Origin of the sequence: Aquitalea sp. LB_tupeE, assembly GCF_013391415.1 — a bacterium.
GTDB lineage: Bacteria > Pseudomonadota > Gammaproteobacteria > Burkholderiales > Chromobacteriaceae > Aquitalea.
The window spans coordinates 1-112,353 of sequence record NZ_JACAXB010000030.1; the positions used below are offsets into that span (position 1 = coordinate 1).

General features: G+C 60.3%; 106 protein-coding genes, 1 pseudogene and 1 riboswitch (1 of these 108 only partly in view). Of the genes and pseudogenes, 39 read left to right on the plus strand and 68 right to left on the minus strand.

Going from position 1 to position 112,353, the window contains the following annotated elements; translation table 11 throughout:
- Positions 1–370: 370 nt before the first annotated feature.
- The 4 genes from HWX34_RS14970 to HWX34_RS14985 form a co-directional block, all read right to left on the minus strand.
- Positions 371–658, minus strand: a complete 288-nt coding sequence (locus tag HWX34_RS14970; RefSeq protein WP_178972991.1) for a HigA family addiction module antitoxin — start codon at positions 656–658, stop codon at positions 371–373.
- Positions 659–840: 182 nt separating this feature from the next.
- Positions 841–1,548, minus strand: a complete 708-nt coding sequence (gene cybH / locus HWX34_RS14975; protein ID WP_178972992.1) for a Ni/Fe-hydrogenase, b-type cytochrome subunit — start codon at positions 1,546–1,548, stop codon at positions 841–843.
- Positions 1,549–1,743: 195 nt separating this feature from the next.
- A complete protein-coding gene (locus HWX34_RS14980) occupies positions 1,744–3,534 on the minus strand; it encodes a nickel-dependent hydrogenase large subunit (protein WP_178972993.1) in 1,791 nt (596 codons plus the stop codon).
- Positions 3,534–4,658 (minus strand): hydrogenase small subunit, encoded by a 1,125-nt coding sequence (locus HWX34_RS14985; protein ID WP_178972994.1) that lies wholly within the window; start codon positions 4,656–4,658, stop codon positions 3,534–3,536. Before HWX34_RS14985 ends, HWX34_RS14980 begins: the two co-directional genes overlap by 1 nt.
- Between HWX34_RS14985 and HWX34_RS14990 the strand changes: the two genes are divergently transcribed.
- From HWX34_RS14990 to HWX34_RS15000, 3 genes are read left to right on the plus strand one after another with little or no spacing between them, the layout of a single operon-like run.
- Entirely contained in the window at positions 4,657–4,974 is a 318-nt protein-coding gene (locus tag HWX34_RS14990; RefSeq protein WP_178972995.1) for a hypothetical protein, read from the plus strand. The two genes, HWX34_RS14985 and HWX34_RS14990, sit on opposite strands and share 2 nt — an antisense overlap.
- 28 nt (positions 4,975–5,002) lie before the next feature.
- Positions 5,003–7,504, plus strand: a complete 2,502-nt coding sequence (locus HWX34_RS14995; protein WP_255496978.1) for an EAL domain-containing protein — start codon at positions 5,003–5,005, stop codon at positions 7,502–7,504.
- Positions 7,505–7,558: 54 nt separating this feature from the next.
- Complete coding sequence (locus HWX34_RS15000; RefSeq protein ID WP_178972996.1) at positions 7,559–8,413, plus strand: AraC family transcriptional regulator; 855 nt, start codon at positions 7,559–7,561, stop codon at positions 8,411–8,413.
- A 1-nt stretch (position 8,414) separates the two neighbouring features.
- Here HWX34_RS15000 and HWX34_RS15005 read toward each other — a convergent pair whose 3' ends face one another.
- The 15 genes from HWX34_RS15005 to HWX34_RS21370 all read right to left on the minus strand — a co-directional run bounded on the left by HWX34_RS15005 (position 8,415) and on the right by HWX34_RS21370 (position 19,573).
- Entirely contained in the window at positions 8,415–9,092 is a 678-nt protein-coding gene (locus tag HWX34_RS15005; protein WP_370459758.1) for a LysE family translocator, read from the minus strand.
- Positions 9,093–9,141: 49 nt separating this feature from the next.
- Positions 9,142–9,531 carry a hypothetical protein gene (locus tag HWX34_RS15010; protein ID WP_178972997.1) on the minus strand — a complete coding sequence of 130 codons (390 nt, stop codon included), beginning with the start codon at positions 9,529–9,531 and terminating at the stop codon, positions 9,142–9,144.
- Positions 9,521–10,849 carry a phosphatase PAP2/dual specificity phosphatase family protein gene (locus tag HWX34_RS15015; RefSeq protein ID WP_178972998.1) on the minus strand — a complete coding sequence of 443 codons (1,329 nt, stop codon included), beginning with the start codon at positions 10,847–10,849 and terminating at the stop codon, positions 9,521–9,523. The genes HWX34_RS15010 and HWX34_RS15015 overlap by 11 nt, the downstream gene beginning before the upstream one ends.
- The gene (locus HWX34_RS15020) at positions 10,846–12,636 is read right to left on the minus strand and encodes a bifunctional alpha/beta hydrolase/class I SAM-dependent methyltransferase (protein WP_178972999.1); all 1,791 of its coding nucleotides are present in this window, start codon (positions 12,634–12,636) and stop codon (positions 10,846–10,848) included. The genes HWX34_RS15015 and HWX34_RS15020 overlap by 4 nt, the downstream gene beginning before the upstream one ends.
- A gap of 24 nt (positions 12,637–12,660) precedes the next feature.
- Positions 12,661–13,314, minus strand: coding sequence for a 1-acyl-sn-glycerol-3-phosphate acyltransferase (locus HWX34_RS15025; RefSeq protein ID WP_178973000.1), 654 nt, complete (start codon positions 13,312–13,314; stop codon positions 12,661–12,663).
- Between the two features lie 7 nt (positions 13,315–13,321).
- Entirely contained in the window at positions 13,322–14,269 is a 948-nt protein-coding gene (locus HWX34_RS15030) for a phosphatidate cytidylyltransferase (protein ID WP_178973001.1), read from the minus strand.
- Positions 14,262–14,870, minus strand: a complete 609-nt coding sequence (locus tag HWX34_RS15035; RefSeq protein ID WP_178973002.1) for a CDP-alcohol phosphatidyltransferase family protein — start codon at positions 14,868–14,870, stop codon at positions 14,262–14,264. The genes HWX34_RS15030 and HWX34_RS15035 overlap by 8 nt, the downstream gene beginning before the upstream one ends.
- 332 nt (positions 14,871–15,202) lie before the next feature.
- Complete coding sequence (locus tag HWX34_RS15040) at positions 15,203–15,985, minus strand: peptidylprolyl isomerase (RefSeq protein WP_178973003.1); 783 nt, start codon at positions 15,983–15,985, stop codon at positions 15,203–15,205.
- A 32-nt stretch (positions 15,986–16,017) separates the two neighbouring features.
- Positions 16,018–16,806 carry a peptidyl-prolyl cis-trans isomerase gene (locus HWX34_RS15045; protein WP_045845119.1) on the minus strand — a complete coding sequence of 263 codons (789 nt, stop codon included), beginning with the start codon at positions 16,804–16,806 and terminating at the stop codon, positions 16,018–16,020.
- A gap of 19 nt (positions 16,807–16,825) precedes the next feature.
- A complete protein-coding gene (locus HWX34_RS15050; RefSeq protein WP_178973004.1) occupies positions 16,826–17,092 on the minus strand; it encodes a BolA family transcriptional regulator in 267 nt (88 codons plus the stop codon).
- A complete protein-coding gene (locus tag HWX34_RS15055) occupies positions 17,089–17,391 on the minus strand; it encodes a YciI family protein (protein ID WP_178973005.1) in 303 nt (100 codons plus the stop codon). The genes HWX34_RS15050 and HWX34_RS15055 overlap by 4 nt, the downstream gene beginning before the upstream one ends.
- Positions 17,391–17,924, minus strand: coding sequence for a septation protein A (locus tag HWX34_RS15060; protein WP_178973006.1), 534 nt, complete (start codon positions 17,922–17,924; stop codon positions 17,391–17,393). The genes HWX34_RS15055 and HWX34_RS15060 overlap by 1 nt, the downstream gene beginning before the upstream one ends.
- 68 nt (positions 17,925–17,992) lie before the next feature.
- A complete protein-coding gene (locus HWX34_RS15065) occupies positions 17,993–18,934 on the minus strand; it encodes an SPFH domain-containing protein (protein WP_178973007.1) in 942 nt (313 codons plus the stop codon).
- Between the two features lie 2 nt (positions 18,935–18,936).
- On the minus strand, positions 18,937–19,377 hold the full coding sequence (locus tag HWX34_RS15070; protein WP_178973008.1) for an NfeD family protein: 441 nt from the start codon (positions 19,375–19,377) through the stop codon (positions 18,937–18,939).
- Positions 19,378–19,444: 67 nt separating this feature from the next.
- Positions 19,445–19,573: a hypothetical protein gene (locus tag HWX34_RS21370; RefSeq protein WP_255496988.1), complete on the minus strand. Its 129-nt coding sequence runs from the start codon at positions 19,571–19,573 to the stop codon at positions 19,445–19,447.
- 96 nt (positions 19,574–19,669) lie between these two features.
- Between HWX34_RS21370 and HWX34_RS15075 the strand changes: the two genes are divergently transcribed.
- The gene (locus HWX34_RS15075) at positions 19,670–20,260 is read left to right on the plus strand and encodes a YigZ family protein (RefSeq protein ID WP_178973009.1); all 591 of its coding nucleotides are present in this window, start codon (positions 19,670–19,672) and stop codon (positions 20,258–20,260) included.
- Between the two features lie 90 nt (positions 20,261–20,350).
- Positions 20,351–21,280 carry an exopolyphosphatase gene (locus HWX34_RS15080; RefSeq protein WP_178973010.1) on the plus strand — a complete coding sequence of 310 codons (930 nt, stop codon included), beginning with the start codon at positions 20,351–20,353 and terminating at the stop codon, positions 21,278–21,280.
- Positions 21,281–21,344: 64 nt separating this feature from the next.
- On the opposite strand, the gene HWX34_RS15085 is transcribed toward HWX34_RS15080, so the two are convergent.
- Positions 21,345–22,004 carry an HAD family phosphatase gene (locus tag HWX34_RS15085; protein WP_178973011.1) on the minus strand — a complete coding sequence of 220 codons (660 nt, stop codon included), beginning with the start codon at positions 22,002–22,004 and terminating at the stop codon, positions 21,345–21,347.
- Positions 22,005–22,107: 103 nt separating this feature from the next.
- Here HWX34_RS15085 and HWX34_RS15090 point away from each other — a divergent pair, with 103 nt between their 5' ends.
- From HWX34_RS15090 to HWX34_RS15100, 3 genes are all read left to right on the plus strand, one after another.
- Entirely contained in the window at positions 22,108–22,758 is a 651-nt protein-coding gene (locus HWX34_RS15090; protein ID WP_178973012.1) for a ParA family protein, read from the plus strand.
- A gap of 183 nt (positions 22,759–22,941) precedes the next feature.
- Complete coding sequence (locus HWX34_RS15095; RefSeq protein WP_178973013.1) at positions 22,942–23,892, plus strand: GMP reductase; 951 nt, start codon at positions 22,942–22,944, stop codon at positions 23,890–23,892.
- Between the two features lie 174 nt (positions 23,893–24,066).
- Positions 24,067–25,674 carry a PAS domain-containing methyl-accepting chemotaxis protein gene (locus HWX34_RS15100; RefSeq protein ID WP_178973014.1) on the plus strand — a complete coding sequence of 536 codons (1,608 nt, stop codon included), beginning with the start codon at positions 24,067–24,069 and terminating at the stop codon, positions 25,672–25,674.
- Positions 25,675–25,872: 198 nt separating this feature from the next.
- Here the strand turns inward: HWX34_RS15100 and HWX34_RS15105 are convergent, their stop codons facing one another.
- The 4 genes from HWX34_RS15105 to lptF all read right to left on the minus strand — a co-directional run bounded on the left by HWX34_RS15105 (position 25,873) and on the right by lptF (position 31,174).
- Positions 25,873–26,328: a MaoC family dehydratase gene (locus tag HWX34_RS15105; RefSeq protein ID WP_178973015.1), complete on the minus strand. Its 456-nt coding sequence runs from the start codon at positions 26,326–26,328 to the stop codon at positions 25,873–25,875.
- 90 nt (positions 26,329–26,418) lie between these two features.
- Positions 26,419–28,989 (minus strand): [protein-PII] uridylyltransferase, encoded by a 2,571-nt coding sequence (locus HWX34_RS15110; RefSeq protein ID WP_178973016.1) that lies wholly within the window; start codon positions 28,987–28,989, stop codon positions 26,419–26,421.
- Position 28,990: 1 nt separating this feature from the next.
- Positions 28,991–30,067 carry an LPS export ABC transporter permease LptG gene (gene lptG, locus HWX34_RS15115; RefSeq protein WP_178973017.1) on the minus strand — a complete coding sequence of 359 codons (1,077 nt, stop codon included), beginning with the start codon at positions 30,065–30,067 and terminating at the stop codon, positions 28,991–28,993.
- A 6-nt stretch (positions 30,068–30,073) separates the two neighbouring features.
- Entirely contained in the window at positions 30,074–31,174 is a 1,101-nt protein-coding gene (gene lptF / locus HWX34_RS15120; protein ID WP_178973018.1) for an LPS export ABC transporter permease LptF, read from the minus strand.
- 202 nt (positions 31,175–31,376) lie between these two features.
- On the opposite strand from lptF, the gene HWX34_RS15125 reads away from it, so the two are divergent.
- Genes HWX34_RS15125 through HWX34_RS15140 form a run of 4 tightly spaced genes read left to right on the plus strand, consistent with a single transcriptional unit; the run spans position 31,377 to position 36,367 of the window.
- Positions 31,377–32,942, plus strand: a complete 1,566-nt coding sequence (locus HWX34_RS15125) for a leucyl aminopeptidase (RefSeq protein ID WP_178973019.1) — start codon at positions 31,377–31,379, stop codon at positions 32,940–32,942.
- Positions 32,929–33,351 carry a DNA polymerase III subunit chi gene (locus tag HWX34_RS15130; protein WP_178973020.1) on the plus strand — a complete coding sequence of 141 codons (423 nt, stop codon included), beginning with the start codon at positions 32,929–32,931 and terminating at the stop codon, positions 33,349–33,351. The genes HWX34_RS15125 and HWX34_RS15130 overlap by 14 nt, the downstream gene beginning before the upstream one ends.
- A gap of 2 nt (positions 33,352–33,353) precedes the next feature.
- A complete protein-coding gene (locus HWX34_RS15135; protein ID WP_178973021.1) occupies positions 33,354–35,816 on the plus strand; it encodes a hypothetical protein in 2,463 nt (820 codons plus the stop codon).
- Entirely contained in the window at positions 35,816–36,367 is a 552-nt protein-coding gene (locus HWX34_RS15140; protein WP_178973022.1) for a cob(I)yrinic acid a,c-diamide adenosyltransferase, read from the plus strand. Before HWX34_RS15135 ends, HWX34_RS15140 begins: the two co-directional genes overlap by 1 nt.
- A 67-nt stretch (positions 36,368–36,434) precedes the next feature.
- Here the strand turns inward: HWX34_RS15140 and HWX34_RS15145 are convergent, their stop codons facing one another.
- The 5 genes from HWX34_RS15145 to trxB all read right to left on the minus strand — a co-directional run bounded on the left by HWX34_RS15145 (position 36,435) and on the right by trxB (position 40,852).
- Positions 36,435–37,268 (minus strand): alpha/beta hydrolase, encoded by an 834-nt coding sequence (locus HWX34_RS15145; protein ID WP_178973023.1) that lies wholly within the window; start codon positions 37,266–37,268, stop codon positions 36,435–36,437.
- 4 nt (positions 37,269–37,272) lie between these two features.
- A complete protein-coding gene (locus HWX34_RS15150; protein ID WP_178973024.1) occupies positions 37,273–38,676 on the minus strand; it encodes a PhoH family protein in 1,404 nt (467 codons plus the stop codon).
- Positions 38,677–38,726: 50 nt separating this feature from the next.
- Positions 38,727–39,179: a peroxiredoxin gene (locus HWX34_RS15155; RefSeq protein WP_045845099.1), complete on the minus strand. Its 453-nt coding sequence runs from the start codon at positions 39,177–39,179 to the stop codon at positions 38,727–38,729.
- 82 nt (positions 39,180–39,261) lie between these two features.
- Complete coding sequence (locus tag HWX34_RS15160) at positions 39,262–39,894, minus strand: Smr/MutS family protein (protein WP_178973025.1); 633 nt, start codon at positions 39,892–39,894, stop codon at positions 39,262–39,264.
- A gap of 4 nt (positions 39,895–39,898) precedes the next feature.
- Complete coding sequence (gene trxB, locus HWX34_RS15165; protein ID WP_062789245.1) at positions 39,899–40,852, minus strand: thioredoxin-disulfide reductase; 954 nt, start codon at positions 40,850–40,852, stop codon at positions 39,899–39,901.
- Between the two features lie 118 nt (positions 40,853–40,970).
- Between trxB and HWX34_RS15170 the strand changes: the two genes are divergently transcribed.
- Positions 40,971–41,162 (plus strand): putative motility protein, encoded by a 192-nt coding sequence (locus HWX34_RS15170; protein ID WP_131359417.1) that lies wholly within the window; start codon positions 40,971–40,973, stop codon positions 41,160–41,162.
- A gap of 90 nt (positions 41,163–41,252) precedes the next feature.
- Complete coding sequence (locus HWX34_RS15175; RefSeq protein WP_178973026.1) at positions 41,253–41,897, plus strand: tetratricopeptide repeat protein; 645 nt, start codon at positions 41,253–41,255, stop codon at positions 41,895–41,897.
- A 76-nt stretch (positions 41,898–41,973) separates the two neighbouring features.
- On the opposite strand, the gene HWX34_RS15180 is transcribed toward HWX34_RS15175, so the two are convergent.
- The 6 genes from HWX34_RS15180 to glnE all read right to left on the minus strand — a co-directional run bounded on the left by HWX34_RS15180 (position 41,974) and on the right by glnE (position 48,389).
- Positions 41,974–42,570 carry a hypothetical protein gene (locus HWX34_RS15180; protein ID WP_178973027.1) on the minus strand — a complete coding sequence of 199 codons (597 nt, stop codon included), beginning with the start codon at positions 42,568–42,570 and terminating at the stop codon, positions 41,974–41,976.
- 95 nt (positions 42,571–42,665) lie between these two features.
- Positions 42,666–43,256 (minus strand): TetR/AcrR family transcriptional regulator, encoded by a 591-nt coding sequence (locus HWX34_RS15185; RefSeq protein ID WP_045845094.1) that lies wholly within the window; start codon positions 43,254–43,256, stop codon positions 42,666–42,668.
- A gap of 8 nt (positions 43,257–43,264) precedes the next feature.
- Positions 43,265–44,317 (minus strand): lipopolysaccharide heptosyltransferase II, encoded by a 1,053-nt coding sequence (waaF, locus tag HWX34_RS15190; RefSeq protein ID WP_178973028.1) that lies wholly within the window; start codon positions 44,315–44,317, stop codon positions 43,265–43,267.
- A gap of 128 nt (positions 44,318–44,445) precedes the next feature.
- On the minus strand, positions 44,446–44,646 hold the full coding sequence (locus tag HWX34_RS15195; RefSeq protein ID WP_045845093.1) for a zinc-finger domain-containing protein: 201 nt from the start codon (positions 44,644–44,646) through the stop codon (positions 44,446–44,448).
- Positions 44,647–44,696: 50 nt separating this feature from the next.
- The gene (locus tag HWX34_RS15200) at positions 44,697–45,620 is read right to left on the minus strand and encodes a branched-chain amino acid transaminase (RefSeq protein WP_178973029.1); all 924 of its coding nucleotides are present in this window, start codon (positions 45,618–45,620) and stop codon (positions 44,697–44,699) included.
- Between the two features lie 87 nt (positions 45,621–45,707).
- Positions 45,708–48,389 (minus strand): bifunctional [glutamate--ammonia ligase]-adenylyl-L-tyrosine phosphorylase/[glutamate--ammonia-ligase] adenylyltransferase, encoded by a 2,682-nt coding sequence (gene glnE / locus HWX34_RS15205; RefSeq protein ID WP_178973030.1) that lies wholly within the window; start codon positions 48,387–48,389, stop codon positions 45,708–45,710.
- A 59-nt stretch (positions 48,390–48,448) separates the two neighbouring features.
- On the opposite strand from glnE, the gene HWX34_RS15210 reads away from it, so the two are divergent.
- The 5 genes and pseudogenes from HWX34_RS15210 to HWX34_RS15230 all read left to right on the plus strand — a co-directional run bounded on the left by HWX34_RS15210 (position 48,449) and on the right by HWX34_RS15230 (position 56,425).
- The gene (locus HWX34_RS15210; protein WP_178973031.1) at positions 48,449–52,342 is read left to right on the plus strand and encodes a YhdP family protein; all 3,894 of its coding nucleotides are present in this window, start codon (positions 48,449–48,451) and stop codon (positions 52,340–52,342) included.
- Positions 52,339–53,145 carry a carbon-nitrogen hydrolase family protein gene (locus HWX34_RS15215; RefSeq protein WP_178973032.1) on the plus strand — a complete coding sequence of 269 codons (807 nt, stop codon included), beginning with the start codon at positions 52,339–52,341 and terminating at the stop codon, positions 53,143–53,145. The genes HWX34_RS15210 and HWX34_RS15215 overlap by 4 nt, the downstream gene beginning before the upstream one ends.
- Before the next feature lie 98 nt (positions 53,146–53,243).
- Positions 53,244–54,602: pseudogene (tldD, locus tag HWX34_RS15220) on the plus strand (metalloprotease TldD); the annotation flags it as partial.
- 16 nt (positions 54,603–54,618) lie between these two features.
- Positions 54,619–55,425, plus strand: coding sequence for an ABC transporter substrate-binding protein (locus HWX34_RS15225; protein WP_178973034.1), 807 nt, complete (start codon positions 54,619–54,621; stop codon positions 55,423–55,425).
- Positions 55,426–55,507: 82 nt separating this feature from the next.
- Complete coding sequence (locus HWX34_RS15230) at positions 55,508–56,425, plus strand: LysR family transcriptional regulator (RefSeq protein WP_178973035.1); 918 nt, start codon at positions 55,508–55,510, stop codon at positions 56,423–56,425.
- Here HWX34_RS15230 and HWX34_RS15235 read toward each other — a convergent pair.
- On the minus strand, positions 56,422–57,150 hold the full coding sequence (locus HWX34_RS15235; RefSeq protein ID WP_178973036.1) for a cellulose 1,4-beta-cellobiosidase: 729 nt from the start codon (positions 57,148–57,150) through the stop codon (positions 56,422–56,424). The two genes, HWX34_RS15230 and HWX34_RS15235, sit on opposite strands and share 4 nt — an antisense overlap.
- Before the next feature lie 565 nt (positions 57,151–57,715).
- Here HWX34_RS15235 and HWX34_RS15240 point away from each other — a divergent pair.
- Together HWX34_RS15240 and HWX34_RS15245 are read left to right on the plus strand one after the other, a co-directional pair.
- A complete protein-coding gene (locus HWX34_RS15240) occupies positions 57,716–58,402 on the plus strand; it encodes a response regulator transcription factor (protein ID WP_178973037.1) in 687 nt (228 codons plus the stop codon).
- Position 58,403: 1 nt separating this feature from the next.
- The gene (locus tag HWX34_RS15245) at positions 58,404–59,762 is read left to right on the plus strand and encodes an ATP-binding protein (protein ID WP_178973038.1); all 1,359 of its coding nucleotides are present in this window, start codon (positions 58,404–58,406) and stop codon (positions 59,760–59,762) included.
- Between the two features lie 22 nt (positions 59,763–59,784).
- Here HWX34_RS15245 and HWX34_RS15250 read toward each other — a convergent pair whose 3' ends face one another.
- The 3 genes from HWX34_RS15250 to HWX34_RS15260 form a co-directional block, all read right to left on the minus strand.
- Positions 59,785–60,210, minus strand: coding sequence for a BLUF domain-containing protein (locus tag HWX34_RS15250; RefSeq protein ID WP_178973039.1), 426 nt, complete (start codon positions 60,208–60,210; stop codon positions 59,785–59,787).
- 1 nt (position 60,211) lies between these two features.
- Positions 60,212–60,919 (minus strand): GTP cyclohydrolase I, encoded by a 708-nt coding sequence (gene folE / locus HWX34_RS15255; protein ID WP_178973040.1) that lies wholly within the window; start codon positions 60,917–60,919, stop codon positions 60,212–60,214.
- A 223-nt stretch (positions 60,920–61,142) separates the two neighbouring features.
- Positions 61,143–61,343 carry a hypothetical protein gene (locus HWX34_RS15260; protein WP_178973041.1) on the minus strand — a complete coding sequence of 67 codons (201 nt, stop codon included), beginning with the start codon at positions 61,341–61,343 and terminating at the stop codon, positions 61,143–61,145.
- 178 nt (positions 61,344–61,521) lie between these two features.
- On the opposite strand from HWX34_RS15260, the gene HWX34_RS15265 reads away from it, so the two are divergent.
- Positions 61,522–62,721: a GGDEF domain-containing protein gene (locus HWX34_RS15265; protein WP_178973042.1), complete on the plus strand. Its 1,200-nt coding sequence runs from the start codon at positions 61,522–61,524 to the stop codon at positions 62,719–62,721.
- A gap of 58 nt (positions 62,722–62,779) precedes the next feature.
- Here the strand turns inward: HWX34_RS15265 and HWX34_RS15270 are convergent, their stop codons facing one another.
- From HWX34_RS15270 to HWX34_RS15290, 5 genes are all read right to left on the minus strand, one after another.
- Positions 62,780–62,995, minus strand: coding sequence for a hypothetical protein (locus HWX34_RS15270; protein WP_178973043.1), 216 nt, complete (start codon positions 62,993–62,995; stop codon positions 62,780–62,782).
- A gap of 31 nt (positions 62,996–63,026) precedes the next feature.
- Complete coding sequence (locus HWX34_RS15275) at positions 63,027–63,785, minus strand: hypothetical protein (protein ID WP_178973044.1); 759 nt, start codon at positions 63,783–63,785, stop codon at positions 63,027–63,029.
- Between the two features lie 533 nt (positions 63,786–64,318).
- A complete protein-coding gene (msrB, locus tag HWX34_RS15280; RefSeq protein WP_178973150.1) occupies positions 64,319–64,723 on the minus strand; it encodes a peptide-methionine (R)-S-oxide reductase MsrB in 405 nt (134 codons plus the stop codon).
- 59 nt (positions 64,724–64,782) lie between these two features.
- Positions 64,783–65,418 (minus strand): histidine phosphatase family protein, encoded by a 636-nt coding sequence (locus HWX34_RS15285; RefSeq protein WP_178973045.1) that lies wholly within the window; start codon positions 65,416–65,418, stop codon positions 64,783–64,785.
- 22 nt (positions 65,419–65,440) lie between these two features.
- Positions 65,441–66,808 (minus strand): deoxyguanosinetriphosphate triphosphohydrolase, encoded by a 1,368-nt coding sequence (locus HWX34_RS15290; RefSeq protein ID WP_178973046.1) that lies wholly within the window; start codon positions 66,806–66,808, stop codon positions 65,441–65,443.
- A gap of 292 nt (positions 66,809–67,100) precedes the next feature.
- On the opposite strand from HWX34_RS15290, the gene HWX34_RS15295 reads away from it, so the two are divergent.
- The 5 genes from HWX34_RS15295 (at position 67,101) to HWX34_RS15315 (ending at position 72,322) form a co-directional block, all read left to right on the plus strand.
- Complete coding sequence (locus HWX34_RS15295) at positions 67,101–67,610, plus strand: isoprenylcysteine carboxylmethyltransferase family protein (protein WP_178973047.1); 510 nt, start codon at positions 67,101–67,103, stop codon at positions 67,608–67,610.
- A gap of 450 nt (positions 67,611–68,060) precedes the next feature.
- Positions 68,061–70,319 carry a formate C-acetyltransferase gene (gene pflB / locus HWX34_RS15300; protein ID WP_178973048.1) on the plus strand — a complete coding sequence of 753 codons (2,259 nt, stop codon included), beginning with the start codon at positions 68,061–68,063 and terminating at the stop codon, positions 70,317–70,319.
- Between the two features lie 72 nt (positions 70,320–70,391).
- Entirely contained in the window at positions 70,392–71,165 is a 774-nt protein-coding gene (gene pflA, locus HWX34_RS15305; protein WP_178973049.1) for a pyruvate formate-lyase-activating protein, read from the plus strand.
- A gap of 135 nt (positions 71,166–71,300) precedes the next feature.
- Entirely contained in the window at positions 71,301–71,570 is a 270-nt protein-coding gene (locus tag HWX34_RS15310) for a hypothetical protein (RefSeq protein WP_178973050.1), read from the plus strand.
- Between the two features lie 176 nt (positions 71,571–71,746).
- Positions 71,747–72,322 carry a lysophospholipid acyltransferase family protein gene (locus tag HWX34_RS15315; protein WP_178973051.1) on the plus strand — a complete coding sequence of 192 codons (576 nt, stop codon included), beginning with the start codon at positions 71,747–71,749 and terminating at the stop codon, positions 72,320–72,322.
- A gap of 135 nt (positions 72,323–72,457) precedes the next feature.
- Here the strand turns inward: HWX34_RS15315 and HWX34_RS15320 are convergent, their stop codons facing one another.
- The 4 genes from HWX34_RS15320 to HWX34_RS15335 all read right to left on the minus strand — a co-directional run bounded on the left by HWX34_RS15320 (position 72,458) and on the right by HWX34_RS15335 (position 74,998).
- Positions 72,458–73,207 (minus strand): hypothetical protein, encoded by a 750-nt coding sequence (locus HWX34_RS15320; RefSeq protein WP_178973052.1) that lies wholly within the window; start codon positions 73,205–73,207, stop codon positions 72,458–72,460.
- A 79-nt stretch (positions 73,208–73,286) separates the two neighbouring features.
- The gene (locus HWX34_RS15325; RefSeq protein WP_178973053.1) at positions 73,287–73,841 is read right to left on the minus strand and encodes a DUF1415 domain-containing protein; all 555 of its coding nucleotides are present in this window, start codon (positions 73,839–73,841) and stop codon (positions 73,287–73,289) included.
- A 108-nt stretch (positions 73,842–73,949) separates the two neighbouring features.
- Positions 73,950–74,153 (minus strand): cold-shock protein, encoded by a 204-nt coding sequence (locus tag HWX34_RS15330; RefSeq protein WP_045845074.1) that lies wholly within the window; start codon positions 74,151–74,153, stop codon positions 73,950–73,952.
- Between the two features lie 245 nt (positions 74,154–74,398).
- Positions 74,399–74,998, minus strand: coding sequence for an HD family hydrolase (locus HWX34_RS15335; protein ID WP_370459760.1), 600 nt, complete (start codon positions 74,996–74,998; stop codon positions 74,399–74,401).
- A gap of 137 nt (positions 74,999–75,135) precedes the next feature.
- Between HWX34_RS15335 and HWX34_RS15340 the strand changes: the two genes are divergently transcribed.
- Positions 75,136–76,236 carry an HD domain-containing phosphohydrolase gene (locus HWX34_RS15340; RefSeq protein WP_178973054.1) on the plus strand — a complete coding sequence of 367 codons (1,101 nt, stop codon included), beginning with the start codon at positions 75,136–75,138 and terminating at the stop codon, positions 76,234–76,236.
- Between the two features lie 6 nt (positions 76,237–76,242).
- On the opposite strand, the gene HWX34_RS15345 is transcribed toward HWX34_RS15340, so the two are convergent.
- Positions 76,243–77,088, minus strand: a complete 846-nt coding sequence (locus HWX34_RS15345; protein WP_178973055.1) for a dienelactone hydrolase family protein — start codon at positions 77,086–77,088, stop codon at positions 76,243–76,245.
- Positions 77,089–77,253: 165 nt separating this feature from the next.
- Between HWX34_RS15345 and HWX34_RS15350 the strand changes: the two genes are divergently transcribed.
- On the plus strand, positions 77,254–78,405 hold the full coding sequence (locus HWX34_RS15350) for an HD-GYP domain-containing protein (protein WP_178973056.1): 1,152 nt from the start codon (positions 77,254–77,256) through the stop codon (positions 78,403–78,405).
- On the opposite strand, the gene HWX34_RS15355 is transcribed toward HWX34_RS15350, so the two are convergent.
- Positions 78,406–79,005: a hypothetical protein gene (locus HWX34_RS15355; RefSeq protein ID WP_255497021.1), complete on the minus strand. Its 600-nt coding sequence runs from the start codon at positions 79,003–79,005 to the stop codon at positions 78,406–78,408.
- Positions 79,006–79,130: 125 nt separating this feature from the next.
- Here HWX34_RS15355 and HWX34_RS15360 point away from each other — a divergent pair, with 125 nt between their 5' ends.
- Together HWX34_RS15360 and HWX34_RS21375 are read left to right on the plus strand one after the other, a co-directional pair.
- Positions 79,131–79,448 (plus strand): pyrimidine/purine nucleoside phosphorylase, encoded by a 318-nt coding sequence (locus tag HWX34_RS15360; protein ID WP_370459761.1) that lies wholly within the window; start codon positions 79,131–79,133, stop codon positions 79,446–79,448.
- Between the two features lie 342 nt (positions 79,449–79,790).
- Complete coding sequence (locus tag HWX34_RS21375; protein ID WP_255497027.1) at positions 79,791–81,371, plus strand: EAL domain-containing protein; 1,581 nt, start codon at positions 79,791–79,793, stop codon at positions 81,369–81,371.
- Between the two features lie 22 nt (positions 81,372–81,393).
- Here the strand turns inward: HWX34_RS21375 and HWX34_RS15370 are convergent, their stop codons facing one another.
- Positions 81,394–82,401: a TrkA family potassium uptake protein gene (locus tag HWX34_RS15370; protein WP_255497029.1), complete on the minus strand. Its 1,008-nt coding sequence runs from the start codon at positions 82,399–82,401 to the stop codon at positions 81,394–81,396.
- A 186-nt stretch (positions 82,402–82,587) separates the two neighbouring features.
- Here HWX34_RS15370 and HWX34_RS15375 point away from each other — a divergent pair, with 186 nt between their 5' ends.
- The 7 genes from HWX34_RS15375 (at position 82,588) to HWX34_RS15405 (ending at position 89,682) form a co-directional block, all read left to right on the plus strand.
- Positions 82,588–82,995 (plus strand): glycine zipper domain-containing protein, encoded by a 408-nt coding sequence (locus tag HWX34_RS15375; protein WP_178973058.1) that lies wholly within the window; start codon positions 82,588–82,590, stop codon positions 82,993–82,995.
- Between the two features lie 210 nt (positions 82,996–83,205).
- On the plus strand, positions 83,206–83,703 hold the full coding sequence (locus HWX34_RS15380; protein ID WP_255497031.1) for a MarR family winged helix-turn-helix transcriptional regulator: 498 nt from the start codon (positions 83,206–83,208) through the stop codon (positions 83,701–83,703).
- Entirely contained in the window at positions 83,700–85,787 is a 2,088-nt protein-coding gene (locus tag HWX34_RS15385) for an FUSC family protein (RefSeq protein WP_178973059.1), read from the plus strand. The genes HWX34_RS15380 and HWX34_RS15385 overlap by 4 nt, the downstream gene beginning before the upstream one ends.
- A complete protein-coding gene (locus HWX34_RS15390) occupies positions 85,784–85,987 on the plus strand; it encodes a DUF1656 domain-containing protein (protein WP_178973060.1) in 204 nt (67 codons plus the stop codon). The genes HWX34_RS15385 and HWX34_RS15390 overlap by 4 nt, the downstream gene beginning before the upstream one ends.
- Positions 85,987–86,871: an HlyD family secretion protein gene (locus HWX34_RS15395; RefSeq protein WP_255497038.1), complete on the plus strand. Its 885-nt coding sequence runs from the start codon at positions 85,987–85,989 to the stop codon at positions 86,869–86,871. The genes HWX34_RS15390 and HWX34_RS15395 overlap by 1 nt, the downstream gene beginning before the upstream one ends.
- Positions 86,868–88,316, plus strand: coding sequence for an efflux transporter outer membrane subunit (locus tag HWX34_RS15400; RefSeq protein ID WP_178973061.1), 1,449 nt, complete (start codon positions 86,868–86,870; stop codon positions 88,314–88,316). The genes HWX34_RS15395 and HWX34_RS15400 overlap by 4 nt, the downstream gene beginning before the upstream one ends.
- A 190-nt stretch (positions 88,317–88,506) precedes the next feature.
- The gene (locus tag HWX34_RS15405; RefSeq protein WP_178973062.1) at positions 88,507–89,682 is read left to right on the plus strand and encodes a diguanylate cyclase; all 1,176 of its coding nucleotides are present in this window, start codon (positions 88,507–88,509) and stop codon (positions 89,680–89,682) included.
- 221 nt (positions 89,683–89,903) lie between these two features.
- Here HWX34_RS15405 and bluB read toward each other — a convergent pair whose 3' ends face one another.
- From bluB to cbiB, 17 genes are all read right to left on the minus strand, one after another.
- Positions 89,904–90,557 (minus strand): 5,6-dimethylbenzimidazole synthase, encoded by a 654-nt coding sequence (gene bluB / locus HWX34_RS15410; RefSeq protein ID WP_178973063.1) that lies wholly within the window; start codon positions 90,555–90,557, stop codon positions 89,904–89,906.
- The gene (locus tag HWX34_RS15415) at positions 90,554–91,846 is read right to left on the minus strand and encodes a cobyrinate a,c-diamide synthase (RefSeq protein ID WP_178973064.1); all 1,293 of its coding nucleotides are present in this window, start codon (positions 91,844–91,846) and stop codon (positions 90,554–90,556) included. The genes bluB and HWX34_RS15415 overlap by 4 nt, the downstream gene beginning before the upstream one ends.
- 1 nt (position 91,847) lies before the next feature.
- Positions 91,848–92,450, minus strand: coding sequence for a cob(I)yrinic acid a,c-diamide adenosyltransferase (cobO, locus tag HWX34_RS15420; RefSeq protein WP_178973065.1), 603 nt, complete (start codon positions 92,448–92,450; stop codon positions 91,848–91,850).
- A gap of 30 nt (positions 92,451–92,480) precedes the next feature.
- Entirely contained in the window at positions 92,481–93,581 is a 1,101-nt protein-coding gene (locus tag HWX34_RS15425; RefSeq protein ID WP_178973066.1) for a GTP-binding protein, read from the minus strand.
- Positions 93,578–95,116 carry a precorrin-3B C(17)-methyltransferase gene (gene cobJ / locus HWX34_RS15430; protein ID WP_178973067.1) on the minus strand — a complete coding sequence of 513 codons (1,539 nt, stop codon included), beginning with the start codon at positions 95,114–95,116 and terminating at the stop codon, positions 93,578–93,580. Before cobJ ends, HWX34_RS15425 begins: the two co-directional genes overlap by 4 nt.
- A 1,108-nt stretch (positions 95,117–96,224) precedes the next feature.
- Positions 96,225–96,989 (minus strand): cobalamin biosynthesis protein, encoded by a 765-nt coding sequence (locus tag HWX34_RS15435; RefSeq protein WP_178973068.1) that lies wholly within the window; start codon positions 96,987–96,989, stop codon positions 96,225–96,227.
- Positions 96,986–97,825, minus strand: a complete 840-nt coding sequence (gene cobM, locus HWX34_RS15440) for a precorrin-4 C(11)-methyltransferase (protein WP_178973069.1) — start codon at positions 97,823–97,825, stop codon at positions 96,986–96,988. The genes HWX34_RS15435 and cobM overlap by 4 nt, the downstream gene beginning before the upstream one ends.
- Positions 97,822–98,553 (minus strand): precorrin-2 C(20)-methyltransferase, encoded by a 732-nt coding sequence (cobI, locus tag HWX34_RS15445; RefSeq protein WP_178973070.1) that lies wholly within the window; start codon positions 98,551–98,553, stop codon positions 97,822–97,824. The genes cobM and cobI overlap by 4 nt, the downstream gene beginning before the upstream one ends.
- Positions 98,546–99,700: a cobalt-precorrin-5B (C(1))-methyltransferase CbiD gene (gene cbiD, locus HWX34_RS15450; protein WP_178973071.1), complete on the minus strand. Its 1,155-nt coding sequence runs from the start codon at positions 99,698–99,700 to the stop codon at positions 98,546–98,548. Before cbiD ends, cobI begins: the two co-directional genes overlap by 8 nt.
- Positions 99,697–101,274 (minus strand): precorrin-8X methylmutase, encoded by a 1,578-nt coding sequence (locus tag HWX34_RS15455; RefSeq protein WP_178973072.1) that lies wholly within the window; start codon positions 101,272–101,274, stop codon positions 99,697–99,699. Before HWX34_RS15455 ends, cbiD begins: the two co-directional genes overlap by 4 nt.
- Positions 101,271–102,011, minus strand: a complete 741-nt coding sequence (locus HWX34_RS15460; protein ID WP_255497160.1) for a cobalt-precorrin-7 (C(5))-methyltransferase — start codon at positions 102,009–102,011, stop codon at positions 101,271–101,273. Before HWX34_RS15460 ends, HWX34_RS15455 begins: the two co-directional genes overlap by 4 nt.
- A 10-nt stretch (positions 102,012–102,021) precedes the next feature.
- Positions 102,022–103,968, minus strand: a complete 1,947-nt coding sequence (locus HWX34_RS15465) for a putative cobaltochelatase (protein WP_178973073.1) — start codon at positions 103,966–103,968, stop codon at positions 102,022–102,024.
- Complete coding sequence (locus HWX34_RS15470; RefSeq protein ID WP_178973074.1) at positions 103,965–108,167, minus strand: cobaltochelatase subunit CobN; 4,203 nt, start codon at positions 108,165–108,167, stop codon at positions 103,965–103,967. The genes HWX34_RS15465 and HWX34_RS15470 overlap by 4 nt, the downstream gene beginning before the upstream one ends.
- On the minus strand, positions 108,164–108,493 hold the full coding sequence (locus HWX34_RS15475) for a ferredoxin (RefSeq protein WP_178973075.1): 330 nt from the start codon (positions 108,491–108,493) through the stop codon (positions 108,164–108,166). Before HWX34_RS15475 ends, HWX34_RS15470 begins: the two co-directional genes overlap by 4 nt.
- A gap of 16 nt (positions 108,494–108,509) precedes the next feature.
- Positions 108,510–109,568 (minus strand): HoxN/HupN/NixA family nickel/cobalt transporter, encoded by a 1,059-nt coding sequence (locus HWX34_RS15480; RefSeq protein WP_178973076.1) that lies wholly within the window; start codon positions 109,566–109,568, stop codon positions 108,510–108,512.
- Positions 109,569–109,671: 103 nt separating this feature from the next.
- Positions 109,672–109,849: riboswitch (cobalamin riboswitch) on the minus strand.
- A gap of 42 nt (positions 109,850–109,891) precedes the next feature.
- On the minus strand, positions 109,892–110,878 hold the full coding sequence (gene cobD / locus HWX34_RS15485) for a threonine-phosphate decarboxylase CobD (protein WP_178973077.1): 987 nt from the start codon (positions 110,876–110,878) through the stop codon (positions 109,892–109,894).
- The gene (gene cbiB, locus HWX34_RS15490) at positions 110,871–111,812 is read right to left on the minus strand and encodes an adenosylcobinamide-phosphate synthase CbiB (protein WP_178973078.1); all 942 of its coding nucleotides are present in this window, start codon (positions 111,810–111,812) and stop codon (positions 110,871–110,873) included. The genes cobD and cbiB overlap by 8 nt, the downstream gene beginning before the upstream one ends.
- Before the next feature lie 112 nt (positions 111,813–111,924).
- On the opposite strand from cbiB, the gene HWX34_RS15495 reads away from it, so the two are divergent.
- Positions 111,925–112,353: the start of a cobyric acid synthase gene (locus HWX34_RS15495; RefSeq protein WP_178973079.1), read on the plus strand. Its footprint extends 1,035 nt past the window's final position; only the first 429 of its 1,464 coding nucleotides appear in the window; its start codon is at positions 111,925–111,927; the stop codon falls past the right edge of the window.

Here is a 112,353-nt window from a genome sequence, read left to right on the forward strand (position 1 = left end):
AGTCACTGCAGGACATGCAAATGGGATGGCTGAGTTTTTTATCGATTATCCATAAAAATTCCTAAGAATTATCATGCAGTTTTTAGTTGCGCACTGTTTAGTCTTGCCTGAATTGAATCAGTCGCAGGGGTGACTGTCGGATGGCGCTGACGGTTGTTTATGCTGACCACTGTATCGACTGACTACGAGCCGGACACCTGCACTCTCGGTTTCACCAAGGCTCACAACCAAGCCGACTACAAAGTCAAAAGCCAATACATTGATATGAGCGTCAGCGATCAACCCAAAGGCTCTTTGATGAGCCAAGGTGTCAGTAGCTTGCCTGGAGCAGGATCACGGCTAGGCCGATTATATGCAATAGAAGTTCGGTCTACAGATGGCGTGCTTGCCGTAGCTGGCGGCGGGCCTGGGCCAGGTCCCAGGCGGTTTGCAGTGCCATCCAGAATTGCGCGTCCTGCCCGAACAAGCAGGCCAGCCGGATGGCGGTGTCCGGGCTGATGCCGCGTTTACCGGCAATCAGTTCGTTGAGTCGTCGTCGGGAGATGCCCAGTCGTCGTGCGGCATCGGTCTGGCTCATGCCGGATGGCGCAAGAAAGCGGCTATCCAGAAAGCGGCCGGGGTGCAGCGGGGTGCGGGCACTGACGAGCGGGATGGACATGGCGGTGTGCGGGATGGCGTTTAGGGGCTGCGTTGGTTTGCCGCCCGCGTGTGCTGGCGGCGGTTCGACACATGCCACGGTCTGGTCAGGGGAGTGAAAACGTCAGCAACAAGCCGCGCCGACACAGACAGTACGCTGAGTACGGCAAGGCAGCGCAACGCAGTCGCTGACGTTTTCCCGGTTTAGTCCTTGAACATGCGGAAACCGCTGATCATGGTCGACACCATGCTCTGCTTGGACATGATGTCCTCACGGATAGCGGCATACACGTGAATCATCACGAACAAAATGATGGACCACATGCCCAGCCGGTGCCAGTTGTGTACCGTCAGGCTGTTACCGCCAAAGGCGGAAATCACCCAACCAAAGCCTTGGTAAGCCCAGCTTTTGGTGCCCAGGCCCTCACCATACAGGGCAAAGCCGGTAAAGCACATGAAGACGGCCACCCACAGGAAGCTGGCCATGGCGATCTGTCCGACCGGGTTGTGGCCGATGTATTTCTTCGGGTAGCGCTCCAGAAACAGATACCAGCGCACTTCAAAGAAAAATTCCTTCCACCAGGCGCGGTCCCATACCGGTACCAGAATGATCTCGCGCGCATGGTGATTGCCCACCAGTGCCCAGTACAGCCGGCCGATCAGGCCGATGGCCAGAATGTAGCCGGCGGTGAAGTGGGCAAAGCGGATATAGCCCATGACGAAGTTGAAGGTGGCCTCGCCCGGTACCGAGGGCAGGGGCTTGCCAATCAGGTAGCCGGTAACGGACAAGGTGATGATGCATAGCACAGTCACCCAGTGCCACAGGCGTACCGGTGCTTCGTAGACATAAACCGACGTGACCTTGCGGCCCAGGCCCTGTGGGGCGTTGCCGTCGAAGCCATAGCTTTTCATGTTGAATCTCCTGTTTTCCCGCCGAACCGCCACGCTGCCGGCCATCCCGGGAGTGATGGGCACTCCGGCCAGCGTGGCGGACGATCAGGAAGTTCGCCAGCGCCGCCTGCGGGGGGAGCGGGGCGGGGCTGACTGGTCAATCGTCGTGCTGTCCACCGGGCAGGGGGTGCCGCCGGGAGGACGGGCGCGACGAACTCAACGTACTTTCACACTCACCAGCTCGCCGCCGTCCTCGCCAATCACATGGGTGGAGCAGGCAAGGCAGGGGTCGAAGCTGTGCAGGGTGCGCAGGATTTCCAGCGGCTGATCCGGCACCGCCATCTTGGTGCCCATCAGCGAGGCTTCATAAGCGCCGATCTGGCCCTTGGCGTCACGCGGACCGGCATTCCAGGTGGTGGGTACCACGCACTGGTAGCTGTCGATACGGGTGTCGGCAATCTTCAGCCAGTGACCCAGCGCGCCACGCGGTGCTTCGGTGAAGCCCACACCCTTGGCAGCGGCGGGCCAGCTGGCCGGGTCCCATTTCTCCACATTGGCGGTGGCGGTGTCGCCGTTCTTGATGTTGGTAATCAGGCGGTCGAAGAAGTAGCGCATCTTGTTGGCAGCCCAGGACGACTCCAGCGCACGGGCGGCGGTACGGCCCAGGGTGGAGAACAAGGCTTCCTTGGGTGCGCCCAGTGCATGCAGCAGCTTGTCCACCGGTTCCTTGAATTCCGGCTTGTTCTGGTGGTAGCCAATCAGGTAGCGCGCCAGCGGGCCCACTTCCATGGCGTGGCCCTTCCAGCGCGGCGACTTGATCCACGAATACTTGGCCGATTCGTCCAGCTGCTCGATGCGGGTCTTGGTTCCCTTGTGATTGGCACCCAGCTCGAATTTGGGCGCGGTAATGCCATCGAAGGGATGCAGGCCCTTGCTGTCGTCGCCATAGCTGTACCAGCTGTGGGTGACGAATTCCTGGATTTCATCCGGGGCGTACAGGTCGATCGGGTGAATTTCGTTGAACTTGCCGTTGATGATGGCGCCACGCGGCAGCAGCAGGCTGCTTTCGCTGTAGTCGTTGGCATGGTCGGGGAAGTCGCCGTAGGACATCACGCTCTGGCTGGCCAGGCCGCCGCCGATGGCCGCCCAGTCCTTGTAGAAGCCGCCGATGGCGATGACGTCCGGAATGTATACCTGTTCGCAGAAGGTGATGGTGCGGTCGATAATCTGCGACACCAGGTTCAGCCGTTCCATATTGATGGCACCGACTGCGCCTACATCGTCGATATTGATGGCGCAGGGCATGCCGCCCACCAGCCAGTTGGGGTGGGGGTTCTTGCCGCCAAAGATGGTGTGTATCTTGACGATTTCCTTCTGGAAATCCAGCGCTTCCAGATAGTGCGCCACCGCCATCAGGTTGGCTTCCGGCGGCAGTTTCATTGCCGGGTGACCCCAATAGCCATTGCGGAAGGGGCCCAGCTGGCCGGATTCGACAAAGCGCTTCAGCCGCGATTGCAGGTCACGGAAATAACCGGGGCTGGACATGGGCCAGTCGGAAATGCTTTGTGCCAGTTCGCTGGTTTTTTTCGGGTCGGCCTTGAGGGCGGACACCACGTCCACCCAGTCCAGCGCGTGCAGATGGTAGAAGTGCACCAGGTGGTCGTGCACATACAGCGCCGCCTGCATGATGTTGCGGATCAGGTTGGCGTTTTCGGGAATCTTGATCTTCAGCGCGTCTTCCACGGCGCGGACTGATGTGAGCGCGTGGGTGCCGGTGCACACACCGCAAATGCGCTCGACAAAGGCCCAGGCGTCACGCGGGTCGCGGCCTTTGAGGATGACTTCCAGGCCGCGCCACATGGTGCCGGTGGAGACGGCATTGGTGATGATGTTGTTGCTGTCGATGTTCACTTCGCAGCGCAGGTGGCCTTCGATACGGGTGACCGGGTCCACCACCACGCGGCGGCCGCTATTGTCCAGGGTAAAACCTTGGGTCTGGTAAGACATCAGACTTTCTCCTCGTTCTTGTCTTTATTCTGTGCGGATGTGGCGGGGTCCAGCGGCTGCAGGTCCTGCTTTTTCAGCATGGTGCTCTTGATGGCGCTGACCGCGGCATGGGCGGCAATGGCAGCCCCGGCGGTGCCGGCCACGGTAAAGCCGATCTTGTCGGCATTGGCTTCCACGCCGAATTGCGGAATGGAAGTGACGCGGTCGTAGAAGGAGCCCTTGTCCCAGAAGCCTTCTTCCGAGCAGCCGATGCAACCATGACCGGACTGGATGGGGAAGGACACGCCGTCGTTCCAGCGCACGGTGGAGCAGGCGTTGTAGGTAGTGGGGCCTTTGCAGCCCATCTTGTACAGGCAGTAGCCCTTGCGCGCGCCTTCGTCGTCCCAGCTCTCGACAAACTGACCGGCGTCAAAGTGCGGACGGCGATAGCATTTATCATGGATGCGCTGGCCGTAGAACATCTTGGGCCGGCCCTGGCGGTCCAGTTCCGGAATCTTGTCGAAGGTCACCATATAGGTAATCACGGCAGCCATGACTTCCGGAATCGGTGGGCAGCCCGGCACCTTGATCACCGGCTTGTCCAGAATCACCTGATGCACCGGCGTGGCGCGGGTGGGGTTGGGTTTGGCGGCCTGCACACAGCCCCAGCTGGCACAGGAACCCCAGGCGATCAGCGCTTTGGCATCGGCCGATACGCGTTTGAGCTTTTCCACGAAGGGTTCGCCACCGGGAAAGCAGTACATGCCGTCTTCGTTGAGCGGCGGGTTGCCTTCCACGGCAACGATGTAATTGCCTTTGTGGTTCTTGATCAGGTCATCCAGGATGGCTTCGGCCTGATGACCGGCAGCGGCCATGATGGTGTCGTCGTAATCCAGCGAGATCAGCGACAGGATGGCGTCTTTGGCCAGCGGGTGGGCCGAGCGGATGAAGGACTCGGTACAGCAGGTGCATTCCAGGCCGTGCAGCCAGATCACCGGCACACGCGGCTTGGTTTCCAGTGCATAGGCAATACGCGGGACAAAAGCCGAGCCCAGGCCCAGCGAGGTGGCGGTCAGGCTGCAGAACTTCAGGAAGCTGCGCCGGGTCACGCCCTGGCGACGCATGGCTTGATAGAAAGTCTCCATGTGGTTACGCTCCTCCATGCCATGCAAATGGCATTTGATGTGTTTTAATTGTTGTGCCGGATCTGCGTTGTTCGTGGTCTGTCCGGACAGGCTGGCGGTGTTGCAAGCTGTCAGTGGGTTTCAAATTCCGTGCCAGGCTCTGTGCTGTGCCAAGTCTTTTAAAATCAGCCAATTGCCATCGGCGCAAAGAAAAGTACTGCAAACTTTGTTTTCAGTTTTGCGGCAAAGTGGAAAATATCGAGTAGCCGGGCTACTGCAATTAAATGGCCAGATTCGTTTTATGGCGTTAAGTGAAAAATGTATAATGCCGCTGTAATGAACAGTAAATTGCTTACAGGTCTAGGATGATGTCTCCGCTGATGCAGCCCATAGAGCAAATCGCCTCCTCGGATATCCTCAGTTGCACGCCCGAGACGCCGGTGCATCAGGCTGCAGCCATGATGATGGAGAGTGGCTGTGGTTCCATCGTGGTATTCGATACGCCCGGGCACGCCCTGGGCATCTGGACCGAAACCGATGCCCTGTCTATCGACCTGGCTGACCCGGTGGCTCGCAGCCAGCCTATCAGCCTGGTGATGAGTACGCCGGTGGTGACACTGTCTCATCAGATGAGTGTGCATGATGCGGTGGGGCGCTTTCGCAGCAATGGTATTCGCCACGCGCTGGTGGAAAAACATGGTGACATTGTCGGCCTGGTTTCCCTGTCCGACGTGGTGTTGTGTCAGGGTACAGAGGCTTTTCTGGGCTTGAAGCGGCTGGATGGCATTCTGGCGCCGCCAGCTGCCATCCTGCAGGCGGATGACAGCCTGACCGCAGCCCTGAGCTGCATGCGTGAACAGCAGCTGACTGCCCTTGGCGTGCAGTTTCCTGATGGCAGCTACGGCATTCTCACCCAGCGGGATGTGGTGGGCCTGGTGGCCAGCGGCAAGGTGAATGCGAACCTCGGGCAGATTTGCACCCGGCCGGTGATTGGCGTGTCGGTCAGCACCAGCCTGTTGCAGGCACGGCGTGTCATCCTGCAACACCAGATCCGCCACTTGGCGGTATTCGATACCGAGCAGCGTCTGGTTCACATCGTCGGTTTCCGCGAAATCATCCAGAGCATCGAGCACGAGTTCCTGCTGGAGCTGCATGGCGCGCTGCGCGAGCGTGATGAGGCCTTGGTGCAATCCCGCCAAAGCCTGCTGCTGGCGGACAAGGTGTTTGAAGCCACCATGGAAGGCATTGTCATCACTGATGGCAGCGGCATCATCCAGTCAGTCAACCCGGCTTTTACCCGCATTACCGGTTATGCGCGCGAGGAGGCCATCGGCAAGACGCCGGCCTTGCTCAAGTCCGGCAAGCAATCGCCGGAATTCTACGAATACCTGTGGCGCTGCCTGCGACATGATGGCTCCTGGCAGGGCGAGGTGGTGAACCGCCGCAAGAACGGCCTGCTGTATACCGAGCATCTGAGCATTACCGCCATCCGTGACGATCGTGGCGAATGCCTGCATTACGTGGCCGTGTTTTCCGACATTACCCAGCGCAAGCAGGCTGAAGAGCGCCTGCACTTCCTGGCCAATCATGATGCGCTGACCGGCCTGCCCAACCGCACCCTGTTCATCGAGAAACTGCAATCGGCGGTGGAGCAGGCGCGGCAGTTCGATCGCCGTTTTGCCTTGCTGTTCATCGACCTGGACCGCTTCAAGATGGTGAACGACACCCTGGGCCATCATGCCGGGGACGAATTACTGGTGCGCATTGCCAGCGAGCTGCAACGCATCGTGCCCAATCTGTCCACCGTGGCCAGATTGTCCGGCGACGAATTCACCGTGCTGCTGGAAAACATTGTCACCGTGCAGCAGGTGGCCAGTCGGGCGCAGAGCATTCTGGATGCCATCTCGGCCGAATCCACCGTGGCCGGGCAGGGCGTGTTCATTTCGGCCAGTATCGGCATCAGCATGTTCCCGGAAGACGGTGCCATGGCCGATGCCTTGCTGGTGAATGCCGACACCGCCATGTACCGCGCCAAGGAGCGCGGCAAGAACAATTTCCAGTTTTACACCGCCGACATGAATGCCCGGGCGATAGAGCGGCTGAAAATGGAGTACAGCCTGCACCGTGCGCTGGCGCAGGACGAGCTGGAAGTGTGGTATCAGCCCAAGGTGGAACTGTCGTCAGGCCGCATCATCGGTGGCGAAGCCTTGCTGCGCTGGCAGCATCCGGACATGGGGCTGATTTCCCCGGCGCAGTTCATTCCCATTGCCGAGGAAAGTTCGCTGATTACCAGCATCGGTGAATGGGTGCTGGATAACAGCTGTGCGTCTACCCGCCGCTGGCGTGATGCCGGGCTGTTGCAGGGGCGTATTGCGGTGAATGTATCTGGTCGGCAGCTGAAGTATTCCAGCATTGTCGATACCGTGGCCCAGGCACTGGAACGCCATGGCCTGCCCAGCAGCGCGCTGGAGCTGGAAATCACCGAAAGCGTGGCCATGGATGAAGACAGCGGCATGGTGGAGGTATTGCACCGCCTGCAGGCGCTGGGCATTTACCTGTCGATTGACGACTTCGGCACCGGCTATTCCAGCCTGTCCTACCTCAAGCGCCTGCCGGTTCGCGGTTTGAAGATTGATCAGAGCTTCATCATGGACCTGCATCAGGACCGGGACGATGCCGCCATCACCCAGGCCATCATTTCCATTGCCCGCAGCCTGGGGCTGGACCTGGTGGCCGAAGGGGTGGAGCTGGATGAGCAGCGTCACTTCCTGGTGGAGCAGGGCTGTGATTGCGGGCAGGGTTATCTGTTCAGCAAGCCGGTGCCTGCCGCTGTGTTTGAAAGCCTGCTGCGCGCACAGCAGGGCTAAACACCCTCGCTGGCCGGGCTGGCATGACGGCAGTGGCTGCGATATGCTGCTCGAATGTCTCGTTCAGCAGCCACGCCTTCTTCTGACTCCAGCCTCGCACAGCCCTTGTTCTGGCGTGACCCGGCCTTGCCTTTCCTGGAAATCCGTACCGTACAGGACGGTCGGCAGGTGTGTTACGCCCGTCACTCGCACGAGCATTTTTCCATTGGTGCCATCACCGGCGGTGTCAGCCACTATCTGAGTCTGCAAGACCGCTATCAGGTGGCACATGGCAGCGTGGTGCTGATGAATCCGGGTGAGGTGCATGCCTGCAATCCGATTGCCAATCAGGCGTGGTCCTACCACATGCTGTATGTGGATACCGCCTGGCTTGCTCAGCTGCAAGTCGAACTCGGGCTGAGTGCCAATCAGGATTTCCACTGTTTTTCTCCGCGTTTGAGCGAAGATGCACGCCTGTTTGGCCAGCTACAGCAACTGGTGGCGACGTGCCGGGCAACGGATATGGCCCTGCTTGGCAAGCAGGAGGCGGCTACGAGCTTCTTCGCTCAGTTGCACAGCCGCTTGCAAACAGTGACGCCGGACAGCACAGCGCAGCATAAGCGGCTGCAACGGGTGGCTGAGTTCATTGACGATCAATACGTGTCAGACCTGCGGCTGGAAGACATCTGCGCCGCGTCCTCCTTGTCTGCTTCTTATCTGATACGCGCCTTCCGCCAGCGTTATCACATGACGCCGCATGAATATCTGCTGGACCGGCGCATCCGGCGCGGCAAGACACTGCTGCGCAGTGGCCAGTCCATCGCCCAGGTCGCGCAGACCCTGGGCTTTGCCGACCAGGCCCACTTCCAGCGCACCTTCAAGCGGCTGGTGGCGGCTACGCCCGGTCAGTACTGTCGCAGCAGCGGCTGAATCACTCCAGTAGCAAGTAGAGCGCGCTGCCAGCCAGCAGCAAGGCCAGCAGCCGGTTGAACAGCCGCATACGTGGCGGGTGGCGCAGCAGACCTTGCAGGCGAGCACCCGCCCAGGCCCAGCAGGCAATCGACAGGTAGCAGATGACAAAGTAAATGGCGGTGAACTGCCAGATCAGCTGCGGCTCGCCATGACTGGCAAACGCCCCCATGCCAGCCAGAGAGGCCAGCCAGGCCTTGGGGTTCAGCCATTGCATCAGTGCGCCATGCCGGAAGGAGGGGCGTTGGCGCGTTGCGCCGAGTTCCCCGTTATCGCTGGCCAGTTGCCAGGCAAGGTAGAGCAGAAATGCCACGCCGGCATACTGGATCAGCCGGGCAGCGGCAGGCAGCCCGTCCAGCAGTTCGGCAAGGCCCAGCCCGGTCAGCAGGAACAGGGCGGTAAAGCCGATGGTGGCACCGCTGACATGGCGCAGGCTGGGGACAAAACCATGGCTGACGCCACAGCCGAATGCCACGATATTCACCGGGCCAGGGGAGATGGAGGCGGCCAGCGCAAAGGCGGCCATGGAGAGCAGGACTTGCATGTCTATCCTCGACGGGTGGGAAGAGTGGTCGAAGATAGGCCGCCCGGCCTGGACGGTATTGAACAAAATCACCCATTTGTACGGTGGGCTTGCCACTTGCCACACCCTCCGCGACCGGGATGGTGAGCAGAAGGATGCCATTCCGCTAGGCCATGGAAAGCATGATGGCGCAGATGGCCAGTATCCAGCACAAGGCTGTTGTCATGAAGAAGCGGATCAACAAGCGTCGCATGCCTTGTTGTCTTTGCGCAAAGTCACGTCGTGCTGCGGCTTTGCCAAACAAGCCCTTAATGGTGTCATCCAGCACTGTCAGTGAAGGGGAATTTTCGAGTGCTGCCAGTAGCGCAGCATCCAATTGCAAGCGCCAGCAGAACCAGCTTTGCAACAGCATGGCCAGAGCGGAAGCGGTTTGTAGCTGCCATTCTCCAGCATGAAGACTGGCCAGCAGTAGCAGGCAGGGGCCCGGCCAGAGCAGCCAGCGGGTGCTGCGTAAGGCCGCGGCATGCAGGCGGAGGGTTGCTGTCTCAGGCATCATGACCGGCTCCCACGGTGCAACAACTATCGATCCAGCGCCATTGCTGCGGTGACAGCACAATCTTGCGGCCCCGGGCCTGCAAGATTTCTTTGGCCTGCGCCAGATCGCTACAACGTCCCGTCATCACCAGCCAGACCATGATCACGGCCGCACTGCGGCTCATACCCAGTGCGCAATGGACAAGGACCGGGCCTGGGTGAGAATGCCGCAAGGTTTCCAACTGTGCGACTGCATGGTGCATCCCGGCTCGATCGGGCAGGACTAAATCCAGCAGCGGCAAGTCCACATAGTGCGCTGCCGGATGTGCCTGACGGCAGTATTCCGCCGCCAGATCCAGCACGCTGCGAAAGCATGTTTCACGGGCAGCAATAGCTGGCCCTATCCAGACATCGTCTGTAATCAAACTGGCATGTGAATGTCCTCGTAACAGCCGGGTATGTATCTGCCGCATGAACAGCGTCAATGGCAGAAACAGGCAGCGTGCGGGCAGCCTGTGCCGGCCGGCGACTTTTTGCCATACCCTGGCATCATGGCAGCCATAGCCGACTGCCAGCACGATCAGGCTCAGTGCCGGCCAAAGCAGCAGCCAGTACCAGCCGCCAAGCCAAATGGCGGCCAGAGTCAGCGCCAGCCCGCCCAGTGCATAACGCCTGCTCAACTGCCGGCGGTGTGTTTGTTCGATATCAGCCACCCGGCTATAAGGCGGCAGTGGCATGGGGAGCAGATAGCATACTGCGATGCCCAGGGCGAAACCGGTGGGGATGTCGAGAAAGTGATGCTGCCAGGTGGTCAGTACCGATATGCCGATCAGTGTGAACCAGCCATGCAACAGCCAGCGCCAACGCTGCGGCGTGTGCACTGCATAGCGTAGCCACAACACCGTCAGCAGGCTGATATGCAGCGAAGGTGCCTGATTGAAGGGCTTGTCAAAGCCAGCCAGCAGGGTGAATAACTGGCCAGCCCATCCGTCCAGCGGCGGGCGCTCAAAGCCAAAGCGCAGAGGAAACAGCGCAAACAGCAGGCAGGAGAGCACGGTGACGCTCAACAGCCGCAACGCATGTCGACGCAACTCCTCCCGGCTGGTGCAAATGAACAGTGAGAGGCCGTAGAGCAGGTCGATGCTCCAGTAGGGCAGGATGGTCCACGGCCACAGCGGGATGCGCCGCTCCCAGTCCATGGCGATATTGCCGACTGCCGATGGCGGCAGACTGGCGGCGTAGTGATTGGCCGCCCCGTACAGCAAGAAGAAAGCAGGGCCCAGCAGCGCCAGCCACAGCAGGGCTTCGGGCCACAAGCGACGGTGGGCTGGCTGGCTCATGCCGTGGCTTGTTCCTGCACGGTTTGCCTCTGCTGCGGTGTGGCTGGCAGGCGGCGAGCAATGGCCACGCTGAAAATGCCCCATTCGTCGATGCGCTGGCAGATTTTCTCGAAACCCGCCGCGGCAACCAGTTGATCCATTTCTTCTTGGGTGCGGCGTCGCATCACCCAGTCGCTGCCGCCGCGATGGCTGGTGAGCGTGCGGGCAATCATCTCCAGTTGGGGGTGCCAGGGTTGATTGGTGTAGACGAGATAGCCGCCCGCCGGCACGGCGGCGGCCAGACCAGCCAGCGAGTTGCGAATGCCTGCGTTGCCGGGAAACAGTTCATACAAGCCGGAGACAATGGCCAGCGTGGGGCGTGGCTCTAGCGCGGCGAGATCGGCCCCGTCGAAGGCATCGCCCTGATCGAAACGCGCTTTGCCTTGCAAGCCGCGTTGCTCAATCAGCTTGCGTCCGGCGGTGACGTTGATGTCGCTGTAGTCGCGCAGTTGCAAGTGTTCGACGCGGTCGGCGTTGTGGGAGAGTGCATCCAGCACGTAGCGGCCATGGCCGGCGGCGATGTCCACCAGCCGTACCGGCATGCCGGTTTGCTCCAGTTGCGCGACGGCCAGTGAGATGAGCTCCTGCAGGTGTAGTTTGCGCTGCCGGATGCCGCGCCAGCCTATGCTGTCCAGATAGGCGCGGTCGCCCAGCCGGCCTAGCGGCGTGATGCCGGAGGCTTGGTTACGGTAAACGTAGTCCAGCATGCTGCCGGAATCGAAACCGGTTTGCCAGCCTAGCCGGATACCGTCTGACAACCGGCCCAGCGTGGCCAGCGTCAGGCGGGTGAGGGCGAAATTCCAGCGTTTGGGCGACAGGGCGGGCAGCGGCTGTTGCAGGCGATTGAACTCCTTGGCGGTGTAGCCGTGCTGGTCGGCTGCCAGCAGCGAGGGTCTGGCTACGATGGCTTCCACGCGTTGGATGAAGGCGCGAATCTTGTCGAAGGCCAGTGCGCGGTCGCGCTCGCCCAGTGTGTCGTGATAGAACCCCGGTAGCTCATGGCGCTCTTTGCATTCGCTGCCCAGATTCTGGAAAAAGGTTTCCTGCGGTGCCTTGTGTACCACGAAATCCGCGCCTGAGATCAGCAACTGCGTCGGCACAGTAATGGCACCGGCGTCGGCAATAACGCGCTTGGCGGTGTCGTAAAGGGCTAGCAGGATGTTGGCCGAAATGGGCCGGGTGATCAGCGGGTCGCTGTTGTAGGATGCGATGCGTTCTGCATCGTGGCTCAGGAACTTGGCCTTGACATAGGAGTTGACGAAGAAATTGCCGCGCAGCTTGTGCATCAGGCGCAGGCTGGGGCGAGCGAAAGGCACGTACAGCTTCACCTTGAAGGCCGGCGAAGCCAGGATCAGCGCACGCAGGCGTGGCGCGTAATCATGCACCCAGCTCGCCGCCACTACCGCGCCCACGCTTTGCGCAATGACTACCAGTTGGTCAATCCGTACGCCGTGCACCGCTTGCAGATGACGGACAAACTCTTCCAGATCACGAATCGTGGTACCGATGCTGGGACTGAAGCCACGCGGTCCGTCGTTGCGGCCGTGGCCGCGTGCATCCCAGGCAAATACAGGTGTATCTGCTAGGTCAAGTTCGTCCACCACATGTTGTAACCGACCGGAGTGTTCGTGGCCGCGATGTAGTAGCAGGATGGCGCGCTGAGCCGGCGCGGTGATGGCCGGCCAGTGGCGATAGAACAGTGATTGTCCATCGAAACTGGTGAAGCTGGATTCCAGGGATTGTCGCATGGCAGAGACCTTTCAGTTTTCTTGTTAGTGGCTGTCTGGGCCAGGTTCGGCGGGCAGGGTTTTCTGTTTCAACTGCAGAAAAGTGTCGCGAATGTGTGCCCGGAAGCTGTCTTTGTTCTCTTGCCAGCACAGGGAGCGTCCTATGGCGACATCGACAAAGAACGGGACTGGCAGCCACTGACCACGGCCCATCGCCCGGCCCAGGCCGTGCAGGTACACCGGCGCGACCGGGATGTCGGGAAAATCACGTAGCAGGTACCAGATGCCGGATTTGATTTCAGACAGCGCTTCTGGCTCACCACGCGTCCCTTCGGGAAACAGCACCAGAATTTCGCCCGCTTCCAGTGCCTGCCGGCAGCCGGCCAGTGGGTCCCGGCCAGCACCAGCGCCGCCGCGCACCACCGGGATGATGCCCACCACATTGGTGGCGAACCAAGCCATCCAGCTGTTTTTCAGAAAGTAATCTGCGGCAGCGGCAGGGCGCACGCGCGGTATCAGCCCCAAGGGAAACAGGCTGTAGAGCGCCAGAATGTCCAGGTGGCTGTTATGGTTGGCAATGACGATGGCAGGGCCGGCGGTGGGCAGCCGTTCCTGATGCCGTACCGTCATCCCTAGCCACAGGCGCACCACTGGGCGTGCCAGCAGCATGACAAAGAGAATACGCAGCAGCTTGTTCATAAGGCGCTTAGAAGTACAGGTAGTGCACGTAGTGGAAAAACAGCGGTGCGGTATAAGTGAGCGAGTCCAGGCGGTCCAGAATGCCGCCGTGGCCCGGTAGCAGACGACCGGAATCCTTGACGCCGATGTCACGCTTTACCGCTGAAATCACGATGTCACCGATAAAACCCATGGAGCCGATCAGCAAACCTGCCAGTGCGGCATGCTGCGGGCTGAACGGTGTGAGCAAGGGGCCGAGCAGCCAGCCGAGCAGGCCGGTGGTCAGTACGCCGCCAAGCAGTCCTGCCAGGGTCTTGTTGGGCGATACCTTGGGGGCAATCTTGCGTTTGCCAAAGGACTTGCCCCACAGGTATTGCGCCACATCGTTCAACTGAGTCAGTGCCACCAGGTAAAACAGCATCATCGCCCCCTGCGCCGGTACGCCGATGCCGGTCAGTTGCGGCAGGGTCAGCACCGCCGCCATGTGGCTCAGACAGAACACGCTGATCATCAGGCCCCATTGCAGCGAGGCCGCCGCTTTAAGAAAACCCTGGGTCTCGCCAATCAGCACCATGCGCATGGGAACAAACAGGAAGATGTAAACCGGGATGAAAATGATGAACATGCCGTACCAGTGAATGCCCAGCCAGTAGTACTGCAGCGGAATGCTCAGGTAGGCCCAAAACAGCACCACGTGGTCTGCGGTGCGCGTGGCGCACAGCGTCAGGTATTCCTTGAGCGCCAGGAAGCTGATCAGCGCAAATACCACTAGCGCCAGCGGGATGCTGCCCAGCAGGGTGAGTGAGAAGCAGCCGACAATCCACCACCAGGTCTTGATCCGCAGTTTCAGTTCCAGCCAGTTTTTTTCCGGCTTGCGCGCTTCCAGCACACGGATAGCAACACTGGCCAGCACCAGCAGGACAAATACACCGCCCAGCGCCCACAGGAGCGGTGGCGGCAACAACAACTTAAACATGGCAGCTTTCTTTCAGAATGGCGCAGGTGCGGTTGAATACAGTCAGCAACACCAGGAGTGCGGTGAGGCCAAACAGCCAGTCAGCGTATGCGGCGGCGGTTGGCACCAAGCCCACCAGCAGTGCGAAGGCACCATGCCAGAAGGCGCGATCACTCTTGCCCATCGGCCCGTCGTAACGGCGTGTCGCGCCAAGCGCGGGCCCGAGTACGCCGACGAATTCGGTCAGCAGCGCCAGCAGTACGGCCAGCACGACCAGCACGGGATGAGTGCCCAGCACGGCAAAGGGAAGATAGAGTGCGGCGTCGGAGACTACATCGCCCACTTCGTTAAGAATGCCGCCAAGACGTGATTGCTGGCCAAATTCACGCGCCAGCATGCCGTCGATGGCGTTCAGTGCCATGCGCAGGAACAGAAACAAGGGCAGCAGCAGCCATACCAGTGGCCGGGAGGAGTCCAGCCATAGCCAGAGGCCGTAGGTGATGGAGCCCAGCATGGCACTCAGTGTGACCTGATTGGCAGTGACGCCGCCACGGACCAGGGATTTCAACAGCGGGCGCAGCAAGTTTTGAAAGCGGGATTTGAGATCGTAAATACTTGGCATGGAAAGTGGATGGTTGCGGCAGGCCACCCTGCTCGCAGGAAAGAAATGATGACAAACGGATTTTGACAGTCGCAGCCAGCAGGGGCAAATGATCGCGGTATTTTGTGGTTTTTACTTAGACCAGACGGCTGGGGCGGCAAGTCAATGCAATGTATTGGCGCACCGGGCCGGCTTGCCCGGTGAAATCGTCACAGGTGTTACTGCACGGATGGGGGAGCGGAGGCGACAGTGGGTGCTTGCGTGCTGTCGGGCATGGGGCCGAATCATCGGGCGCGCAGGCAAGAAAAAAGGGATGCCGTAGCATCCCTTTTTGTCTGCCAGAGGGCTGGGTGTTACTGCTGGATCTTGGCCTGGGCTTTCAGGTCGCCCACGAATTTCTCAATGCGGGCGCCCATGATGCGCTGGGTCAGCTGCGGACGGGCATCGTCCAGCGACGGCACATTGCGTTCGGTGCGGACGTCGTCCAGCTTGATCACGTGCCAGCCAAACTGGGTTTTCACCGGCTTGGCAGTAACCTGGCCCTTGCTCAGCTTGGCCATGGCGTCAGAGAATTCCGGCACGAAAGTGCCAGCTTCCTGCCAGCCCAGATCGCCACCGTTACCCTTGCTGCCCGGATCCTTGGACTTTTCCTTGGCCAGTTGGTCGAATGCCTTGCCCTTGCGCAGGGCTTCGATCACGGCCTTGGCTTCGGCTTCGCTGCTTACCAGGATGTGGCGGGCGTGGTATTGCTTGGTTTCCGGTACCGAGGCAACCAGCTTGTCGTATTCGGCTTTCAGTTGCTCATCCGTTACCGGGTTGGCTTTCTGGAAGTCGCGGATCACGCGGTTGGCCAGGGCCATGGCTTCCATGTTCTGCAGTTCAGCCTTGAATTCCGGGGTCTTGTCCAGGCCCTTTTTCACGGCTTCCTGACGCAGTACTTCGGCGGTGATCAGTTGATCCTTCACCATGTCCTTGGTCTTGTCATCGGCAGCCTGGCCTTGGGAGGCCATCATCTGTACCACGGCGTCGATACGTGCCTGGGAGATTTCATTGCCATTCACGGACGGGCCGGCAGCGAGGACGGCAGTGGTGCTCAGGGCGGCCAGCAGGGCGCTTGCCAGCAAAGTCTTGCGCATGTTCAATTTCCTGTTGTTACGACGGGGTGGTGTTACTGGATTTTCGCCTTGCTGCGCAAATCATCCACTGCCTTGGCAATGGCTTCTTCCTGCAGCTGACGCTCGATTTGCGGTTTCACTTCAGCCAGCGGCGGCAGTTTGGCATCACGGATGTCCTCTACCTTGAAGATGATCCAGCCTACGCGGGTCTGCATCGGCTTGCTGCTGAACTGGCCTTTTTTCAGGTCTTTCAGGATGTCAGCCAGTTGCGGCTCCATGCGCGCCAGATTACCCCAGCCCATGTCGCCGCCATTTTGCTTGGCTGCCGGGTCCAGCGAGCGGGTTTTGGCCAGTTCGTCGAACTTGGCACCCTTTTTCAGGCTGTCGATGATCTTCAGCGCATCGGCTTCGCTGCCGACGGTAATCTGGCGGGCGTGAATGTCCTTGGTACCGGCAAACTTGCTCTGGGTCTGGTTGTAGCGTTCTTGCAGCTGGGCATCAGTGATCGGGATGTTCTTTACCAGGTCGGCAAACAGCGCTTCACGCAGCATGTCCTGACGCACTTCTTCCATGCGCTTGATGAAGGCCGGTTGCTGGTCCAGCTTGCGGTTCTGCGCTTCCTGCAGAATCACTTCACGGTTGATCAGGGTGTCCTTCACCTGCTGGCGCAATGCCGGGGAGTCCTGCACATTGCCATTGCTGTTTTGCACGACAACGGCCACTGCGTTGTCCAGGTCGGTCTTGTCGATGGATTTGCCATTGACGGTGGCAATGGATTCGGCCAGGGCCGGAACGCTGATGGTTGCAGCCAGCAGCAAGGCTGCGATGTGGTTCTTTTTCATTGACTGTTCTTCCTCGGAATCAAAGTTCTTCAGGTGTCAGTGCGCGGATGGCCAGCGCATGCACCCGGGTTTTCATCAGATCGCCCAGCGTCGCATAGACCAGGCGGTGACGGGCGACGCTGTTCAGACCGGCAAAGCGGCTGGAGACAATCAGGACATCGTAATGACCGCCGCCCGAACGCGCACCGGCATGGCCGGCATGTGCCGCGCTGTCGTCATGGATTTCCAGATGTTCCGGGGCCAGCTGCTGCAAGGCTGCCTGCAGCAGCGCGACGGTATCGCTCATGCCGGGAATACCTTGCGGAAGGGCTTTACCTCTACTGCGGCGTAAACGCCAGCGGCGACATAGGGGTCGGCGTCGGCCCAGTTGCGGGCTTCTTCCAGACTGGCAAATTCAGCCACGATCAGGCTGCCGGTAAAGCCAGCACTGCCAGGGTCGACGCTGTCGATGGCGGGGCAGGGGCCAGCCAGCACCAGGCGGCCTTGCTCTTGCAGGGCGGACAGGCGGGCCAGATGTTCCGGGCGTGCGGCAAGGCGCTTTTCCAGGGAGCCGGGATTGTCCTGGCCGCTGATGATATACAGCATTATTTCTTTTCCTCGATGTATTTGGACAGGAACAGGCTTTGCGCAATGACGAACACTACCATCAGGCCCAGACTGCCAAACAGTTTGAAGCTCAGCCAGATTTCGCGGCTGAAATTGAAGGCCACATACAGATTGAGGGCGCCCATGGAGGCAAAAAACACGGCCCAGGCATAGGCCAGCTTGCGCCAGATGGCTTGCGGCAGCTGAATTTGTTCACCCATCAGCAGTTTCAAGCCGTTCTTGCCCATGAAGTCACTGATGATCAGGGCGATGGCCATCAGCCAGTACAGCACGGTGAATTTCCAGATGATGAACAGATCATTGTGGGAAATCACGGTAGCCGCACCCAGCACCACGCTGAGGATCAGGTTGATCCATTGCATGGCGTCCACCTTGCGGTGCTTGAACCAGGTCCAGGCAAACAGCAGGGCGGTGGCTGCCACCAGAACCTTGGTGGCCAGGAACATGTCGTGGGTAATCAGGTAACTGCCGAAGAACAGGGCTACCGGAAGGAAGTCGGATAAGAATTTCATGCGGCTGATTATGGGGGCAGCCTGTCTGTTATACAAGACAGAAGCAGGCTGCCCGCATGGCATAAGTGTTAACGATTGCTTTGTTTTACCACGCTGAGCGCTGTGGCCACCAGTGCGCTGACATCAGCCACATTGGCCGGCAGGATGACGGTGTTGTTCTGCTTGGCCAGCTGGGCAAAAGCCGCCACGTATTGCTCGGCCACTTTCAGGTTGACCGCCTCCATACCGCCTTCCACCTTGATGGATTCTGCCACACGCCGCACTGCGTCGGCGGTGGCATCGGCCACCAGTCGCAGCGCCTCGGCCTCGCCCTGTGCCTTGTTGATGGCAGCCTGCTTGTTGCCTTCGGAATTGTTGATGGTGGCCTGCATTTCACCCTGGGATTTCTGGATGGCCGCTTCCCGCGCACCGTTGGCCAGGTTGATCTGTTCCATCTTCACGCCTTCGGACTGGGCAATACGGGCGCGCTTTTCGCGCTCGGCGGTAATCTGCGCCTGCATGGAGTGCAGAATGTCCTGTGGTGGCACCAGATCCTTGATTTCATAGCGCAACACCTTCACGCCCCAGTTGATGGCGGCTTCATCCAGCGAGGCCACCACGATCTGGTTGATTTCATCACGCTCTTCGAAGGTCTTGTCCAGTTCCATCTTACCTATCACCGAGCGCAAGGTGGTTTGCGACAGCTGGGTGATGGCCAGCAGGTAGTCGCTGGTGCCGTAGGAAGCGCGTTGCGGGTCGGTTACCTGGAAATACAGGATGCCGTCCACTTTCAGCTGGGTATTGTCGCGGGTGATGCAGATCTGGCTGGGGACATCCAGCGGTACTTCCTTCAGGCTGTGCTTGTAGGCCAGCCGGTCGATGAAGGGGATGAGAATGTTCAGCCCGGGTGTCAGGGTGGCGTGATAGCGGCCCAGCCGCTCCACGATATAGGCATGCTGTTGTGGCACCACCTTGACCGATTTGATGATGAAGATCACCACGGCGGCAAACAGGACGACGACGAATTCCATGATTAGCGGCTTTCTTGTTGTGGAGTGGTAAGGAGCAGCACATTGCCGTCGCGGCCGGATATGGCTGCGTTGTCACCCGGCGCCAGCGCACTGCCATCTTGCTGGCGGGCCTGCCATTCGGTACCGCGATAATGCACACGCAGGTTTTGCTTGTCGATCCGGCTGATTACGCGCACCAGCTGGCCGATGTCCGGGTCGTCTGGCACTGCGTTACTTGGCAGCGCAGCAGGCGGCTGGCGTTTGCGCCAGCGGCTTACCGCTACTACACCGGCAATGCCGCCCAGGCTGGCCAGTGTCCAGCACAAGGCTTCACTGCCCCCCAGCAGGCTGGCGACGCCACCGGCTGCCAGTGCCACTGATATCACCAACAAGTAGAAAGTGCCGGACATGAATTCGGCCATCAGCGCCAGTAAGGCGCCAATCAGCCACAGGGTAGGAGTCAAGGTTAGCCTGCTTTCATGACGAAAGATTAGGCATTCTCATGCCGAAACGGGTCCAAGACAACTGCTTTCAGCAGTGGTCCGGGTCGGGAAGGGTGGCCCGCAAAGCGCCAGCTTGCGCTGGATCAAGCCAGAACTTTTCCAGTGCCAGCCAGCAGGCTTCCAGCAGCAGGGTCAGGCTGATCAGTAGCAGGTTCATTGCATGACTCCTGGAATGTAGAACGGGTAATGGCGCACGTTGGTGGCAAAGCTACGCTACCATGCGCGAATAACTAAGACTTCAGGACAGGTATAAATGTTTCAACTGGCAGCCCCTGTTGCTGCAGAAATCGAAATCAAGAAGAGTCGTTTTCTTGCCTTTGTGTATCCGGTTTCCCAGCGTGAAGAAGCGATGCAGCATCTGTTGGCACTGCGTGCCCGCTATCCCGATGCCCGCCATTACTGCGCGGTGCTGCTGGTAGATGGCGACTCCATGCTGGATGACGACGGCGAGCCTTCCGGCACGGCGGCCCGTCCCATGTATAACGTACTCATGCACAAGCAATTGCATCATGTGCTGGCGGTGGTGGTGCGCTATTTTGGTGGCGTCAAGCTGGGTGCGGGCGGCCTGGTACGGGCTTATACCCAGGTTTTGAACCAGGCGCTGCTGCAAGCGCAAGCGGTGCCGGTGGTGGTGGTGACACAATGCCGCGCCCGTGTTGCCTTTGCTGACGAGGCACGCTTTCGCCGCCATTGTGAAACCCTGCAGATTACGGTGTTGTCTGCCGACTATGGTGAAGAGGTGGAACTGACCCTCAGCCTGCCTCAAAGCCAGTGCACCAGTCTGCAAATGCGCTTGCACGATCTGATGGCCGGTGAGGTATATTTCATGACGCACGAAAATTAATCTCGCCACCGGAGTGGCGTCTGCATCTTCCGGTGTCGCGGACCATCACAGTATTCAGGCCGGGGTTTCTGGCCAAGCGGGGAGAATGACATGTCGCAGCAGCAATACCGTCTGGTAACGCGCAGTGATTTTGACGGCCTGGTGTGTGCCGTGCTGTTGAATGAGCTGGGTATGGTGAATGACATCAAGTTTGTCCATCCCAAGGACATGCAGGATGGCAAGATTGAAATCACCGAGCGGGACATCACCACCAACCTGCCGTATGTGCCGGGTGCCTACCTGGCCTTCGACCATCATTTTTCCGAAACCCTGCGTAACGAGCAGCATGCCAATCACATCATCGACCCGGCCGCGCCCTCCGCTGCACGCGTGGTGTACGACCACTTTGGTGGCAAGCAGGCCTTCCCGCGTATCAGCGACGAAATGATGGCTGCGGTGGACAAGGCCGACTCTGCCCAGTTCAGCCGCGAGGAAATTCTCAACCCCACTGGTTGGGTCTTGCTCAATTACCTGATGGATGCCCGAACCGGTCTTGGCCGCTTCCGCAATTTCACCGTCAGCAATTATCAGCTGATGATGGATTTGATCGGCTATTGCCGCGACCATAGCATCGAGGAAATCCTGGCCTTGCCGGATGTAAAGGAGCGGGTGGACCTGTACATGCAGTATCAGGATCAGGCGCGCGAACAGATAACACGCTGTGCCAAGGTGCATGGCAATCTGGTGTTGTTGAACCTGCTGCTGGAAGAAACCATTTATCCGGCCAATCGCTTCCTGGTGTACGCCATGTACCCGGAGTGCAATATTTCCATCCACATGATGTGGGGCCTGAACAAGCAGAATATCGTGTTTGCCACCGGGAAATCCATCATCGACCGCAGCAGCCGTACCAATGTAGGCGCGTTGATGTTGCAATACGGCGGCGGTGGCCATGAAGCCGCCGGGACGTGCCAGGTGAGTGTGGATCAATACGAAGACATTCGCGACGAGCTGATTTCGCGTATCCGCGCGCAGGGTTGATGTCTCCCGAACCATGAAAAAGCCGCCATATTGGCGGCTTTCTTCTTTTCGGGATGGCCGGCGCTTACAGCGTCTTGAGCAGCTCCAGCGCCTGGTGCAAGTCGTCACATACCGCCAGTGCACCTGTGGTTTGGTGTGCTTGCGGTTTTACCATATCGGGCACCAGAATCACCCGCATGCCGGCAGCCAGCCCTGCCTGCATGCCGGTCAGCGAGTCTTCCAGTACCACGCAGTGTTGTGGATCAACCTGCAAGCGCGCGGCGGCAGCCAGATACACATCAGGGGCAGGCTTGGTATTGGCCACTTCATCGCCGGCGACGGTGTGGTGGAAATAAGGGCCAAGGCCGCTGCGACGCAGTTTAAGGTCACACATCTGGCGCTGGGTGGAGGTGGCCACGGCGCGGGGCAGGGCACTTGCTTCTACCCAGTCCAGCACCTCGATAATGCCGTTCTTGAGCTTCAGCTCGCCATGGGTCAGCAGTTCGCGGTAATGGTGGCGGCAGTGTTGGCTGAGTGTTTCCGCCAGAGAACGGTCCTGAAAGTGTGCGGCCACATAGTCCAGGCTTTTGGTGACCGACAGGCCCACCATGCCCAGGATCACCGCTTCGGGAATCTCCACGCCCACTTCTTCTGCGGCGCGCAGCCAGGATTGGCCGCTGATGCTTTCGGTATCTATCATCAGCCCGTCCATGTCGAACAGGACAGCTTGCATGCTTGGTTTCATTAGTTTGCTTTCCTCCGGCGTGTCAGCCTAATGCGGCAGGCGGCTGCCTGCAAGGGTCATGACTCTGGTATAGTGGTTCATCACCAAGCAATCGGGGGTCTGTGTGCAGTCTGTGCTGGTAGCGAATCCCAAGGGCGGGAGTGGCAAGTCGACTCTAGCCACCAATCTGGCAGGTTACTTTGCCAGTTCCGGCCGCAATGTCATGCTGGGCGACGTGGATCGTCAGCAATCTTCCTTGCGCTGGTTGCAGCAACGCGCTGACAGCCTGCCGCGCATTCAGGGGTGGGAAGTGGCAGCCGGCGCCCCGGCCAAGCCGCCCAAGGGCACCGAGGTGGTGATTCTGGATAGCGGAGCCGGTCTGCATGGCAAGAAAATGGCGGCGCTGGTGTCACGCGTCGAACGCATCCTGATTCCGATTCAGCCTTCCCCCTTCGATATGTGGGCCAGTGGCGAGTTTTTCGAACAACTGCTGGCGGAAAAAGCGATACGCAAGAACAAGGTGTTCATGGCCGTGGTGGGTATGCGGGTGGACCCGCGCACCCGTTCGGCAAAAGAGCTGGAACGGTTTCTGGCCGAACATGATGTGCCGGTGCTCAGCTGGCTGCGGGACACCCAGTTGTACGTTCAGGCGGCAGCTTCGGGCATGACCTTGTTCGACCTGCCTGAGTCGCGTACCAAGAAAGACCGTGAAGCCTGGCAGCCCATTCTGAGCTGGCTGGGCGAGCAGGATGAATCGTGCTGGTTTGATAAATAAATCTTCACGTGAAGCATTTATATCTTGACGTGAAGATATTTGCAGCGTAGAGTCAGCTGGTAATTGCGTGCGAGCCAACGGAACGGCGGCGCAGGAGAATCCGTAAGCGGGAGCCCATGTGGCTCCCGCTTTTTATTGGGGCCCCTGCATTTTTATCGTCTACCGCCTGAAGGGAATACTTGCATGATGAATACCGAACTGAACTATGGCGACGTGTACCTCGTTCCGAGAAAAACCATTGTCGACAGCCGCAAGGAATGCGATACCTCGGTTCAATTCGGGCCGCGCCGTTTTGATATGCCCATCTACCCCTCCAACATGAAATCGGTGGTAGACGAAGAAACCTGCGAGGCTTTTGCCCGCTTGGGCTGGTTCTACACCATGCATCGCTTCAATGTGGATGCTTGCCGCTTTACCGCGGCCATGCAGGAGAAGGGCCTGTTTGCCTCCATCAGCGCCGGTGTCAACGAAGACACCCTGCAACAGCTGGCAGAACTGAAAGCCGCTGGCCTCACCCCCGAATACATCACCCTGGACGTGGCCAATGCCTGGTGCGTCAAGGCCGAGCGCATGATCAAGCATATCAAGGACACCTTCCCGGGCAGCTTCCTGATTGGCGGCAATATTGCCACGGCGGATGCCGCGCGCGACCTGGAAAGCTGGGGCTGTGATGCCATCAAGGCGGGCATTGCCGGTGGCCGGGTCTGCATCACCAAGAACAAAACCGGTTTTCACCGCCCGATGGTTTCTACCGTGCGTGACTGCGCCGCCGCCGTCAGCGTGCCGGTGATTGCCGATGGCGGGATTGTGGAGCATGGCGACATGGCCAAGGCCCTGGCTTGTGGAGCCAGCATGATCATGGCCGGCTCGCTGTTTGCCGGTTATGACGAATCGGCCGGGGAAATTGTTGAAATCAACGGCAAGCATTACAAGGAATACTTTGGCAGTGCTTCGCAGTTCAACAAGGGTGCTTATGTCAATGTCGAAGGCAAGAAGATTCTGGTGGAGTACAAGGGCAGCATCGGCAAACTGCTGCGAGAACTGAAAGAAGATTTGCAGTCGTCGGTCAGCTATGCCGGCGGCCGCGATCTGTCAACCTTGCGTGACGTGGAAATGATTCAGGTCTATCGCTGATAAGCCCGACAAGTGGTGTTATTCCATAGCCCGCCAATGGCGGGCTTTTTCATGTGCAAATGGATTGGTAAATAGTGGTGGCTTGCATATTCTGAAGAGTGGCTTTGTTGTTAGAATAGACGGATTCAACAGAATCTTACAAATAATTAAAACTATCAAAAGAACGCTCATCAAATGAAGATCAATCTGCCGGTTACTACCAACGAACTGATGGTCGATCCTGTCAATCCCATCGTCACCAAGACCGATGTAAAAGGCAGCATCACCTACGCCAACCGTGCCTTCATCGACATCAGCGGTTTTACCGAGGACGAGCTGCTGGGTAAAAACCACAATATCGTGCGCCACCCGGACATGCCGCCCTCGGCATTTGCCGATTTGTGGGACACGGTCAAGGCCGGCAAGCCATGGCGTGGCATTGTGAAAAACCGGGCCAAGAATGGTGACTTCTACTGGGTGGAGGCTTTTGTCACACCCATTACCGAACATGGCCGTATTGTGGGTTATATGTCGGTGCGCTCCCGCCCCAGCCGACAGGATGTTGATGCCGCGGCTGCCCTGTATCGTCAGGTGCAGGACAAGCGGGCTGCTCTACCTTCCACCTTGCAGGGCTATGCGCGCCAGCCGGATGTGTTCAAGCTGGCCCCTATTTTCTTGCTGGCGGGTTTGCTGCTGGCCATGGTGTCCTTTTTTCTGCCAGATTCATTGCGTGCAGTGCGCGAAATGATGGGTATTGCCGGCTGCTTGCTGTCCCTGGGGGCTGGCGTATGGGCCTGGGTGCGCCTGCGTGCGGTCCTTGGTGTGCTGGACCACCGCTTTCAGGATTTGCAGGAAGGTCGGCTGGATCATGCTGTCGAGGTGCGTGAAGGTGGCCTGGCGGGCAAAGTGCTGCTGTCGATGGAGGCATTGCGTATTCACTATCGCGCCACCATTGCCGATGTGATGCGTGCCAGCCAATACACCAAACAGCAGGCGCATGGCTTGCTGGATGACATGCAGGCGCTGGCTTCCCGTTCGGTGGAGCAACGGGCAGGGTTGAACCAGATCAGTCACAATATGGAGTCGCTCAGCGTGGCCATTCAGGATGTGGTGCAGCTGGCGGAACATAACCAGCAGGATTCGCAGCATACCCAGCGCGTGGCACGTGAGGGGCGACAGACCATGGATGCCGCTACCACAGCCGCTGAGCGGGCTGTTTCGGTGGTATCGCAGTCACGCAATGCCATGGTGGAGCTGGACGAGGCCATGACGCGGATTCGCAGCATGACGGCGCTGATTCGTGAAATTGCCGATCAAACCAATCTGCTGGCGCTCAACGCCGCCATTGAAGCTGCCCGTGCCGGAGAAATGGGCCGTGGCTTTGCCGTGGTGGCCGACGAAGTGCGCAAGCTTGCCGAGCGTACCACCAATACCACCGACTCGATTGGCGGCATCGTCGAGGAAATCGGCAAGATTACCCATAGTGCAGTCAGCAGCATGGATGCCACGGTGGAGGAGGTGGGCGAGGTAAACGGCCAGATCCGCCTGTCATCCGGCAATCTGCAGGGCCTGATTGAAGCGGCCGAGCAGTCTAGCCGCCAGGCGGCGCAACTGGCGCAGGAAATGGGCAGCAAGTCCGATTCCATCAATGTCATGGCTGCCGCGCTGGAACAGTTGAATGCCCTGTCGGAACAAGACCTCAATACCACCCACTCCATCGGCGAAAGTGCCGGTCATCTGGCGGAAACCTCGGTTGATCTGGCACAGCTGACCGATAACTTCAGCAAGTGGCACAAGCACTAAGTATGTGATGTGCCCTGCCGCCGTCTGATGGGGCAGGCCCCCTTGCAGGGCAAGGGAGGGGGGATTGGGAATAGATGGGCAGGCTGCGGAATCAGCAGCTTAGTCGACAGGCCCGGCTTTGCCGGGTCCAGTGCAGTCGCATCAAATAAGGTTGTTAGCAGCCTGAAGCCTGCCGCCGTCTGACGGGGCAGGCTTTTTTCATGCCTCGGCAGTACTGCGGCGGGCAACCCAGATAGAGGTTTCCAGCTGCATGGCTATCTCGTCGCGCTGGTTCAATGTGGTCCAGCGTAATTGCACCACGCCGAAGCCCGGCTTGCTGCTGGAGGGCTTTTGCGCCAGCACTTCGATGGTTGCGCGCAAGGTGTCACCGGCGCGGGTGGGCTGTGGCCAGCGCATGTCCTTGATACCCATGCCAATCAGCCCGTTGGCCACGTTTCTCAGTTCGCTGGCGGTAATCAGTCGCATGGTGAGACTGCTGGTGTGCCAGCCGGAGGCAGCAAGGCCGTCAAACACGCTGGTTTTGGCGGCTTCCGGGTCGGTATGAAACGGTTGCGGGTCGAACTGGCGGGCAAAACTGATGATTTCGTCCTGGCTCAGCGTATGGCTGGCCGTTTCGAACACACGGCCCGGTGTCAGGTCTTCGAAGTAGAGCATGATGTGACGTTAACGTAAGTTAATGTCTCAGCATACGTGCTTGTCCCGTGCTGGTCAAAGAAGATACCGGGCCGGATGACTGCTGCCGACTCAGATACGCAAGGCGGCAATCAGCTCGCTTTCCAGTGCCAGTACCGTCTTGTCGTCTTTCAAGCCGGGCCCGCTGACCAGGAAGGAGTCTTCTGCCCGGCTGCCCAGGGTCATGATCTTGGCAGACTGCACGCTCAGCCGGTAGTCCGCCAGCACCTTGGCAATGCGGGCCAGCAAGCCGGGCCGGTCGCCAGCCACAATGGACAATACGTAGAAGTTGTCCTTGTCGTCCGGGCGAATCAACACCTGCGGCGCAATCGGGAAGTGCTTCAGATGGCGGCTGATACGGCCATTGGCTGGCGGCGGCGGCGGGGTTTCCAGCCGCAGGCATTCGGCCAGTTCGAATTCGATGAAGTTGATCATGTCTCGGTAATCCCCGTCGTGATGCTCGGGGATGAAGACATGGAAGGTATCCAGCGCGTAGCCGTGACGCGTGGTGTACACCTTGGCATCGGCAATGCTGTAGTTGGTGCGGCCAAAAAATGCACAAGTGCGGGCAAACAGTTCCGGCTTGTCCGGCGTGTAGACCAGCACCTGGATGCCTTCGTGATCATCCGACAGGCGGGCGCGCACCATGGGCGTTTCGATATTGACGAAACGGTTGAGGATGCGCGCATGCCAGGCAATTTCCTTGGCCTCGTGACGCAGGAAGTACACCATGTCCAGCTGCGACCACAGCTTTTGTTCCACCCCGGCCGGGACGGCATACAGGCGCAACAGGCTGAGGGCCTGGGTCTTGCGTTCTTCCAGTTCCGAATTCAGGTCCACCTCGCCGCCACGCAGCAGCACGCGCAGGGTGGCGTTATACAGGTCTTCCAGCAGCTTGGCCTTCCAGGCATTCCACACCTTGGGGCTGGTGCCGCGAATGTCGGCTACCGACAGCAGGTATAGCGCCGCCAGGCGGCGCGGGGTTTGCGTCAGTTCGGCAAAACGCTGGATCACGTCCGGATCATAAATGTCCTGCTTCTGCGCAATGCTGGACATGGTGAGATGCTGCCCTACCAGCCATACCACCAGCTCAGTATCCTCGGCCGACAGTTCGTGCTGCTCGCAGAACTCGCGCGCATCCACCATGCCCAGCGTGGAGTGGTCCCCGCCACGGCCCTTGGCAATGTCATGAAACAGACCGGCCACGTACAGCACTTCTGGCCGTTCGAAATCATTGATCAGTCGCGACAGGAAGGGGTATTCGTGATTGAAGGCGCTGATGGCAAAGCGCCGCAGATTGCGCACCACCATCAGGATGTGTTCGTCCACGGTATACACGTGGAACAGATCATGCTGCATCTGGCCGACAATGCGGCCAAAGCCCGGCAAATAGCGCCCCAGCACGCCGTACAGGTTCATGCGGCGCAGGCAGCGGGTGAGGCCGGGTTCGCGCAGCATCTGCATGAACAGACGGCGGTTTTCCGGGCTCTTGCGGAAACGGTCGTTGATGTGGCTACGGGCATGCCACAGGGCACGCAGCATGCGCGGCGCAAAACCGGTGAGTTCCGGATTGCGTTGCAGCATGAGAAAGGCCTCCAGAATGGCTGAAGGTTCTTTTTCGAATACATCGGGACGACGAATGCCCAGCATGCCGTTGACCGAATAAAAGCGTTCGTTCAGGTTCTGCGTGATGCGTGGTACTTGCGAATACAGGCGGGCGCGCAGATTGGGCAGCAAAATGCCGTTGAGCTGGCTGACGGTTTTGGCGGCGCGGAAATACAGCTGCATCACTTGTTCGCTGGCGCGCTTGGCCGGAGTGTCCTGCAGGCCGAAGGCCAGGCCCATGCTCTGTTGCAGGTCGAAAATCAGCCGGTCTTCCCGGCGGCGTGCCAGGATGTGCAGATCGATGCGCAGCCGTTGCAATTGCCGGTCACTGTGGTGTATCAGCCGCGCTTCCGCCTGAGTCAGGATGCCGCGCTGCACCAGGTCGCTCCAGTTTTCTCCAAGGCCAATGGCCTTGCTGATCCACAAAATGGTATGCAGGTCGCGCAGGCCGCCCGGGCTTTCCTTGATATTGGGTTCCAGATTGTTGGTGACGCCAAAGTGCCGGTTGTGGCGCTGCTGCTGTTCCAGCGTCTTGCCTTCGAAGAAGGCCAGCGGGTCGCGTTGGCAGTCCAGGCGGTGGATCAGCTGCTGATAGGGTGCGGCCGCACCGGCAATCAAGCGGTTTTCCAGCAAATTGGTTTCAATGGTGATGTCAGCGGCGGCTTCTTGCAGGCATTCGTCCGCCGTACGCACGCTGTGCCCCACCTCCAGGCCGATGTCCCACATGTGGCCGATCAGAGCGGCTACCTGCTCGGGCAATTCCTCCGGACTGACGGCGGGCAGCAATACCAGCACATCAATATCGGAACTGGGAAACAGCTGGCCGCGGCCATAGCCGCCGACGGCAATCATGCTGGCCTGTCCGGCCAACCCGGCATGCTGCCACAACTGCTGCAGCACACGGTCCACCAGCTGGCTGTGCTGGCTCAGATAGCGTTGCGGGTCGCGGTGGGACTGGTACTGCTGCAGCAGGGCAGTGCGATCCTGGGACAGTTGCTTGCGCAGTGCCTGGGTCAGCTCGGTGGAGAGAGGTTCCATGTCAGCGTCTTTCCTGCTTCAGGATGATGGCGATGCCGGCAAACAGAAACAGCAAGGTTGGCACCGTGGCGGAAATCACCGGGTTCCAGCTGTACAGCAAGCCCAGATGCCCGAACAGACGGTTGATGAAGTGAAAGCCCACGCCCAGGCAAATGCCGGAAAACAAACGTACACCCAGCTGGCCATGACGGCGTTGTTGCGGGGTGAAAGCCATCGCTACCAGTGCCATCGAAACACAAGCCAGCGGGTAGAACAGCTTGCTCCACAAGGCAATGTCATAACGCTGGGTCTGTTGTTTGTTGGCGCTGAGGTGTTCGATGTACTTGATCAGGTTGAGTGCGGACATCTGTTCCGGCACCACCAGCAGCACGTTCAGGATGTCCGGCTCGATGATGGAGGTCCACTGCGCCAGCGGCACGGTCTTGCTTTCCACGTGGTCGGGATACAAATGGGTTTCCACCACATTGCTCAGCTGCCAGACATGGGCAGCGCGCTGGTAGCTGCCGCGTTCGGCATAGCGGGTGGTGACCAGCTGGTAGTTGTCGTCGTAGGTATAAATGCGCACGCCCAGCAAGGTAGTGTCGGGCAGCATTTCGTGCACATTAATGAAGTTGTTATTGTCCTTCACCCAGATGCCGGAGCGGAATTCCTGCGCCACCATCGAGCGCATCGCCGACAGTTTCATGCGTTCGGCCTGTTGCAGCGCGTAGGGGCTGATGAACTCGCCCAGCGCGGTGGTGAGAACGGCAAAGCCCAGCCCGAACAGCAGCAGTGTGCGGGCAATCTGCCCCAGTGTGATGCCGCACGTGCGGATGACGGTGTATTCACTGGAGCTGGCCAGTTGTGTCATGGCCACCATGCCGCCAATCAGCACGGCCAGCGGCATCAGTTCGTAGGCGTGGCCAGGTGCTTGCAACGCGATATAGCCCAGCATCTTGCCGATGGTGTAGTTGCCATGGTTCAGGTCGGGCACTTCGTGAATGATGTCGAAGAAGCCATACAGACCCAGCAGGGCTGCCAGGGTAAACAGCGTGGACTGGGTCAGTGCGCTGATGATGTAGCGATAAATCAGTTTCATCTGGCTTCAAGGCTTGTTCAGGAAGTATTTCAGGGTCTGGCGCACGGTATTGGCCGGACGGTCGCGGTATTTGAGCAACAGGACAGCCAGGATCAGCACGATGACATGCACCACCAGAATGCTGGCCATGCCCACCTTGCCCTGGGTAATCCAGTTACGTACCAGCGTCAGACTGTTCTGGTACAGGAAAAATGCCAGCAGGGCCACCACCAGATTGTAGGCGTGGCCGCTGCGCGGGTTGTAGTAGGAAAGCGGAATGGCCAGCAAGGCCAGCACCAGACAGCTCAGCGGCATGGACAGGCGCCATACCAGTTCCGAGCGCAAGGCCGGGTCGCTGCTGCCAATCAGGCTGCCGGTGCTTTGCGCCTGACGGTTGTTCGGCGGGGCGGCCAGTTTCTGGTTGGTGCCAATCAGCACGCTGTAACGCTGAAAACTGCCGACTTCGTAGTCGGACTTGCCCGGCTCACCCACGTAGCGGCGGCCATCTTCCAGGACCAGCACGCGTTCGTTGTCCTCATTTGCCGTAATGTAGCCGCGTTTGGCGAAAATGCTGGAAACCTTGCCCTCGCTCAAATCCTGCATGAAGATGCGCGTGGCTGCGCCATGGTCGCCGCCATAGCTTTCAATGAAATACACCTTGCTGCCCGAGCCGGTTTCCTTGAACACACCAGGCGCAATGGCGCTGATTTCTTCCCGGCGCTTGAGGATTTCCGCATACACCTGGCTGCGCTCTTCGGCCCAGGGCGCGATGAACAGCGACACAATACCCACCAGTAAGGCCAGCGGAATGGTAAAACGCATCACCGGCCACACCCAGTCACGCAAGGACAGGCCGGACGACAGCCAGACGGCCATTTCATGGTCGCGCCAGATGCGGGTCATCACCACCAGTACGGTGACGAAAACGGTAAGAATCATCAGCAAGGGGAACAGACCCAGCGCCCAGAAGCCGATCAGCGCAGTGACGGCTTCGTTGGCGATTTGCCCCTCGGCCGCACGGCCAAGCAGGTTGATGGCCTGGGTAGAGAGAATGATGGCCAACAGGACGATAAACACGCCCAGGGCGGTAAAAGTCAATTCTCGGGTCAGGCTTTTACGAAAAACCATTTATCAGTGCCTTTTTGACTTTTTATGACTAGCGTAGTGATAATTTGATTTGATAACTCTGAAACGCCGGTTTCGGCAAATTTCGGGATGGACGCAGCTTCTGTCTTTGCCTGCTACAGGCAGGGCCTTTAGGTAAGCCAGACATCGCTGGCAGCCTGCAGGAAGTGGAGCAACTGACACTCGCATTTCATGGGAGTACAAGATGGAATTTAACATAAAAAGCGGCAGCCCGGAAAAGCAGCGCGTTGCCTGCGTGATCGTGGGCGTCTATGAATCGCGCAAGCTCACCTTTGCTGCCGACTTGCTTGATCGCATCTCCAACGGTTTCATCAGCGACGTCATTCGTCGCGGTGACATGGAAGGCAAGCTGGGCAGCACGCTGATCCTGCACTCCGTGCCGCACACCCTGTGCGACCGTGTGATGCTGGTGGGGCTGGGCAAGGAGCGCGACTTCCGCGCCAAGGAATACCGCGAAGCCGTGCGCAGCTCGGTGCGCAGCCTGACACAAACCTCCGCCACCGAAGCGGTGAGCTACCTCACCGAACTGACCGTGAAGAAACACGATGTGGAATGGATGATCGAGCAAGCCACCGTGGTGACGCTGGATGTGCTGTACCGCTTCGACCGCTTCAAGAGCAAACAGGATGACGGAGCGCGCGAGCCGCGCAAACTCACGCTGGCCGTGCCGCGCCGCAGTGACCTGGCGGATGGCGAAAAAGGCTTGCTGCGCGGGCTGGCCATTGGCAATGGCATGAAACTGGCCAAGGACCTGGGCAACCTGCCGCCCAATGTCTGCACCCCGACTTACCTGGCAGAAGAAGCCGAGCGCATTGCCGCCGAATTCGGCACCCAGGTGGAAGTCTACGGCCAAAGCCAGCTGGAAGCGCTGGGCCTGCATTCCTTCCTGTCGGTTGCCCGTGGCAGCGTGGTGGAACCCAAGCTCATCGTGCTGCAATACCAGGGAGCCAAGGACAAGAATGACCGCCCGCTGGCGCTGGTGGGCAAGGGCATTACCTTTGACTCCGGCGGTATCTCTCTCAAGCCCGGCGAAGGCATGGACGAGATGAAATACGATATGTGCGGTGCAGCCTCGGTGCTGGGTGCTTTCCGCGCGGCGGTGGAAATGAAGCTGCCGATCAATCTGGTAACTATTGTTCCGGCTTGCGAAAACATGCCGGCCGGCAATGCCGTCAAGCCCGGTGACATCATCACCAGCCTGTCCGGCCAGACCATCGAAGTGCTGAATACCGACGCAGAAGGCCGCCTGATCCTGTGTGACGCGCTGACCTTTGCCGAGCGCTTCAATCCGGAAACCGTGATTGATGTGGCCACCCTGACCGGGGCCTGCGTCATCGCGCTGGGGCATATCGCCACTGGTCTGTACAGCAATCAGGACAGCCTGGCACGCGAACTGCTGGCGGCTGGTGAGGAAGTGGCCGACCGCGCCTGGCACATGCCCTTGTGGGATGAATACCAGGAACAGCTCAAGAGCCCGTTTGCCGACATGGCCAATATCGGCGGGCGTCCTGGTGGCAGTATTACCGCCGCTTGCTTCCTGTCGCGCTTTGCCAAGGCTTACGACTGGGCCCATCTGGATATCGCCGGCACCGCCTGGAAGAGTGGCAAGGACAAAGGCGCGACTGGCCGGCCGGTGCCGCTGTTGGTGCAATTCCTGCAAGACCGTGCCGATATCGCGCTTGGTAATGTCGTGCGCCGCGGCCGCCCACGTCGTGAATCGCCTGAAATCGTAGAAGATGACGCGGATTGATTTTTATACCAATGTGGCCCAGCCGCAGGAGTTTGCCTGCAAGCTGGCCGCAACGGTATTTCGCAAGCGAGAGCGCCTGCTGGTCTGGCTGGAAGACGAGCGGGCGCTGGAAACATTCAGTAACCGGCTATGGTGCATAGGGGATACCCAGTTCATTGCGCACTGCCGGCTGGATGCCCCCGAAGCGGCCGAAACGCCGATCTGGCTGACGGCCAGTTTGCCGGCAGACTTGCAGCACCCGGTATTGTTGAACCTGGGGCCGGAATTACCGGTCGAGCCAGCGCAGTTTTCCCGTATCCTGGAAATTGTCGGTACCGATGAGCAAGCGCTGGCTACTGCGCGTCACCGCTTCAAGGCCTATCGCGCTCTGGGTTACGAAATTCAACATCACGACATGAGCCACAAGTGACCATGAACCAGTCGCCAACGCCTGATCTGCCCTCCTGGGACGAGCTGGACCTGCCTGTGCTGGACGAAGTGGTGGATGAATCCGCCATTCCCGTCCTGGCGGAGGAAGTGCTGGATGTGCCGGATTTTGATTTCTCCAGCGAAATGGATGCTGCACACAGTGCCCTGCCTTCCCCGGCAGAAGGTGTGGCGGAACTGGACATTCCCGAGCTGACACTGGAGGACCTGGAAGTCGCAGCGCCGCCTGTCAGTGACAGCCCGGCGCTGGATCTGTCCGGCCTGCCTTCGCTGGACCTGAACGAAGCGGCAGACGAGCTGGAGCTGGGGCAGGTATTGCATGGCACTGACCCGCTTTCTTTGGCTATTCCGCCTGGCGTTCAAGCATCCCCCAGGCCGGAAGCGCCCTTGATGGCAGTGGATGGCTTTGAGTTTGTGCTGGATGAAGCCATACCGACATCTCTTGCTGACCTGCCCGATGCGCTGGCTGAGATTTCCCCTGCGCCGCCAACAGTGTCACCAGCGCCATCAGTCCATCACTCACCTGAGGCTGTCGCCGATCAGACGCTGCCTGTGGTGGAGGACGAACTGGAAATTCCCGCACTGACTGATGCGCTGGATGAGAATCTGCCTGTCCAGCCAGTAGCCACACCAACTCCATCTGCCGTGAGCGCGACCGAGGCGGTGTCTGTCCAGGCACTGCCCAAGGTCGAGGAAGAGCTGCAGATTCCCGATCTGTCAGACGACCTGGATATCGACTGGAACAGCATGGCGGAACAAGCGGCCCCGGTTGTGGCCGCTCCGCCTGACTTTGCCACTGCACCCAGCCAGCCAGCAGCCCCAGCAGAAGCAGCACCGCATGTGCAGGCTGTTGATGCGCAGCCGCCGGTGTCTGTGGATCAGCCCCCGGCCTTGCCTGCCGGTCTATCCATTTCCCTGGATAGCCTGCCCGCTGGCGTACTGGGTGGCGGTATCGGGCGGCTGGAGGAGGAAACCCCCTCAACCAGCGAGTTGCTGGCCCGGGCGCAGGCACTGGTGGATGCTGCTCCCACATCGCTGGATGAGGTATTGCGCGCAGCAGAGCAGACCCTGGCTCAGCAGGATGCCCTGACCCCGCCTGCGCAGGCCGAAGCGATGCCTGAACCAAAGTCGTTTACCTCCCTGAGCGAAGCGGAACTGCTGGAAGCCATGGCAACCTTGCCCACCCGGCAGCCTGCCACGTTGATCGACCAGGATTGGCCGGGGCTGGGCGATGATTCCATGGCCCACGATCTCAGCGCCGGTTTGCAGGACGAGGCCGATATCCATGCTGCTTCAGCCTTGCTGCAGGATGACAGTCTGGACAACCTCGCCCCGGTGGCCGCAGCGGTTCAATCGCCGGAAGTGACAGCCCAGCATCTACCGGTACTCGATGAGGAGGAAAGCTGGCCGGGTTTGGGCGATGTTGATCGCGACAGTGAAACCGAGTTGCTCTTGTCAGATGAGCCTGACTCTGCATCACCGCCCGAACCCGAGCGTGATGCACAGTCCGAGCGGGCTGCCCCGGTAGTGCCGACGCAGGACCTTCCAGTACTGGATGAGGAAGAAAGCTGGCCGGGTTTGGGTGATGTCGATCGCGAGAGTGAAACCGAGCTTTGCTTGCCGAATGAGGCTGATGCCTTGCAGCCTGTAGCAGTCAGCGCGCCAGTGACGTCATCGCCAGTATTGCCAGTACTGAACGAGGAGGCTGACTTGCCACCCCCGGCGGCCAGCCAGCTGCAGTCTGCCCAAGCACCGGAGGTCACGCCTCCGGCTGCTGGCGTCAGCACTCCGGTACCAGGCCTGTTTGCCGAGTCGCCCTTTGCCAGCGAGCGCCAAGTCCTGCCGCAGCCGGCCAGTGTGGAGGCATTACCCGCCACCGCAGCACCGGAGGCCGAGCTGGAACTACCCGTGTTAACGGAGACCGAACCGGCTGATCAGGCCTTGGCCGAGCCCTTAGTCCCAGCCACGCCAGTCGAAGCGGACAGCCGTTCGGAGCCAGTGCCGCCTGCCACGCTGGAAACACTGACCGGGGCCAGTTTTGCTGCTGCCATGCCACAGACGGCAGTTGCTGGCAGCGGTGTAGCGCCGGAAACCGGCAAGTCGGTAGAGGTATTGAGCGTCGCCGCGGTGACCACTGCTGCGGCAGCGGCTGCGCTGATGAACCCGGCGGCTCGCAAGGAAGAAACCGTGGCCGTGGTGGATGAGCGTGCCCTGGTGGATGCCATGTATGAGAAACTGCTGCCGCGCATGAAGGTGGAGCTGTCACTTTGGCTGCAAGATGCATTGGAATTGCAAGCCAAGAACATGCTGTCCGGCGTGATGCAGCAATTGAAGGAAGACTACGACATGTTGTTTGGTGAAACCCTGAAAGAAAGCCTGCGCCAAGCCATTCTGGCTCTCGGGCGTGAACAGCAGGGCAAGGCGGCACAGGATAAGGAGCAGGACTGATGGGACATCGGCTTTCACGTATTGTCACCCGTACCGGGGATGACGGCAGTACCGGCCTTGGTGATGGTAGCCGCGTAGCCAAGGACAGCTTGCGAGTGCAAGCGCTGGGTGATGTGGATGAACTGAATTCGGTATTGGGTGTCTTGCTGGCCGAAAGCCTGCCAGCCGATGTGGTGGCGCGGCTGTCGACCGTGCAGCATGATCTGTTTGATCTGGGTTCGGAACTGGCGGTGCCGGGCTATGCGGCGCTCAAGCCGGAGCATGTGGCCATGCTGGAGGAGTGGGTGGCGCAGATGAATGCGGACCTGCCCATGCTCAAGGAGTTCATCCTGCCCGGTGGTTCGCGACCGGCAGGTCTTGCCCATCAGGCGCGTTCTGTCTGTCGGCGGGCCGAGCGCGCCGTGGTGGCGGCTGCGCGGGAAGGCGAAATTTCGCAGTCGGCACGCCAATACCTGAATCGCTTGTCTGATGCTCTGTTCATTCTGGCACGGCACCTCAACAAGGCGCTGGGTCAGTCCGATGTGCTGTGGCAGCCCAAGCGACATGGTTGATCATCAACACTGACGAGTATCGCCAATTAAATAAGCCGCTGGATTTCAGCGGCTTTTTTGAACCTGTTCAGGCGGCGACGTGACTGTCTGTGCTGGCAAGCACTTCGGCAGGCAAGTCCTCCAGCCATTGCTGCAAACGCTCTGCCGTGCGCTCCCAGCGGGTGTCCAGCATCATCATGTGTCCCATGTGCGGCAGGATTTCCGCATTCACATCCAGCCGTTCGGCGGTGGCAACGACATCCTGAGGGGAAATCAGCATGTCTTCTGCCGCGCCCAGCACCAGGGAGGGCAACGGCGGGATAGCCGCTATCCCCAAGGGGTTGACCAGGGTCATGTCCATCACCGCTCGCTGGCTTTCCAGTTGACAGCGCTGTACCAGCAGGTTGGTCGTGCTGTCCGGCGCATCGGCGGAGAGTAGCAGGTCGCGCAATTCGCTTTGGGCCGGGTTGTAGCTGCCTTGCTGGTACAGGTTCAGGTTCAGCAGCAAACCGGGTGCCTGGGTCAAAAGACGCAGGCTGGAGCTGGCCAGACCGGTCGGCGGGACCGATGCCAGAAAAGCAGCAGCCGGCAGGCGATGACGGATCAGGTATTGCTGCAGCACGAAGCCGCCCATTGAATGCCCGATCACGATGGGCGTACGCTTGATGCGCTTGATGGCCGAGCCCAGATTGCGCACATAGTCGTCTATGCTGATGGCGGCCAGATACTGCCGCCCGTCGCTGTCACCATGTCCTTCCAGGCTGAGTGCCCAGCAGTCATAGCCCAGACGGGCAAACCATGGCAGGAAGGTTTCCTGCCAACACCATGCGGCACAGAATGCGCCGTGGACAAACAAAAGGGGCGGCGCGTGGCGCGCCGTCCCTGTTGCTGCCTCATGAATCAGTTCGAGGCGTGGTTGCATTGAATCAGAGTACCTCTCCGGCATGGTCTGCCAGTCGTGAACGTTCCCCGCGTTGCAGGGTGATATGGCCGGAATGTTCCCAACCCTTGAAGCGGTCCACCACGTAGGTGAGGCCGGAACTGCCTTCTGTCAGGTAGGGCGTGTCGATTTGCGAAATATTGCCCAGACAGACTACCTTGGTTCCCGGGCCTGCACGAGTGATCAGTGTCTTCATCTGCTTGGGCGTCAGGTTTTGCGCCTCGTCGATGATCAGGTACTTGTTGAGGAAGGTACGGCCACGCATGAAGTTGAGCGACTTGACCTTGATGCGCGAGCGCACCAGGTCGCGGGTGGCGGCACGGCCCCAGTCACCGCCATCGTCATCGCTCTTGTTCAGCACGTCCAGGTTGTCTTCCAGCGCACCCATCCACGGGGCCATTTTTTCCTCTTCCGTGCCCGGCAAAAAGCCGATGTCTTCACCTACCGGCACGGTGACGCGGGTCATGATGATTTCCGAGTACAGCTTTTGCTCCAGCGTCATGGCGAGACCGGCGGCCAGGGTGAGCAGGGTTTTGCCGGTACCCGCCTGACCCAGCAGGGTGATGAAGTCCACCTCGGGGTCCATCAGCAGGTTCAGCGCGAAGTTCTGTTCGCGGTTGCGGGCGGTAATGCCCCACACATTGTTTTTGTGGTGGCTGTAATCCTTCAGGGTCTGGATGACCGCCGTTTTGCCTTCCACCTTCACCACACGTGCCTGCAAAGGCTGCGGGCCCTCCTGCCACAGCATCTGGTTGATGTGCAGATTGGGAACGTCCTGGCCTTTTACCTGGTAAAAGCTGCGGCCTTGTTCCTGCCAGGACTTCATGTCCTTGCCATTGCGCTCCCAGAAGGTTTCGTCAATTTCGCGGGTGCCGGTATACAGCAGGTCGGAATCCTGCAGCACCTTGTCGTTGAAGTAGTCTTCGGCATCCAGGCCCAGCGCACGGGCCTTGATGCGCATATTGATGTCCTTGGATACCAGGATGACCGAGCGCTCGGGGTAGAGCTCTTTAAGGGCCATCACGATGCCGAGGATCTGGTTGTCGGCCTTGCCAACAGGCAGGGAGGCGGGCAGCACGCTGTGAATGGCCTGGGTCTGCAGGATCAGCTTGCCGGTGGCAGCATCTCGACTGGCATTTTTCAGCGTGATGCCGGCTTCGATCTTGTTTTCACAACCGCTGACAATATCGTCCAGAAAGCGGCTGGTCTGGCGGGCATTGCGTGCCACTTCCGACATGCCGCTCTTGTGGGCGTCCAGCTCTTCCAGCGTGATGATGGGGATGAAAACATCATGCTCTTCGAAGCGGTACAAACTGGTAGGGTCGTGCAGCAATACATTGGTGTCCAGAACGAACAGCTTGGTGGTTTTGCTTTTCTTACGGCTTACCATGATGGACCCCTTGGCGATGCAGAACCCGGTCGGCAGACCGGGACACTGCGTTAGAGAGTGTTTACAAAGGCAAGAACTTCAGCAGCATGACCAGGCACTTTCACTTTGCGCCATTCGCGTACGATCACGCCAGCGGCATCAATCACAAAGGTGCTGCGCTCGATGCCTCTTACCTGTTTGCCGTACATGTTTTTCATTTTGATGACATCAAACAGTGTACAAACGGTTTCCTCCGTGTCGGATAGCAATTCAAACGGCAATTCCAGCTTGGCCTTGAAGTTTTCATGCGATTTGATGCTGTCACGCGAGATGCCGACAATGCTGACCCCAGCGGCGGCAAACTGTGCGTGCAGGTCGCGGAAATCCATGGTTTCGTTGGTGCAGCCTGGCGTGTTGTCCTTGGGGTAGAAGTAGATCACCAGCGGCTTGGGCGCAGCGGAAAGAGAGAAAGTAGTGCCGGCGGTGCCGGGCAGGGTGAAGTCGGGGCAGGGTGTGCCTGACATGCAAGACTCCTGACGGTGATGGTGGGTGGGAATGCAACCGCCTTGCTTTGAGCTTAGCGGAAATTTCTGACTGTTGTCATCCTTATTCTGAACCGCTTTCCGGCTGATGACCACGTCGTATCAGCACCAGCAGCGCACCTTCCCCTCCCATGTTTTCGTTGGCCTGACAGAAGGCCAGTACTTCCGGATGGTGGCTCAGCCAGGTGCGCACCAGCTTTTTCAGTACCGGCTGGCCATTGGAGCCAAAGCCTTTGCCGTGGATGATGCGCAAGCAGGGCCCGCGGTGTCGTGCACGGTGTAAAAACAGAGCCAGAGCATCCTGCGCCTGATAACGGTCCATGCCGTGCAGATCCAGCTGGCAGGCAACCGGCCAGTGGCCATTGCGCAAACGCTTGAGCGTCTGGCAGGGCATGCCGGGTCGGGCATACTGAACCAGACTGTCCTGCGGATCGAACAGGCCTGTCATGTGGCGCAACATGTCCATTTCGGCCTGGTGTGACAGGGCGTGCTGACCGTGGCGATGACGCGGGTGAGGGCTGGGTTTCTTGTGCTGAGGGATATGACGCGGCTGGCATTTCAGCGGCTTGACGTCGCTGAACAGCTGTTTGAAATCAGGTTCGGGTGGCGGAGCAGGGACAGACACAGCCCCGGCAGGGGTGTCACGCAGACGCCCCTGCCGGCGGATTTCCTTCAATGTATCCTTGAAGGCCTTCAAGATATTACTTCAGGCTATCCAGATAGCGTTCCGCATCCAGCGCGGCCTGGCAACCGGAGGCAGCGCTGGTTACAGCCTGACGGTAGATGTGGTCCTGCACATCACCAGCGGCAAACACGCCATCCACGCTGGTCAGGGTGGCATTGCCTTCGCGGCCGCCACGGGTGATCAGGTAGCCGGTGGCATCCATTTCCAGCTGACCCTTGAAGATGTCGGTATTGGGCTGGTGGCCGATGGCAATGAACACGCCCATCAGCTTGATGTCTTCGGTGCTGCCGTCATTGAATTTCAGGCGGGCACCGGTAACGCCGCTATCGTCGCCCAGCACTTCATCCAGGTTGGCATTCAGCTTCAGGGTGATCTTGCCTTCGGCCACGCGCGACATCAGCTTGTCGATCATGATCTTTTCGGCACGGAAGCTGTCGCGACGGTGAATCAGCGTGACATGCTTGGCGATATTGGCCAGGTACAGTGCCTCTTCCACGGCAGTATTGCCGCCACCTACCACGGCAACATCCTGATTGCGGTAGAAGAAACCATCGCAAGTGGCGCAGGCGGACACGCCCTTGCCGGCAAAAGCCTGCTCGGACGGCAGGCCCAGGTATTTGGCGGAAGCACCGGTGGCGATGATGAGTGCGTCGCAGGTGTATTCACCGGCATCACCTACCAGGCGGATCGGCTTTTCATTCAGGTGGGTGGTGTGGATATGATCGAAGATCATTTCGGTGCCAAAGCGTTCGGCATGTTGCTGGAAACGTTGCATCAGTTCCGGGCCCATCACGCCGCTGGCATCGGCAGGCCAGTTGTCCACTTCGGTGGTGGTCATCAGTTGGCCACCTTGTGCCAGGCCGGTAATCAGCACCGGTTTGAGGTTGGCACGTGCTGCGTAAACGGCGGCGGTATAGCCAGCAGGACCGGAACCAAGGATCAGGAGGGGGCTGTGACGGGTGTTGCTCATCGTGTTGTTCCTGTTTTAGGTCGTTGAACAGTCATTTTAGCAGCTTTGCCATGACAGAATGGCGCATGCGGTCTAAACTGGACTTGTTAAATCGTGTAATGAGTGCGGAGGTGGGGGCATGGACGGAATAAGTCAAGTAAGCGGACAGAATGTTTCATCGGCTACTCAGGTGTTCGCCCTGAAAAAATCGCTGCAGGCAGAAGGCCAGTCGGTACTGTCGCTAGTGCAGGGTGCCAGCGATACCGGTACACAAATCAGCCAGGCATCGAATCCGGCCCATCTGGGACAAAGCATTGATGTACGGGCCTGAGCAGGGCAGATTGGAAAAGCGGCGCTGGCCGCTTTTTTTACGCCTGTAAGAAATGCACGGTCATGACGACCAATTGGCAGGAGGTGGCAGATGAATCCTGGAAAAAATCTTGCCCTGCTGTTGTGCGTGTTGCTCTTGCCAGTCCTGGCTGTAGCACAGAAGTCTGCCTTGCCCGGCTGGTCCAGCTATCAGGCTGGCGATTATGCAGTCGCTTTTGCCATGTTCAAGGCGGGAGCCGAGCGAGGCGACAGGGTGGCACAATATGATCTGGCGATGCTGTACTGGCGTGGCGAGGGCGTGCCGCGCAACCGCGAGCTGGCCTTGAAGTGGTTGCAAAAGGCGGTCGACGCACATCTGTCATCAGCCCAGTTTGTGTTGGGGCAGGTGTATGAAAGTGGCGACGGCCTGCCACGTGATTTGCAGCAGGCCACCCGCCTGTTTGAGGCAGCCGCCCGGCAAGGGCACCGTGATGCGCAGGTAAGTGTAGCCACGCAGTATTACCTGGGCCGAGGTGCGCCACAGGACTATGCCCAAGCTGCGCACTGGTATCGGGCGGCGGCAGAGCAGGGCGATGTGGGGGCGCAGTATTTGCTGGCCAGCCAGTATGAACATGGGCTGGGGCTGAAGGAAGACTGGCGAGAGGCCGTGCGCTGGTATGCGCTTGCCGGCAAGCAGGGGGATCAGGCTGGTTTGTTGAAAGCCAGGGCGTTGGCCGCACAGCATGGCGTCAGATAAGCTGTCAGAAGCAAAAAAAGAGTACAAGAGGTGGACCCTTGTACTCTTTTTTGGATGAATTTCAATGGCGGCCAGCTCAGGCTTGTTCGCTGACTCTACGGCTGCTTGCCTGAGTAGAGCTCTCCAGCAGGGACTGATTGTTCTGATACTGCGCTACGGCAATCTGGCCGCTGTTCTTCTGATTTTCCAATGTCTGCTGGGCCTGGTTGCGAACCGAGGCAGACTGACGGCTGGTCACGCTATTGCTGTCGTCGCGGTCGTTATCGTTGCTGCGACTGCTGCTGGCCGTGGTTTGGCGACCACGGCTGCTGGTGGCTGCGGTCGAGGTGCTGTTGGCGGTGCTGTCCGATTCGCTGCTGGCCCGGCTGGCATTCACGGTACGCGTGCTGTCTGTACTGACGCTGGCGGCCTGGCTGGATGTCAGCTGGCTGGCCAGTGCCTGTTCAATCTGGAAGCGATTCTGGCTTTGCCGCGAGGGTGTGCTGCTAACAGCTTGCTGGCTGCTACCACTGGCTTGCAGCTGTTGTGTGGTGATTTCGTTACGGATGGACGCCGAGCTGCTGGTGTCTTCCGTAGCCTGGCTGGTGCTGGCTGCGCGGCTGTTGCGGCTCTGCTGCAACAGGCTGGCCGTGGTGCTGGCACTGCTGCTTTGCAGGCGAGAGATGCTGTCCATGGCGCAACTCCTGTTTAGTAGGCTAACTCTGTGATTTTAGAACAATTTGTCCAGAGTTTGCTGATAAATCACCAGGCCGGGCTGGAAGTGTGGGATTACTTCAACAGTACCAGGGCCAGCATGCGCTCTGCCAGCGCATCCACACTCAGTTCACCCTCGGACTTGTACCACTGCACCGACCAGTGCAGGCTGCCCAGCAGCGTGCGGCGCAGCAGGCGGGTATCCTGCTTGACCAGTCCGGCGGCGGCAGCTTCGTCCAGAACCTCTTGCCACAGTGCTTCGTAGCGATCACGCAGCACGATCAGGCCAGGTTTTGCCGCCGCTGAGACGCTGCGCCATTCGTACAGCATCACTTCCAGGGCTGCCTGGTTATCACCCAGCAGCGAATTCAGATGGACATGAAACAGGGCCGACAGCTTGTCACGCGGGCTGCGGGCGCGGGCAATGGCTTCGCTCAATTGCTCGGTGGTGGCGGTAATGCCCAGTGCCATGACGGCAACCAGGATTTCTTCCTTGGTGCGGAAGTGATAAAACAGGCTGCCCGATTGCAGTCCCACTGCATTGCCCAGGTCGCGCACGGTGGTGCGTTCGTAGCCTTGGTCGCGAAACAGTTTGGCAGCGGCCCTCACCAGTTCCATGCGGCGGCTGTTTTCCTCGGGCTGATTGTTCTTGTCTTGTGCGCTCATGGTTCAGCCTATGTGCTACGGGTCAGTTGAGTGATGGTATTGCCCAGTTCGGGCAGAAAACGTTGTGCAGCCTGCCATGCCAGGTCCGGCCCCAGCTGTTCCAGGCAATTGGTGTGCTGGTAGGGGCATTTTCGTTCGAAACAGGGGCTGCAATCCAGGTTGAGGCTTACCACTGCCGCCTGATCCGACAGTGGCGGGGTGAAGTCCGGGCTGGAGGAACCGTACAGTGCGACCAACGGTTTCCCAAGCGCTGCGGCAACGTGCATCAGGCCGGAGTCGTTGCAGACAGCAAGCCGGGTCAGGCCCATCAGGTCGATGGCCTCCTCCAGACCGGTGCTGCCGCACAGGTTGGTGGCCGTACCTTCGGCCAGACGGGCGATGTCATCGCCGATTTCCTTGTCTTTGCCAGAGCCGAACAGCCAGACGGCAAAGCCCGTGGCAGCAAAGCGTTTGGCCAGTTCGGCAAAGTGTCGCGCCGGCCAGCGTTTGGCCGGGCCGTATTCCGCACCAGGGCAGAAGGCGACAATCGGGCGGCTGGTGTCCAGTTGCAGGCGGCGGGCTGTTTCCAGCTGACTTTGCGGATTGGTAACCAAGGCCGGGTGGTCGATGGGGCGTGGCAGCGGTGCGTTGCGCTCTTCGGCCAGTGCGCAAAAGCGCTCCACCATCATCGGTAGCGCTTGCTCGTCCAGTTCTCGGGTGTCGTTGAGTATCCAGTAGCGCGATTCACCGATGAAGCCAGTGCGTAGCGGGATGCCGGCAAAGAAGGGAATCAAGGCCGATTTGATGGAGTTGGGCAGCACGATGGCCTGATCGAAGCCTTCCGCCTTGAGCTTGCGGGCGGTTTCCCAGCGTTCGCGCAAGCGCAGTGCACCATGTCCGAAAGGATTGAGGTGTGCTTTGGCTACTTCCGGCATGCGTGCCAGTAGGGGCAGGGTCCAGGCCGGGGCAAATACATGCAGTTCCAGCCCCGGGTGGCGCTGGTGCAGCCGCTGGTAGAGTGGCTGGGCCATGACGCTGTCGCCAACCCATGAGGGGCCGATGACCAGTATTTTTTTCTTCATGAAAAATTCCGCTTCCAAATCAGCGCCAGCCTGTATGCATGAGGCAAGCTGGCGTTGATTTGGTGAGCGGGCAAGCGAAAAAGGTGCGGAAGCCCGCACCTTTCGCATGCCGTCAGCCAGGCGCTGGCTTAGTGGTGGTGTCCGACCGGGCCTACCAGCTTGTACTGGGTGCCACAGTAAGGGCACAGTGCTTCACCGGTCTTGTGTACCGGCAGGAAAACGCGCGGGTGGGAGTTCCATGCCACCATGTCCGGCATCGGGCAGTGCAGGGGCAGGTCCTTCGCGGTGACTTCGATGACGCGACGGGTATTTTCTTTAAGTTCAGCCATTGTCTTTCCTTGTCAGGCCGGCAGCGCCGGCCCTTGCTGCTTGGGTGTGTTTACTTGACGTAGGTCAGCCAGTGTTCGTGTTCGGCATCCAGGCCCTTCACGATATTGAAGTACTTTTGCTGGATGGCGGCGGTGATCGGGCCGCGCGTGCCTTCGCCGATAGCACGACGATCCAGCTCGCGGATCGGGGTGACTTCGGCGGCGGTGCCGGTGAAGAAGGCTTCGTCGGCACTGTAGACTTCATCGCGGGTGATACGTTTTTCGATGATTTCCAGGCCTTGCTCCTGGGCAATCTGTACCACAGTGTCGCGGGTGATGCCTTCCAGGGCGGAAGTCAGGTCCGGCGTGTACAGCTTGCCCTTGCGCACGATAAAGATGTTCTCGCCCGAGCCTTCAGCCACGAAGCCATCTACGTCCAGCAGCAGGGCTTCGTCGTAGCCGTCTGCCGTGGCCTCGTTGTTGGCCAGGATGGAGTTCATGTAGTTGCCGTTGGCCTTGGCCTTGCACATGGTGATGTTGACATGATGACGGGTAAAGGACGATGTCTTCACGCGAATGCCCTTTTCCAGGCCTTCTTCACCCAGGTAAGCACCCCACGGCCAGGCAGCAACGATGACTTGTACGTCGTCTTTTTTCGGTGCCACGCCCAGTTTGCCGGAGCCGTAGAAGGCCATCGGACGGAAATAGCAGGAGGACAGCTTGTTGGCTTTCACCACGTCCAGGTGTGCCTGATTGATGTCGTCCTTGCTGAAGGGCAGGTTCATGCCCAGGATCTTGGCGGAGCGGAACAGGCGGTCGGTGTGGTCCTGCAGGCGGAAGATGGCCGGGCCTTTGGGGGTTTCGTAGGCGCGTACACCCTCGAACACGCCCATGCCGTAATGCAGGGTGTGGGTCAGTACGTGGGTGGTGGCATCGCGCCAGTCAACCAGTTTGCCGTCATACCAGATGAATCCGTCACGATCTGCCATCGACATCTTGGAGCTCTCCGTCATTGTGTTTTGTTAGCGGGCAATTATACCGCCAGTGTTGCCGTTGTGAACCGTCGCGGGTGAAAAAGCCGGTCAGGACAAGCTATCTGCGCCAAAAACCTGCAGCCATAGCGTCTGGGCTTGTCGGTAGTGCTGACGCAGTGTGTCGTTGACTTCCACCTTGCTGCTTTCGTTCAGCCGGGCGGCATGCTGCAGTTTGCGGTAGTAACGGTAGGCGCTGCGGCCCTGTTCGGCCAGTTCGTGGCTGATCAGCCCGGCGTCGGCTGCCACTGCCAGCAGGGCGATGTTGCCGGTATTGCCGGTAAAGGCCGGTAGCTGACGTGCATGGGCCAGAATCAGGTATTGCACGATGAATTCGATGTCGATGATGCCGCCGCGCGCATGTTTGACGTCATGCTCGTGTGGCGGGTGGCTTTCCAGCATGCGCTGACGCATGCCCAGCACTTCGCTGCGCAGGGTGTCAGGTTCGCGTTGCAGGGTGAGGACATCGTGACGTATCGTTTCAAAACCGTTGCCGATGGTGCTGTCGCCGGCCACGTAGCGGGCGCGGGTCAGGGCCTGATGCTCCCATACCCAGGCTTGCTTTTCCTGATAATTGCGGAAGGCCTGCAGCGAGCTGACCAATAGCCCGCTGGCACCGTTGGGACGCAGACGCAGGTCGATGTCGTACAGGATGCCCGCACTGGTGGCGCTGGTCAGCCAGGTGGACATCTTGCGTGCCAGGCGTGAATAGAGCTCGGTGGCGTCCGGGTGCTCGTCGTCATACAGGAAAATGATGTCAAGATCCGAGGCGTAGCCCAGCTCCTTGCCGCCCAGCTTGCCGTAACCAATGATGGCAAAACACGGTGTATCGGTATGGCGGCTGGGAATGTCGCGCCAGGCGTGGCGCAGCGTGGCATCCAGCACGGTGTCGGCCAGCATGGACAACTGGTCGGACAAGGCTTCCACCGTCCACATGCCAGCAATGTCCTGTGCCACCAGGCGGAAGGCCTGGGCATGCTGGAAGTGGCGCAGGGTATCCATTTTGGCTTCAATGTCGCCATCGGCTTGCTGCATTTGTTCTTCCAGCTGGGCGGTGAGCGTGGGCCAGTCCGGCGTGGCATACAGCACGCGGGCGTCCAGCAGTTCATCCAGCAAAATGGGGTGGCGGGTCAGGTAGGTGGACACCCAGGCGCTGGCCGAGCACAAGGTGGCCAAGCGTTGCAGGGTTTGCGGATATTCGGTGAGCAAGGCCAGGTAGGATGCGCGGCGGCTGATGGCCTCCATCAGCCCGATGATGCGCGACAGGGTGGCTGCAGGATTGGGAAAATGGGTGGAAACCTCAATCAGCGGCGGCATCAGGGCATCGAATTTTTTGCGGCCAGCCAGTGGAATCTGCTGGTAACGCTGGCTTTGTGCCAGCGCACGCAACTGTCCGCTGACGCCGGGCACATCGTCAAAGCCCAGCGCGGTGAGCTGAGGGGAGGGGTCTTGCTCGCCAATGTCGTTCCACAGGCAGGACAGCGGGTGGTCCGGCGCGGTTTCGGTGGGCAGGATGAAAACCTGCTCGAAGTGACGCGTTACCTTGCGCCGCTCGGCGTTGAGCGCGTCCAGGAAGGCGGGCCAGCTCTGGTAGCCCATGCTGTGGGCAATCTTGATCTGGTTTTCTTCGCTGGCGGGTAAGGTCTGGGTTTGCTGGTCGTCCAGATATTGCAGGCGGTGCTCCAGATTGCGCAGGAAGGCATAGGCTTCTTGCAGTTCGGCCACGGCGGCAGGTTCCAGCAGGCGCAATTCGGCCAGCCGGTCCAGCGTGGCGCGGGTGCTGCGCAGTTGCAGGGTTTTGTCACGACCACCGCGAATCAGCTGGAACACCTGGGCGATGAATTCCACTTCGCGAATTCCACCAGGCCCCAGCTTGATGTTGTCGGCCATGTCGCGCCGGGCCACTTCACGGCGAATCTGGGCGTGCAGCTCGCGCATGGCACCGTAGGCGTTGTAATCCAGATACTTGCGGTAAACAAAGGGGCGCACCATGTCGGCCAAACCAGCTACATCACCAGTCAGTGCCTTGGCCTTGATCCAGGCGTAGCGTTCCCATTCCCGTCCTTGAGTGAGCAGGTAGTTTTCCAGTGCCGGGAAGCTCATTACCAGCGGGCCGGAGTCACCGTAAGGACGCAGGCGCATGTCGACGCGGAAGACCTGGCCGTCCAGCGTGACGTCGTTGATCAGGCTGATGATGCGCTTGCCCACCTGGCTGAAGTATTCGTGATTGCTGATCTTGCGTGGGCCGCTGGTTTCGCCGTCCTCGGGGTAGATGAAGATCAGGTCGATGTCGGACGAAACATTCAGCTCGCCACCGCCCAGTTTGCCCATGCCGATGACGATGAGTTGCTGAACTTCGCCACTGTCCTCGCCGATGGGCTGGCCATATTGCGGCAAGGCGCGACAGGCTGACGCCAGTGACTGTTGCACGGCAAATTCGGCCAGCTGGCTGATGGTGCTGACCACTTCGTCCAGCGTGGCCAGGCCGTTATGGTCCCGAGTGATCAGGCGGGCCATTACCGCCTGGCGCAGCTGGCGCAAGGCGGCGCACATGGCCTCCGGGCTGTCCAGCGTATCCCATGGCGCAAAGTCGGCCATTTCAGCAGCATCAAAAGGATGTAACAGGCGTGCTTGCAACAACGTCAGTTGCTCTGGCCGTGCAGTCAGCAGCCGGTCCAGATAAAGTGAAAAGGCACGGCTCTGGGCAATGGCATGCTCCGGGTTTGCTGGCATAATGGCGCTGCACTCGCTGGTTGGTCCTGATAACACTTCATTGTATCGGTTTAGCTCATTTGGAAAAGCCCCTGTATCTGCTGGCCAGAATCCACGTCATCCGCTTGCTGCGCAAAGTCCTGCGTATGGCCGGCCTGTTGCTGGTGCTGGCAGTCCTGGTGGTGGGCAGCGCATTTTCCGTATTCAACTGGTGGTTTCTGCCCAGGCTGGAGCAATTCCGTCCACAACTGGAGCACAGCCTGTCCGAGGCCAGTGGGCGGCAGGTGAGCATTGCGGCCCTGTCCGGGCAGTGGCAATGGCAGGACATGGCACCGCAGCTGCAACTGGGTGGGCTGCGTATTGCCAATCCGGTAAGTGGCGATGCGCTGACCTTGCAGCAAGTGACGGTGCTGCCTTCCTGGTTGTCCTTATTGTCCTGGCAGCCGCTGTTTTCCAGCATTGTGATTCAGGGCCCCAGTGTGGCGCTGGTACGCAATGTCGATGGTCATATCCTGCTCAACGGCTTTGACTTGTCCGCCAGTCCTGCCAAGCCGCAAGCTGCCGGGAGCGAACCCTCCGCCAACTGGCTGCTGCGTCAGCGACATATTGAAATCAGCCAGGCGCACATCAGCTGGGAAGACAAAATGTTCGGGCTGCCGCGGCTGGACTTGCAAGGTGGTCAGCTGATTCTGGGCAAAACCCTGCTGGGCCATCGTCTGACGCTGTCTGGCCGCCCCGTGGCCACGCTGGGTAAAGGCTTCGACATGGAGCTGTCCTGGCGTGGTAATGATTTCAGCCAGTGGCGCGACTGGTCGGGCAGTGTCCGTGTCCGGCTCAATGGGGCGCAGGCGGGCATGCTGTCGCGCTATATGGAAAAAGTCGGTCTGGTGAATCGTGGCGAGGGCAGTGGCACGCTGGAGGCTGATTTTTCTGACGGACATATCAACAGCTTGCAGGCCGATGTCAGCATTCACAATGCCGCCTACACCCTGCACGATGCCCGCACCCTGGTATTGCCTGTGATCAGCGGCAAGTTACAGCTGGAGCGCTCGGCCAAGGGGGCGTACGTCATCAATGCCTCCAGCCTGACGCTGGCCAGTTCCAGCGGTCTGGCTTTCGACAATTCCAGCATTCGTGGCGACTGGTTGCCGGGCGAGCAAGGGCATGGCCAGTTGACGCTGGATAATGTCAATGTGGCCCATCTGACGCCGTTCATCCGTGCGCTGGGTGGGGATGGCAATTCGCTGTTCTCCCGCTTTGCACCCAGCGGCCAGTTGAAAAACCTGTCGCTGGCCTGGACCGGGCCGCTGCAGTCACCGCGCCAATATACGGTGGCCACCCGTTTTGATTCGCTGGCCTGGCAGGCCTTTGCCACGGTGCCGGGCATCAGTGGCGTCAGCGGTACGCTGCGTTTTGGCGAGCAGGGCGGCAGCCTGCAACTGGACAGCCGTCATGCCGCGCTGAATTATCCGGTGGTATTTCCGCAGTTGTTGAATTTTGACCGGCTCAATGCCCGGGTGGACTGGAAAAACCAGGGCAAGCAAACCGATGTTGATTTTCAGGATATCAGTTTTGCCAATGCCGACCTGACGGGGCGTTTTGGCGGCCATTACCATCATGGTGAAAGCGGCCCCGGCGTGGTGGACTTCACCGCCAGCGTGGATCGGGTGGCGGCTGAGCGGGTGCCGGCCTACCTGCCGCATGCAGTGGGTGAGGATACCCTGCGCTGGCTGAAGCAAGCCTTGCTGGGCGGTACCGCCCGTGACGTGCGCATGATTCTGAAAGGCGATCTGGCCGACTTTCCCTTTGCCGGTGGCAAGGGCGGGCAGTTCAGCGTGGATGCCAAGGTGGAGCGGGGCAAGCTGCTGTATGAAAAAGGCTGGCCCACCATCGACAATATCCAGGCTGACCTGGGTTTCCATAACGAAAAAATGCTGATTGCCGCGCGCTCCGCCACTACGCTGGGCGTGCCGCTGACTGCCGTGCAGGTGGGGATAGATAATCTGGGTGCCACCCAGCCGGTTTTGACGGTGTTGGGCCGGGCGCAAGGGCCGTTGGCCAGCATGCTGAAATTCACCACGGCTAGCCCGGTGGACGGCTGGCTGGATGGTTTTACCGGCAATCTGCAAGGTGGCGGCAATGCCGCGCTCAATCTCAAACTGGGCATCCCCTTGTCCGGCCATGAAACGCCCAAGGTACGTGGCGACATATTGCTGTCCGGCAATCAACTGGTTTTCCGCACGCTGCCGATTCCGCCGCTGTCCCAGGCGCAAGGCACGCTGACTTTTACCGAGCACGGGGTGGAATCCAACGGTGTGGCATTCAAGGCGCTGGGCGGAGCCTTTGTGCTGAAGGCAGCCAGCACAGCGGCCGGGCGCATGAATTTTGATATCCGTGGCGAGGCAGACAGCAAGCAGGCGTTGGAGCGCTATCTGCCGGTGCTGGCTCCTTACGTCAGCGGTCATGCACCGTTCGGCATTCAGTTTGCCGTGCAAAAGGGCCTGGAAAACCTGACGGTGCAGTCCGGCTTGCAGGGCGTCAGTATTCTGGCCCCGGCTCCGGCAGGCAAACCGGCGGCGGACGTGCTGCCGTTGTCATTGCGGGTGACACCCGGCAAGACGGCACAACAGCCGGTACGGCTGGACCTGGATGTCGGCACCGTGGCCAGCGGCAGCCTGTTGCTGGATGAGCATGGCAACCTGAAAACCGGGGTGATTGCCTCCGGTCGTCCGCTGGGCAAGCTGCCTGACGAAGGCTTGCTGTTGCGTCTGGCTGCGCCGAAGGTGGATTTACCCGCCTGGGTTGATGCCATTGCCGGGCCTTCCGGTTTGCATGGCAATGCGGCAACTGCGGGCAAGCCCTTGCAGATTGATCTGCCTTTGCAGATTGATCTGGAAACGCCGCAGCTGGACAGCTGGGCTGGCAGTCTGCACAAGGTGACGGCCAGCCTTGGCAACCGGCGGATTCGCCACGGCTGGTCGCTGGATGTGCGGGCGCATGAAATGAGTGGCAATATTGAATACTTGCCGGAAGGAAACGGCCTGCTGCGCGCCAATCTGGCATATGCGCTGCTCAATCCGCCGGAAAAAGGCAGTGCGGCTGATGGCGACAACACGATGTCGGACAAGGGCGACTGGCCGGCACTGGATATCCATGTGGGCGACCTGGTGTACCAGAACCGCTCGGTGGGTAAGCTGGATGTGCGGGCGCGTCGCGAAGGGCGTGACTGGTTGCTCAATCCCTTGCGGCTGGATGCGGCCGAAGGCAGTTTGCAGGGTAGTGTCCGGGTGCGGCGCAGCGAGGATGGCAAGGAAGTGTATGCCCGTTACCGGGTAGACAGTACTGATGTAGGCAAACTGCTGGCCCGCGTGGGCTTGCAGGACACTTTCCGCAAGGGCGAGGGTACGCTGGCGGGCAATATGCGCTGGCCGGGCGGCTTGTTCGATCTCAGTGTCAAACAGCTGTCCGGGGACATGACCCTGTCTTTGAAGAACGGCCGCTTTGCCAAGGTGGACCCAGGTGCCGCCCGTCTGCTCGGCGTATTGAGCCTGCAGTCACTTACCCGGCGGGTGAAGCTGGATTTCACCGATGTGTTCAGTGACGGTTTTGCCTTTGACTCCATCAGCGGTGATGCCCGCATCAGCAAGGGTGTATTTGTTTCTGATAATGTGCATCTGAAAGGCCCGGCGGCAGATGTCTTCCTTAACGGGCAGGTGAATCTGGCCGACGAAACCCAGGATGTACACATCAAGGTACAGCCGCATCTGGCGGAGAGCGTGGCGCTGGCTGCCGGGGCGGCGCTGCTCAACCCCGTGGTCGGTGTGGCAGCGCTGGCAGCGCAGAAAGTATTGCAAGATCCGGTCGGCAAGATTTTGTCGGTCGAGTATGACCTGACCGGTTCCTTTGCCAATCCCAAGGTGGAAAAGCGGGCAGTGGAACCTTTGAGAAACAGCAAGCGGATCATCACGCCATGAAACAGAAATTTATTGCGGCTGCCGTGCAGATGGTGTCCGGAACCGATGTAGCAGCCAACCTGTCCCGTGCTGCGGCGCTGGTGGCCAAAGCCGCCGCTGCCGGTGCGGCCTTTGTGGTACTGCCGGAATATTTTTGCCTGATGGGCAGAAAAGATGGCGACAAGGTGGCCATCTGCGAAGAGATGGGCAGTGGCCCCTTGCAGACTGCGCTAGCCGCCATGGCGCGTGACAACAAGGTATGGCTGGCCGCTGGCACCATCCCGCTGCAGAGCCCGGAAGCTGGCAAGGTGTTCAACACCACCTTGGTATTCGACCCTGACGGTGTGGTGCAGGCGCGTTACGACAAGATTCATCTGTTTGGCTATACCGGAAATGGCGAACGTTATTGCGAGTCGGACAGCATCGTTGCCGGACAGGTGCCGGTGAAGGTGGATATCGGTCTGGCGGAAGTCGCCTGCGGCATCTGTTACGATTTGCGCTTTCCCGAGCTGTTCCGTCAGCTTGCGCCGTTTGACGTGATGATTCTGCCCGCTGCATTCACGGCCACCACTGGTGAGGCGCATTGGGAAGTGCTGATGCGCGCACGTGCCATTGAAAACCAATGTTTCGTGATTGCCTCCGGCCAGGGGGGGACACATGAAAATGGTCGCCGTACCCATGGTCAATCCATGATTATCGATCCCTGGGGGCGCATTCTGGCGCAACAGGCCAGCGGCGAAGGTGTCGTGCTGGCCGAACTCGACCCCGCATTGCTGCAATCGGTGCGTAGCGGCTTGCCCGCGCTGGCGCACCGCGTGCTTTGACAGAAAGACCCACCATGCAAGACGCTTTCACCATTGCCGATCAACTGCTGCTCTCGCCTTTTGGCGTGGATGAGTCTGTGATCGAAAAAACCTTCTCCCGCATGCGCCAGCATGCTGTGGATTACGCTGACCTTTATTTCCAGTACACCCGTAGCGAGGGCTGGAGCCTGGAGGAAGGCATTGTCAAATCCGGCAGCTTCAGTATCGATCAGGGGGTAGGGGTACGTGCCGTTGCTGGCGACAAGACAGCCTTTGCCTATTCCGACGATATCGGCGTGGACGCCATCTCCCGCGCTGCCGATGCAGTACGTGCCATCGGATTGGCTGGTGGCGATGGCAATGCCGGCAAGCAGTCGCCACAGCGCGCGCGCGATCTTTACCCTGCCATCGACCCGTGTTACAGCCTGGAGGCAGCGGCCAAAGTGGCGCTGCTGGAAAAGGTGGAAAAACTGGCCCGTGCGATGGACCCGCGCGTGTTGCAGGTGATGGCTGGCGTCGCCTCCGAATACGATGTGGTGTACGTGGCCCGTCACGATGGTGTGCGGGCTGCGGATGTGCGCCCGCTGGTGCGCCTGTCGGTGCATGTCATCGTGGAGCACAACGGTCGACGCGAGCAGGGTTCTGGCGGCGGCGGTGGCCGTTTCGACCTCACCCGCTTTGACGATGCGCTGGTGGAGCAATACGTGCGTCAGGCGGTAGACCAGGCATTGATCAATCTGGAGGCGCGCCCGGCACCAGCCGGGCAGATGACCGTGGTGCTGGGCTCCGGCTGGCCGGGTGTGCTGCTGCATGAAGCCATTGGCCATGGGCTGGAAGGCGACTTCAACCGCAAGGGCACATCGGCCTTCTCTGGCAAGCTGGGGCAGCGCGTGGCGGCAGCCGGTGTAACCGTGGTGGATGACGGCACGCTGGATGGCCGTCGCGGTTCGCTGGCGATTGACGACGAAGGCAACCAGACCAATCGCACCGTGCTGATCGAGGACGGTATCCTCAAGGGCTATATGCAGGATGCCATGAATGCCCGGTTGATGCAGGTGGCACCCACCGGCAATGGCCGTCGCGAATCCTACGCGCATATCCCGATGCCGCGCATGACCAATACCTACATGCTCGGTGGCCAGCATGACCCGGCAGAGATCATCGCCTCGGTGAAGGACGGCCTGTATGCCGCCAATTTTGGTGGTGGTCAGGTGGATATCACCAGCGGCAAGTTCGTGTTTTCCGCATCGGAAGCCTGGCGTATCGAAAACGGCAAGCTGACCTATCCGGTCAAGGGTGCCACACTGATCGGCAACGGGCCGGACGTGCTGGGCCATGTTTCCATGATAGGCAACGATATGGCGCTGGATCAGGGCGTGGGCGTTTGCGGCAAGGAAGGTCAGAGCGTGCCGGTGGGCGTGGGGCAGCCCACCTTGCGCATCGATGGCGGCCTGACTGTTGGCGGGACGGCAGGCTGAGCGGGATTTTTCAGTCATGAGGCACAGTAAGGCCGTGCAGGCCTGCGTTTGCCGGTTGCTGCTGCTGACTGGCTTGTGTGTCAGTGGCGTTGCCTTGGGCCAGGACTTTGTTGTTGCCGTCGAGGAGTCCGACAACCATCCCTTTGAGTATGTGCAGGGGGATGGCAAGGCCCATGGTGGTTTTCATCTGGAAGAAATCGACCAGGTGGCCACCCGGCTGGGCTGGCATGTGATTTACAAGCCCATGCCCTGGCAACGTGCATTGCGCAGCCTGCAACTGGGGCAGGTAGACGCGCTGAGCTACCTGGCCCGCACCGAAGAGCGGGAGCGCTATGCCGTGTTCCTGCCGGTGGCTATCCAGCACCGGCAATATGCCGGCCTGTTTGTCCGCCGCAACCAGCAGCAGCGCTTTCCCGACAGCAATGACCCCTGCCGTTATGCCGGATTTCGCATGGCGGCGGCCAGCAATTATTTCTATGGGCAGACCGTGCAGGATGCCATGCAGACATGCTGGAAGATCGACATGAATGCCAGCTCCAAGGAAGAAGTGTTTTCCAAGCTGCTGGCCGGTCGCATTGATATTGCAGTGGCCTATGGCACGTCGCTGCAGTCGCTGGAGCTGGCCATGCCGGGCTTGTCCTCCCAGGTGGTGGCCCTGCATCAGCCTCACTGGCTGATTGGCGATTTCTATCTTGGTTTTTCCCGCAAGTCCATGCCGAGCGGACGGATAGACGCTTACGTGGATGCATTGCGGCGTTACCGCCAGACGGCTGCTTACCAGCAGCTGGTGCAGAAGTACAATATGAAATCCTTTCTGCCCTGAACAGGGTCCTCGCTGACCGGGGTTGCAGCGGGGTTATCAGTCTGTCTTGCTGTGTTTGATTCTGAATTTTGCCGGGGGATGCATGGTCAGGCTGGAGGATGTGCAGATTCTGCTGCAAACCGCGCAGCTGGGCAGCCTGTCAGCCGCTGCACGTGCGCTGGATATCAGCCCGGCAGTGGCCAGTGCCGCGCTCAAGCGTCTGGAGCAGGAACTGGGCAGTCGCCTGCTGGTGCGCTCCACCCGCAGCCTGCGGCTGACTGCTGATGGCGAGCGCTATCTGGCGCATGCCAGCGTGGCGCTGGAGGCCTTGCAGGCTGGTGCCCAGGCGCTGGCCGTTGGCAGGGAAGCACTGCAAGGGCTGCTCAGCCTGTCCATGCCATCGGATATCGGCCGGCAACGGTTGCGCCCCTGGCTGGATGAGTTTCTGGCTGAGCATCCTGCGGTGCGCTTGCAGCTGCATATCAGTGATCGACTGGCCGATTTATACCGCATGCCGGTGGACCTGGCCCTGCGCTATGGCGTTCCGGAAGACTCCAGCCTGGTGGCGCTGCCCTTGTTGCCGGATAACCGGCGCGTGTTGTGCGCTTCACCAGACTATCTGGCCCGACATGGCCATCCACGCAAGCCCGAAGACTTGGCCGCGCACGCCTGCCTGCGTTTTGTGCTGGGCGATGCCTTGCACGAGCGCTGGCGCTTTGGCCATCAGGGTGAGTGGGCCAGCGTGGCGGTGGATGGACGGCTGAAAAGTGACGATGGCGAAATCGTACGCCGCTGGGCGCTGTCCGGGCTCGGAATTGCCTACAAGTCCAGGCTGGATGTGCTGGACGACCTTAAGGCTGGCACTTTGCAGGCCTTGCTGCCTGATTACCAGACCGAACGGGCTCCCCTCTACCTGGTGTGCCCGCACCGGATGATGCTGTCGCCGCTGGTGGTGCGCCTGCGCGAATTCCTGCAACAGCGCCTGCAACGTCACGTCGCGGCGCTGCCGGATGCCGCTTAACCCTGTGTGCTGATCAGGCTGCCCACCGATGACGCATATTGATTGGTCTGGCTGTTCTGCAGGTTTTGCAGCAGTGCGCTCAGGAAGGATTGCAGATTGGCTGAGGTGCTGCTCCCCGATGTGCTACTGCCGGAGGTGCTGGAATCGCTGGCGCTACTGCCATTGGCGGCCTGGATGCTGGACACCAGATTGCTGAAGTCGCTTTGCAGCGTCCCCAAGGTGCCGGAGCTACTGGACGTGCCGCTGGACAACTGCTGGATCAGGCTTTGCAGCTGACTTTCGGCATTGCCATAGCTTGAGGTGCTGCTGTCGCTGCTGCTATCGCTATTGCTACCGGACTTCAGCGCGGCAAACAAGTCGTGCATGAAGGTGTGCATGGCCTGTCTGGGGTTTTGGGTGCTGCTGGTACTGCTGCTGACACTGTCGTCGGCATCGCCATCACCGTCCGGCGGTGGCGGCGGCGGGGTTTGCAGGCTGGACAGTGCGCTATTGCTGCCACTGTTGCTGCTGCCGGTGTTGTTGCTGGCGCTGCTGCTGGTGGGCGCTTGCAGGGAGATGCCCAGCTGGCTCAGCGCCTGCTCCACGCTTTGCATGAAGGCGTCGTTGCCACCACGGTGTTTGCCATGGTGACGGGTTTCTCCGGTGCCCGAAGTGCTGCTGGTAGATTGGCTGCTGCCGGTCAGTGCGTAAATGGAAGTGCTACTGCTGATGCCTGAGATGCTCATGATGAATACTCCTGATACAAGTGCGTGAGCGGTGCGCTGTCGCCAGTCATGCCCAATGGCTGCAGGCGGGCGCGATGCCGGGTAACAGGCAAGTTCCAGGCCAGTAAATAATGGTTAAGACGTAAAAAAATGTTAGGAAATGTTAGTGAATGTGGGGGTGTGCGGCAAAGCGCCGGCATTCTGTTAAGGTTGCGCCTGGCTGGGCATTTCTCCAGGTTGTCGTGGCGGAAAAAATTGCCGCCATCACCCGGAGAGTGTGATGCAGGCGTGATCAAAATTCATGACTTACAGGGACTTGCCGGTGCTTTTGGCCGGTTGACAGGCAATTTCTGCCGCTGCCAGAGGTGGTAGCCGCCACGGATGAGAGAGGGACCCAGGCTGGGTGACCAAGCGGCTACCGTCATACATGATGCGCGCAGCGATTGTTAATAACGGTTAGTACGGCGTAAAGCGCCATCAATCGGTGTAAATGGCAGTAAAACTTCACCCGCACCGTGTCGTGATGTGGATCATGTCTGCCGAAAGCCCCCGGGAGAGGGGGGCGACAGAATAATCAGGATGGAAAATGCGAATACTGCTGGTGGATGACGATATTGAGTTGGCCGACATGCTGGGTAGCTATCTGGAGCGCGAGGCGTGTCAGGTGCAAAAAGTGAGCGATGGCACCAGTGCGGTGGTGCAGGCCTTGTCAGGGCAGTTTGACCTGATGGTGCTGGACGTGATGATGCCTGGCATCAGCGGCGTGGAGGTATTGCGCCGGGTACGTGAGCACAGCATGCTGCCCATCCTCATGCTGACTGCACGCGGCGATGATACCGACCGGGTGCTGGGCCTGGAATTGGGCGCAGATGACTATGTCCCCAAGCCTTGCACGCCGCGTGAACTGCTGGCCCGGATTCGCGCCATCTTGCGCCGGATCGGCAATCAGGCGCAGCCGGCGCATGAAATTGACTTGCTGCGCGAAGGCCCGCTGACCATGTGGCCGGGCGAGCGCCGGGCGCAATGGGGGGAGACCGTGCTGGAACTCACCAGCACCGAATACAGCTTGCTGGAGCTGCTGGTGCGCAATGCCGGCCAGCCGGTCGGCAAGGATATCCTGTCCAAGCAGGCCTTGGGACGGCCGCTGGCACGTTTTGACCGCAGTGTCGATGTGCACATGAGCAGCATTCGCCAGAAGCTGGCACGGGTTGCGCCGGGCCGTATCTGCATCCAGACCGTGGTGCGTCGCGGTTACCAGTTCATCAAGGCCTGAAATGGGACGCTTGTTCTGGAAGTTGTTCCTCATACTATGGCTGGCGCAAATCTGCACCGTGGTCGGCGTGGGGGCGGTTTTCTGGTTCAAGCACCGTAGCGAAACAGCGGCGGTTATCGAAGAGCACCACCCGATGGATGGGGCGCTGCTGGACATGGCCGCCGTCTTGTTACGTCAAGAAGGACCCGCCAGCTTGCTCCAGCAACTGGAAGGTATGAAATCGCGTGGCCGGGATTATCTGTACATTCTGGATGATCAGGGGCATGAATTGCTGGGGCGTGCTGCGCCTGGGCAGGATTTGTTCAATCATCGTCCTTCACGGGAGGTGAGCCTGGCCGATGGTACGCATTACCGGCTGGTGTTGCTGCCGCCAGGACCGCCGCCAGTCATGTCTGGTATGCCGGGGGGGCCAGCAGGTCCGGGAGGCCCCGGCCATGGCGGACCAGAGGCACCGGGTCCGATTCCGCTGATTCCGGTCATTGCAGCCTTGCTGGCCAGCTTGCTATTTGGTGCCATTCTGGCGCGCTATCTGTCCAAGCCCATCCACCTGATGAGTGATGCTTTCCAGTCGGTGGCCAAGGGCGACATGGATGTCAATCTGGCGGGGAAAATGGGTGGGCGGCGTGACGAGCTGGCCGACCTTGGGCGCGATTTTGACAGTCTGGCCAAGCGGCTCAAACAGCTGATCATCGGCCAGCGCCGTCTGTTTCATGATGTCTCGCACGAATTGCGCTCTCCACTGGCCAGGCTGAATGCCGCCATCGACCTGGCCCGCCAGCAACCGGATCAGCTGGAAACCTGGCTGGGCCGTATCGAGCGTGAATCCGGCCGTATGGATACGCTGGTGGGCGAGGTATTGGCATTGGCCAGGCTGGATGCCGAGGGTGCACAGCATCCACCAGAGAGGCTACCGCTCGACTTTGTGCTGGAAGAGCTGATTCCTGATGCCGAGTTCGAGGCACAGGCCAACGATTGCAGCATTGTGCTGCTGCAAAGCGATATGGCTGAGGTGATGATGCAGCCGGAGTTGCTGTCACGTGCGCTGGAGAACGTCATTCGTAACGCCATTCACCATACCAGCAAAGGCAGTGCGGTTACGCTGGCAGTGAGACGGACTGAAACGGAGGTTATTGTTGAGGTGAGTGACTGTGGTCCAGGGGTGCCGGAGCACGAACTGGAAACCATCTTCGAGCCTTTTTTCCGCAGCGAGCACAACAGCCAGCCGGGAGGCTACGGACTGGGGCTGGCCATGGCGCAACGTATCGTGCATACCCATCAGGGCCGCATTCGTGCCAGTAATCTGCCGCAGGGCGGGTTGTGCGTCAGTATCACATTGCCGTTGGCAGCAGCGGGCGCTTAGGCCCGCTATTGCCGACTGGGATTTAACCCTTGGAGCGCAGCCCGCCGGAATGACCCAGTTCACTCAACAAACGGCTAGTGGTCTGGCCGCTGAGACGGAAGGGGTCCAGTACCGGACTGGATGAATGCCGCAGCAGCAAGGCGGCATTTTTCTTGTCCAGCGGTGCCTGAGCCATCGACCAGCAGGCAAATTCGCGCTGGTCGATTTCTTCGTAGGTCAACAGAGTGACATCGTGATGTCGCTTGTCCCGGCAAATTTGCTGATAGAGCGCGTTCACTTCCGCGCGCCCGCCCTCCAGGGCCTGTACGAACACACCGTCCCCATAACACAGCACACCGGTAATGCCACGTTCGGTATTGTGCTGGTGGGCGGCATCCAGAATCTGTCGCACCAGTTCGCTGGTGATGGGGGTGGCACTGCGGCTGGCATAAATCAGGCGAACGAGCATGTCAGTTTCCTCTGTGCATCAGCGACAGGAATTCCCGGCGCAGATTGGCGTCGCGCAGGAAGGAGCCGCGCATCACGCTGTTGGTCATCTTGGAATTATTGTCCTTCACGCCACGCCAGTGCATGCAGAAGTGATCGGCTTCCATGACAATGGCCAGGCCATCCGGTTGCAGTTTGTCCATCAGCAGGTCGGCAATCTGCATCACGGCTTCTTCCTGGATTTGCGGGCGCGTCATCACCCAGTCAATCAGGCGGGCGTATTTGGACAGACCAATCAGGTTGGAGTGTTCGTTCGGCATCACCCCCACCCACACCCTTCCCATGATGGGGCACAGGTGGTGCGAGCAGGCGCTGCGCACGGTGATGGGGCCGACGATCATCAGCTCGTTGAGCTGTTCGATATTCGGGAATTCGGTATTGGGCGGGCTGGCCACATAGCGACCGCGAAACACTTCGCGCACAAACATCTTGGCCACACGGCGGGCGGTGTCCTGGGTGTTGTGGTCATTCACCGTGTCAATCACCAGGCTTTCCAGCACGCCCTGCATTTTTTCTGCCACTTCCTGTTGCAGCAGGTCCAGTTCATCGGCCTCGATGAAATCGGCAATATTGTCGTTGGCGTGAAAGCGCACGCCGGCATTTTGCAAACGATAGCGTATGCGGGAAGAAACGCTGTCTGTGGTGATGGCGTTGGAGTCCGTTTTGCTCATGGTGGCTTTGGCCTTTATCTTAGATGGCTGGCACTGTCCCGATACCGAATGTGGTCAGTAGGATAGGCCCGGCACCAGCCGCTGTTAATCCGTGATGTATGTGGCAAACGGCGCAGGTTTGCTGCCGGTGATCTTTCTTGATCCTGCATGGTAATGCGCAGCAAGGGCAGGGAAAAGAAAAACCGGAATCAGCATAGTCAAATGGAGACGTCGCTGTCGCCTTTCAAGGCTTGGTTGCGGATTTCTGTCGCCGGTACAAGCAAGGCTGGCCGGAGGCTTCCAGCACATCCTGGCAGGGCTGACGCTTGCTCTTGATTTTCAGTGCGCGGCAGGCATACGGAAAACGGACATCATGGCTGATGTGATAGTGCTGGCAATCCAGGCAATGGCGCTGCCTGTTTGCTGCATCTGCGGTTATGGGCATGGTATGCGCTGCAGGTGGCATGTGTTGTTGGGATTGTGCCTGCATGCTGGTTGAATGTGAATATTTGTTTTAAATGCTGTCGTTAGCTGTCATTTTTGGTATAAAGCTGGATTGTATTCTGTCCGAGTTGTGTGCTTGTGCCACCATGGCGGCAGATGTTGGCAGACTAATCCATTTGATGACTATCGATCCCGCGCTGGTGCTGGCACCGATCTTCCTGACTACCGAATTGCTGAGCATGGCACTGTGTATGGCCTTTGCTTCGCTGCGGCGTAGCGGCCTGCCCGGCGTGTGGCAATGGCTGGTGGCCAATTGCGCGGTTGTCATCTACCTGCCTTTGCTGGGATTGCGCGGCATGGTGCCGGACAGCATTTCCATTGTGCTGGCTAATGGCGTACAGGCCTTGTCCCTGGCCATGTACTATGCGGGCTGCGCGTGCTTTCTGGGTCGCCCGCCACGCTGGCGCCTGCTGCTTGGCGGGGCGATTCTGCAAGTGCTGGGCGTGACGTACTGGCGCTATGTCGATAACAGCCTGCCCATGCGGGTGATGGCTATTTCCATTTATGCCGCGCTGGTGTGCCTGGCAACAGCATGGTTGATGGTGTCGCATTATCGCGGCCATCGGCGCAGTGTCCATTATCGCTTGCTGACTGGCCTGTCCTGCCTGCTGGCCGTGACCCAGGTGGTACGGGCCATCTATTTTTACCATCTCAATCCGGTACCGACCAGCATCATGCTGGCCAGTGGCTGGAACATCATCCTGCTGTGCCTGGGCGCTGCCATCATGCCAGCCTTGTCCATGTCTGCGGTGCTGATACTGCACGAATCCTTGCAAACGCAGGCTGAGGATGCGGCCAATCGTGATTTCATGACCGGTGCGCTATCACGCAAGCATTTGTTTGCCACCGGACAGCAATTGATCCTGCAAGCGGCGGCTACGCGTCGGCCACTGGTTTTGCTGCTGATAGACCTGGACCACTTCAAGAATATCAATGACACCTTCGGTCATGCTGCAGGCGACGAGGTACTGTGCGCATTTGCCGGAATGGTACGTGGTCACTTGCGTAGCCATGATGCACTGGGAAGATTGGGTGGCGAAGAGTTTGCCGTCCTGTTGCCGGATACCGCGCTGGACGCAGCGGGACAGGTGGCCGAACGGCTACGCTTGCATGCCCAGCAAAATCCGGTGAGTAGTCGGTTTGGCGAGTGCCGCTATAGCATCAGTATTGGCGTGGCGGCGTGGCAGGGCGGGGAAAGCTTCGATCAGCTATGCCGTCGGGCTGATCAGGCGCTGTATTATGCCAAAAATACCGGTCGGAACCGGGTTGAAGTCAGTCTGGCCGGGGCTACGACAGCTGCCATTGCCGGACACATATGATGTTGCCCCCCCAAAAAAAGCCGCATGTTGCGGCTTTTGGGTGAGGTGGTGAATTTTATTACCGGGTAAATTCAGCATCCAGCCCGCCACCCTGTAGTCCGGGTAGTTGAATGGAATAAGTGTTGCCATTGACCACAGCCTGACCAATACGCGGTTGACCATGACAGACAGCATTCAGCCCATTTTGTCCGGCCATGGTAACGCGTATTTGTTGCTGGGCAACCCTTGGGTTCTGCATCGGCCAATGCTGGCCGGCATCGATGATTTCATTCATTTTCCATTCCTCCTTGCCAGAAATATCAGTCTTAAATATCCAGGTCTGCAACAAACTGCACGGCTTTGTCGCCCAGTTTGTCGATGACCGCCTGCCTGACCTTTGCGTAGATGTCACCATCCAGCGTCATGGTGTTGGTGGATTTGTATAGAGACATTTTTGAGGTGGAGTAGGTAAACCAGAGAAACCCTGTAGTGGATTCAGTCGTGTTGAAATAGAAAGAGGCATTTTTCATCACCACCGAGCCATTGGAAAGTATGCAGGGTGCGATCTGAAAGTTGCCGGCAGTCACGCTGCTACTGGCGCTATTCCATAATATCAAGCCATGGCTGCCGCTATCCAGCGCGCCAAGCGCATCAATAGTGGCCTGGGAGACGGCTGCTTCATCCTCCGTTGCAATGGCTTTTAATATTTCAATCACTGCCTTGTTCATTTGAAATGAATCGCCGGATGCATTGTATTTGTCAAAATTAAAGGCCTGGATTACCCAGCCAAGCGGTTCCAGCACGCTTTGATAATATTTATACCAATCCTCGGTTTGTACCTCCCGGTCATATTTTTTATTGGCTGCCAGCTGGGCAAGTAATGTGGAATTCAATACGTCTGATTTGTTCTGGCTGTCCAGGCCTGCAACAAATGAAACCAGGCTGCCATCCACCACATAGCCTCCTTGGCTGCCATCCGGTGGTGGAGTAGGAGTATCAGTTAAAAAATTGGCTTGCAGGGTCGTGCTACTGGCTGGTAGTTGCAAATTATTAATGAAAGCAAGTCGGTCTGAAATATCTGCCATGTTCATTTCCTTTTTTGGTGATGAAAGATGTGTCGCAGGCATTTGTCTTGCGGCTTGCTGAGGCTAGTTTTGTCAGTCGTCTGGGGCAATATGCTTTTTACCTAGTAAACTTACGTAGCAATCATTTTGCACGATAAATGAATGATGCCGGTACTAAGCAGGGTTTATATTTCAAAAAAACATGCAGGTAGAGTTTGGTGTGAAATATTTTTAATAAATAAAAATATTTAGTGATGGATTGACATGGTTTTATCAATGTCATCTTGAAAGTTGCACGCGATGTGTATGAGAAGTGGCAGGAAGGTGGTGGCAAGGAGGTCAGGGTTATTTTTGTGCTTGTTGTTGTGGTACGAGCTGGATTTGAATGCCGTACAAGGGCTTTCGCTTGCGGTTCTGCTAGCCTTGGCCGGGATGGCAGCGTGCCAGAACGGTCGTATTGTCCGGACAGGGTAAAAAATCGGGTGGCCATTGAGATGGCTTGCCCGACGATGCTGTTGAATTTTAAGCCCTTGCTGTTTGTGGCAGTAGGAGCATCATTTCGCAGGCTTGAAGCTCAGGCACACCGAGTTGATGCAGTAACGTTCACCGGTGGGTTCCGGCCCGTCCGGGAATACATGGCCGAGATGGGCATCGCAGCTGGCGCAACGCACTTCCACCCGGATCATGCCGTGCGAGGTGTCACGCAGGCGTTTGATGCGTTCGCCGGCAGCTTCGGCCCAGAAGCTAGGCCAGCCGCAACCTGCGTCAAATTTGGTATCCGAGTGAAACAGCAGGCTGCCACAGCATACGCAGTGATAGTCGCCCTGTTCGGTACGCTGGTAATGTTCACCGCTAAACGGGCGCTCGGTGCCGCCCTGACGGGCAACGCGATATTGTTCCGGGCTGAGCCGGGCGCGCCAGTCGGCGTCGCTGAGGGGGCTGGGCTTGTCCATGGTCATTCCTTGAGTGGGCAGTGATGGTTGGTCGCGGCGGGTGGGACAATCTGTCGGTGTCACGCCTACAGCTCGTCCAGACTGCTGTCCAGATGGGACTGATCCGCCCATTTTTCAATTTCCCACTCGCCGTCCCGATAGCTTATCCAGTTGAGCGCGGCATTCGGAATGGGAAAGTCGCGTGCACCGCTCAGGCCCTTGCCGCTGGCGGTTCGGTGCACCATCTCCAGCACGCCGCCATGGCTGACTACCAGAATCTGCTGTCCGGCATAGTGTTCCGCCAGTTGCTGCATGTATTGCATGATGCGTTGCTGGAAACCGTGCAGGCTTTCGCCCCCTTGCAGGTCGAAGTGGATATCCCGCTCCTGATGCAGCCGGTAGACATGCGGGATATGCTCGCGCGCTTCGTCGAAGGTGCGCCCCTGAAAAGCGCCGTAATGGCGTTCTTTCAGCGCGGCATGGGTTTGCAGCGGCAGGCCGAGCTGCCGGCTGATGGCGCTGGCGGTCTGGCGGGCGCGGGTGAGTTCGCTGACATGCAGTGCGCTGAACGCCAGTTGTTGCTGTGCCAGTGCCTGGGCCAGTTGCTCGGCTTGTTGCAGGCCGCGTGCATTGAGCGGGATGTCCAGATGGCCTTGCAGGCGGCGTTCGCGATTCCAGTCGGTTTCGCCGTGACGGATGAGGCAGAAGCGGGTAGTGGGCATGGGGTGGTCCGGATTGGGTTGATTACAGGATGCCGACGCCGGAAATTTCACGCGCCAGGTTGGCGGCGTAGTTGTCGGTCATGCCGCCTACGAAATCCAGTACCTTCATGTAGGCCTGATACAGGCTGTCCTCTGGTTTGATGTGTTGTTCCAGCAGCCCCATGGCCAGGTGCTGGCGCGGTGTCAGCTGTTCTGCACCACGGGTGATGAAGGCGTGCACCGCCGGGATGAGTACATCCAGGATGGCGGCAATGCAGGGGTAGGAGGCCAGCTCGGTCACCAGCTTGGTGCGGTGGCGGTACACCTTGTTGCTGGCCAGCTCCTTGGCCTGAATCAGTGCTTCCTGTACCTCGGCATCCGTCAGGTTGATCAGGTCCTTGGCGGGAAACTCGCCGGCGAGAAGGGCATTGTGGTGCAGCATGAATTTTTGCGCCACTTCCGCTACGCAGCGGCCAATGGCAATGCCGCGCAAGGTGGCGCACTTCTGCTTCACGTCATGCAGGTTCCACACCTTTTCATATTCGGTAAAGCGGGCGAACAGGCCTTCGAATTCCCGCACGTCCAGAATGCCGATTTCAACCGCGTCTTCCAGGTCAAGAATGGCATAGCAAATGTCGTCGGCTGCTTCCATCAGGTAAGACAGCGGGTGACGGCTCCACTCCAGCTCGCCCTTGCGTGGCAATTGCAGCTCGGTAGCAATGCGCTCGAAATAGGCCAGTTCGGTGCGGTAGATATTGAATTTGTCGCGCACCAGGGCCTTGGGAGCATCGGATGTCCACGGATATTTGATCAGTGCGCCCAGGGCTGCGGCTGTCAGTCGCATCCCGCCTTCATGGTTGTACATTTCCAGGGTGGCCAGCATGCGCAGGCCATGGGCGTTGCCTTCGTAGGTTTGCACATCGCGTAACTGGGCGGCATCCAGAGTGTGCAGGAAATGCGCATTGCGCGCATCGCGGAACCAGTCGCGCAGTGCATCTTCGCCGGTATGGCCAAACGGCGGGTTGCCGATGTCGTGCGCCAGGCAAGCCACCTGAACCACCGCGCCAATATCGAAGGGGCTGTAACCGGCAGGCATGACACCGGCGTGCTGCATCATCACGCCCACCCGGTTGCCCAGGCTGCGACCTACGCTGGCCACTTCCACGCTGTGGGTCAGCCGGTTATGGGTATGGTCGTTCTGCGCCAGTGGGTGGACCTGGGTTTTGCGGCCCAGGCGGCGGAAGGCGCTGGAAAACACCACCCGGTCATGGTCGATGTGAAAGTCGCTGCGCAGGCCGGCGCTTCCTTCATCGGTAGCCGGGGTGCGGGTGGGTTTGATTTCACCTTGTACCACCTTGAAGCGCTGGGTGGAGAGCAGGGCAGTCCATTGTTGTTGCTGATGCTGGGTCATGGCAGGGCAGGCCGTGGCAGGTTGGATGGTTGGATAATATGGGCTTTGTCCTTGCTGGCAAAGCCTTGCCTTCCGAATAAGAGGGTAAATGGGATGGTTCTGAGGCTTGACGCGGCGTGTGCGTGCAGAACGCAGGCCTAGCCGTTGTTGTGCAGGCGGATGCGGCGCAGACAGGACGGTGACAATGTGCTTGTTGCTATCGCTGCTATAAATAATAATGATAGTCATTACTATTTATCCTGGAGGTGATGCCATGTTATGGCCAACAGTGCATGTATGCGGAGTTGCCGTGATGATGTTGACGCGTCTGGCGTATCGCCCTTTGTTGCAGCAACATGGCCAGGTGCTGGTGGGGCAGTGCATTTTGCGCTGGCCAGTCATGGGTTGCATGGTGGTGCTGCCTTTATTGGCAGTCTGCTTGGGGTGGTCGGCAAGCATGCCGCTGGTGTTGTCACCGTTTGCCGCACCGACAGGGCTTTTGCTGATGGCCTATGCCTGCTGGCTGTTCTGGCGTAGCCAGCAGGATGTGTTGTTAGCCAATGAAGTGCGCGGAACATGGCCCGGTGGTGTATACCGGCATATCCGCCATCCCTTGTATGCGGCACTGTGGCTGGCGGCATTGGCGCAATTGTTGTTGTGGCAGGATGTGCTGATCGGTGGTGGTGGCATCCTGGCCTTGTTGCTGCTGTACGGCCCTAGCGTCCGGCGCGAGGAGGGCCTGATGCTGCGTGGTCGGGGTGAGGCGTATCGTCACTACATGCAGCACACAGGCCGCTTGTGGCCGCGTGACCTGGCTGCATGAAGTAATCATGTACTTTTTTACAGCAAATGGGTCTGTATCTTCCCATGCATTGTAATAAAACTACACTGCTCTGATTTTTTCTTGCTTTATTAATTTTCAATATAAAAAGCGTCATGTTCAATATCGAACATGGTTCATGCTTTGCCGCAGATGTAATTACAGGTCCGGTCCAGGCCGTTATCACGTACTGCCATCCTTATTGCCTGTGAATTGCAGTGGACAGGCATTGATGGGCAGGCTGGCAAAATGCTGCAAGATGCTTGATTTATTGGTGTTCGTGACATGAAAAATGGCGGAAGGTCTTTGGTTTGTGAGCCGGTCCTTCAGTTGCAGTGCAGTTCGGCGGGCTTGTACTGGTCTAGTTTGATCTGCATCAAATCATTGTTTTCGATATCGAATGTAGTATTGTTTCCATAGAGAACATTTCGGGCTTCAACTCAGGAGATAGTCATGGAATCGATTGCTCAGCAAGCCGTACAAGCTGATCCTTGGCGGAATTTTGCTGCCGGTGACTGGCAAACCCGTGTCAACGTACGCAACTTCATCCAGCTCAATTACCAACCCTATGCCGGTGACGCCGGTTTCCTGGCTGTTGCCACCGAGCGCACCCAGGCCTTGTGGGCGGCGCTGGGCGAGTTGCTCAAGCAGGAGCGGGCAAAGGGTGTGCTGGATGTATCGGCTGACCGTGGCACTTCCATTACCGCTCACGATGCGGGCTATATCGATCCCAAGCTGGAACTGATTGTCGGCCTGCAAACCGATGCCCCGCTCAAGCGTGCCATCATGCCCAATGGCGGCCTGCGCATGGTTGAGGCCGGGCTGGCTGCCTATGGCTTTACGCTGGACCCGGTAATCAAGGAAGTCTGGAGCAAATACCGCAAGAGCCATAACCAGGGCGTGTTCGACACCTATACCCCGGAAATCCTGGCAGCGCGTAAATCCGGCATCATCACAGGCCTGCCGGATGCCTATGGCCGTGGCCGCATCATTGGCGACTATCGCCGTGTCGCACTGTATGGCACCGACTTCCTGCGCAAGGAACGCCAGCAGGTTTTCCATGAGCTGGATGACGCCGTATTCACCGAGGATGTACTGCGTCAGCGCGAAGAGCTGTCCGAACAATTCCGCGCACTGGACGAGCTGCGCGAAATGGCGGCCAAGTACGGCTATGACATCAGCCGCCCGGCAGTGAATGCGCGCGAGGCCGTGCAATGGACTTACTTTGCCTACCTGGCTGCAGTGAAGGAGCAAAACGGTGCCGCCATGTCACTGGGCCGCATTGCCACCTTCCTTGACATCTATATCGAGCGTGATCTGGCCGCCGGTGTCCTGACCGAAGCGCAGGCGCAGGAGCTGATTGATGATCTGGTGATCAAGCTGCGCATCGTGCGCTTCCTGCGTACCCCGGAATACGACCAGCTGTTCTCCGGCGACCCCACCTGGGTGACTGAGTCCATTGGTGGCATGGGTGAGGATGGCCGCACGCTGGTCAGCAAGAACAGCTTCCGCTTCCTCAATACCCTGTACAACCTGGGCCCGGCGCCGGAGCCCAACCTGACCGTGCTGTGGTCCACTGCGCTGCCGCAGGGCTTCAAGGACTTCTGCGCCAAGGTGTCCATCGATACCAGCTCCATCCAGTACGAAAACGACGACCTGATGCGGCCCTACTGGGGCGACGACTACGGCATAGCCTGCTGCGTTTCGGCCATGCGTATCGGCAAGCAGATGCAGTTTTTCGGTGCCCGTGCCAATCTGGCCAAGGCCATGTTGTATGCCATCAATGGCGGTCGTGACGAGAAGAGTGGTGCCATCGTGGCGCATGGCTTCGAACCGATTCGCGATGATGTGCTGGACTTTGACACGGTGATGGCCAGGTTCGACAAGATGATGGACTGGTTGGCCGCCACCTATGTGAAGGCGCTCAACTGCATCCATTACATGCACGACAAATATGCCTATGAGCGCATCGAGATGGCGCTGCACGACCGCGACATCCTGCGCACCATGGCCTGCGGCATTGCCGGGCTGTCGGTGGCGGCGGATTCGCTATCGGCCATCAAGCATGCTCGCGTGCATGTCATCCGCAATGAAGACGGCCTGGCGGTGGACTACCGTATCGAGGGTGATTATCCGGCTTATGGCAATAACGACGACCGGGTGGACAGCATGGCGGTGTGGCTGACTGAAACCTTCATGAACAAGATCAAGGCCCAGCCTTACTTCTACCGTAATGCCACGCCCACCCAGTCGGTGCTCACCATTACCTCCAATGTGGTGTATGGCAAGAAAACCGGTAACACGCCGTGTGGTCGTCGCGCTGGCGAGCCATTTGCGCCGGGTGCCAATCCGATGAACGGTCGTGACGTGCATGGTTTTGTCGCTGCGGGTGCCTCGGTGGCCAAGCTGCCCTATGCCGCCGCGCTGGATGGCATCAGCTGGACGGCGTCGGCCACGCCGGATGCACTGGGTCATACCGCAGAGGATCGCGTTGCCAATCTGTCGCACTGCCTGGATGGCTTTGCCGCTGCTGGCGGTTTCCATGTGAATGTGAACGTGTTCCGCCGTGAAACCCTGCTGGACGCCATGGAGCACCCGGAGCTCTACCCGCAGCTCACCATCCGTGTGTCCGGCTATGCGGTGAACTTCGTCAAACTGACGCGTGAACAGCAGCTGGATGTGATTAACCGTACCTTCCACGGCAGCCTGTAAGCCAGTTGCGGTTTATCCACCCAACCGCCCGCCGGCAGATGCTGACGGGCGGTTTTTTCATCAGGAGTTTTCATGACCCAGCAGCACGTGGTGCATGCGCCGCTCCGCCAGGGTGAGCTGACCGGCTACGTCCACTCCACCGAAAGCGGTGCGGGCGTGGACGGGCCGGGCATGCGCTTTGTCTATTTCATGTCCGGCTGCCAGTTCCGCTGCCAGTACTGCCATAACCCGGATACCTGGAAGCTGCATGCCGGCCGGTTGCTGACAGTAGAGCAGGCCGTGGCGGAAATCGCATCCTATGCCGGCTTTCTCAAGTTTGCCGGTGGCGTCACCATCTCGGGAGGTGAACCGCTGATGCAGGCGGAATTCGTCGGTGCGCTATTTGCCGCCATCAAGCAGCGCTACGGCCTGCATACCGCACTGGATACCCAGGGTTTCCTGCATGCCAATGTGGACGATGCCTGGTTTGACCAGGTCGACCTGGTGTTGCTGGATATCAAGCACAGCGACCCGCAGCGCTATCTGGAGATAACGGGCCAGGCCCTGCAGCCAACGCTGGATTTTGCCCAGCGGCTGAAACGGCTGGGCAAGCCAATGTGGCTGCGCTATGTGCTGGTGCCTGGTTTGACTGATGGTGCGGAAGATATTGCACGGCTGGCAGATTATGCCGCCAGTCTTGGCAGCAAGGTGCAACGGGTTGAAGTACTGCCCTTTCATCAGATGGGCGCTGGCAAATGGGCGCAGCTGGGGCTGGATTACCCGCTGGCCGCTACGCCAACACCGACAGTAGTGGAGGTCGAAGCAGCGCGGTCGGTTTTTGCCGCACGTGGGCTGACAGTTTGTTGAATACGGGGTAGGGCAGTGTTTCGGTGAAAGGTTCTGGCTATATTTCCGAAACTTCTGATAGGTATTGTTGTAGTGCTGAGGATAATACGTCGGGTGAGTCGTCATTGAACAACCCTGAAAAGATTGTCCGAAGAGATGAAAACAGAACTGCCCAAACCTGGCAAGCCAGCCAGCAATCTATCGGCACGGGTGATCAGCGAGCAGATCAGCACCCTGATTGACCGCCTTTCCAAAAAAGGCCAGTGCATCGTGATCTGGGAGAAAGAGCGCTTGTTGTTCTGCTCCATGGATAGCCGTAATGCCCAGCGATATCTCGCCAAACCCACTTGTCTGGGGGTGTACGATGCAGATGTCACTTACTGGGATGTGCAAAAAGACCTGAAGGAAATTCTGCAGCGCGGTTGATGCCTGCGTAAGGCATGGCGGCCATGTCTTATGGGCCTGGCCAGCAGCCTGCTGCATGATTGTGATTTACCCATCTCGCCATATCCGGTACATTCCGTTTTTTCCATCGTCAAGGCAGGCCTCTGACAGGAGGGCTGCCCGCCGTCCTGTGCGCGGTCCTGCCGTTTGCCGGATTCATGCACTACACCATTTTCGACACGCCTATCCTGCGCGATCTGATGCGCGCCTTGTCCGTCTTTCTGCTGCGTCTGTGTGGCTGGCGCATTGCAGGACAATTCCCTGATATTCCCAAGTACGTACTGATTGCCGCGCCCCATACCAGTAACTGGGATTTCCCGCTGACTCTGGGGGTTTGCTTTGCCTTGCGTGCCAAACTGTACTGGATGGGCAAGCACACCCTGTTTTGGGGGCCGATGGGGCCCGTCATGCGCTGGCTGGGTGGCATCCCGGTACGCCGTAGCCGTAGCAACTCGCTGGTGCAGCAGATGGTAGAGGTATACCGGCGCTCCAATAAGCTGGTGGTGGCCATTCCACCGGAAGGCACCCGCCAGCGGGTGAATGAGTGGAAAACCGGCTTCTATCACATTGCCTGTGGCGCACAGGTGCCGGTGGTGCTGGCCTATATGGACTATGCCCGCAAAGAATGCGGTTTTGGCCCGGTGTTCCATCCCTGCGGTGATATCGAGGTGGACATGCCCAGGATTCGTGCGTTTTACCAGGACAAGACCGGTAAGTACCCGGATCAGCAATAAGCGCTACTAGCAAGCAATCTGTTATTGCATCGCGTCTTGTCCGAGGAGTACCTTGCTCTTTTTGGTCCTTCCATGCCATTACGTGCAAACAAAAGCCCGCAGTCAGAATGCCGCGGGCTTTTGTTTTTGGGCTGCTCAGGGGGCAGGGACTGCGGAGGTGGCCGCTTGTACCGGGATGAATTGCAGCAGTGGGGCGGCTAGCAAGGATTGACCGAAATCGATGGCGCTACGGCGCACTTTTTCATCGGATACTTCGGCAAGCAGTTCCAGCCGGGCCATGATCTTGGACATTTCCCGTTCGAAGGACAGGTTGCGTTGTTGCGGGCTGATTTCATTGGCCAGCAACATGAGGCTGCCATCGGCATTTTTCCGCTGTCCTAGCAGCCAGGCGGCCACTTCCACATTGTAAGCAGCATTTTCCAGTTGCTGGGCATTCAGTCCGTGCACCAGGTACAGCTCGGTGCGGCCGCCATAGACATCCACCAGCATGCTGCCCAGGCCAAACACCAGCGTGCCGGCACGATCGCCGGTGAATTGCGGGTCAAATGCAGTGGTCAGGGCTGCGGTGGAACGTACCTTTCCCAGTTGTGGCAAAGGCTGGTTTAGCCGAATGGCTTGCATGATCTGGTGTACAGCCGTTTCGCGGCTGTCATGGCCGCCATTGCGCCACTGGGAGGGGTTGCGGCGGTAGAGTTTGTCCAGCAAGGTCTGCAGGCTGGCCAGATTATCGCGCATAGCCAGGTTGGCCATGCGGTTGCTGGCCGTCTGGCCCAGCTCTGCCGAGTTGAAATTTTCGCCTTTTACCGGCTTTTTGATTGGCTCGCTACTGCAAGCGGTCAGTAACAGGCCTGCCAGCAAAGGCAGGGTAAAACGCAGCATCTGCATGGTGTTGCATGCCTTGCGTGAAGCGGGGAGGATGCGTTGTTTTACCTTGTTGCCCGGGTTCAGGCAAGAATCGTCTGTTTCAGGATTTGGTGGCAAACAGTGCCTGCCAGCCATCCACGCCCAATTGGGTGACAGTGTCGATGTTCTTCTCGAAAATGGCTTCCGCTTCCGGGAAGGCTTCCACGGCGCGATCAATACTGGCTTCACGAATCAGGTGCAGGGTAGGCCAGGGCGAGCGGTTGGTGTAATTGCTGATGTCGTTGATGCCGGTGCCATCAAACTGGAATTTGGGGTGAAAGCTGGCTACCTGCAAGACGCCGTCCAGTTCGAGTTCGGCGACAATGGCGTCGGCAATGTCCTGGAATTCGTTGAAATCAAGAAAGCGCTGCAGCACATAAGGATGAATCAGCAGGGTGGTATCGGTTTCTTCCGGGCTGGTTTCGGCCAGTAACTGCAGCTCGCGCGCCAGTTCTTCTGCCAGTTGTGCCGGTTCGGTGGCGTCGCTGACAACAATGCGAACCTGGTTCTTGACGTAAACCGATTTGGCAAAAGGACAGAGATTCAGGCCGATGACGGCTTTTTCCAGCCATAGGCGGGTGCTGGCAATGGCTTCTTCGTGGCTTGGCGTTTGCATGGTGCTGACTCCGCAGTGCAAGGGTAAGGGGGCGGCCGGCTGCCGCAAAAGCAAAAAAACCCGGACAAGTCCGGGTTTTTATCAGCGGGCAATCTTTAAAAGAAAAGATTACAGCGGCTGGATGTTGGAGGCTTGTTTGCCTTTCGGGCCATCGACGATGTCGAAGCTTACGCGCTGGTTTTCGGCCAGGGTGCGGAAGCCTTTGGCATTGATCTGGGAGAAGTGAGCGAATACGTCATCGCCACCTTCATCCGGAGTGATGAAGCCAAAACCTTTGGAGTCGTTGAACCACTTAACGGTACCGGTTGCCATTTTGTTTATCCTCAAAACGAGCAAGTTGATAAAACGCATGAAGTTCAAGGGAAATGGCGACTGAGGTACGGACTTAATGCCACTACGACAACTACACATCCACAACTTGAGCATCCTGCAGGCAGGCATACTGCCCATTGTTGTGCGGGTTGGCAAGCATTTTCTGCACATCCTGACCCTGTACCGCAAGACGGTCATGCCAAAGACATTGTATTGCTTATGGTTTTTACCGGGGTGGCTTTGCCTCAGGCGCCGAAAAAGCCTTGTTCTTCCGCCCGGTCCAGTGCCTGCAGCAGCCATTCGCCGGCCAGCGGGCAGCCATCGCTGACCTTGCTGGCCGCCATGGTGAGCACTTGCTGCTTGCTGACACCGTTTTCACGCCAGCTCTGACCTTGTCGATTCAGGTTGAGCAGGATGGGCATCAGCCGGTCCATTGCCCGGGCAAAGCGGGCTTCGGCACTCTGGCGTGCTTCGAACTCCTGCCACAGTGCTACCAGCCCGGCGGCCTGTTTTTCGGGTAGCAGGCCGCAGATACGGCGTATGGCTGCCAGTTCTTCTGCTTCGCGCTCCGCATTGTCGGTGGCGGCGTAGACAATCACATCGCCGGTATCGATTTCGCCCAGGTCGTGGATCAGCAACATGCGGATGACCTTGTCGAGGTCCAGTTTTACTGGCGCGTGTTCGGCCATGGTGAGGGCCAGCAAGGCAACCTGCCAGCTGTGTTCGGCAGAGTTTTCATAGCGATCCAGCCCCACTGGCTTGGTTTTGCGCAAGACTGATTTGAGCTTGTCGATTTCCAGAATGAAATCGATCTGTTTTTGCAAAACGGAAAACGAGATAGTCACGGCAACGGGCTTTGTGGAGGTCTGTAAAAGTACACATGATACGCCGCCGTGTTTGACCGGGGGCAAGGATTTGTCCGTACTGGCTGCAAATGAATGATTTATAGTGCAATGACATCAGCCCATACAGCGAGCACCCCATGAGTGATGAAGCGCAATTGGAATTTGTGCGGGAGGACCCGGAAGGCTTTCAGGATTTTCGCGATGTGTTGTCCGACTATGCCCCCCAGATTGAAAGCCTGGCCACCCAGTTGGGACAGAACCCGAAGTCGGCCACGCTGATTGGCGACTTGTTCCGCCTGATGCACACCATCAAGGGGGATGCCGGCCTGTGCCGGGTGATGTTTGTCGTGCCTTATGCCCATGCGCTGGAGGGCTTGTTGGCACGTTTGCGTAGCGGCGAGCTGGTGTATCAGGACGTGATGGGTGATGTGTTATTGCTGGTGCTGGACCGGCTGGAGCTGGTCATGGGGCAGATTGCCAGTGCGCGGCAGGTAGACAAGGCCCAGATGCAAACCTTGCTGGAGGCTTTGCGTGCGCTGGAAACCTTGCCGGCTCCCTCTGTCACGGCCAGTTGCGCGCGCCTGGTGGCAGCAATGGTTGGGGCGCAGGGCAAGAGCGAAGCCCCTGTGACTGCGGCATCTGGTACTGGCAAGGTGTTGACACGGCAGCAGGACATGCTGCTGTTCCGTACCCTGGCCTTGCAGCTGGAGCAGCGCATGCCGCAGTTTGTTGGCCGAACCGAACGTAATCTCAAGCTGGCGCTGGAGGTGAATCGGCAGGCAGGCAACTGGGTGGATGCCGAGCAACTGGAAGCGGCCATTTACATGCACGATGTGGGCATGATGTTTTTGCCCGAAGCACTGTGGTTGAAAACCGGCAGCATCAGCGACAACGAACGGCGGCTGATGGCGCTGCACCCTGCCTGGGTAGCCGGATTGCTCGGCCGTATGTCAGGTTGGGAGGAGGCCGCATTGATGGTGATGCAGCACCATGAAACGCCGGATGGTGAAGGCTACCCGTATGGACTCGTTGCGGGCGAAATCTGTCAGGGCGCGCGCATTGTGGCCCTGGTGGACGCATTTGAAGCAGTGATGCTCAAGCACGCCCATCGCGGTCAGCGCCGTTCCATGCTGCGTGCGGCCGCCGAACTGAACGCGGCGGACGATCAGTTCGAGCGGGCCTGGCTTGACCCCTTCAATCAGGTGCTGCGCCGCATGCTGGAGCAGGCTGTCCAATAAGCGTGTTCAACGCGCCTTCATGTCGTGACTGGCCAGCCAGCCCAGCATGCGCTGCCAGCCGTCCTGCGCGGCGCTGGCATTGTAAGACGGCCGATAGTCGGCATTGAAGGCATGTCCGGCCCCCGGATACACCACGATTTCCGAATGGCTGTGCCCCTGGTCCAGCGCCTGACGCATGCTGTTGACGCTGTCTTGCGGAATGCTGCCATCCTGACCGCCATAAAGCCCGAGTACCGGCACCTTTAAAGTCGCGGCAATATCCACCGGCTGGCTGGGCGTCAGTGTGCCGTGCTCGCCCACCAGCTTGCCATACCAGGCTATGCCGGCTTTCAGATTCGGGTTATGGCTGGCATACAACCAGATAATGCGTCCGCCCCAGCAAAATCCGGTGATGGCGGCGTGTCCGGCATCGCCCCCGTGCAGGTTTGCCCAGGCGAGCGTGGCATCCAGATCCTGCATCACCTGGGTGTCTGGCACCTTGCTGACTATGGTATTGATGATGGTGGCGATGTCGCTGGCTTCAGCCGGATTGCCCTGGCGGAAGTAAAGCTCCGGTGCAATGGCCAGATAACCCAGCTTGGCCAGGCGGCGGCAGATGTCGCGAATATGTTCGTGTACGCCAAAAATTTCCTGTACCACCAGCATTACCGGTAGCTTGCCTGATGGCATGCGCGGCCTGGCAAAATAGGCGGGCAGGATGCCATCGTCCAGCGCAATGCCCGCCAGCCCGGTGTCCAGGTCGTGGCTGTCGGTGATGATGCTGGCAGCGGATATGGGCTGAACCGCCAGTGCAAAACCGGTTGCCAGGGCTTCTTTGAGAAAGTTGCGACGTGGTGGGTCAAAGCGATGCATGGAATGCGGCCTCCGGTGTGGGCGTAGTGGTAACGCCAAGGGCTTGAGGTTTGTGACGGGCTTGGCGACAATGCCGCTCTCCAGTTGCTTTGGCGTGCGCATTATCGGCGTGTCGGCGGCTATTTGACTAAACTGTAGTCCAGATTCGTGTTTTCAGTCATCACCATGTCCCAGCCTCCTTCCAGAATCAAGCTCCCTGGCCGTTTTTTGCGCGTAGGCGAGCAAGTCCCGGTTGATGTTTATGCCAAGAACGGCTTTTTGCTGTTGAAAAAAGGGCATTACGTCCTGACTCCCGAGCAGCGCGAGCGCCTGATGGATGTGGCGCATGGTGATGTGGAAGAAGTGGCGGTGCGCCTGGAGCGGGAGCGACTGGACCGCGCCGCCCAGCGCGAACGTGAAGCGGCGGCCAGCAACCCGAAAAACCCGCTGGTGGAAGCCGGATTCATGGCCGGGCGGCTGGAGGCGGTGTTGTTGCATGGGCTTGCCGTACCCGGGCTGGCCGGCCGGCTTGAGGACATGGCGGAAGAGCTGATACAGCTGACCCAGCGCTTTCGCGATGGCATGCTGGCATCACTGTTTTTGCTGCCGGTAAAGTCGCACAGCTTCCGGGTGGCCACCTTGCTGGCCCTGCTGGGGCGGCGGCAGGGCATGGAGCCCGCCCGGTTGAAAAGCCTGGTGGGCGCCGGTTTGTCGATGAACGTAGCCATCAGCCAATTGATGAATCAGCTTGCCACCCAACGCCAGTCCATGAGTTTGCCGCAGCAGGAGGAAATGGTGGCCCACCCGGTGTTAGGCTCTGCCATTTTGCGCGAGGCGGGGGTGACAGATGAGCATTGGCACCTGCTGGTGCAAACCCATCACGAGCAGGACGATGGGCAAGGCTATCCGGCGGGCTTGCATGCGGATGAAATTCATCCGGATGCCCGCTTGCTGGGGCTGGTGGACTTGCTGTGCGAGCAGTTTTACAGCGATGCCGCCTTGTTGCCATCGCAGGTGATGGCCAGCTTGTTCCGCGGCGAGTTGGGGCTGTTTCCCCCTGCGCTGGTGTCTTTGCTGATCAAGGAAATGGGGATTTATCCGCCGGGTAGTTTTGTGCGGCTTGCCAGCCAGGAAATTGCGGTGGTGACCCATAGCGGCGAAAAGGCAAACCAGCCGCGCGTGGCCGCATTGCGCAAGGTGGACGGGCCGCCTTACGCGGATGTCCTGCTGCGCGACAGCCGCCAGCCTGCTTATCGGGTGGTGGAGCCGGTGGCAGCGGCTACTGCCGCAGTGAAACCGGCCTATCTGACCCGCTTGTGGACTTCACGTCTGGGCTAGTCAGTGGCTGGCAGAAGAGGCTGCCGGCAAGGCAGAGTCTGCTTGCAGCGGTTTGATCTGGATGTCGGACAGGTTATTGACTTTCCATACCCGGCGCATGTGGCCAAAGTCACGTTTTTGCTGATTGCTCAGCCGGAGTTCCGGCCGCATCGACAGCTCCAGAAACACTTCTCCCAGATACGTGCTGCTTCCTGCCGTGACATCGAAACCGGCATGAACGGGCAGTGTGACCGAGCGCCACTGGCTGCCCCAGCCGGATTCCTCTATCCAGTTGCCCCAGGCGTCTGCCACCTGATAATGGCCGGGCGGCAGTGCCAGCAACAGCAGTTTGCCATCCACCGGGCTCATGCCTTCTTCACCAAAAACCGTATCGGTATTCATGCTGGCACGGGCATTGGCAACCATGTCGCCCTTGCTGTCCAGAATATGCAGCCCGACATTGGCCGAGTCCTGATCGAAGGCCTTGGCCGTCAGGGAGGCAATGGCATAGCCATAGCCGGCAGGCGGTGTAATGCTGCCTTGCAGGCGGTCTGCCATGGTGGTGCAGGCGCTTAGCATGATGGCTGCCAGCAGCATGCCGCCGCGCTGGAGAATTCGCATGAATGTCCACTCCGGATTGATGGGCTTGGAATGTGTAAAGTTGGCGGTTTGCATCTTGCCGCCAAACGGGAATCCGGTATCCTAGCCGATCAATTTATTGTTGATAACAAAAACACACACAAAGGATGATCATGGATCAGTTTGATAACGTCAGCGTCGCCAAGCGCGCCAATGTTTACTTTGATGGCAAGTGTGTCAGCCACAGTATCACGCTGGCAGATGGCACCAGCAAGTCGGTTGGGGTGATTCTGCCCTCCAAGCTGCTGTTCAATACCGCTGCGCCGGAAATCATGGAACTGCTGGAAGGCAAGTGCCGCATCACCCTGGCGGGCAGCAATGAGGCCATCAGCTACGAAGGCGGTCAAAGCTTCAATGTACCGGCTGACAGCTCTTTCCAGATTGAAGTGCTGGAAACCCTGCACTACGTGTGCCACTACGGCTGATCTGGCCGACCGCATCATCCCGAACCCGGCGCTGCCGGGTTTTTTGCTTTCTGGCCTGCTGGTGATGGCTGTGTGAGCGGCTGAACTGGCGCGTGAATTGCACGAGATACAGTACGGGCCTGCTTTAACTGCGTTACACTGCAATTTGCGTTTGTCATTTTTTGCAGGCTGTTCATGCTGGAAAATCAGGCTTTCCCGGCATGGCTGCAGCGGGTATGCTTGCCGCCTTCCTGCCTTGGGTTAGGGGGATTAGCAGCTATGATGACTATTAGGTGGCGCAACAGCACACAGTGTTTGTGCTGCCTGCTTGGTCGTAAACAGTATGGTGACTGGATTAATTGAATGCTTAAGCGGGTGAGGGTGTGGTGGTCGCGCCATGTTTTGTCTGCCAGGCCGGCGGTGATTTACACCGTCGCGCTACTCCTGTGCCTGTTGCTGGGCTGGCTGCTGGCATTGCTGGCAACCATCGTGCAGGAACGGACAGAGTTGCAGTGGCGGGCGGAATCCGTCGCACGTCAGCTTGAATTGCAACTGACGCAAGGCGACATGGCGCTGTTACGCATTGATGCCATTCCTGCGGAAGCAAGCTGCATGGCCTCATCGGCAGGATTGGCGGCCATTGTGCAGTCTGTACCCCATGCGCGTCATGCCCTGCGTGAGTGGGCGGATGGTCGCCGTTGCAGCGCCAATCCATCCCGCAGCGAAGCAGTACCAGCCCAGCCGCTTTCCTTGCAGTCTTTGGCAGGCGGAGGCTATGGTCTGGTGTTGGCGCATCATGCCAACGGTCACAGCGTGCTGGAATTGAATGCCGTTTCTCTGCTTGAGCAACTGCAAACCCAGTCGCGCGGAATGCGGGTGGGGCTGGTATGGGGCGCGCAATACCTGAGCTTGGCGGATGGCGTGGCCGTGTTGAGTGTGCTGCCTGATAGTGGCCTGCTGTATCGCCAAACCGTGTCCGGTGGCTTGCTGGATGTGGTGGTGCAAGAAACATGGGGGACGGTATTCCAGCGCGCCTTGCTGCACAGGCTGGATACCATGTTGCTGGCGCTTGCCGCAGGGGGCGTGCTGGGTTGGGCACTGATACGGCGCAAACTTGCACGTAATACCAGTTCCTGGGAGATTGCCCAGGGCATACGCAATCGCGAATTCTTTACCCACTACCAGCCCATTGTCACTGCCGAGTTGGGTGAGTGTGTCGGCGTGGAAGTGCTGGCGCGCTGGCGTCACCCGGTGCAAGGCGCGGTGCGGTCTGATCTGTTCATTCCTGCGGCCGAAGATGCCGGCATGATTGTGCCGCTGACGCGCTATCTGTTACGACGGGTCAGCAAGGAGCTCAAGCCGGTGGCGCTGCCGCCGGGCTTCATGGTGGGGGTGAACATTGCCGCCGAGCATCTGGGCATGCCGGATCTGGTGGAAGATTGCAAACCGCTGCTGGCAGTATTGCGTGAAAAGAAGGCCGTGCTGGTGCTGGAGGTTTCCGAACGCTTTCCACTGCCCGAACATCAGGTCACGCACCGTGTGGTGCAGGACTTGCGCCAGTTGGGGGTAAAGCTGGCGCTGGACGATTTTGGCCTGGGACATGCCGACCGCAATTATCTGCGGCGCTGGGGTTTTGATTACCTGAAAGTGGAAAAGGGCTATGTTTCTGCCTTGGGCAAGGACAGTTTCAAGGCCAATATTCTGGATGGCTTGCTGTCGACCTCACGCCAGCTGGGTGTGCAGGTGATTGTAAAAGGCGTGGAAACCCAGGGGCAGCAGAACTATCTGTCGGTGAAGGGTTTCCAGTTGCTGCAGGGCTTCTATTTTGGCAAGCCGATGACGCTGAATCATTTCCGTCAATGGCTGTATTCCGGCATTACCCAGGACCGCTCGGCCGCCGCTGCGCGCGAGGCTGCTGCCGCAGCGGCAAACAGCACACGCTAACCTTACGGCCGCGCACCGGCGCTCAAGCGGCCGGGTTTTGCGTGCTGATCAACAGCAAGGACTCCCCGCTGTGCATGATGATGTCCGGGCCGGGTGAGAATTCCACTTCGCCCGGGCTGCGTTCCAGAGCAATCACCATCGCCTTGCCGTCAAAACCCTCTTTCAGAAAACGTTCCAGCGGCAGACCTTCCCAACGTTCGTCCAGCACATGCACTTGGGCGCGGAACTGGTTGGGGTAGCGGTGGTGCAGATGCTCAAAGAAGTGCAGGGTTTCCGGGTGCGCCACGATATTGGCCATGTTCATGCCACCCAGGTGTGATGGAATCACTACATTGTCGGCCCCAACGGCCAACAGCTTCTTGCGCGAACTTTCATTCTCCGCCTTGGCTACCGCCAGAATCTTGCTGTTCAGGCTTTTGGCCGTCACCACCACAAAGGCATTTTCTGCATCGGCACTCAGACAGGAAATCAGCGCCTGCGCGCGGGTGATGCCGGCGGCGCACAGGTTTTCGTCTTCTGCCGCATCGCCAACAATAAAGGGTACGTCCAGTTCCTGCAGCATGCCGGTATTGGCTTCGTCCCGTTCTATCACCACCACCTGGTGCTGCGTGCTCAGCAGCTCTTCCAGCGCATAACGGCCGGTATGGCTGAGGCCGCAAATAATGGTGTGACCCTGCATGCGGGCAATCAGTTTTTCCATTTTCTTTCGTCTCAGATAAAGCGGCAGGTCGCCCTGAAACAGCATCAAGGTGAGCGAGGAAATGCCATAACCCACCACGCCGGTGCCAAATACAATCAGCGCAATGGTGAAGTAACGGCCCTCCAGTGAAAGGTTGTGCGTTTCACCATAGCCGATGGTGGCCAGCGTGATCACCGTCATGAACAGGCTGTCGGAAAAACTCCAGTCCTCGATCAGCATGTAGCCGGTGGTGCCGAACAACAGGGCAGCAAAGACCAGGCTGCTCAAAAACAGCAGTTTACGCGGGAAGCTGTGACGCATGATGGTGGGGTGCAGCCGGAAAATGCGCATTATAGCTGTTCGGCATGGCTGCGGCTGTGCGATGTGATGCGAATCCGGACCTGTTTCCCACGATGGCCCAGATGTGAGCAAAGTTGTCGGACTAGCGATTTTGCAAAGCTTCTTCACACTGTTTTACACGCCGTTACCTGCGGCTGGATAAGCTGGGTGTGTATCAACGCACTGGAGATGCCAGTCATGAAATCCCGAATCCTTGTTCCTGCGCTGTTGGCGCTTTCTTTTAGTGCACTGGCCCATGCAGATGCCTCTGCCATTCTCGGTGGGGCAGTGGGTGGTGCTGTGGGTGCCGCTGTTGGTCAGTCCATCGGTGGCCGTAACGGTGCCATTATTGGTAGTGCGGTGGGTGGGAGTGTAGGTACGGCACTGGCCTATCAGCATGATGAGGAGCGCCGCTATCGCCAGCCGCCTCCGGCCCCGGTGGTTTACCAGCCTGTGGCCTATGTGGCACCAGTACGTTATGCCCCGCCACCTGCACCTTATTGGCGTGATGACTGGCGCGCGCGGGAGCGTGAACGCCACTGGCATGAGCGTGAATGGCATGACCGTGGTTGGCATGGCGAGGGTCGCTGGCATGATGGATGGTAAGCCCTTGCTCCAGGCTTCCAAGTTGTAGTGCCATTCTGCAGTACAGGTTTTCAGAAAAAGCCCCGAATTTTCGGGGCTTTTTCCATTGTTGCCAGCACAGACCAGGGCGAAAGTGCAGTCATTGATACGGAACTTTTTGTTGTTGAACAGAAACTGCTTGCCTGCTGTGGCTGGCTATTCCTATAATTGATTAGCAATCAAATCATTTACATGCAAATCATTATGGACAATGTGGACTTACTGCGGCTTGGCATTACCAGCGCCATCATGCAGGCCGGGCGCAAATGGCGGCATATTTCGCAGGATGTGGTATTCGGTCATGGCCTGACCGCGCCTTGTGCCACCGCGCTGATCTTCATTGGCCGGCTGGGTGAGGGCATCAACCAGATTGCCCTTGCAGAAGAAATTGGCATTGAAGGGCCGTCACTGGTGCGGGTGATCGACCAGTTGGCCGCCGATGGCCTGGTACGACGTGAAAAAGACAAGGTGGATCGCCGCTCCAACACCCTGTGGTTTACCGAGGCGGGCAGGGCGCTGACCGACAAGATAGAAGTGGAACTGGTGCGTTTGCGCGCGCTGGTATTCAGGGATATTTCGCCGGACGACCTGCAAGCCACCTTGCGTGTGTTTGGCGCGGTGGATGCAGCATACCAGCGCCCGGAACTGGTGGCAGAGCTTGCCGCCCTTGCCGGTCAGGAAAGAGCATGAGCCTGCCCAGTTGGCGTGACTGGCTGTTTTCGGCCAAAGTGTTTCTGGCCGCCATGTTGGCCTTGTACATTGCCATGGCGCTGGAGCTTCCCCGTCCGTACTGGGCCATGGCCACTGTGTACGTGGTGTCCCACCCGCTGACCGGTGCCACCCGCTCCAAGGCGGTTTACCGCATTGGCGGCACCTTGCTGGGAGCGTCTGCTGCCGTCATTTTGCTGCCCTTGTTTGTCAATGCGCCTACCTTGCTGAGCCTGGTCGTGGCTTTGTGGACGGGCAGCCTGCTCAGTATTTCCCTGCTGGACCGCACTCCGCGCAGCTATCTGTTCATGCTGTCGGCCTATACTTTGCCGATGATTGCATTGCCTACGCTGAACAACCCGGAAAGCATTTTTGATGTGGCGCTGGCGCGCAGTGAGGAAATCCTGCTGGGCATTCTGTGTGCCAGTGTTGTGTCCGCCTTGCTGTGGCCGGGCAAGGTGGCACCCATTATTTCGGCGCGCATCGACAGCTGGATGCAGGATGCACGCAGCTGGGCAGGGGAGTTGCTGGCCTTGCCGGATGATGCGACTGCCGTGCAGCCCAGGCCAACACCCATGCATGCCAGCCGCCACAAGCTGGCGGCGGACATTCTGGCGCTTGACCAGTTCATCTCCCATTTGTCTTACGACACCACCAGCTTTGCCATGGTAAAGAACGCGCGCGAGCTGCGTGGCCGCATGAGCATGTTGCTGCCCATTTTGTCTTCGCTGACCGAAACCCGGCAGGCGCTGGTGCAACAGGGAGACCGTGTGCCGGAGGGCTTGCGCGTATTGATGCAGCGGGTGGCCGACTGGATGGCCGAGCCGGAACTGGACAGCTGCCGCAAGGCAGTGCCGAGTTTGCAGCGTGAGCTGGCCAGTCTCAAACAGGAAACAGCCAGTGGTGATGACTGGCAATCGCTGTTACTGGCGCATGCACTGGCGCGTTTGCAGTCGCTGATCAACCTGTGGCTGGACTGCCGCCTGCTACAACAGTTGCTGGCCGAAGAACACCCCACTTTCAGCTGGAAACCGGCCTACCGTCATTGGCCGGTAGGTGGCACCGCCCGTCATTTCGACTACGGCATGGTGGCATTTTCCTCGCTGCAGGCATCGGTTGCCATTTTCATTGCCATGCAGTTGTGGATACAGCTGGGTTGGACCGACGGTTCCGGGGCGGTCATCATGGCGGCCATTGCCTCCTGCTTCTTTGCCGCGCTGGATGAACCTGCGCCGATGATGCGCACCTTCCTGATCTGGGCACTGGTCAGCATCGTGCTCACCACGGTGCTGTTGTTCATGGTGATTCCAGCCGCCTACACCTTTGAAATGCTGGTGGCCATGCTGGCCATTCCCTTCTTGCTGGTGGGCACGCTGTTTACCCGGCCGCAATTCACCATGATCGCCATGATGCTGACGGTGAATACCGCCACCTTCCTCAGTCTGCAAGGCGCTTACGATACCGACTTCACCGCCTTCTTCAACGGCAATGTCGCCACCGTGGTGGGGGTATCCTTCGCCTTGTTGTTCAGCCTGCTGGTACGGCCATTCGGCATCGAGCTGGCCATACGCCGCCTGCGGCGCGCCAGCTGGCACGACCTGGCCCGCATGGCATCGGGCCGCGTGCTGGGCGACTATCCGCAACTGACTGCCCGCATGCTGGACCGGCTGGGCCAGCTGATTCCGCGGCTGGCTGCCAACGGACACGACCAGTTGCCGCTGGTGTTCAGCGAGCTGCGTACCGGCTTTAGCGTGTTGCACTTGCAGCGCGATGAAAACAAGCTGCCGGATAGCGCCGGGGCTGGCGTGCAGCAGGTGCTGGATGATGTGGCGGCGCATTACCACCAGGCACTGGCCTTGCGTCACGCACCACAGACCGACAAGCAGCTGCTGCAGCATATCGATGTGGCGCTCAATCAGGTTCTGGGCAGTGGCCAGCGCAGCAATCACGCCGTGCAGACCGTGCTCAATGCCCTGGTAGAACTGCGTATCACCCTGTTTCCCGCTGCCGGCAGTTTTGCCCTGGCAGCACCCTTGCCCCTGAAACATGGAGAGCTTGCACCGTGATTGGTGAAATCGAAATCTACGGGGTGTATTTCCCCAGCCTGCTGATCCTGATGGTGCTGGCCTTTGGCGTCACCGCCGTGCTGCGCGCCATGCTGGGACAGCTGGGCTTCTACAAACTGGTATGGCACCGTTCGCTGCTGAACGCTGCCCTGTATGTAATTGTGCTCGGCGGATTCGTCGTGCTCACTCGCGGATGGTAATGATGAAAAAGCTGGCAGGAAAAGCGGGCCCGGTGGCCCTGACGCTGATTGTGGTGGTGGCTGCGGTAATGGTGGGCCGTTATTTGTGGGACTACTACACCAATGCACCGTGGACCCGGGATGGTCATGTGCGGGCCGATGTGGTGCAGATCGCGCCGGATGTTTCCGGCTTGATTACCGAGGTGCGGGTACACGATAACCAGCTGGTCAAAAAGGGACAGGTGCTGTTTGTCATCGACCATGCCCGCTACACCCTGGCACTGAAACAGGCCGAAGCGGCACTGGTGCTGCAAAAAGCCGCGCTGGCGCAGGCAAAACGCGAAGCTGCACGCAATCACAGCCTGAGCGACCTGGTGGCGCGTGAAAACGTCGAACAGAGCGATGCCCGCGTGCAGCAGGACGAGGCCAATGTCGCCGCCGCCAGCGCCGCGCTGGATGTGGCCCGGCTGAACCTGCAACGCACCGAAGTCAGCAGTCCGGTAGATGGCTATCTGAACGACCGCACCCCGCGGGTGGGCGATTATGTCAGCACCGGCAAGCCGGTGCTGTCCATGGTGGATGCGCATTCCTTCCATGTCGATGGTTATTTTGAAGAAACCAAGCTGGACCGTGTGCAAGTGAACCAGCCGGTGGAAATCCAGATCATGGGGCAGTCGCACAAGCTGCGCGGCCATGTGCAAAGCATTGCCGCCGGTATTGAAGACCGTGACCGCAGCAACGGCGCCAGCCTGCTGCCCAATGTTAATCCCACTTTCAACTGGGTGCGGCTGGCACAGCGCATTCCGGTGCGGGTGACGCTGGATGAAATCCCTGCTGACTTCCGCATGATTGCCGGTCGTACCGCCACGGTGGCGGTGTTGTCCGGCAAGGGAGGCCAGCAGTGAAACGTTTTTATCCCGCCAGTGTGCTGGCACTCTCGGTGCTGGCTGGCTGCACCACGGTAGGCCCGGATTACCAGCTGCCTGCCAATGCCATCATGCAGCGTCCGGCAGTGCAAGGCCGTTTTGCCAATACCGACACTACGCTGAGCAGCGCACAGCCGGTGGCCAGTCGCTGGTGGCAGCTGTATCACGACCCGGTGCTGGACCAGCTGGTGGAACAGGCCCGGGCCGCCAATACCGATTTGCGCGTGGCCAGTGCCAATCTGCAAAAGGCACTAGCAGTAGCCAGCGAAGTCAATGCCGAAGCCGGCCCGCATGCGGCAGTGTCGGCATCGGCCGAGCGTGCCCGGATATCCGGCCAGAGCATGTTGCTGGACGAACCGCTGCCAGTGACCAATCTGGGAGACGAAGGCATTCGGGTGGCGTACCAGCTGGATCTGTTTGGCAAGCTCAAACGTGGCGAGCAGGCGGCAGAAGCCAATAGCGAAGCAGTGGCGGCCGCGCGTGACCTGGCCAGCATTACCGTGACCGCCGAAACCGTACGCAGCTATGTGCAGATTTGTTCGGCCAATCATGGGTATCAGGTGGTACAGCAACAGCTGGGCCTGCAGCAAAAACAGCTGGAACTGACACGTCGTCTGGCCAGTGCAGGGCGCATGACCGCCACCGATGTGCTGCGCGCACAGGCACAGCGCGACAGCGTGCATGCCGCCTTGCCAGCCTACCTTGCCCAGCGCGATGCCGCACGCTATCGCCTGGCCATGCTGCTGGGCAAGACGCCGGCTGAAGCCTTGCCCGCCGCCACACTGGCCTGCGCGCAAGAGCCGCAGCTGTCCCAAGCCATTCCGGTGGGCGATGGCCGGGCCTTGTTGGCACGCCGCCCGGATGTGAAGCAGGCCGAGCGCCGTCTGGCGCAATCCAGTGCCATGATAGGCGTGGCCACGGCTGCGCTTTATCCGGACATCACCCTGGGTGCATCGGCAGGCTTTACCGGTTTTGTCAAAGACCTGGGCAAGCGCTCCACCCAGCGTTTCGGTTTTGGTCCGCTGATCAGCTGGAGCATTCCGGACAGCGGCAGCATGGCGCGGGTGCGTGCTGCCAAGGCGGATAATGCCGCTGCGCTGGCGCACTTCGACGGTGTGGTGCTCAATGCCCTGCGCGAAGTGGAAACCAGCCTCAGCCTGTATGCCAAGGATTTGCAACGCCTGACGCTGCTGCGCAGTGCGCGGGACAATGCCCGGGAAGCCGCGGCACAAAACCGCCGCTTGTATCAGGCAGGCCGCGCGCCTTATCTCTCCAGCCTGGATGCCGACCGTACCCTGGTTGGCAGCGAACAGTCGGTTGCCATGGCCGAAAGTCAGCTGGCGCAGGATCAGGTCAATCTGTTCCTGGCGCTGGGTGGTGGCTGGGAAGATGCTGCCAGCGGTGCAAAGCCGGATCAGCATTAAACGCAGGCTTGAGCAGCATGCCGGTAGCGGTTGCCACATCTGTCTGGCAGCTGCTACCGGCATTTTTTTGTCCGCCCCGCTTACCAGGTACGCATATTGCTTGAAAATGTGTGCTGTAATTTAAATACGCTTGTGCATGATGTGCGGTAAGGCATAGCATTGGCAGACTTTTTATCTGTTTGGAATTTCAATGGCGGTAACTCAGAGCATCCCCATCCTGTTACCCGTCTTTGTGGTCACCGAATTACTGTGCGCCTGCAATACCGTGCAACTGTGGTCATTGAAAAAAGCCGGTGTCGCCGGTACCCGCAGCTGGCTGCTGGCCAATGCCGCCATGCTGGGATATCTGCCTGCGCTGGGCCTGCGCATGGTGCTGCCGCTGATTTTCAGTGTGGTGCTGAGCAATGGCCTGGGCCTGGTGGCGGCCAGCATGTTCTATATCGGTTGTGCCCGCTTTCTGGGCCGGCCCAGTCATGCCCGGCCACTGGCCGTGCTGGTGCTGGCCGGTGTCGCCGGTTTGCTGGGCTTTACCCTGCTACTGGACAGCATGCGGGTGAGGGTGGTGATTGCCTCCGGTGGCATCAGCATCGTGTTTGCCGCCACGGCCTGGCTGTTGTTCCGCCACCGTATTGCCAGCCATCGTGCCACGGTGTACTGGCTGGGCGCGGCCTGCAGTGCGGTGACGTCATTGCTGCATCTGGGGCGAGCAGCATATTACGGCGGTGGCTTCGGCAATATCAGCGACCTGTTTGCCACCACCATGCCCAATGTGTTTTCCATGAGCCTGACCGCCGCGCTGGTGCCCGGTTTGTCCATGCTGGCGGTGGCCATGGTGCAGGAATACCTGTTGCGCGATGCCACCTGGCGTGCCGAACACGATGGCATGACCGGGCTGAATACCCGGCAGTGTTTCGAAAGCCGCAGCATGGCGCTGTTGCAGCAGGCCGAAGGCGATGCCTTGCCACTGTGCCTGGTGTTGATGGACCTGGATCATTTCAAGCAGATCAACGACCGGCATGGCCATCAGGCCGGCGACCAGGTGTTGCTGACATTCAGCGCCCTGTTGTGCCAGGTCATGCGACCGGGAGATGTGACCGGACGCATGGGGGGCGAGGAGTTTGCCCTGCTGCTGCCACAAACGTCAGCGACACAAGCCCTGGCCATGGCCGAGAGCCTGCGTTTGCGTGCGGCGCAAGTTCCGGCGGTTTCGCTGGGTGGCAGTATTCCGTACAGCGTCAGCATGGGGCTGGCAGCATGGCAGCCGGGGATGTCGTTCTCCGAACTGTACCGCCACGCCGACCAGGCTTTGTATGCGGCCAAAAAGGCAGGGCGCAACCAGGTGGTGCAGGCAGCACAGCCTGTCTGATGCTCAGGCCTGCCGCGCGTGGCGCAGTTGCTGCAATGCGGCCCGCCCCGATTGGCCACCAGCAGGCGCCGGATGCGCTGCAAGACGATGGGGTGCCTCATGTCGCCACCTTGGCCACTGGCTGGCAGATGTCGACCACATCGCGGTCCTCTTGCCAGAAGGTGAGCAAGCGTCCGCCATATTGGCAGCAGCCAGCCTGGTGCAGTTGCCCCTAGATGGAGTCAGTTTGCAGGCTGACCGGTGCCCCAGCCATTCTCAAATACCAGCGCAGCCAGGTTTTGCCGCTGTGCCCAGTTTTCCTGTTCCAACATGGGCTTGTCGTAAAAGGCCTCGACATGGCCGATGCACAGGATGGCCACGGCTTTTGCCTCGGCAGGCAGGCCCAGCAGGCTGCCCAGCCGCTGCGGGTCGAACAGCGACACCCAGCCCAGGCCGATGCCTTCGGCGCGGGCGGCCAGCCACATGTTCTGGATGGCGCAGGCGATGGAGCATATATCCATTTCCGGCAGGGTACGGCGGCCGAATACATGGCGTTCGCGCCCGTCCATCAGTGCCGCCACCAGCACCTCGCCGCAGTCGAGAATGCCCTCCACCTTCAGCTTCATGAATTCTTCTTCACGCTGGCCCAGTGCCTTGGCGGTGGCCACCCTTTCCACTTCTACCTCGGCATGCAGTTGCTGGCGCAAAGCGCTATCGCTAATGCGGATAAAGCGCCAGGGCTGCATATAGCCCACGCTGGGTGCCAGATGCGCAGCTTGTAGCAGGCGTTGCAGCAGGGCCGGGTCGACAGGGTCGGGCTTGAAGTGGCGCATGTCGCGCCGTTCGCGGATGGTACGGTAGACAGCGTCGATGTCGGTTTGGGGATAGGCATTCATGGCAGGAACAGTCTGGCGCAGGCTTCGGGGTTGGACGGGAAATACAGGTGCAGATAACTGGCCAGCAGGCTGCCGTGGCGGTACACCGACTCGCCTTGCCCGCTTCCTGTGGCGCGGCTGGCATGGGTGAGCGGGGAGATGGGCGTATCCAGGCTGGAATAATGAAAGGTATGGCCACGCAGCACTTCGCCATCCAGCACCAGTTGTTGCAGGCCCAGTGCGCTTAGCCGGGTATTCAGCCGGGCGTGGCCGGGCAGCAGGCCCAGCATCTGTCTGCTTTGACCATGCTTGTCGGCCAGGCTGTCCAGTAAATACAGCATCCCGCCACACTCGGCATACAGCGGTTTGCCAGCGGCCACATGGGCGTGCAGGCTGGCGCGGCTGCGCTGAGCGGCGGCCAGAGTAGCCAGATGCAGTTCCGGATAGCCGCCCGGCAGCCATACCGCGTCGCAGTCGGGCAGGGCGTCGTCGGCCAGTGGCGAGAAGTCATGCAGCTCGGCTCCCAATGCCTCTAGCGTCTGGATATTGGCCGGGTAGATAAAGCTGAAGGCGGTATCGCGGGCGATGGCAATGCGCACGCCGTCCAGCAGCCGTGGCAGGCTGGGTGCCGTGGCAGGCTGGAAGGCAACTGCGGGTGGCAGATCGGCCAGACGGGTGGTGGCCAGCTGTGCGGCAGCGCGCTCCAGCCGCGTTTCCAGATCGTCCACTTCCTGTGCTTGTACCAGGCCCAGATGGCGTTCCGGCAGACCCATGTCCGGCTGGCGCATCACCGCACCCAGATAATTGAGGCTGGCGGGCAGGGCGGCGCTGAGCATTTCCGCATGACGGCTGGATGCCACCTGATTGGCCAGTACACCGTAAAACGGCAGGCCGGGGCGGAAGGTGGCCAGGCCATGCGCGACGGCGGCAAAGGTTTGCGCCATGCCGCTGGCGTCGATAATGGCGGCCACCGGCACGCCAAACAATTGGGCCAGGTCGGCGCTGCTGGGCGTGCCATCGAACAGGCCCATGCTGCCTTCGATCAGGATCAGGTCGGCTTCGGCGGCGGCCTGGTACAGGCGCTGGCGGCAGTCGTCCTCGCCATTCATCCATAAATCCAGCGCATACACGGTGTGACCGCTGGCCTGTTCCAGCACATAGGGGTCGAGGAAATCCGGCCCGGTCTTGAACACGCGCACCTGTCGGCCCTGCTGGCGGTGGTAGCGCGCCAGCCCGGCGGTGAGGGTGGTCTTGCCCTGATGCGAAGCCGGGGCGCTGATGAATAGCGCCGGGCAGTGGCGACTGGCCATGTCAGAACTCCACACCGGCTTGTGCCTTGATGCCCTGTTCGCGGAAGGGGTGCTTCACCAGCTTCATTTCGGTCACCAGATCGGCCGCGTCAAGCAGCGCCTCTGGCGCATGGCGGCCAGTAATCACCACATGCAGATTGGCCGGGCGGGCGGCCAGCGCCGCCAGTACCTCGTCCAGCGGCAGATAGTCGTATTTCAGTACGATGTTCAGCTCGTCCAGAATCAGCATGTCGTAGTCGCCGCTGTTCAGCATTTCCAGCGCGGCCTCCCAGCCCTGGCGTGCGGTGGCGATGTCGGCCTCGCGGTTCTGGGTGTTCCAGGTATAGCCCTCGCCCATGGTGAGGAAGCGGCAGTTGTCAAAGCGGCTGAACAGGTCGCGCTCGGCGGTGTGCAGCGCGCCCTTGATGAACTGCACCACGCCCAGCTGCATGCCGTGGCCGACAATGCGCAGGCCCATGCCGAAGGCGGCACTGCTTTTGCCCTTGCCGGTGCCGGTATGCACGATGAGCAAGCCTTTTTCCTTGGTGGCGGCAGCCTTTTTCTTTTCAAAGCCGGCCTTACGCTTTTCCACCATGCGCTGGTGGGCGGCGGCGTCGGTTTTCATGGTCTTGTCCTTGTCTGATCAGGCTGGCGCTTACTGCCAGTGAGTGCCGGTCAGTGCCCGCAGTTGCTCCACAATGCGCGGTCGGCTGGGGTGGTAGCCGATGAATACCAACTGCGCCTGCCGTGGCGTAGCGCTGTCCGGCTCCTGTTGCAGTTGCACACGCTGGCGTACAGCCTGCAAGGTCAGGCGACCACACCCGTCAGTGGGCGCGGCATGGCCCTTGATGCGCAGCAGCGCTTCTTCGCGGGCAATGGTTTCGATGGCATTCAGCAGCCGGGCCGGGTCCTGTGCATCCTTGCTGCGAATCAAAAACGACTGCCAGCCCGGGTCCTGCTCGTGAAAATGCTTGTGGGTGGCCAGACCATGGCTGTGCGCGGCCAGACCGCCGTGGCTGTGGCCGTCCAGCAGGGCCTGGTTGGCCAGCGGGCGCAAATTCAGCGGCAGGCTGGAGACCGGGCCGTAATGGCGGTGGCCGCTGCCACTGACTTCATGCAGATGCAGGCCCAGCGTCAGCCGGGTGTCCAGTCTTGCCTGATAGGCCAGCTCGATAAAGCGGATGGACGGGGCCAACTGGCGCACCGTGCTTTCCGCTTGCAGCATGGCGTCGTCGTCAAGCTGGTCTATCTTGTTCAGCACCACGATGTCGGCGTTTTCCAGCTGTTGGCGGAACAGGCTGGCCACCGCGTCGTCCTGCTGGCCGTAGCCGCTGTCAAAATCGCCCGCCAGCAGTAGCGGGGTGTCCACTACCGCCAGCGTAGCGTCCAGCACAAAGCGCTCGGCTAGTTCCGGCCCTTGCAGCTGCTCCATCACCGCGCTGGGCAGGGCCAGCCCGGAGGTTTCGATCAGCACATGGTCGATTTGCTGGCGGCGCTGCCACAAGGCCAGCATGGTGGGCAGGAAATGCTCGTCGTCGTCGTAGGCCACCAGGCCATTGGCCAGATCGTGAATCTCCACCCCGGCCTTGTCGTCTGTACGCAGGATGGTGCCGTCAATGGACACCTCGCCAAACTCGTTGACCAGAATGGCCAGCCGCCGTTGTTTGCTGTCGCGGATCAGATTGGACAGCAGGGTTGTTTTGCCCGCGCCCAGAAAACCGGTGAGCACGGTAACGGGAATGCGCGGGCTGCTCATGCCTGTTGCTCCAGTGCGGCTTGCAGGCTGGTGAAGTCGGTAAAGCTGGCCGGGTAGTCCAGCTGCGGACGGTCCACCACGATGAAGGGAATGCCCAGCGCTGCTGCGGCAGCGGCTTTTGCACCATAGCCACCGGCATCACCCGATTGCTTGCTGATGACGCAGTCGATCTGCCAGTCGCGCCACAGGGTTTCATTGGCGGCTTGCGAGAACGGGCCTTGCATCGCGCACAGTCGCGCACGCGGAATGCCCAGGTCGATGGCGCGTTGCAGGTGTTGCGGGTCCGGTGCCAGCCGCACGAACCATTGCTTGTCAGCCGCGCCCTCGGCCTGCACAAAGCTGGCCAGCTCCTTGCTGCCCGTTGCCAGGAAAATGCGCTGGCCGTGCTGCATCGCCATCTTTGCCGCCTCGGCCATGCTGCTGCAATGGATGGCCGGGTGCAGGTCTGGCGCGCTGGGGCGCTCATAACGCAGATAGGGCAGGGCCAGCTCTTGCGCCAGCGCCATCAGCTGTTGCGACATTTCGGTGGCATAGGGGTGAGTGGCATCCACGATGCAGCGTGCCTGGCTTTGTTGCAGCAGCTCGCGGCGACGCTCCACACCCAGCCGTCCGCTGATGCTTGTGAGGCCGGGGCTGTCAGCGGCAACGATTTCGGCACCGTAGTCGCTGGCTGTGCTGACAATCACCGGCTGGCCGCCTGCTGCCAGTTGACGTGCCAGCGCATTGCCGTCGCTGGTGCCGGCAAACACCCAGGCGGCAGCGCCGGGCAGGCTGTCGGCAGTAATGGTGTCGGCGGTGTTCTGCCAGTTGAAATAGCCGCGCGGGGTGAACATCCAGTTACGCTTGCGGCGGGTGAAGCGGTTGCCGATTACCAGCGAGGTGAGCATGTTGAACTGGCGGGTGCGCAGCTCGGCCAGGGTGACGATTTCCACGGTCTGGCCTTCGCGGTAGGCATTGTGGACGATGCCGCACAGGGTTTCCGGCCGCTTGTGTTCCAGCATGATGTCGAGAATGCGGTACACGCCTTCCTGGCGCTGCTTGCTTTGCACGTTGTAAAACACCACGGCCAGATCAGCCTCGGCAATATGGCGGGCGCGGCTTTCAATCCACTCCCACGGGCATAGCAGGTCGGACAGGCTGAGGGTGGCAAAGTCGTGCGACAGCGGCGCGCCCAGCAGCGAGGCGCAGGCATTGGCCGAGGTGATGCCGGGAATCAGCTGTACATCGAAGCTATCGTCCTCGCGCATGTCCTCGTAAGCCAGCGTGGCCATGGCGTAAATGCCGATGTCGCCGCTGGAAATCAGCGCCACCGTCTTGCCGGCGCGGGCTTCGGCCAGTGCCAGTTGGGCGCGGTCGCGTTCTTGGGTGAGCGGCAGGGTGCGGATGTCCTTGCCGGCAATCCACGGCTGGATCCAGGTGAGGTAGAGGTCGTAGGCGACGATGACGTCGCTGGCGGCCAGGGCTTGTTCCACCATGGGCGGGATCAGTTCGCGGCTGCCGGGGCCGACGGAGACAAGATAGAGTTTTCCGGTCATTGTTTGATGCTTTCTGCTGCGTACAGGCGGGGCCTGTCAAAAGTTTGTCTGGGCAATGCGTGGTGCGCATTGCTGATGTAAATCCTGCATTTTTACGTAGCGGCGCTGGACTGTGGTCCTGTGCTGCTGCGTTTAACTTCGTAGGCCTCGCCTAGCCAAGACCATGGCAGCTTCGACCAGTGTTCTTACCAAACAAGCACCGAACCGACCCGCCCTCTTGGCCCCGTCAAGCATGCCGACGGGTGGCCGGGGCGAGGTGTTAAGCGCCTGCAATGTCTGAGCGATTTGACGTTAGCAAATCGCGAGTTCAGGCGCGCCTCGCACCGGTCGGGCCCTGGCGGGCAGCCGCAGGCCATGCTTGCGGGGTGGCCTTGGCGGTGAAGGAGGGCTTGGCCAGACAAGCCCTCTTTCCCGTCCGCCGCGCGGAAGCGGCATGAAAACCATCATCCGCGTGAGCGGATTCCCACTCCGGGTTTATCGCCGGGACATTCAAAACTAAAACCAAAATCAACTTCGCGGGTCTCGCCCCGCCGTCGAGGTACTTTCTTTTGCTTCGCCAAAAGAAAGTACCCAAAGAAAAGGCGACCCGCAGCGCCGCGAAACCCCGCCCCAGCCGCACCGCCCAGGGCGCGGCCGGAACTTGCGTCGCGCTAGCGTCGCGCCGCTTCGGACAGCCGACCGCTTAACACCCTGGGCGGCACGTCTGCGTCGGCTTGCGCTGACGGGAGTTAGGCCTCGTCGGGTTTGTTCTGGCCATCCTTAAAACGTCTGTGGGATTTGAACCCACAGCTTTGTTAGATAAAACTGGATTTTCTACTTTTCCTCACAACTTCCACCGAACCGACGCGCCCCCTTGGTCCCCGTCAAGCATGCCGACGGGTGGCCGGGGCGAGGTGTTAAGCGCCTGCCCTGTCTGAGCGATTTGACGTTAGCAAATCGCGAGTTCAGGCGCGCCTCGCCCCGGTCGGGCCCTGTCGGGCAGCCGCAGGCCATGCTTGTGGGGTGGCCTTGGCGGTGAAGGAGGGCTTGGCCAGGCAAGCCCTCTTTCCCGTCCGCCGCGCGGAAGCGGCATCAAAACCATCATCCGCGTAAGCGGATATAACCCCCCTTATTCAACGACTCCAAAATCAGCAAACTCATCCTCCACTACCGCCACCGTCACCCCCTCGCACGCCATCTTTGGCACCAGCAAGCGCCCGCGCGGGCTGGCAATCAGCGCGCAGGGCTCGCACACCCCGTCCACGCCCACATTCTGCTGCACCCAGGCGGAGGGCTGGCCGGTCCAGCCGCGGGCGGCGACGTCGGCGCGGGCAATCACCCGCAAGGGCAGGTCGTGGCGGGCGCAGAATTCCAGCAGGCCCAGTTCATCGGCCTTCAGGTCGATGGTGGCGACCTCGCGCACTTCGCTGAGGCTGCGTCCGGCCAGCGCTTGCAACACCGCCTGTTCGATGGCGTCGGCGCTTTTGCCACGACGGCAGCCTATGCCCAGCGTCAGCGGCTTGAGTGCTTCGGTTGCCGTGGTGATGGCCGGGATGGCGCCGGTCAGGCGGGCAATCTGGTAGGCCAGTGTGTTGGCACCGCCTTCGTGGCCGGACAGTAGCGGAATGGCAAAGCGCGCGGCTTCGTCCAGCACCACCACGGCCGGGTCGGAGAGCTTGCTTTGCGGCAGGCCATCCAAATAGCGCACGGCAATGCCGCTGGCCATCAGCAATACCCATTGGCGGTGCTGGTGGAAAACGGCGGCAAACTGCTGGCGCGCGTTGTCATCCGGCTGCTGCCAGGGTTGGTAGACAGTGGCATCCAGCGCGCTGGCCAGTTGCCGCGCCAGCGGCAGGGCAGATTCGCGCACGGTCCAGATGGCGGTGTGGCTCACGAGGCTTGCTGCTCCGGGTCCTGTTCCGATTGTGCTGGCAGTTCCGGCTTGCGCTTGCTGGGGCGCGGGGTTTTGCGGTCGCTGCCATCGCGGAAGATATGGGTGAAGCCAGCCGCGTACAGGCTGGATTCCACCCCGCCTTCACGTGACAGCGCAGCGCCCACCAGCAGCAGGGTGGTGAGCAGCCAGTCTTTCTGTTTGACCTCGGATAGCAGCGTGCCCAATGTGCTGCGGTGGATGGACTGGTCCGGCCAGCTGGCGCGGCGCACCAGTGCCACCGGGGTGTCCGGCGGATAGTGCAGCAGCAGGTCGGCCACGGTGTATTTCAGCCGCTGGCCGGACAGGAAGATGCACATGGTGGCCTGGTGTTCGGCAAAGCGGGCGATGGATTCCAGCTCCGGCACCGCGCTGGCACGGCCGGAGACGCGGGTGAGGATGATGGATTGCGAGACGGCCGGGCGGGTCAGCTCGCTGCCCAGTGCTGCCGCTGCGGCGGTGAAGGAGGACACGCCGGGGACGATTTCGTAGGCGATGCCCAGCGCTTCCAGCCGACGCATTTGTTCGGCGGTGGCACCATAGATGGCCGGGTCGCCGGAGTGCAGGCGCGCCACGTCGATATTGGCGGCCTGGGCGCGGCGGTAGCAGTCTTCCTGCTGGTCCAGCGACAGTTCTGCGGTGTCCAGAATCTCCGCCCCCGCGTTGCAATGTTGCAGCATGTCGGTGGGCACCAGCGAACCGGCGTACAGCACCATGCCGCAACTACCCAACAGGCGTGCGCCGCGCAGGGTGATCAGGTCGGCAGCACCGGGGCCGGCACCAATGAAATAGACTTTCATGAATGACGTTTCTCTCTCGCCTGGCGGCGGATCAGCATGGTGGCCAGATAACCGCTGGCCGAGGCGTCCAGCTGGCTGACATCCGGACACAGAATTTCATCGGTCAGGCCGATGCGGCGGGCAAAGGCGCAATGCTGGGCAATGCCCAGCCGCGCCAGCAGGGCCAGCACGTCCGGCAGGCGCTGGCCGATTTTCATCAGCACCACGATGTCGTGGCTGGCGATGTCCGCTTCCAGCGCGGCCATGTCGTCCGGGCAGGGCAGAATCAGCATGCGTTCCTTGCCTTCGCCCAGCGGCCAGGACAGCGCCGAGGCGGTGGCGGCAAAGCTGGTGACGCCGGGAAAGGTGGTGTGCAGCAGGCCGGGCAGGCGTTCGCGCAGCGCGGCCAGCAGGTAGCCGTAGGTGGAGTAGGTCATGCTGTCGCCGATGGTGAGATAGGCGACGTTGCGGCCTTGCTCCAGCTCGGCGGCCACGCTGGCGGCCAGCGCGGCGTAGTGGTCGGCCAGCAGGCTGCGGTCCGGGTCCATGATGAATTCCACGTCACGGAATTTGCCGGCATCAATGGGCAGGCCGTCCAGACATTGCTGTGCCACCGATTGCTCGCTGCCACGTGCGCGCGGCAGGTAGATGATGTCGGCCTGCTGCAGGGCTTGCAGCGCAGCCACCGGTATCAGCCCGGCCTGGCCCGGGCCTACGCCCACGCCAATGAAATGTCCCAGTTCACTCATGTGTGTCTCCGGCGGCCTCGCCCAGCGGCGTGCCGTCCATGCTGAACAGCCGTACTGCCACGCGGCGGGCGCTGGGCAGTCGGCTGTGCATGCGGGTGGATACCCGCTGTTCTATCGCCATCCAGAAGGCGTGTGCCTGCGGATGGCCTTGCAATATCTGCACGATGTTTTCCACCGTATTGGCCTGGCGGATGGCCTGTACCAGCGCCGCGCTCAGGCCCAGTTCCGCTGCCAGTTGCGCCACATCGCCCATGGCCATGGCGCTTTTGCCGGAGTGGGTGTCCCATACCGTGGGGTCCAGCAGCTTGGCCAGCTTGCCGGGATGGCCCAGCACCCACAGCGTGTCCAGCACGCGGCCTTGTTCCTGCAAAATGGCCTCGGCCTGTTCCAGCGAGCTGCCGACAAAGTTGGCAATCTGCACCACCTGTTTTTTCGGCAGGCCCAGTACGTCGGCGGCGTAGCCACGGCCTATCTTGCCGGGGGTGAAGGCGATGGCAGCAGGCAAATCACCCAGTGCCACGCGGATATACACCTCGATGGAGGCCATCCACGCGGCCAGTGACATCGGCTCGACAATGCCGCTGGTGCCCAGAATGGAAATGCCGCCGACAATGCCCAGCATGGGGTTGAAGGTGCGCTTGGCAATGCGCCCGCCTTCCACGCAGCCGATGGCCAGGTCAAAACCGGGGTCGGCACGGCCAGCCAGTACCTCGGCCACCGCCCATCGCATCATCTGGCGGGGGACCGGGTTGATGGCCGGTTCGCCCGGTGGAATACGCAGGCCGGGCAGGGTGACGGTGCCCACGCCTTCGGCGGCGATAAAGCGCAGCTGGCCGCTGCCATTGCGCCGCACCTGGGCAAAGATGGTGGCACCGTGGGTGTTGTCCGGGTCGTCGCCGCCGTCTTTCAGCACTTCGGCGCGGGCCGTGTCTGCTTCCAGCAGGTCTACTGCCTGTATCGGTACGGTGAGGTAGTAGTCCGGGTCGGGCAGGCTGATGTCCACTTCGCTGGCGCGCGTCCCGTCCAGCAGGCAGGCCAGCGCGGCTTTCACCGCGGCGGTGGCACAGCTGCCGGTGGTACGACCCCGGCGCAGGCCGTTGGGGGCCGGCACCGTCAGGTCGTAGGGAACGCGCCGTTCGTGGGTCATGCGTTTTGCGCCGCCTGTTGCTGCTGGTAAACGTGGCCGATGGCGTCAATCATCAGTGCATTGACGACGGTGGCCGCCCACGGCGAGCCGCCACGGGTGCCACTATTGGTGATGCGCGGCACTTGCAGCAGGCCGCGCAAGGCGTCCTTGCATTCGCGGGTGCCGACAAAGCCCACCGGCAGGCCGACGACCAGTTGTGGCCGCCAGCCGTGTTCGCGCACCAGCCGCACCAGTTCCATGATGGCAGTGGGGGCGTCACCAATGGCCACGATCACGTCATTGCCAAACTTCTCCCAGGCGCGGCGGATACCGGCAGCCGAGCGGGTGAGGCCGTGGGCTTCGGCCAGCAGATAGGTTTCCGGGTCGTGCACGCCGCACCAGGTTTCCACTTCCAGCTGTTGCAGCACTGCGCGCTTGAGGCCGGTTTCCACCATGGTGACGTCGGTGACAATGCGACGGCAGCGCAGCAGCGCGCGCATGCCAATGTCGGCCGCGCCGGGCGAGAACACCAGTTCGTCGACGCTGCTGAAGTCGCCGGTGGTGTGTACCAGCCGGTGCAAGGCGGTGTGCTGTTCCACCGGGAAGGCCGACCAGTCACGCCCCTCGCGGATGATGCGCATGCTTTCCGCCTCGATGGGGTGTGGCACATAAGGCGGCCAGGCGGGTGCCGCAGCTGGTGCACTGCTGCTGTCCTTGGCCAGCAGGCCGCGCACCTTGCCGTGATGGCCTTGTTGCGGCGTGCCCACTTGCTGTTCGAAACCGATGATCTGCACCCGGTATTTGCATAGTGAGCAGTTCATGCTGGCGCGGCCTTCCACGCCTTCCTGTGCGCGTTCCAGAAACACCTCGGCCACATGTTCGTGCACGCCCAGATACGGCGCGGACAGCACTTCGATGTCCGGGCAGCGCGCGGCCAGATCGTCCACCGCACCGTAAATGCGCTTGACCAGCACGCCATCAAACAGGAAGTAAGGCAGTACCACGATGCGCGCAAAGCCCAACAGGCTGGCCGCTTTCAGGCCATCGGCCACCAGCGGGCGCGCGGTGCCGGAATAGCAGACAAAGGACGCGCCAAAGCCCATGCCTTCTTCCAGCATGCGGGTGAGTTTTGCGATTTCCGAATTGGCGTCCGGGTCGGTGGTGCCACGGCCCACCACCACCAGACAGGTATCAGTGCGCGCCACGGTACGCGGCGAACGGGCTTCGGCCTCGATGATGCGCAGGCGGCACAGTTCCAGCAGGCGCGGGTGCAAGTCCATCGCCGCGCCAAAGTGGAAGGTGGTGTCCGGGTGTTCCTGTTGCAGCGCCAGCAGTTCGCTGGGCATGTCGTTTTTGGCGTGGGTGGCGGCCAGCAGCACGCCGGGGGTCATCACCACCGTGTTGGCACCATCGGCAATGGCTTCGGCCACCGCCTGGTCGATGGTGGGCGTGGCGAATTCCAGAAAGCCGTGGTAGATGCGGCGCTGCGGTGCACGCTGGCGCATGAGATCAACCAGCGCCATGAATTCGGTGATGCCGGCCGGGTCGCGGCTGCCATGCCCGGCCAGTACGATGCTGTAGTCCTGCGTGCTCATTGCGCCTGCTCCGGCGTGGGCAGATGGCTGGGTTCGATCTGGCTGGCCATCGGCGTCTTGGTGCGGATCAGCATGATGCTCATGTCCGAGCAGCGGTGTTCGGCGCACTCGGCCAGCGTGCCGTGCCATTCGGCTTCGCCACGGGTGAGGTTTTCCCATACTTCCACTTGCTGATCGGCCGGAATGCCGTTTTCCAGCAGATAGGCGGCGATATGCCAGGGCATGAAGGAGCGGGCTTCGTCCCAGGGGCAGGGAATCACGATGGCATTGCGCTGGTCTTGCAGCACATGCACCAGATGGCGTTTGAACGGGGTGAGGTCGCCACGGCGGTGGAAGGTGATGAAGGTGGTTTCGTCAAAACACACTTTGGCGCGCGAGGCCAGCACCTGGGCTGAGGACAGGCCGGGCATGGTTTCCACCGGGTGGCCGCAGGCGCGCTCCACCCGTTCCAGATACTGGAAGCCGCTGAAGTGGATGTCGCCCATGAATACCACCACGCAGTTCTTGCCAGCGTGGTGCAGCTTGGCCACTTCGTCCAGCTGGGCCACCTGGTCGCGATAGCCCATCTGGATGACTTGCGCGCTGTCCGGTATCAGCGGGCGCACCACGTCGATGACGGCGTTGAAACCGGCCACCACGTCGGCATTGGCAATGAGGTCGGCCGAGCGGCGTGGCAGGTAGCCGATATCGCCGGGACCGGCACCGATGCAGATAATCATGTCTATTCCTTTATGCAGCGCGACGGCATCAGCCCAGTCGCGCCTGAATCGTGATGGTGAGTTGTTCGCTGGACAGCTGCTCGCACGGCAGGTATTCCGCCCGCATGGCCTGGGCCAGCTCGCGGGCGCGGCCCAGCTTCACATACGCTTGTTCGGTATCCAGTACCAGCGCCGGGATGGCGGCATCGGCCAATCCCTCTGCCAGTTGCAGGCTTTGCTGCCATGGGTCGGCATGGTCTTCGCCCAGTGCCACATTGGCTCGGCCGTCGCTCAGCACCACCAGCAGCGGCGACAAGCCCTGCGCGCCCTGACGGCCCAGCGTGCTGGCGGCCAGTTGCAGCGCATGCGGCAGCGGGGTGCGGCCGCCGGTGGGCAGCGCGTGCAGCGCCTGTTCGGCCTGTTCCACCTGACGGGTGGGCGGCAGCACCAGCTCGGCCTGACGGCCACGGAAGGCGATGACGGCAATCTGGTCGCGGCGCTGGTAGGCGTCCTGCAGCAGGCTGAGCACCGTGCCCTTTACCTGTTCCATGCGCTGCTGGGCGGCCATGGAGCCGGAGGCGTCCACCACCAGCACAATCAGATTGCCCTGTTTTGCTGTACGCACCTTGTCGTGCAAGTCGGCGCGGGTGACGGCAAAGTCGGCCGGATTGCGCTGGATGGCATGGCGCAGGGTGGCGTCCAGTGCCAGCGCCTGCGGCTGGGCATTGGGCACGGCGCGCACGCTGTGGCCACGGCGGGCATTCAGCACCGTGCTGCGGCGGCCGCTGGCCTCGCTGTCGCTGCTGTGGCTGGTCAGGCGGATGGTGCCGATGTCCTGCGGCGCACGGGCGGCGAAAACTTGTTCGCCGCCATTGTCCGGCTGTGATGGCTCGTCCTTGCTGTCTTCTGTGGGGGGAGCTTGCGGCTCGCCCGGCTGTTGTTCTGTGGTGGCGGTGTCATCTGTTGCGCTGGCGGGCGGCGGCGGATTTTGCGCTTGCTGGGTCAGCTCATCCAGCTTGTCCTGATCCAGCCCGCTTTGCTCGAAAGGCTTGCGGCGGCGGCGGTGCGGCAGTACCAGCATGGCGGCCGTGCGGATGTCTTCGGCGCTGACTTGCGTCCGTGCATCCAGCGCGGCCAGTGCCCGTGCCGCCTTGTGCAGCACGATGTCGGCGCGCAGGCTGGCTACTTCAAATTCGCAGCACAGCTGGCTGATGAAGTCGAACAGATGATCGCTTACCGTGACGCTGGCCAGCATGGCCTGGGCCTGACGAATCTGTTCTTGCAGCGCGCTGCCTTCGGCCTGCCAGCGGGCGGCAAAGCCTTGCGGGTCGGCTTCGAAAGCCAGGCGGCGGCGTACCACCTCGCTGCGGATGGCGGCATCGCGCGGGGCGGCTACGTCCACCATCAGGCCGAAGCGGTCCAGCAGTTGCGGGCGCAGTTCGCCTTCTTCCTGGTTCATGGTGCCCAGCAAGGTGATGCGGGCCGGGTGGCTGATAGACAAGCCTTCACGCTGCACGGTGTTGACGCCCATGGCGGCCACATCCAGCAGCACGTCCACCAGATGGTCGGCCAGCAGGTTCACTTCGTCGATGTACAGCAGGCCACGGTGGGCATTCGCCAGCAGGCCGGGCTTGAAGGCCTGGCGGGCTTGCTTGAGCGCCTGTTCAAAGTCCAGGCTGCCCAGCACGCGGTCTTCGCTGGCCCCCAGCGGCAGGTTGACGAAGGGCACGGCGGCATCTTCCGCCACCGCGTGTTCGCCCTGACAGCAGCTGCATTCGGGCAAGGGGGAGGCCGGGTCGCAGTTGAAGGCGCAGCCGGGCACGCGGCGGATGGGCGGCAGAATGGCCGCCAGCCCGCGTGCGGCGGTGCTCTTGGCGCTGCCCTTGTCACCACGGATCAGCACGCCGCCCAATGACGGGTCCACTGCGCACAGCAGCAGTGCCTGTTTCAGTTGCTCCTGACCGACGATGGCGGAAAACGGATAAATCTGTTTCATGTGCGGCCTTGCGGATGTTCGCCACGTGCTTCCAGCATGGCTTCGCTATTCAGATGCAGTTGTTGCAGCGCGGCCAGCGTCTCTGGCTTGGGCTGTTGCCACAGCTGGCGCTGGGCGGCTTCCAGCAGGCGTTCGCTGATGGCATTGAGCGCCCACGGGTTGCTGTCGGCAAAAAACTGCTGCATGGCCGGGTCCAGCGCGTAGCGGGCGGCCAGTTCCTCGTAGACCCAGTCGTCCACCACATGGGCGGTGGCATCGTAACCGAACAGGTAGTCCACGGTGGCGGTCAGTTCCAGCCCGCCCTTGTAGCCGTGCTGCTGGATGCTGGCAATCCACTTGGGGTTGGCCACGCGCGAGCGGAACACCCGCAGCACTTCTTCCTTCAGTCCGCGCACTTGCGGCTGGTCCGGATTATGGCTGTCGCCAAAGAAGGCGCGCGGCTGGCGGCCGGTCAGGCTGCGGATGGTGGCAATCATGCCGCCGTGGTATTGCAGGTAGTCGTCGCTGTCGAAGATGTCGTGCTCGCGATTGTCCTGATTGTGCAGTGCCACCTCCACGCCGGACAGGCGATGGCGCAGCGCGTCGCGCGCATCAGCCCCCTGTACGTCGCGTCCATAGGCATAGCCGCCCCAGTTAAGGTAAGCGGTGGCGAAGTCGGCGTCGGTCTGCCAGTTCTGCTCGTTGATCAAGGGCAAGATACCCGCACCGTAGCTGCCGGGCTTGGCACCGAAGATGCGCAGCAACGCCGGTTCGGCGGTGTTGTCCGGCAAGGCTTGCAGCAACTGCTGGCGCATGTCGTCCAGATAGTGTTTGCGCAGGTAATTGTCTGCCGGGTCTTCGTCCAGCATGGCCACCGCCTGCACCGCGTCGTCCACCAGCGCAATCAGTTGCGGGAAAGCATCGCGGAAAAAGCCGCTGATGCGTACCGTGACGTCGATGCGCGGGCGGCCCAGCTTGGAGAGCGGAATCACCTCGATGCCCGCCACGCGGCGGCTTTCCGCCTGCCAGCGCGGACGCACGCCCAGTAGCGCCAGGATTTCGGCAATATCGTCACCATGGGTGCGCATGGCGCTGGTGCCCCATACGCTGATGCTGACCGATTCCGGATAGCTGCCGGTTTCCTTGCGATGGCGCGCCAGCATTTCATTGGCCAGCTGGCTGCCTACCTGCCAGGCGGCTTGCGAGGGCAGGCCGCGCGGGTCTACCGAGTAGAAATTGCGCCCGGTGGGCAGGATGTGCGCCATGCCACGGGTGGGCGCGCCGCTGGGGCCTGCCGGCACATAGCCACCGGCCAGACCACGCAGCAGGTTGTCGATTTCCTCGTGAGTGCGCGCCAGATTGGGCAGCAGTGCCTGCTGGATATAGGCCAGCACCTGTTGCAGAGCCTGGCTGTCAACGGCCTGCGGCAGGACGGCGGCAATGATGGCGGGCAGCGGCGAGCTGACCGGGGCCAGCAAGCGGGCCACCAGCTGGCGGGCCAGCTGATTGATGTGGTCGATGGCGTCGCTGCGGGTGTGCAGCAACTGCGGGCTGCTCATTTCCAGCGGTGCGGGCACGTTTTCCAGCCGACGGCCCTTGTCATCCTGCAATGCCTGCCAGTCCACTCCCAGGGCTTGTGCCACGCTGGCGGGCAGGCTGGGTACGGCCAGATTGGGCAGGCGGGTGAGGGCACACAACATGTCCACCAGCGCCTCGCCTTGCGGGGCCTGGCCCAGGATGTGCAGGCCGTCGCGGATTTGCGCCGCGCCCAGTTCGCACAGATAGCCGTCGATGTCCTCGATCAGGTGGGCCACGTCCACGCCCTCCATCTTGGCCAGCGTCAGCGGCACGCCGTCGGCATTCAGCGTGTCATCCCATTCGTGGGCATGGTCGTGGCCGTGATCGTGTGCATGACCGTCATGGTCGTGGTGGTGATGGCCGTGTGCATGATCATGATGATGGTGATCGTGGCCATGCCCATGGTGATGATGTGCATGGTCGTGATGATGGTGGTCATGCGCGCCATGGTTGTGCGCTGCGCCCTTGGCCACCGGGCGGAACTGCATGCCGGCTGCCTTGGCGGGGGCTGCTTTTTCTGTCTTGGCCGGCTGGCGCAGGCGGTAGCCCGCTTGCGCTGCCTTGGGCGCATGCGGGTGGACATGGTCATGGTGATGGTGGTCATGGTGATCATGCGCCGCATGTTGGTGATGGTGATGACCGTGTTCATGCTCATCATGGTGATGATGGTCGTGCCCCAGCATGGCGGCCAGGTCACTATCCAGCTTGGCTTCCTTGATCAGGTCCCAGATTTGTTGCTGCAACAGTGGCAGCTTGTTCGGGTCCAGCATTTCCACTTGGTAGTACTCGTCTACCAGCTGGGTGAGCTGGGCCAGCGGGCCGTAGGTGTCGGCGGTGGTCATTGGCGGGGTCAGGTGGTCGATGATCACCGAATGGGCGCGGCGCTTGGCCTGCGAGCCTTCACCCGGATCGTTCAGGATAAAGGGGTAAAACATGGGCATGTCGCCCAGCAGCGCGTCGGGGAAGCAGTGTTCCGACACCCCCACGCCCTTGCCCGGCAGCCATTCCAGCGTGCCGTGCTTGCCGACGTGGACGATGGCGTCGGCCTGCCATTCGTCGCGCAGCCAGCAGTACAGCGCGTAGTAGTGATGGGTGGGCGGCAGGTCCGGCGTATGGTAGATGGCGTCCGGGTCCATGCCATAGCCACGCGGTGGTTGCAGCGCGACAAAGGCATTGCCCACTTCCATACCGGCGAATACCAGCTGGTCGCCATCCACATATGCTGTACCGGGTGCAGCGCCCCAGCGCTCCAGCATGCGTTGTTGTAGTGGAGTCGGCAGCTGGGCAAACCATGTCTGGTAGCGCGCCAGCGGCACGCGGGCCACGGCCTGGCGCAGTTGGTCGGCGCTCAGGTAGTCGGTGTCGTAACAGCCACGGTCGATCAGGCTGTGCATCAGTGCGTCGCTGCTATCCGGCAGCGGGCCCATCCGGTAGCCATTGGCCTGCATGGCTTGCAGCAGCGCATACAGCGAGGCGGCGGAATCCAGCCCCACCGCATTGCCCACTTGCGAGGCCTTGCTGTTGGAGTTGGTAAAGATAAAGGCGATGCGTTTCTCCGCCGCCGGGGTGTGCTTCAGCCGCGCCAGCCTGGCGGCAATGCCAGCCAGACGGCGCATGCGGTCTGGCAGTGGCTGGTAGTCGCTGCTGGCCGGGTCTGCCGGTTTGAACGACACCGGTACGCCGATGATGCGGCCGTCGAATTCCGGCAGCGCCACATTCATGGCGGTGTCCAGCGGGTTCAGTCCGCGTTCGGATGCTTCCCACTGCGCCTGGGTCATGCTGCTGGTGATGGCTTGCAGCACCGGGATGTCCAGCTGTTCGAAGGCTTCCACTGCCCAGCTGGCCTGGGTGGCCCCCTCGGCATTGACTTCGCCCATGGCAAAGGATGTGGTGTTGATCAGCACGCAGGGCTGACCGGCACGTGGGTCGCGCAGCAATTGCAGCGCGGCGGGCAGGCCGCTGTCGTCCTGGCTGCGCAGCGAGGAGGTAAACAGCGGTAGCGCGTTGATTTGCCGTTCGGCCAGCATGTCCACCAGCAGGTCGATAAAGCGGGTGTTGCCGCTCAGCCAGTGGGCGCGGTAAAAGCTGATGGCCACCGTGTGCCAGCCGGGCTGACGGATGGCGCACCAGTCATCCAGGTCGCATCCGTCCGACAGTTCCGGGTGATACAGGCCGTGTTCCGGCAGTGCGGCTGGCGGTGTATAGCCGTGGCCGGTCAGCAGCAGGCGGTCGGACAGATAGCGCATCAGCTGCGCCATATTGCTGCTGCCACCGGCTTGCAGATAGGCATTGGCATCTTGCTGAATGGCGGGGGGGACGGTGCTGAGGGCTGCCAGTTCCGGGTCTGGCTCGCCGGTGCCACTGAGGATGATCAAGGCCTGACGCCGTGCCAGCGCCTGTTGGCGCAAGCTATCGAAAGCGGGAATGGCCTGCACCCGGCCCAGCACGCGCAGCAGCAGGATGCGGGCGCTGGCCAGCGGGCCGTCCAGCAGTTGCTGCATGTGGTTTTCATCGGCGATGTGTTGCAGGGCAATGCCCGACACCGGGCTGAAATCCTGCGGCCAATGCACACGGCCCAGCGCGGTGAGGTCGGTACCGGCATGGCTGAGCAGCACGATGCCGCCGTTATTGTCATGCGTCATTGCGCGCTTTCCGTGTTGACATCGCCCGCGCCCAGGCGATGGAAGATCAGGGGTTCCACCGGTACGCCGCCGTGCAAGTGCTCGCTGACGATGCGCTGTACCGCGCTGGCATCCACCTTGCGATACCACACGCCCTCCGGGTAAACCACCATGATGGGGCCTTCCTTGCACACGGCAAAACAATGGCTACGCGTGCGTTTCACCTTGAGGCCGTCGCAGGCGTCAATGGCCTGGCCCAGTTGCTTGAACATGGCTTCGGCCTGCTGGCCGTTTTCGGTACAGCGCGGGCCGGTACACATCAGCACGTGTTTGTAATGCAATCGCATGCGGTTCTCGTGGCAATCAGCCGGCCTGCTGGCCGGGCAGGGTGTCAAAGCGTTTCCACTTGTAAATGGCGGCGGATAGCGCCCAGGTGAGGGCGAACAAGGCCACCACAAAGTAGCCAAAATGCGCCAGGTTGTCGTTGAGCATGGCCACCACATCCCAGGCGCCGCCGCTGAGCTTCAGCTTGTCGGCAACCAGGCCCAGGGTTTCCAGCCCGCCTATGCACACCGCCACCAGCACCGATACCAGCGTGATGGTGAGGTTGTACCACAGCTTGCGAATGGGGTTGATGAAGGCCCAGCCGTACACTTCCACCATCAGCATGCTGTCCAGTGTGTCCACCAATGCCATGCCGGCGGCAAACAGCACCGGGAACACCATGATGTTCCACAAAGGAATACCGTCCGCGCTTTGCGAGGAGGCAATGGCAAACAGGCCGATTTCGGTGGCGGTATCAAAACCCAGGCCAAACAGCAGGCCGATGGGCAGCATGTGCCAGCTTTTGCTCACCATGCGGAACAAGGGGCGGAGCAGGCGCGACAACATGCCACGGTTGCCAAGGAGGATGTTGAGCTGTTCATCACACACCGCTTCACCCGCGCGAGCGCGGCGGAAGCTGTGCCAGATGCCGCGCAGCGCGGACAGGTTCATTGCGGCCAGTGCCAGCAGGAAAAAGGCGGAAATGCCGGTGCTGATGGCACCGCCGATTTCACGAAAGCCGTTGATCTGGTCTTGCAGCGCGCGGGTGGCAAACACCACCGCAGCCACGGCGGCAATCACCAGCAGGGAATGACCGATGGAAAAGAAAAAGCCCACGCACAGTGGTTGCTGGTTTTCCTGCATCAGCTTGCGCACGGTATTGTCGATGGCGGCGATGTGGTCGGCATCCACTGCATGGCGCAGGCCCAGCAGGTAGGCCAGCAGAGCAGTGCCCAGCTGGGCCGGGTGGTCGGCAAAGGCGGTGAGTGCCCAGGCCCATACCAGCAGGTTGGCTGCCAATAGCGGCAGCAACACCAGTAAATGACGGGAGCGGCGCTTGCCGCTGGAAGATAAAGACGAACGCAGGTCTGCTTGCATGATGATGCCCTCGGAGACGATACGTCGCCGCAAGCGAGGGCACTGTCCGCCTGCAGTGGGCGGCATCGTGCAATCCCCCGGTACACCCCGCCCGGATTCAGCCTGCGTCGACACGTATGACGGCCGGTCTCCTGGCTCGCGCTTCTTTACCCGGCATCGCCTTCCCGGATGGGCCGGTGGCATGTGATGCGGACTCGTCGCTTACAGTTGCGGGGGCAGCTGCGGTGTCTCACCGCATTCCCGTTTCACCCTGGTCGGGCACCGTCATGGAAGCGGGCATGATACGTGACAAGCAGATAAATGGGAATTCTGCCGACTGATTTTCAAGGCTTTTCCCATTGACCAAGTGCGGTTTCCAGCCGCTGCCAGCCTGTTTCGTCGGGCGGCAGGCCAAGGCGCAGGCTGGGGCCGTCGGCAAACTGGCGTACCAGAATGCCTTTGCGCGCCAGAAAGTCGAACAAGGCCGGGCAGTACGCCCCTTGCAGCCACTGGAACAGATGGCTGCCTCCTGCCGGAGTCAGGCCGTGGTCTTGCAGTAGCTGCTGTAAACGCTGGCTGTCGGCGGCCAGTCGCCTGCGCATGGCCTGTTGCCAGCTTTTATCCTGCAAAGCCAGTTTCACCACTTCACGCGCCGGGCCGTTGATGCTCCACGGGCCAATGGCTTCGGCCAGCTGTTGCAGCAGGGCGGGCCAGGCAAACACAAAGCCCACCCGCGCGCCAGCCAGGCCAAAGAACTTGCCTACCGAGCGCAGAATGATCAGCCCCGGCAGGCCGATATCAGCCAGCAGGCTGTGTTCCGGCGTGGCGTCCATGAAGGCTTCGTCCAGAACCAGCCAGCCGCCGCGACTGGCCAGCCGGGCGCGCCAGTCTTGCAACTGCTCGCGGGAAAAAGTGATGCCGGTGGGGTTGTTGGGGTGGCATAGCAGCAGTACGTCCAGTTCATCCAGCGCCGTGTCGATGTCGTCGGCCGCATGACGGCTGAGCGTGTGGCCGTGCTGCTCCCAGTGCCAGGGGTGTTCGGCATAACACAAGGGCAGCATGCCCACCCGACAGGGCGGGCGTAGCGTGGGCAGCAGCTGGATGGCAGGCTGGGAACCGGCCACCGGCAGCAACAGCGGGCTGCCGTAGTAATCCGCCGCGGCTTGTTCCAGACCGTCGTCCTGCTCTGGCAGGCGCTGCCAGCTGCGCGGGCTGGTGGGCGGCACCGGCCAGCCTTGCGGGTTCAGGCCGGTGGACAGGTCCAGCCAGTCCGGTACGGCAATGCCGTATTGCGCTGCGGCACGCAGGATGCCACCACCGTGTTCAAGCATGAGTAAGACTCCAGTTGAGCAAGCCAGCCAGCAAGGCCAGTGCCACCCACAGCCACAAGCTGCGTTGTACCAGCGCGATGGCGCGGGCGATGTCCTCGGACACTGGCGGGCGTTGCAGGCCCAGGGTGGGGCGCTGTTTCAGCTTGCCGTGATAGCTGGCGGCACCGCCCAGCAGCACACCCAGCGCACCGGCACCGGCGGCCATCACCGGTCCGGCATTGGGGCTGTACCAGGTGGGGGCCTGGGCGCGCCAGCATTGCCAGCCCTGACGGGTGTGGCCCAGCAGGATGTACGTCAGCGCGGTGAGGCGGGCGGGAATCAGGTTGAGCACATCGTCAAAGCGAGCGGCGGCCCAGCCGAAATGCAAAAAGCGTTCGTTGCGGTAGCCCCACATGGCGTCCAGGGTATTGGCAGCGCGGTACAGCACTACGCCCGGTGCGCCCAGCAGCAAAAACCAGAACACGGCGGCAAAGATGGCATCGCTGCCGTTTTCCAGCACCGATTCGATGGTGGCGCGCGCAACGGCGGTTTCGTCCAGTTCGCTGGTATTGCGGCTGACGATCATCGACACCTTGTAGCGGGCCAGCGGCAGGTCGCCGCCGCGCAGCGCATCCAGCACCGCTTGCGCATGTTCGCGCAGGCTTTGTGCGCCAATGGCGAGGTACAGCAACAAGACCGAGGCCAGTTGCCCCAGCCAGGGCAGGCGCGAGAGCCAGCAGGCAAGGCCGGTCAGCGGCAGCAACAACAGGCTGATGCCCAGCACGCCACGCAAACGCATGCGCCATACCGGCTCCGTTTGGGCGCTGGCCGGGTAAAGAGCATGCTCCACCTTGCGCACCAGATAGCCATAACCCACCAGCGGATGCCAGCGTCGCGCCTCGCCCAGCAGGCGGTCCAGCACCACGGCCAAAAACAGAAAAACAGCTGAAATCACGTCACTCGCCTATATAATCGCCGGCTTCAGGGCAGCGGCCTATCCGGCTGCCCACGCATTGAAGAGCGACATTCTAGGGGGCTTCCCGAAAAAATGCGCGCCGGAGAACAGCATGTCTGCCAAAACCATCATGATCCAGGGCACCACTTCGGATGCCGGCAAGAGCACTTTCGCCACCGGCTTCTGCCGTTTGCTGGCGCGGCGCGGGCTACGCGTGGCCCCGTTCAAGCCGCAGAACATGGCGCTCAACAGTGCGGTGACGGTGGATGGCGGCGAGATTGGCCGCTCGCAAGCGGTGCAGGCGCTGGCCTGCGGGGTGGAGCCGCATACCGACATGAACCCGGTGCTGCTCAAGCCCAATAGCAATACCGGCTCCCAGCTCATCATCCAGGGGCGGGCGGTGGGCAATATGGACGCGGTGTCTTACCACGCCTACAAACCGGTGGCGATGCAGGCGGTGTTGCAGTCGCACGCGCGGCTGGCGGCGCAGTACCAGTGCATTGTGGTGGAAGGCGCGGGCAGCCCGGCGGAAATCAATCTG

What these genes read in the sequence shown, in the direction of transcription:
- HWX34_RS15030 (WP_178973001.1), bottom strand. Translation starts at nt 14,269, where the DNA reads ATGTTTAAGTTGTTGTTGCCGCCACCGCTCCTGTGGGCGCTGGGCGGT.
- HWX34_RS15215 (WP_178973032.1), top strand. Translation starts at nt 52,339, where the DNA reads ATGAAACAGAAATTTATTGCGGCTGCCGTGCAGATGGTGTCCGGAACC.
- HWX34_RS15025 (WP_178973000.1), bottom strand. Translation starts at nt 13,314, where the DNA reads ATGAACAAGCTGCTGCGTATTCTCTTTGTCATGCTGCTGGCACGCCCA.
- HWX34_RS15225 (WP_178973034.1), top strand. Translation starts at nt 54,619, where the DNA reads ATGAGGCACAGTAAGGCCGTGCAGGCCTGCGTTTGCCGGTTGCTGCTG.
- HWX34_RS15095 (WP_178973013.1), top strand. Translation starts at nt 22,942, where the DNA reads ATGATGAATACCGAACTGAACTATGGCGACGTGTACCTCGTTCCGAGA.
- HWX34_RS15285 (WP_178973045.1), bottom strand. Translation starts at nt 65,418, where the DNA reads ATGCCCACTACCCGCTTCTGCCTCATCCGTCACGGCGAAACCGACTGG.
- cobO (WP_178973065.1), bottom strand. Translation starts at nt 92,450, where the DNA reads ATGAAAACCGACGCCGCCGCCCACCAGCGCATGGTGGAAAAGCGTAAG.
- HWX34_RS15105 (WP_178973015.1), bottom strand. Translation starts at nt 26,328, where the DNA reads ATGCTCTACTTCGAAGACCTGACACCGGGCCGTGTGTTCGAAACGGCC.
- HWX34_RS15075 (WP_178973009.1), top strand. Translation starts at nt 19,670, where the DNA reads ATGTTTCAACTGGCAGCCCCTGTTGCTGCAGAAATCGAAATCAAGAAG.
- HWX34_RS15340 (WP_178973054.1), top strand. Translation starts at nt 75,136, where the DNA reads ATGAGTGATGAAGCGCAATTGGAATTTGTGCGGGAGGACCCGGAAGGC.
- HWX34_RS15380 (WP_255497031.1), top strand. Translation starts at nt 83,206, where the DNA reads ATGCAAATCATTATGGACAATGTGGACTTACTGCGGCTTGGCATTACC.
- HWX34_RS15020 (WP_178972999.1), bottom strand. Translation starts at nt 12,636, where the DNA reads ATGCGACAATCCCTGGAATCCAGCTTCACCAGTTTCGATGGACAATCA.
- HWX34_RS15125 (WP_178973019.1), top strand. Translation starts at nt 31,377, where the DNA reads ATGGAATTTAACATAAAAAGCGGCAGCCCGGAAAAGCAGCGCGTTGCC.
- cobM (WP_178973069.1), bottom strand. Translation starts at nt 97,825, where the DNA reads ATGAAAGTCTATTTCATTGGTGCCGGCCCCGGTGCTGCCGACCTGATC.
- HWX34_RS15385 (WP_178973059.1), top strand. Translation starts at nt 83,700, where the DNA reads ATGAGCCTGCCCAGTTGGCGTGACTGGCTGTTTTCGGCCAAAGTGTTT.
- HWX34_RS15345 (WP_178973055.1), bottom strand. Translation starts at nt 77,088, where the DNA reads ATGCATCGCTTTGACCCACCACGTCGCAACTTTCTCAAAGAAGCCCTG.
- HWX34_RS15140 (WP_178973022.1), top strand. Translation starts at nt 35,816, where the DNA reads ATGGGACATCGGCTTTCACGTATTGTCACCCGTACCGGGGATGACGGC.
- cbiD (WP_178973071.1), bottom strand. Translation starts at nt 99,700, where the DNA reads ATGACCCACGAACGGCGCGTTCCCTACGACCTGACGGTGCCGGCCCCC.
- HWX34_RS15415 (WP_178973064.1), bottom strand. Translation starts at nt 91,846, where the DNA reads ATGGCCAGTCGCCACTGCCCGGCGCTATTCATCAGCGCCCCGGCTTCG.
- HWX34_RS15195 (WP_045845093.1), bottom strand. Translation starts at nt 44,646, where the DNA reads ATGGCTGAACTTAAAGAAAATACCCGTCGCGTCATCGAAGTCACCGCG.
- HWX34_RS15175 (WP_178973026.1), top strand. Translation starts at nt 41,253, where the DNA reads ATGAATCCTGGAAAAAATCTTGCCCTGCTGTTGTGCGTGTTGCTCTTG.
- cobJ (WP_178973067.1), bottom strand. Translation starts at nt 95,116, where the DNA reads ATGACCGGAAAACTCTATCTTGTCTCCGTCGGCCCCGGCAGCCGCGAA.
- HWX34_RS15395 (WP_255497038.1), top strand. Translation starts at nt 85,987, where the DNA reads ATGATGAAAAAGCTGGCAGGAAAAGCGGGCCCGGTGGCCCTGACGCTG.
- HWX34_RS15355 (WP_255497021.1), bottom strand. Translation starts at nt 79,005, where the DNA reads ATGCGAATTCTCCAGCGCGGCGGCATGCTGCTGGCAGCCATCATGCTA.
- HWX34_RS15320 (WP_178973052.1), bottom strand. Translation starts at nt 73,207, where the DNA reads ATGCAGATGCTGCGTTTTACCCTGCCTTTGCTGGCAGGCCTGTTACTG.
- HWX34_RS15425 (WP_178973066.1), bottom strand. Translation starts at nt 93,581, where the DNA reads ATGAGCAGCCCGCGCATTCCCGTTACCGTGCTCACCGGTTTTCTGGGC.
- cobI (WP_178973070.1), bottom strand. Translation starts at nt 98,553, where the DNA reads ATGAGTGAACTGGGACATTTCATTGGCGTGGGCGTAGGCCCGGGCCAG.
- HWX34_RS15330 (WP_045845074.1), bottom strand. Translation starts at nt 74,153, where the DNA reads ATGGCAACCGGTACCGTTAAGTGGTTCAACGACTCCAAAGGTTTTGGC.
- HWX34_RS14995 (WP_255496978.1), top strand. Translation starts at nt 5,003, where the DNA reads ATGATGTCTCCGCTGATGCAGCCCATAGAGCAAATCGCCTCCTCGGAT.
- HWX34_RS15065 (WP_178973007.1), bottom strand. Translation starts at nt 18,934, where the DNA reads ATGGAATTCGTCGTCGTCCTGTTTGCCGCCGTGGTGATCTTCATCATC.
- glnE (WP_178973030.1), bottom strand. Translation starts at nt 48,389, where the DNA reads ATGCCAGCAAACCCGGAGCATGCCATTGCCCAGAGCCGTGCCTTTTCA.
- HWX34_RS15375 (WP_178973058.1), top strand. Translation starts at nt 82,588, where the DNA reads ATGAAATCCCGAATCCTTGTTCCTGCGCTGTTGGCGCTTTCTTTTAGT.
- HWX34_RS15360 (WP_370459761.1), top strand. Translation starts at nt 79,131, where the DNA reads ATGATCATGGATCAGTTTGATAACGTCAGCGTCGCCAAGCGCGCCAAT.
- HWX34_RS15235 (WP_178973036.1), bottom strand. Translation starts at nt 57,150, where the DNA reads ATGAGCATCTCAGGCATCAGCAGTAGCACTTCCATTTACGCACTGACC.
- HWX34_RS21370 (WP_255496988.1), bottom strand. Translation starts at nt 19,573, where the DNA reads ATGAACCTGCTACTGATCAGCCTGACCCTGCTGCTGGAAGCCTGCTGG.
- HWX34_RS15310 (WP_178973050.1), top strand. Translation starts at nt 71,301, where the DNA reads ATGAAAACAGAACTGCCCAAACCTGGCAAGCCAGCCAGCAATCTATCG.
- HWX34_RS15475 (WP_178973075.1), bottom strand. Translation starts at nt 108,493, where the DNA reads ATGCGATTGCATTACAAACACGTGCTGATGTGTACCGGCCCGCGCTGT.
- HWX34_RS15080 (WP_178973010.1), top strand. Translation starts at nt 20,351, where the DNA reads ATGTCGCAGCAGCAATACCGTCTGGTAACGCGCAGTGATTTTGACGGC.
- cobD (WP_178973077.1), bottom strand. Translation starts at nt 110,878, where the DNA reads ATGCTTGAACACGGTGGTGGCATCCTGCGTGCCGCAGCGCAATACGGC.
- HWX34_RS15180 (WP_178973027.1), bottom strand. Translation starts at nt 42,570, where the DNA reads ATGGACAGCATCTCTCGCCTGCAAAGCAGCAGTGCCAGCACCACGGCC.
- lptG (WP_178973017.1), bottom strand. Translation starts at nt 30,067, where the DNA reads ATGAAACTGATTTATCGCTACATCATCAGCGCACTGACCCAGTCCACG.
- HWX34_RS15015 (WP_178972998.1), bottom strand. Translation starts at nt 10,849, where the DNA reads ATGAGCCAGCCAGCCCACCGTCGCTTGTGGCCCGAAGCCCTGCTGTGG.
- HWX34_RS15270 (WP_178973043.1), bottom strand. Translation starts at nt 62,995, where the DNA reads ATGAATGAAATCATCGATGCCGGCCAGCATTGGCCGATGCAGAACCCA.
- HWX34_RS15055 (WP_178973005.1), bottom strand. Translation starts at nt 17,391, where the DNA reads ATGCTGTATATCATCAGCGGCCAGGACAATCCCGGCTCCCTGGAAAAG.
- HWX34_RS15470 (WP_178973074.1), bottom strand. Translation starts at nt 108,167, where the DNA reads ATGACGCATGACAATAACGGCGGCATCGTGCTGCTCAGCCATGCCGGT.
- HWX34_RS15295 (WP_178973047.1), top strand. Translation starts at nt 67,101, where the DNA reads ATGATGTTGACGCGTCTGGCGTATCGCCCTTTGTTGCAGCAACATGGC.
- HWX34_RS15240 (WP_178973037.1), top strand. Translation starts at nt 57,716, where the DNA reads ATGCGAATACTGCTGGTGGATGACGATATTGAGTTGGCCGACATGCTG.
- trxB (WP_062789245.1), bottom strand. Translation starts at nt 40,852, where the DNA reads ATGAGCAACACCCGTCACAGCCCCCTCCTGATCCTTGGTTCCGGTCCT.
- HWX34_RS14970 (WP_178972991.1), bottom strand. Translation starts at nt 658, where the DNA reads ATGTCCATCCCGCTCGTCAGTGCCCGCACCCCGCTGCACCCCGGCCGC.
- HWX34_RS15455 (WP_178973072.1), bottom strand. Translation starts at nt 101,274, where the DNA reads ATGAGCACGCAGGACTACAGCATCGTACTGGCCGGGCATGGCAGCCGC.
- HWX34_RS15325 (WP_178973053.1), bottom strand. Translation starts at nt 73,841, where the DNA reads ATGCAAACGCCAAGCCACGAAGAAGCCATTGCCAGCACCCGCCTATGG.
- HWX34_RS15135 (WP_178973021.1), top strand. Translation starts at nt 33,354, where the DNA reads ATGAACCAGTCGCCAACGCCTGATCTGCCCTCCTGGGACGAGCTGGAC.
- HWX34_RS15150 (WP_178973024.1), bottom strand. Translation starts at nt 38,676, where the DNA reads ATGGTAAGCCGTAAGAAAAGCAAAACCACCAAGCTGTTCGTTCTGGAC.
- HWX34_RS14980 (WP_178972993.1), bottom strand. Translation starts at nt 3,534, where the DNA reads ATGTCTTACCAGACCCAAGGTTTTACCCTGGACAATAGCGGCCGCCGC.
- HWX34_RS15000 (WP_178972996.1), top strand. Translation starts at nt 7,559, where the DNA reads ATGTCTCGTTCAGCAGCCACGCCTTCTTCTGACTCCAGCCTCGCACAG.
- HWX34_RS15100 (WP_178973014.1), top strand. Translation starts at nt 24,067, where the DNA reads ATGAAGATCAATCTGCCGGTTACTACCAACGAACTGATGGTCGATCCT.
- HWX34_RS15170 (WP_131359417.1), top strand. Translation starts at nt 40,971, where the DNA reads ATGGACGGAATAAGTCAAGTAAGCGGACAGAATGTTTCATCGGCTACT.
- HWX34_RS15250 (WP_178973039.1), bottom strand. Translation starts at nt 60,210, where the DNA reads ATGCTCGTTCGCCTGATTTATGCCAGCCGCAGTGCCACCCCCATCACC.
- HWX34_RS15200 (WP_178973029.1), bottom strand. Translation starts at nt 45,620, where the DNA reads ATGTCGATGGCAGATCGTGACGGATTCATCTGGTATGACGGCAAACTG.
- HWX34_RS15480 (WP_178973076.1), bottom strand. Translation starts at nt 109,568, where the DNA reads ATGCAAGCAGACCTGCGTTCGTCTTTATCTTCCAGCGGCAAGCGCCGC.
- lptF (WP_178973018.1), bottom strand. Translation starts at nt 31,174, where the DNA reads ATGGTTTTTCGTAAAAGCCTGACCCGAGAATTGACTTTTACCGCCCTG.
- HWX34_RS15315 (WP_178973051.1), top strand. Translation starts at nt 71,747, where the DNA reads ATGCACTACACCATTTTCGACACGCCTATCCTGCGCGATCTGATGCGC.
- HWX34_RS15040 (WP_178973003.1), bottom strand. Translation starts at nt 15,985, where the DNA reads ATGCGCAAGACTTTGCTGGCAAGCGCCCTGCTGGCCGCCCTGAGCACC.
- HWX34_RS15265 (WP_178973042.1), top strand. Translation starts at nt 61,522, where the DNA reads ATGACTATCGATCCCGCGCTGGTGCTGGCACCGATCTTCCTGACTACC.
- HWX34_RS14985 (WP_178972994.1), bottom strand. Translation starts at nt 4,658, where the DNA reads ATGGAGACTTTCTATCAAGCCATGCGTCGCCAGGGCGTGACCCGGCGC.
- HWX34_RS15060 (WP_178973006.1), bottom strand. Translation starts at nt 17,924, where the DNA reads ATGAAATTCTTATCCGACTTCCTTCCGGTAGCCCTGTTCTTCGGCAGT.
- folE (WP_178973040.1), bottom strand. Translation starts at nt 60,919, where the DNA reads ATGAGCAAAACGGACTCCAACGCCATCACCACAGACAGCGTTTCTTCC.
- HWX34_RS15085 (WP_178973011.1), bottom strand. Translation starts at nt 22,004, where the DNA reads ATGAAACCAAGCATGCAAGCTGTCCTGTTCGACATGGACGGGCTGATG.
- HWX34_RS15465 (WP_178973073.1), bottom strand. Translation starts at nt 103,968, where the DNA reads ATGAAACAGATTTATCCGTTTTCCGCCATCGTCGGTCAGGAGCAACTG.
- pflA (WP_178973049.1), top strand. Translation starts at nt 70,392, where the DNA reads ATGACCCAGCAGCACGTGGTGCATGCGCCGCTCCGCCAGGGTGAGCTG.
- HWX34_RS15145 (WP_178973023.1), bottom strand. Translation starts at nt 37,268, where the DNA reads ATGCAACCACGCCTCGAACTGATTCATGAGGCAGCAACAGGGACGGCG.
- pflB (WP_178973048.1), top strand. Translation starts at nt 68,061, where the DNA reads ATGGAATCGATTGCTCAGCAAGCCGTACAAGCTGATCCTTGGCGGAAT.
- HWX34_RS15010 (WP_178972997.1), bottom strand. Translation starts at nt 9,531, where the DNA reads ATGATGCCTGAGACAGCAACCCTCCGCCTGCATGCCGCGGCCTTACGC.
- bluB (WP_178973063.1), bottom strand. Translation starts at nt 90,557, where the DNA reads ATGAATGCCTATCCCCAAACCGACATCGACGCTGTCTACCGTACCATC.
- HWX34_RS15245 (WP_178973038.1), top strand. Translation starts at nt 58,404, where the DNA reads ATGGGACGCTTGTTCTGGAAGTTGTTCCTCATACTATGGCTGGCGCAA.
- HWX34_RS15155 (WP_045845099.1), bottom strand. Translation starts at nt 39,179, where the DNA reads ATGTCAGGCACACCCTGCCCCGACTTCACCCTGCCCGGCACCGCCGGC.
- HWX34_RS14990 (WP_178972995.1), top strand. Translation starts at nt 4,657, where the DNA reads ATGTGGTTACGCTCCTCCATGCCATGCAAATGGCATTTGATGTGTTTT.
- HWX34_RS15035 (WP_178973002.1), bottom strand. Translation starts at nt 14,870, where the DNA reads ATGCCAAGTATTTACGATCTCAAATCCCGCTTTCAAAACTTGCTGCGC.
- HWX34_RS15405 (WP_178973062.1), top strand. Translation starts at nt 88,507, where the DNA reads ATGGCGGTAACTCAGAGCATCCCCATCCTGTTACCCGTCTTTGTGGTC.
- HWX34_RS15045 (WP_045845119.1), bottom strand. Translation starts at nt 16,806, where the DNA reads ATGAAAAAGAACCACATCGCAGCCTTGCTGCTGGCTGCAACCATCAGC.
- HWX34_RS15370 (WP_255497029.1), bottom strand. Translation starts at nt 82,401, where the DNA reads ATGCGCATTTTCCGGCTGCACCCCACCATCATGCGTCACAGCTTCCCG.
- HWX34_RS15130 (WP_178973020.1), top strand. Translation starts at nt 32,929, where the DNA reads ATGACGCGGATTGATTTTTATACCAATGTGGCCCAGCCGCAGGAGTTT.
- waaF (WP_178973028.1), bottom strand. Translation starts at nt 44,317, where the DNA reads ATGAAGAAAAAAATACTGGTCATCGGCCCCTCATGGGTTGGCGACAGC.
- HWX34_RS21375 (WP_255497027.1), top strand. Translation starts at nt 79,791, where the DNA reads ATGCTTAAGCGGGTGAGGGTGTGGTGGTCGCGCCATGTTTTGTCTGCC.
- HWX34_RS15275 (WP_178973044.1), bottom strand. Translation starts at nt 63,785, where the DNA reads ATGGCAGATATTTCAGACCGACTTGCTTTCATTAATAATTTGCAACTA.
- cybH (WP_178972992.1), bottom strand. Translation starts at nt 1,548, where the DNA reads ATGAAAAGCTATGGCTTCGACGGCAACGCCCCACAGGGCCTGGGCCGC.
- HWX34_RS15260 (WP_178973041.1), bottom strand. Translation starts at nt 61,343, where the DNA reads ATGCCCATAACCGCAGATGCAGCAAACAGGCAGCGCCATTGCCTGGAT.
- HWX34_RS15230 (WP_178973035.1), top strand. Translation starts at nt 55,508, where the DNA reads ATGGTCAGGCTGGAGGATGTGCAGATTCTGCTGCAAACCGCGCAGCTG.
- HWX34_RS15350 (WP_178973056.1), top strand. Translation starts at nt 77,254, where the DNA reads ATGTCCCAGCCTCCTTCCAGAATCAAGCTCCCTGGCCGTTTTTTGCGC.
- HWX34_RS15110 (WP_178973016.1), bottom strand. Translation starts at nt 28,989, where the DNA reads ATGGAACCTCTCTCCACCGAGCTGACCCAGGCACTGCGCAAGCAACTG.
- HWX34_RS15185 (WP_045845094.1), bottom strand. Translation starts at nt 43,256, where the DNA reads ATGAGCGCACAAGACAAGAACAATCAGCCCGAGGAAAACAGCCGCCGC.
- msrB (WP_178973150.1), bottom strand. Translation starts at nt 64,723, where the DNA reads ATGACCATGGACAAGCCCAGCCCCCTCAGCGACGCCGACTGGCGCGCC.
- HWX34_RS15290 (WP_178973046.1), bottom strand. Translation starts at nt 66,808, where the DNA reads ATGACCCAGCATCAGCAACAACAATGGACTGCCCTGCTCTCCACCCAG.
- HWX34_RS15050 (WP_178973004.1), bottom strand. Translation starts at nt 17,092, where the DNA reads ATGAGCGATACCGTCGCGCTGCTGCAGGCAGCCTTGCAGCAGCTGGCC.